The 115,343-nt window shown below is 68.3% G+C and carries 94 protein-coding genes, 15 pseudogenes and 1 riboswitch (1 of these 110 cut by a window edge); of the genes and pseudogenes, 57 read left to right on the top strand and 52 right to left on the bottom strand.

Annotation, left to right across the window (positions count from 1 at the left end; genetic code table 11):
• Positions 1-866 (top strand): annotated as a pseudogene (locus tag EDD30_RS39500) (MmpA family trehalose lipid delivery protein) (its annotated part extends 685 nt beyond the left edge of the window); the annotation flags it as partial.
• A gap of 290 nt (positions 867-1,156) precedes the next feature.
• On the opposite strand, the pseudogene EDD30_RS32955 reads toward EDD30_RS39500, so the two are convergent.
• Positions 1,157-2,302 (bottom strand): annotated as a pseudogene (locus EDD30_RS32955) (glycosyltransferase family 4 protein); the annotation flags it as partial.
• A gap of 154 nt (positions 2,303-2,456) precedes the next feature.
• Here EDD30_RS32955 and EDD30_RS32950 point away from each other — a divergent pair.
• Positions 2,457-6,653, top strand: coding sequence for an alpha-(1->3)-arabinofuranosyltransferase (locus EDD30_RS32950; protein ID WP_170208297.1), 4,197 nt, complete (start codon positions 2,457-2,459; stop codon positions 6,651-6,653).
• Here the strand turns inward: EDD30_RS32950 and EDD30_RS32945 are convergent.
• Positions 6,563-7,762 (bottom strand): acyltransferase family protein, encoded by a 1,200-nt coding sequence (locus EDD30_RS32945; RefSeq protein WP_071806469.1) that lies wholly within the window; start codon positions 7,760-7,762, stop codon positions 6,563-6,565. The genes EDD30_RS32950 and EDD30_RS32945 overlap by 91 nt on opposite strands.
• Positions 7,763-7,874: 112 nt before the next feature.
• Between EDD30_RS32945 and pgfA the strand changes: the two genes are divergently transcribed.
• Positions 7,875-8,951 carry a cell envelope lipid trafficking protein PgfA gene (pgfA, locus tag EDD30_RS32940; RefSeq protein ID WP_071806470.1) on the top strand — a complete coding sequence of 359 codons (1,077 nt, stop codon included), beginning with the start codon at positions 7,875-7,877 and terminating at the stop codon, positions 8,949-8,951.
• Between the two features lie 77 nt (positions 8,952-9,028).
• Here the strand turns inward: pgfA and EDD30_RS32935 are convergent, their stop codons facing one another.
• Positions 9,029-12,094: an AfsR/SARP family transcriptional regulator gene (locus EDD30_RS32935; protein ID WP_084556533.1), complete on the bottom strand. Its 3,066-nt coding sequence runs from the start codon at positions 12,092-12,094 to the stop codon at positions 9,029-9,031.
• Between the two features lie 43 nt (positions 12,095-12,137).
• Between EDD30_RS32935 and EDD30_RS32930 the strand changes: the two genes are divergently transcribed.
• The gene (locus EDD30_RS32930; RefSeq protein ID WP_244945671.1) at positions 12,138-12,668 is read left to right on the top strand and encodes a DUF6232 family protein; all 531 of its coding nucleotides are present in this window, start codon (positions 12,138-12,140) and stop codon (positions 12,666-12,668) included.
• Positions 12,669-13,020: 352 nt separating this feature from the next.
• On the top strand, positions 13,021-13,491 hold the full coding sequence (locus EDD30_RS32925) for a hypothetical protein (RefSeq protein ID WP_071806472.1): 471 nt from the start codon (positions 13,021-13,023) through the stop codon (positions 13,489-13,491).
• Between the two features lie 114 nt (positions 13,492-13,605).
• Here EDD30_RS32925 and EDD30_RS32920 read toward each other — a convergent pair whose 3' ends face one another.
• On the bottom strand, positions 13,606-15,711 hold the full coding sequence (locus EDD30_RS32920; protein WP_071806473.1) for a serine hydrolase: 2,106 nt from the start codon (positions 15,709-15,711) through the stop codon (positions 13,606-13,608).
• Between the two features lie 413 nt (positions 15,712-16,124).
• Between EDD30_RS32920 and EDD30_RS32915 the strand changes: the two are divergent.
• A pseudogene (locus EDD30_RS32915) lies at positions 16,125-17,800 on the top strand (ISAzo13 family transposase).
• Positions 17,801-17,814: 14 nt separating this feature from the next.
• Here EDD30_RS32915 and EDD30_RS32905 read toward each other — a convergent pair.
• The 4 genes from EDD30_RS32905 to EDD30_RS32895 all read right to left on the bottom strand — a co-directional run bounded on the left by EDD30_RS32905 (position 17,815) and on the right by EDD30_RS32895 (position 21,124).
• Complete coding sequence (locus tag EDD30_RS32905) at positions 17,815-18,558, bottom strand: hypothetical protein (RefSeq protein WP_143162581.1); 744 nt, start codon at positions 18,556-18,558, stop codon at positions 17,815-17,817.
• A gap of 509 nt (positions 18,559-19,067) precedes the next feature.
• Complete coding sequence (locus tag EDD30_RS32900) at positions 19,068-20,399, bottom strand: outer membrane protein assembly factor BamB family protein (RefSeq protein WP_071803719.1); 1,332 nt, start codon at positions 20,397-20,399, stop codon at positions 19,068-19,070.
• Between the two features lie 165 nt (positions 20,400-20,564).
• Entirely contained in the window at positions 20,565-20,738 is a 174-nt protein-coding gene (locus EDD30_RS39495) for a hypothetical protein (protein ID WP_170047163.1), read from the bottom strand.
• Positions 20,739-20,818: 80 nt separating this feature from the next.
• Positions 20,819-21,124: a hypothetical protein gene (locus EDD30_RS32895; protein ID WP_071803718.1), complete on the bottom strand. Its 306-nt coding sequence runs from the start codon at positions 21,122-21,124 to the stop codon at positions 20,819-20,821.
• 704 nt (positions 21,125-21,828) lie between these two features.
• Between EDD30_RS32895 and EDD30_RS32890 the strand changes: the two genes are divergently transcribed.
• On the top strand, positions 21,829-22,896 hold the full coding sequence (locus tag EDD30_RS32890; RefSeq protein WP_170047161.1) for a M6 family metalloprotease domain-containing protein: 1,068 nt from the start codon (positions 21,829-21,831) through the stop codon (positions 22,894-22,896).
• A 292-nt stretch (positions 22,897-23,188) separates the two neighbouring features.
• On the opposite strand, the gene EDD30_RS32885 is transcribed toward EDD30_RS32890, so the two are convergent.
• Together EDD30_RS32885 and EDD30_RS32880 are read right to left on the bottom strand one after the other, a co-directional pair.
• Positions 23,189-23,842 (bottom strand): hypothetical protein, encoded by a 654-nt coding sequence (locus EDD30_RS32885; protein ID WP_143162580.1) that lies wholly within the window; start codon positions 23,840-23,842, stop codon positions 23,189-23,191.
• Between the two features lie 182 nt (positions 23,843-24,024).
• A complete protein-coding gene (locus EDD30_RS32880) occupies positions 24,025-24,291 on the bottom strand; it encodes a hypothetical protein (RefSeq protein WP_143162579.1) in 267 nt (88 codons plus the stop codon).
• Between EDD30_RS32880 and EDD30_RS41145 the strand changes: the two are divergent.
• Positions 24,290-24,466: pseudogene (locus EDD30_RS41145) on the top strand (maltokinase N-terminal cap-like domain-containing protein); the annotation flags it as partial. The gene EDD30_RS32880 and the pseudogene EDD30_RS41145 sit on opposite strands and share 2 nt — an antisense overlap.
• 18 nt (positions 24,467-24,484) lie before the next feature.
• Here EDD30_RS41145 and EDD30_RS41140 read toward each other — a convergent pair.
• The 5 genes and pseudogenes from EDD30_RS41140 to EDD30_RS32850 form a co-directional block, all read right to left on the bottom strand.
• Positions 24,485-25,120, bottom strand: coding sequence for a VOC family protein (locus EDD30_RS41140; protein ID WP_071803714.1), 636 nt, complete (start codon positions 25,118-25,120; stop codon positions 24,485-24,487).
• 353 nt (positions 25,121-25,473) lie between these two features.
• Positions 25,474-25,740 carry a DUF6510 family protein gene (locus EDD30_RS32865; protein ID WP_071803713.1) on the bottom strand — a complete coding sequence of 89 codons (267 nt, stop codon included), beginning with the start codon at positions 25,738-25,740 and terminating at the stop codon, positions 25,474-25,476.
• A pseudogene (locus EDD30_RS32860) lies at positions 25,737-26,496 on the bottom strand (ferredoxin reductase). The gene EDD30_RS32865 and the pseudogene EDD30_RS32860 overlap by 4 nt, the downstream one beginning before the upstream one ends.
• 68 nt (positions 26,497-26,564) lie before the next feature.
• A complete protein-coding gene (locus tag EDD30_RS32855) occupies positions 26,565-28,319 on the bottom strand; it encodes a GGDEF domain-containing protein (RefSeq protein ID WP_071803712.1) in 1,755 nt (584 codons plus the stop codon).
• A gap of 606 nt (positions 28,320-28,925) precedes the next feature.
• Complete coding sequence (locus EDD30_RS32850) at positions 28,926-29,951, bottom strand: monooxygenase (protein ID WP_244945669.1); 1,026 nt, start codon at positions 29,949-29,951, stop codon at positions 28,926-28,928.
• Between the two features lie 250 nt (positions 29,952-30,201).
• Here EDD30_RS32850 and EDD30_RS32845 point away from each other — a divergent pair, with 250 nt between their 5' ends.
• Together EDD30_RS32845 and EDD30_RS41135 are read left to right on the top strand one after the other, a co-directional pair.
• Complete coding sequence (locus tag EDD30_RS32845) at positions 30,202-30,735, top strand: IS110 family transposase (protein ID WP_071803710.1); 534 nt, start codon at positions 30,202-30,204, stop codon at positions 30,733-30,735.
• Positions 30,710-30,821, top strand: a pseudogene (locus EDD30_RS41135) (hypothetical protein); the annotation flags it as partial. The gene EDD30_RS32845 and the pseudogene EDD30_RS41135, both read left to right, overlap by 26 nt.
• Positions 30,822-31,019: 198 nt before the next feature.
• Here the strand turns inward: EDD30_RS41135 and EDD30_RS32835 are convergent.
• Positions 31,020-31,568, bottom strand: a complete 549-nt coding sequence (locus EDD30_RS32835; protein WP_244945485.1) for a PP2C family protein-serine/threonine phosphatase — start codon at positions 31,566-31,568, stop codon at positions 31,020-31,022.
• A gap of 455 nt (positions 31,569-32,023) precedes the next feature.
• Positions 32,024-33,140: pseudogene (locus EDD30_RS32830) on the bottom strand (IS701 family transposase).
• A gap of 162 nt (positions 33,141-33,302) precedes the next feature.
• Here EDD30_RS32830 and EDD30_RS32825 point away from each other — a divergent pair.
• The 3 genes from EDD30_RS32825 (at position 33,303) to EDD30_RS32815 (ending at position 36,371) form a co-directional block, all read left to right on the top strand.
• Complete coding sequence (locus tag EDD30_RS32825) at positions 33,303-34,247, top strand: aminoglycoside phosphotransferase family protein (RefSeq protein ID WP_071803709.1); 945 nt, start codon at positions 33,303-33,305, stop codon at positions 34,245-34,247.
• 582 nt (positions 34,248-34,829) lie between these two features.
• Entirely contained in the window at positions 34,830-35,177 is a 348-nt protein-coding gene (locus EDD30_RS32820; RefSeq protein ID WP_071803722.1) for a DMT family transporter, read from the top strand.
• Positions 35,178-35,234: 57 nt separating this feature from the next.
• The gene (locus EDD30_RS32815; RefSeq protein ID WP_084557716.1) at positions 35,235-36,371 is read left to right on the top strand and encodes an IS701 family transposase; all 1,137 of its coding nucleotides are present in this window, start codon (positions 35,235-35,237) and stop codon (positions 36,369-36,371) included.
• A 178-nt stretch (positions 36,372-36,549) separates the two neighbouring features.
• Here EDD30_RS32815 and EDD30_RS32810 read toward each other — a convergent pair.
• Positions 36,550-37,217: pseudogene (locus tag EDD30_RS32810) on the bottom strand (IS5 family transposase); the annotation flags it as partial.
• 308 nt (positions 37,218-37,525) lie between these two features.
• Between EDD30_RS32810 and EDD30_RS32800 the strand changes: the two are divergent.
• From EDD30_RS32800 to EDD30_RS32785, 3 genes are all read left to right on the top strand, one after another.
• On the top strand, positions 37,526-40,579 hold the full coding sequence (locus tag EDD30_RS32800) for a bifunctional diguanylate cyclase/phosphodiesterase (RefSeq protein WP_071807596.1): 3,054 nt from the start codon (positions 37,526-37,528) through the stop codon (positions 40,577-40,579).
• 885 nt (positions 40,580-41,464) lie between these two features.
• The gene (locus EDD30_RS32790; RefSeq protein WP_143162854.1) at positions 41,465-44,560 is read left to right on the top strand and encodes an AfsR/SARP family transcriptional regulator; all 3,096 of its coding nucleotides are present in this window, start codon (positions 41,465-41,467) and stop codon (positions 44,558-44,560) included.
• Between the two features lie 69 nt (positions 44,561-44,629).
• Entirely contained in the window at positions 44,630-45,310 is a 681-nt protein-coding gene (locus EDD30_RS32785; RefSeq protein ID WP_071807594.1) for a hypothetical protein, read from the top strand.
• Here EDD30_RS32785 and EDD30_RS42260 read toward each other — a convergent pair.
• Positions 45,285-45,815, bottom strand: a pseudogene (locus tag EDD30_RS42260) (IS3 family transposase); the annotation flags it as partial. The gene EDD30_RS32785 and the pseudogene EDD30_RS42260 sit on opposite strands and share 26 nt — an antisense overlap.
• A 703-nt stretch (positions 45,816-46,518) precedes the next feature.
• Here EDD30_RS42260 and EDD30_RS32770 point away from each other — a divergent pair.
• From EDD30_RS32770 to EDD30_RS40080, 4 genes are all read left to right on the top strand, one after another.
• On the top strand, positions 46,519-47,442 hold the full coding sequence (locus EDD30_RS32770; RefSeq protein WP_244945484.1) for a DUF4142 domain-containing protein: 924 nt from the start codon (positions 46,519-46,521) through the stop codon (positions 47,440-47,442).
• A 482-nt stretch (positions 47,443-47,924) separates the two neighbouring features.
• A complete protein-coding gene (locus EDD30_RS32765) occupies positions 47,925-48,236 on the top strand; it encodes a hypothetical protein (RefSeq protein ID WP_143162748.1) in 312 nt (103 codons plus the stop codon).
• Between the two features lie 15 nt (positions 48,237-48,251).
• Entirely contained in the window at positions 48,252-49,220 is a 969-nt protein-coding gene (locus tag EDD30_RS32760) for an ATP-grasp domain-containing protein (RefSeq protein WP_123678644.1), read from the top strand.
• A gap of 350 nt (positions 49,221-49,570) precedes the next feature.
• Entirely contained in the window at positions 49,571-50,152 is a 582-nt protein-coding gene (locus tag EDD30_RS40080; protein WP_280526229.1) for a recombinase family protein, read from the top strand.
• A gap of 75 nt (positions 50,153-50,227) precedes the next feature.
• Here the strand turns inward: EDD30_RS40080 and EDD30_RS32750 are convergent, their stop codons facing one another.
• Positions 50,228-51,943 carry an ABC-F family ATP-binding cassette domain-containing protein gene (locus EDD30_RS32750; protein ID WP_084556523.1) on the bottom strand — a complete coding sequence of 572 codons (1,716 nt, stop codon included), beginning with the start codon at positions 51,941-51,943 and terminating at the stop codon, positions 50,228-50,230.
• Between the two features lie 365 nt (positions 51,944-52,308).
• Positions 52,309-52,525, top strand: a riboswitch (cobalamin riboswitch).
• 113 nt (positions 52,526-52,638) lie between these two features.
• On the opposite strand from EDD30_RS32750, the gene metE reads away from it, so the two are divergent.
• Positions 52,639-54,876 carry a 5-methyltetrahydropteroyltriglutamate--homocysteine S-methyltransferase gene (gene metE / locus EDD30_RS32740; RefSeq protein ID WP_071806420.1) on the top strand — a complete coding sequence of 746 codons (2,238 nt, stop codon included), beginning with the start codon at positions 52,639-52,641 and terminating at the stop codon, positions 54,874-54,876.
• A gap of 439 nt (positions 54,877-55,315) precedes the next feature.
• Here the strand turns inward: metE and EDD30_RS32735 are convergent, their stop codons facing one another.
• The 9 genes from EDD30_RS32735 to EDD30_RS41645 all read right to left on the bottom strand — a co-directional run bounded on the left by EDD30_RS32735 (position 55,316) and on the right by EDD30_RS41645 (position 64,604).
• Positions 55,316-56,119, bottom strand: coding sequence for a hypothetical protein (locus EDD30_RS32735; protein WP_071806421.1), 804 nt, complete (start codon positions 56,117-56,119; stop codon positions 55,316-55,318).
• 36 nt (positions 56,120-56,155) lie between these two features.
• Positions 56,156-57,487 (bottom strand): TldD/PmbA family protein, encoded by a 1,332-nt coding sequence (locus EDD30_RS32730; protein WP_071806422.1) that lies wholly within the window; start codon positions 57,485-57,487, stop codon positions 56,156-56,158.
• Positions 57,480-58,856, bottom strand: coding sequence for a TldD/PmbA family protein (locus tag EDD30_RS32725; RefSeq protein ID WP_071806423.1), 1,377 nt, complete (start codon positions 58,854-58,856; stop codon positions 57,480-57,482). The genes EDD30_RS32730 and EDD30_RS32725 overlap by 8 nt, the downstream gene beginning before the upstream one ends.
• Before the next feature lie 2 nt (positions 58,857-58,858).
• Positions 58,859-60,343, bottom strand: coding sequence for a hypothetical protein (locus EDD30_RS32720; protein WP_143162749.1), 1,485 nt, complete (start codon positions 60,341-60,343; stop codon positions 58,859-58,861).
• A gap of 167 nt (positions 60,344-60,510) precedes the next feature.
• A complete protein-coding gene (locus EDD30_RS32715) occupies positions 60,511-61,362 on the bottom strand; it encodes a hypothetical protein (RefSeq protein ID WP_143162750.1) in 852 nt (283 codons plus the stop codon).
• A gap of 35 nt (positions 61,363-61,397) precedes the next feature.
• Positions 61,398-62,579 carry an HEXXH motif-containing putative peptide modification protein gene (locus EDD30_RS32710; RefSeq protein WP_170047362.1) on the bottom strand — a complete coding sequence of 394 codons (1,182 nt, stop codon included), beginning with the start codon at positions 62,577-62,579 and terminating at the stop codon, positions 61,398-61,400.
• Between the two features lie 98 nt (positions 62,580-62,677).
• On the bottom strand, positions 62,678-63,490 hold the full coding sequence (locus tag EDD30_RS32705; protein WP_143162751.1) for an ABC transporter permease: 813 nt from the start codon (positions 63,488-63,490) through the stop codon (positions 62,678-62,680).
• On the bottom strand, positions 63,487-64,407 hold the full coding sequence (locus EDD30_RS32700) for an ABC transporter ATP-binding protein (protein ID WP_170047364.1): 921 nt from the start codon (positions 64,405-64,407) through the stop codon (positions 63,487-63,489). The genes EDD30_RS32705 and EDD30_RS32700 overlap by 4 nt, the downstream gene beginning before the upstream one ends.
• Positions 64,408-64,472: 65 nt before the next feature.
• The gene (locus tag EDD30_RS41645) at positions 64,473-64,604 is read right to left on the bottom strand and encodes a hypothetical protein (protein ID WP_280526187.1); all 132 of its coding nucleotides are present in this window, start codon (positions 64,602-64,604) and stop codon (positions 64,473-64,475) included.
• A gap of 512 nt (positions 64,605-65,116) precedes the next feature.
• Between EDD30_RS41645 and EDD30_RS42185 the strand changes: the two genes are divergently transcribed.
• The 3 genes from EDD30_RS42185 to EDD30_RS32685 all read left to right on the top strand — a co-directional run bounded on the left by EDD30_RS42185 (position 65,117) and on the right by EDD30_RS32685 (position 66,648).
• Positions 65,117-65,482: a hypothetical protein gene (locus EDD30_RS42185; protein WP_143162752.1), complete on the top strand. Its 366-nt coding sequence runs from the start codon at positions 65,117-65,119 to the stop codon at positions 65,480-65,482.
• 97 nt (positions 65,483-65,579) lie between these two features.
• Positions 65,580-66,221, top strand: a complete 642-nt coding sequence (locus tag EDD30_RS32690) for a hypothetical protein (RefSeq protein ID WP_071806430.1) — start codon at positions 65,580-65,582, stop codon at positions 66,219-66,221.
• Between the two features lie 73 nt (positions 66,222-66,294).
• The gene (locus EDD30_RS32685; protein WP_071806431.1) at positions 66,295-66,648 is read left to right on the top strand and encodes a hypothetical protein; all 354 of its coding nucleotides are present in this window, start codon (positions 66,295-66,297) and stop codon (positions 66,646-66,648) included.
• Here EDD30_RS32685 and EDD30_RS32680 read toward each other — a convergent pair.
• On the bottom strand, positions 66,645-67,139 hold the full coding sequence (locus EDD30_RS32680) for a hypothetical protein (RefSeq protein WP_071806432.1): 495 nt from the start codon (positions 67,137-67,139) through the stop codon (positions 66,645-66,647). The genes EDD30_RS32685 and EDD30_RS32680 overlap by 4 nt on opposite strands.
• 616 nt (positions 67,140-67,755) lie before the next feature.
• Between EDD30_RS32680 and EDD30_RS32675 the strand changes: the two genes are divergently transcribed.
• The 3 genes from EDD30_RS32675 (at position 67,756) to EDD30_RS32665 (ending at position 70,906) form a co-directional block, all read left to right on the top strand.
• Entirely contained in the window at positions 67,756-68,397 is a 642-nt protein-coding gene (locus tag EDD30_RS32675; protein WP_342353751.1) for an RNA polymerase sigma factor, read from the top strand.
• Positions 68,394-69,203, top strand: coding sequence for a hypothetical protein (locus EDD30_RS39490; protein ID WP_071806433.1), 810 nt, complete (start codon positions 68,394-68,396; stop codon positions 69,201-69,203). The genes EDD30_RS32675 and EDD30_RS39490 overlap by 4 nt, the downstream gene beginning before the upstream one ends.
• Positions 69,204-70,087: 884 nt before the next feature.
• Positions 70,088-70,906, top strand: a complete 819-nt coding sequence (locus EDD30_RS32665) for a hypothetical protein (RefSeq protein ID WP_071806434.1) — start codon at positions 70,088-70,090, stop codon at positions 70,904-70,906.
• Positions 70,907-70,912: 6 nt separating this feature from the next.
• Here EDD30_RS32665 and EDD30_RS32660 read toward each other — a convergent pair whose 3' ends face one another.
• Positions 70,913-71,938, bottom strand: coding sequence for an ATP-dependent DNA ligase (locus tag EDD30_RS32660; protein WP_211277835.1), 1,026 nt, complete (start codon positions 71,936-71,938; stop codon positions 70,913-70,915).
• 166 nt (positions 71,939-72,104) lie between these two features.
• Between EDD30_RS32660 and EDD30_RS41640 the strand changes: the two genes are divergently transcribed.
• Positions 72,105-72,227: a hypothetical protein gene (locus tag EDD30_RS41640; RefSeq protein WP_280526186.1), complete on the top strand. Its 123-nt coding sequence runs from the start codon at positions 72,105-72,107 to the stop codon at positions 72,225-72,227.
• Between the two features lie 49 nt (positions 72,228-72,276).
• Here the strand turns inward: EDD30_RS41640 and EDD30_RS32655 are convergent, their stop codons facing one another.
• Positions 72,277-73,143, bottom strand: coding sequence for a pentapeptide repeat-containing protein (locus EDD30_RS32655; protein ID WP_170208295.1), 867 nt, complete (start codon positions 73,141-73,143; stop codon positions 72,277-72,279).
• Between the two features lie 787 nt (positions 73,144-73,930).
• Between EDD30_RS32655 and EDD30_RS32650 the strand changes: the two genes are divergently transcribed.
• The 5 genes from EDD30_RS32650 (at position 73,931) to EDD30_RS40070 (ending at position 79,379) form a co-directional block, all read left to right on the top strand.
• Positions 73,931-75,253: an ABC transporter substrate-binding protein gene (locus EDD30_RS32650; protein ID WP_071806445.1), complete on the top strand. Its 1,323-nt coding sequence runs from the start codon at positions 73,931-73,933 to the stop codon at positions 75,251-75,253.
• Positions 75,254-75,356: 103 nt separating this feature from the next.
• On the top strand, positions 75,357-76,790 hold the full coding sequence (locus EDD30_RS32645; RefSeq protein ID WP_071806437.1) for a diguanylate cyclase domain-containing protein: 1,434 nt from the start codon (positions 75,357-75,359) through the stop codon (positions 76,788-76,790).
• 70 nt (positions 76,791-76,860) lie between these two features.
• Positions 76,861-78,174 (top strand): EAL domain-containing protein, encoded by a 1,314-nt coding sequence (locus tag EDD30_RS32640; protein ID WP_071806438.1) that lies wholly within the window; start codon positions 76,861-76,863, stop codon positions 78,172-78,174.
• Positions 78,175-78,500: 326 nt separating this feature from the next.
• Positions 78,501-79,076 (top strand): IS5 family transposase, encoded by a 576-nt coding sequence (locus EDD30_RS40075; protein ID WP_211277836.1) that lies wholly within the window; start codon positions 78,501-78,503, stop codon positions 79,074-79,076.
• Between the two features lie 99 nt (positions 79,077-79,175).
• Positions 79,176-79,379 (top strand): transposase, encoded by a 204-nt coding sequence (locus EDD30_RS40070; protein ID WP_211277837.1) that lies wholly within the window; start codon positions 79,176-79,178, stop codon positions 79,377-79,379.
• A 352-nt stretch (positions 79,380-79,731) separates the two neighbouring features.
• On the opposite strand, the pseudogene EDD30_RS42255 reads toward EDD30_RS40070, so the two are convergent.
• The 5 genes and pseudogenes from EDD30_RS42255 to EDD30_RS32605 form a co-directional block, all read right to left on the bottom strand.
• A pseudogene (locus EDD30_RS42255) lies at positions 79,732-80,073 on the bottom strand (transposase); the annotation flags it as partial.
• Positions 80,074-80,187: 114 nt separating this feature from the next.
• Positions 80,188-80,439 (bottom strand): hypothetical protein, encoded by a 252-nt coding sequence (locus EDD30_RS32620; RefSeq protein ID WP_071806440.1) that lies wholly within the window; start codon positions 80,437-80,439, stop codon positions 80,188-80,190.
• A 206-nt stretch (positions 80,440-80,645) separates the two neighbouring features.
• On the bottom strand, positions 80,646-80,960 hold the full coding sequence (locus EDD30_RS32615; protein ID WP_071806441.1) for a hypothetical protein: 315 nt from the start codon (positions 80,958-80,960) through the stop codon (positions 80,646-80,648).
• A 1-nt stretch (position 80,961) separates the two neighbouring features.
• Positions 80,962-82,071 (bottom strand): hypothetical protein, encoded by a 1,110-nt coding sequence (locus EDD30_RS39485; RefSeq protein ID WP_071806442.1) that lies wholly within the window; start codon positions 82,069-82,071, stop codon positions 80,962-80,964.
• A 72-nt stretch (positions 82,072-82,143) separates the two neighbouring features.
• Complete coding sequence (locus EDD30_RS32605; protein WP_071806443.1) at positions 82,144-82,422, bottom strand: hypothetical protein; 279 nt, start codon at positions 82,420-82,422, stop codon at positions 82,144-82,146.
• Positions 82,423-82,940: 518 nt separating this feature from the next.
• On the opposite strand from EDD30_RS32605, the gene EDD30_RS41635 reads away from it, so the two are divergent.
• The 4 genes and pseudogenes from EDD30_RS41635 to EDD30_RS32590 all read left to right on the top strand — a co-directional run.
• Positions 82,941-83,075, top strand: a complete 135-nt coding sequence (locus EDD30_RS41635; protein ID WP_280526185.1) for a hypothetical protein — start codon at positions 82,941-82,943, stop codon at positions 83,073-83,075.
• 63 nt (positions 83,076-83,138) lie between these two features.
• Positions 83,139-83,600, top strand: a pseudogene (ssb, locus tag EDD30_RS41110) (single-stranded DNA-binding protein).
• Positions 83,601-83,796: 196 nt separating this feature from the next.
• Positions 83,797-84,051, top strand: coding sequence for a hypothetical protein (locus tag EDD30_RS40065; RefSeq protein ID WP_071806444.1), 255 nt, complete (start codon positions 83,797-83,799; stop codon positions 84,049-84,051).
• Positions 84,052-84,126: 75 nt separating this feature from the next.
• A pseudogene (locus EDD30_RS32590) lies at positions 84,127-84,513 on the top strand (tyrosine-type recombinase/integrase); the annotation flags it as partial.
• A gap of 367 nt (positions 84,514-84,880) precedes the next feature.
• Here EDD30_RS32590 and EDD30_RS32585 read toward each other — a convergent pair.
• The 4 genes from EDD30_RS32585 to EDD30_RS32570 form a co-directional block, all read right to left on the bottom strand.
• A complete protein-coding gene (locus EDD30_RS32585; RefSeq protein WP_071808033.1) occupies positions 84,881-85,471 on the bottom strand; it encodes a DUF6346 domain-containing protein in 591 nt (196 codons plus the stop codon).
• Positions 85,472-85,486: 15 nt separating this feature from the next.
• Positions 85,487-86,488, bottom strand: a complete 1,002-nt coding sequence (locus EDD30_RS32580; RefSeq protein ID WP_071808032.1) for a hypothetical protein — start codon at positions 86,486-86,488, stop codon at positions 85,487-85,489.
• On the bottom strand, positions 86,485-86,724 hold the full coding sequence (locus tag EDD30_RS32575; protein WP_143162887.1) for a hypothetical protein: 240 nt from the start codon (positions 86,722-86,724) through the stop codon (positions 86,485-86,487). The genes EDD30_RS32580 and EDD30_RS32575 overlap by 4 nt, the downstream gene beginning before the upstream one ends.
• Positions 86,725-86,795: 71 nt before the next feature.
• Positions 86,796-87,185: a YbaB/EbfC family nucleoid-associated protein gene (locus tag EDD30_RS32570; protein WP_071808030.1), complete on the bottom strand. Its 390-nt coding sequence runs from the start codon at positions 87,183-87,185 to the stop codon at positions 86,796-86,798.
• A gap of 100 nt (positions 87,186-87,285) precedes the next feature.
• Between EDD30_RS32570 and EDD30_RS41105 the strand changes: the two are divergent.
• Positions 87,286-87,589 (top strand): annotated as a pseudogene (locus EDD30_RS41105) (tyrosine-type recombinase/integrase); the annotation flags it as partial.
• A 537-nt stretch (positions 87,590-88,126) separates the two neighbouring features.
• On the opposite strand, the gene EDD30_RS32560 reads toward EDD30_RS41105, so the two are convergent.
• Positions 88,127-88,360 carry a hypothetical protein gene (locus EDD30_RS32560; protein ID WP_143162886.1) on the bottom strand — a complete coding sequence of 78 codons (234 nt, stop codon included), beginning with the start codon at positions 88,358-88,360 and terminating at the stop codon, positions 88,127-88,129.
• A gap of 430 nt (positions 88,361-88,790) precedes the next feature.
• On the opposite strand from EDD30_RS32560, the gene EDD30_RS32555 reads away from it, so the two are divergent.
• Positions 88,791-89,651, top strand: a complete 861-nt coding sequence (locus EDD30_RS32555; RefSeq protein ID WP_084556971.1) for a glycosyltransferase family 2 protein — start codon at positions 88,791-88,793, stop codon at positions 89,649-89,651.
• A gap of 6 nt (positions 89,652-89,657) precedes the next feature.
• Here the strand turns inward: EDD30_RS32555 and EDD30_RS42175 are convergent.
• A pseudogene (locus tag EDD30_RS42175) lies at positions 89,658-89,845 on the bottom strand (aldehyde dehydrogenase family protein); the annotation flags it as partial.
• Between the two features lie 241 nt (positions 89,846-90,086).
• On the opposite strand from EDD30_RS42175, the gene EDD30_RS42170 reads away from it, so the two are divergent.
• From EDD30_RS42170 to EDD30_RS38525, 5 genes are all read left to right on the top strand, one after another.
• Positions 90,087-90,779, top strand: coding sequence for an MmyB family transcriptional regulator (locus tag EDD30_RS42170; RefSeq protein WP_394328297.1), 693 nt, complete (start codon positions 90,087-90,089; stop codon positions 90,777-90,779).
• Between the two features lie 494 nt (positions 90,780-91,273).
• Positions 91,274-91,993 (top strand): polyamine aminopropyltransferase, encoded by a 720-nt coding sequence (locus EDD30_RS32545; protein WP_071808028.1) that lies wholly within the window; start codon positions 91,274-91,276, stop codon positions 91,991-91,993.
• Positions 91,994-92,176: 183 nt separating this feature from the next.
• Positions 92,177-92,296: a VOC family protein gene (locus EDD30_RS41630; protein WP_280526184.1), complete on the top strand. Its 120-nt coding sequence runs from the start codon at positions 92,177-92,179 to the stop codon at positions 92,294-92,296.
• 599 nt (positions 92,297-92,895) lie between these two features.
• Entirely contained in the window at positions 92,896-93,546 is a 651-nt protein-coding gene (locus tag EDD30_RS32535; protein ID WP_071808027.1) for a DUF4360 domain-containing protein, read from the top strand.
• A 190-nt stretch (positions 93,547-93,736) separates the two neighbouring features.
• Positions 93,737-94,120, top strand: a complete 384-nt coding sequence (locus tag EDD30_RS38525) for a hypothetical protein (protein WP_143162885.1) — start codon at positions 93,737-93,739, stop codon at positions 94,118-94,120.
• A 180-nt stretch (positions 94,121-94,300) separates the two neighbouring features.
• Here the strand turns inward: EDD30_RS38525 and EDD30_RS32525 are convergent.
• From EDD30_RS32525 to lexA, 3 genes and pseudogenes are all read right to left on the bottom strand, one after another.
• Positions 94,301-94,756, bottom strand: a pseudogene (locus tag EDD30_RS32525) (integrase core domain-containing protein); the annotation flags it as partial.
• A 380-nt stretch (positions 94,757-95,136) separates the two neighbouring features.
• Positions 95,137-95,634, bottom strand: a complete 498-nt coding sequence (locus tag EDD30_RS32515) for a hypothetical protein (RefSeq protein WP_071808025.1) — start codon at positions 95,632-95,634, stop codon at positions 95,137-95,139.
• A gap of 117 nt (positions 95,635-95,751) precedes the next feature.
• The gene (gene lexA, locus EDD30_RS32510) at positions 95,752-96,402 is read right to left on the bottom strand and encodes a transcriptional repressor LexA (protein ID WP_244945482.1); all 651 of its coding nucleotides are present in this window, start codon (positions 96,400-96,402) and stop codon (positions 95,752-95,754) included.
• A gap of 159 nt (positions 96,403-96,561) precedes the next feature.
• Here lexA and EDD30_RS32505 point away from each other — a divergent pair, with 159 nt between their 5' ends.
• Positions 96,562-97,026 carry a TSCPD domain-containing protein gene (locus tag EDD30_RS32505; RefSeq protein ID WP_071808023.1) on the top strand — a complete coding sequence of 155 codons (465 nt, stop codon included), beginning with the start codon at positions 96,562-96,564 and terminating at the stop codon, positions 97,024-97,026.
• Positions 97,027-97,217: 191 nt separating this feature from the next.
• On the opposite strand, the gene EDD30_RS32500 is transcribed toward EDD30_RS32505, so the two are convergent.
• Entirely contained in the window at positions 97,218-98,909 is a 1,692-nt protein-coding gene (locus EDD30_RS32500; RefSeq protein ID WP_211277914.1) for an IS1182 family transposase, read from the bottom strand.
• Positions 98,910-99,176: 267 nt separating this feature from the next.
• Here EDD30_RS32500 and EDD30_RS38520 point away from each other — a divergent pair, with 267 nt between their 5' ends.
• Both EDD30_RS38520 and EDD30_RS32495 read left to right on the top strand, forming a co-directional pair.
• Positions 99,177-99,737, top strand: a complete 561-nt coding sequence (locus EDD30_RS38520) for a hypothetical protein (protein ID WP_143162551.1) — start codon at positions 99,177-99,179, stop codon at positions 99,735-99,737.
• A gap of 154 nt (positions 99,738-99,891) precedes the next feature.
• Positions 99,892-101,583: an IS1182 family transposase gene (locus EDD30_RS32495; RefSeq protein WP_211277914.1), complete on the top strand. Its 1,692-nt coding sequence runs from the start codon at positions 99,892-99,894 to the stop codon at positions 101,581-101,583.
• A gap of 332 nt (positions 101,584-101,915) precedes the next feature.
• Here the strand turns inward: EDD30_RS32495 and EDD30_RS32490 are convergent, their stop codons facing one another.
• Entirely contained in the window at positions 101,916-102,209 is a 294-nt protein-coding gene (locus EDD30_RS32490; RefSeq protein WP_071803671.1) for a hypothetical protein, read from the bottom strand.
• Positions 102,210-102,412: 203 nt separating this feature from the next.
• Between EDD30_RS32490 and EDD30_RS32485 the strand changes: the two genes are divergently transcribed.
• The 3 genes from EDD30_RS32485 (at position 102,413) to EDD30_RS32475 (ending at position 104,880) form a co-directional block, all read left to right on the top strand.
• On the top strand, positions 102,413-102,763 hold the full coding sequence (locus EDD30_RS32485; protein ID WP_071803670.1) for a hypothetical protein: 351 nt from the start codon (positions 102,413-102,415) through the stop codon (positions 102,761-102,763).
• An 84-nt stretch (positions 102,764-102,847) separates the two neighbouring features.
• Complete coding sequence (locus tag EDD30_RS32480) at positions 102,848-103,948, top strand: alpha/beta hydrolase family protein (protein WP_071803669.1); 1,101 nt, start codon at positions 102,848-102,850, stop codon at positions 103,946-103,948.
• A 365-nt stretch (positions 103,949-104,313) separates the two neighbouring features.
• Positions 104,314-104,880, top strand: a complete 567-nt coding sequence (locus tag EDD30_RS32475; protein ID WP_071803668.1) for a hypothetical protein — start codon at positions 104,314-104,316, stop codon at positions 104,878-104,880.
• Between the two features lie 190 nt (positions 104,881-105,070).
• Here EDD30_RS32475 and ltrA read toward each other — a convergent pair whose 3' ends face one another.
• Entirely contained in the window at positions 105,071-106,672 is a 1,602-nt protein-coding gene (gene ltrA, locus EDD30_RS32470) for a group II intron reverse transcriptase/maturase (protein WP_244945481.1), read from the bottom strand.
• A 525-nt stretch (positions 106,673-107,197) separates the two neighbouring features.
• Here ltrA and EDD30_RS39470 point away from each other — a divergent pair.
• Positions 107,198-107,374 (top strand): hypothetical protein, encoded by a 177-nt coding sequence (locus EDD30_RS39470; RefSeq protein ID WP_170047155.1) that lies wholly within the window; start codon positions 107,198-107,200, stop codon positions 107,372-107,374.
• Positions 107,375-107,568: 194 nt separating this feature from the next.
• Positions 107,569-107,820: a hypothetical protein gene (locus EDD30_RS32465; protein ID WP_071803666.1), complete on the top strand. Its 252-nt coding sequence runs from the start codon at positions 107,569-107,571 to the stop codon at positions 107,818-107,820.
• A gap of 121 nt (positions 107,821-107,941) precedes the next feature.
• Here EDD30_RS32465 and EDD30_RS32460 read toward each other — a convergent pair whose 3' ends face one another.
• Positions 107,942-108,352, bottom strand: coding sequence for a hypothetical protein (locus EDD30_RS32460; protein ID WP_143162577.1), 411 nt, complete (start codon positions 108,350-108,352; stop codon positions 107,942-107,944).
• A gap of 196 nt (positions 108,353-108,548) precedes the next feature.
• Here EDD30_RS32460 and EDD30_RS32455 point away from each other — a divergent pair, with 196 nt between their 5' ends.
• Both EDD30_RS32455 and EDD30_RS32450 read left to right on the top strand, forming a co-directional pair.
• Positions 108,549-109,397 carry a transposase gene (locus tag EDD30_RS32455; protein WP_123678639.1) on the top strand — a complete coding sequence of 283 codons (849 nt, stop codon included), beginning with the start codon at positions 108,549-108,551 and terminating at the stop codon, positions 109,395-109,397.
• Positions 109,398-109,419: 22 nt separating this feature from the next.
• Positions 109,420-109,920 carry a DUF6624 domain-containing protein gene (locus EDD30_RS32450; RefSeq protein ID WP_071809467.1) on the top strand — a complete coding sequence of 167 codons (501 nt, stop codon included), beginning with the start codon at positions 109,420-109,422 and terminating at the stop codon, positions 109,918-109,920.
• A 499-nt stretch (positions 109,921-110,419) separates the two neighbouring features.
• Here EDD30_RS32450 and EDD30_RS38515 read toward each other — a convergent pair whose 3' ends face one another.
• Both EDD30_RS38515 and EDD30_RS32440 read right to left on the bottom strand, forming a co-directional pair.
• Positions 110,420-110,698, bottom strand: a complete 279-nt coding sequence (locus EDD30_RS38515) for a hypothetical protein (protein WP_143162716.1) — start codon at positions 110,696-110,698, stop codon at positions 110,420-110,422.
• Positions 110,699-111,184: 486 nt separating this feature from the next.
• Positions 111,185-111,586: an RICIN domain-containing protein gene (locus tag EDD30_RS32440; protein ID WP_071806071.1), complete on the bottom strand. Its 402-nt coding sequence runs from the start codon at positions 111,584-111,586 to the stop codon at positions 111,185-111,187.
• Between the two features lie 451 nt (positions 111,587-112,037).
• On the opposite strand from EDD30_RS32440, the gene EDD30_RS32435 reads away from it, so the two are divergent.
• The 3 genes from EDD30_RS32435 to EDD30_RS39465 are packed head-to-tail and all read left to right on the top strand — an operon-like array spanning position 112,038 to position 115,278.
• Positions 112,038-114,683 (top strand): tetratricopeptide repeat protein, encoded by a 2,646-nt coding sequence (locus tag EDD30_RS32435; protein WP_084556460.1) that lies wholly within the window; start codon positions 112,038-112,040, stop codon positions 114,681-114,683.
• A gap of 22 nt (positions 114,684-114,705) precedes the next feature.
• Positions 114,706-115,074, top strand: a complete 369-nt coding sequence (locus tag EDD30_RS32430) for a suppressor of fused domain protein (protein WP_084556459.1) — start codon at positions 114,706-114,708, stop codon at positions 115,072-115,074.
• A 36-nt stretch (positions 115,075-115,110) separates the two neighbouring features.
• Positions 115,111-115,278 (top strand): hypothetical protein, encoded by a 168-nt coding sequence (locus EDD30_RS39465; RefSeq protein WP_170047309.1) that lies wholly within the window; start codon positions 115,111-115,113, stop codon positions 115,276-115,278.
• The last annotated feature ends 65 nt before the right edge of the window (positions 115,279-115,343 follow it).

Below are 115,343 nucleotides of genomic sequence, written 5' to 3'. Positions count from 1 at the left end.
GGAGCGGTCCGCTGGGCGCGCTGGCCGGCACCGGCGGGATCTGGAACGCGCAGACCACGCTGCCCAGCCGGGCCTCGGTGCTGGCCCCGCTCGGCACTCTGCTGCTGGTCGGGTTCGCGGTGGCCGGCTGGCGTCCGCTGCGGGACCGCTGGCCGGCCGGCGTCGCGGCACGCCTGCTCGTACTGGCTGGCGGCGGCTTCCTGATCGCCGCGTTCGTGCTGCTGCCGGGCGGCCGGGCGGCTCTGGAGTGGCTGGTCGCCACGGTGCCCGGGGGCGGCCTCTTGCGCGACGGTCAGAAGTTCGTCCTGCCGTACGCCCTCCTGCTCTGCCTGCTGGCAGCCCTCGGCGCCGAACGCGCCGCGGCCGTCGCCCGGGACCGGACCGGACAGGAGAGCGCGGCGAGGGTGGTGCTGGCCGGCGTCCTGCTGCTGCCGGTGGCCCTGCAACCGGATCTCGCCTACGGCGCCGCCGGCCGGCTGCGGCCGGTGCCCTACCCGGCGGACTTCGCGGCGGTGGCCCGGATCGTCGACGACCGCCCGGGTGAGGTGCTCTCTCTGCCGCTCGCCGCCTATCACACCTACTCCTGGAATCTCCGGCGGACCGTGCTGGATCCGCTGCCGCGCTATCTCGACGCCGAGGTGCTGACCGACGACCGGCTGGTCGTGGGGAATCTGGTCGTGGCCGGGGAGGACCACCGGGCCGGCGCGGTCCGGCAAGCCCTGGCCTCCGGTGCGCCGTTGTCCGGCCTGGGGGTGCGCTGGGTGGTGGTGCAGCAGGTCGCCGGAGGGCTCCCGGTGCCGGATGCCGCCCTGGCGGGCCTCCGGCTGATTCACGACGGACCGCACTTGGACCTGTACGAGAACCCTCTTCGCAGGGAAGTTACTTGGTGGTAGCGTCCCCGCCCACGCAGAGCTCACAAGCTTCGAGGAGGAGTCACATGATGAGCAGAGCCCTTCCGCTGCTCTTGGCCGGGGTCGTCGCCCTTGGTCTGGGCGCACTCGGTACGGCGGCGCTGGTCAACAGCCTCGCCGGCTCGTCCCAGGCGACGGCGGGCAGCGTGAACGAGGAACAGGTGACCAAGGACGTCCTGGAGACGGGCGTCTACGGCACCAGGTGAGTGCGTGGTCCCGACGCGCGAAGCGCCGGGACCACCCACCCTCGGCTGCTCGACCAGAGCGGCGAACTTCTCCCCCGCCGACTCCCAGGTGAACCGGTCCGCATGGGCCCGCGCCGCGCTGCCCATCTCGATGCGCAGCGCGTCGTCGGCGAGCAACAGCCGCACCTTCGCGATGAAGTCCGCGTGATCCTCTGCCAGCAGGCCGGTCTGGCCGTCGACCAGCGACTCCTCGACCCCACCGGCGCCCCGGAACGCGATGTTCGGCGTGCCCACCGCGCCCGCCTCCACGATGGTGAGGCCCCAGCCCTCCTTGAGCGAGGGGGTCAGTGCGAGCCACGCCTCGCTCATCATGACGCGCTTCTCCTCGTCGCTGACGAAGCCCGCGAACCGGACCTGGTCGGCGATGCCGAGACCCTCCGCGTACTCCCGCAGTTCGTCCTCCCACCAGCCCTGGCCGGCCACCACGAGGCTCAGGCCGGCGAACTGCGGGGACAGGGCGGCCACCGCGTCCAGCGCCATCTCGACCCGCTTGTGCGGCACGAGGCGGCCCACCACGACGAGGGACGGCTCCGGCGTACGGGCCACCGGCGCGGCCGGGGCCATCTCCGGCGTGCCGTTGTGAACGATCGTGACGCGCTCCGGGTCGACGCCGATCACGGCCAGCTCGTCGCGGCTCGCGGCGGAGACGGTGACGTAGCGGCATTTGCGGTAGACCCGCGGCGCCAGCCTTGACTCGATCCACCAGCCGATCCGGGCGAGCCGCGGCGTCAGCACGACCGGCCACTGCTCGCGGTGCACGTGGTGCACGAGGGCGATGACCGGACGACGGCACCACAACGGGGACAGGAAGGGCAGGCCGTTACCGACGTCGACCAGCACGTCCGGCCGGCCACCGCGCCGGCTCAGCGGGCCGAAGCCGAGGACGCCGAGCAGGTAGGTGAGCGCGGCCCAGAGGTAGACCGTGTGCCGGCCGCCGCGGCGCAGTACGCGCAGCCCGGCGGCCGTCGTCTCATCTGCCGGACCCTCGCTGTGAGCTGCACAGAAGAGCGTGGCCAGGTATCCCCTGCGGATCAGCTCCTCGGCGATCTTCTCCACATACACTTCGGATCCGCCACCATGGGGATTGCGGGTGTCCCGCCAGTTGAGGAACATGACGTGCCGGTTTGCTGCGGCTGATATGTCCACATTCACCTCTACCGGTGAGTAACATTTGTTGGCCGCGTCACACTATGGGCCGCCCGGTAGCCCCACATCGGTGAAAAGGAGGAGAATGCATCACCCACTGAACCGTGTCGACTCCGCCGAAGTGGGTGATGCCGTTCCCCGTTCGGTCTGGCGGATGCGCCTGTTGACGGTCTGTCTCGGCCTGACCGCGCTTGCGTTCCTGCAGGACCCGGGTCTGACCGTGATCGACACCAAGGTCGACCTGGCGGTCGATCCGGCCGGATGGCTGGCCCGGGCGCTGCACGTCTGGGATCCGGCCGGCACCTTCGGGCAGCTGCAGAATCAGGCGTACGGCTATCTCTGGCCGATGGGGTCGTTCTACCTGGTCGGCAAGCTGCTCGCGATCCCGGCCTGGGTGATCCAGCGGCTCTGGTGGGCCGTGGTCATGACGGTCGCGTGCACCGGCCTGGTGAAGCTGGCCGAGCGGCTCGGCATCGGCTCGCCGTGGGCTCGGCTGATCGCCGGCGCCGCCTTCGCGCTCTCCCCCAGGATGATCACCGAGCTCGGCCCGATCTCGGTAGAGGCCTGGCCCAGCGCGCTGGCGCCGTGGGTGCTGGTCCCGCTCGTCGGGCTCGCCCAGGGCGCACCGCTGCTGCGCTCGGTCACCCGGTCCGCCCTCATCGTGGCGTGCGCCGGCGGCGTGAACGCGACCGCAGTCCTGGCCGTGATCCCGCTCGCCGGCCTCTGGCTGCTCGGGCTGCGCCCGTTCCCGCTGCGGATCAAGGCGCTGATCGCCTGGGGCATCGCGGTCGGCTGCGCCACCGCGTGGTGGGTGGTGCCGCTCCTGCTGCTGGGCCGGTACAGCCCGCCGTTCCTGGACTACATCGAGACCGGCACGGTGACCACGGCGCCCACCGACATGGTCTCGGTGCTGCGCGGGGCGTCGCACTGGCACGCGTACCTGAGCAGCTCGTTCGGCCCGCCGTGGACGGCCGGCTGGCGGCTGGCCACCGAGCGGCCGCTGGTCGTGGCCTCCCTGGTGGTGGCCGGCCTGGGCATCGCCGGCCTGGCCCGCCGCGGCATGCCGCACCGGTGGTTCCTGGTCACCGGCCTGCTGGCCGGCCTGGCCCTGGTCGGCCTCGGGCACGTCGGGGCGGTCTCCGGACTGTTCGCGGAGTCCCAACGGGCGTTCCTCGACGGGGCCGGCGCACCGCTGCGCAACGTGCACAAGTTCGACGTGATCGTCCGACTGCCGTTGATCCTCGGCATGGCGCACCTCCTCACGGTGGTCGCCCGGGCCGCGAGCACGGCCACCGGCCCGCGGGTCGGCCCGGCCCGGTGGCGCGCGGCCACGCTGACCGGCATGGCCCTGATCGGCGTGGCCGGGGTGGCGGCGCCCGCTCTCGGCGGCGGGCTGGCCGCGCAGGGCAGCTTCCAGTCCGTGCCGGGCTACTGGCGGGAGGCGTCAGGCTGGCTCAACCGGCACCTCGACCAGGAGCACGTGCTGGTGGTCCCGGGCAGCCGCTTCCCGCGCTACCTGTGGGGCAGCCCGAGTGACGAGATCACCCAGCCGCTGCTGGACAAGCGGTGGGGCGTGCGCAGCTCGATCCCGCTCGCTCCGCCGCAGACCATCCGGGTCCTGGACGCCATTGAGCGCACCCTGACCAGCGGCGCCGGCTCGGCCGGGCTGGCGCAGTTCCTGGCCCGCTCCGGGGTGCGCTACCTGCTCCTGCGCTCGGACCTGGACTACGGCCGCTCCGGCGCCACCCAGCCGACGATTGTGCGTGAGTCGCTGGCCCGCTCGCCGGGACTGCGCCAGGTCACCGGGTTCGGTCCGTACGTGGGCGGCGGCCGCCTGCCCGGCGTCTTCGTCGACAACGGGCTCAACCCGCGCGTCCGGGCGCTGGAGGTCTGGGAGGTCACGCAGACCGTCGCGCCGGTGGTGGCGTACGACTCGAGCGACCTCACCACGGTGGTGGGCGGTCCGGAGTCGGTGCTCGATGCGGCGGCCGCCGGAGCGCTACCGGCGGGGCCCACGGTGCTGGCCGGGGACCGTACCGAGGAGACCGCCGACGGGTCGGTGCTGCTCACCGACGGGCTGCGCCGCAAGGAGGTGTCCTTCGGCCTGTCCCACGACAGCGCCTCGGCCACCATGCAGGCCGGCGAGCAGGCCCGGCTGGGCGCGCCGGCCCGCGACTACCTGCCCGCGTGGAGCGAGGGCAACGAGACGGTGGTCGAATACCGGGGCATCGAGACGGTCACCGCCTCCAGCTCGTTCGCCGAGGCGCAACCGCTGTCCGGGGCGCGGCCCGCGTACCAGCCGTTCGCGGCGCTCGACGGCGACGTCGGCACCTCGTGGCGCTCGGCCCCCGGCACGTTCGCCACCGAGCAGTGGTTCGAGGTACGCCTGCCGGGCGCCCATCTCATCCGCGAGGTGCAGCTGACCTTCGACCTGGGCACCGACTCGATACCCACCCGGATCACCGTGACTTCCGGGTCGAATCCGCCGGTCAGCCGGGACGTCACCGGCGCCACGACGACAGTGCCACTGAGCGCCGCTACGCGCTCTGACCGGATCCGGGTCGAGTTCGACCAGGTGAAAGACGTACGCCTCGGCTTCGGCGGCGTCGGCATCACCGAGCTGGCCATCCCGGGGCTGCGGGCCGAGCGGACCCTCGTGGTGCCGCCCAGCCCGGTCGCCGGCGTGGCGCCCGGCATGGTCTTCACCGCCGCGCCGGCCGTGCCCGCCTGCTACTTCGTGAACCGCCGCCCGGTCTGCAACGGCGACCTGGCCCGCGCCTCGGAGGACGGCACCCGGATCGACCGGACCGCTACCGTGCCGGTCGCCGCGCGATACGACCTCACCGTGAAGGCCCGCCCGCGTCCCGGCTCGGCGCTCAACGCGCTGCTCGACGCCGGCGGCCGGGCCGCGCTGGCCGAAGGCATCACCCCGACCGTCACCGCGTCCAGCATCGGCGTGCTGGAGCCGGCCGCCCGCCCCGGCGCGGTCGCCGACGGCGATCCGGACACCGCCTGGTACGCCGCCGACGAGGATCGGCACCCGTGGCTGCGGATGGTCTGGCCGGCGACCAGAACGATCTCCGGAGTGCGGCTGACGGTCGGCGCCGAGACGGCGGCGGCCCGGCCGTGGCAGATCACCGCGATCGGCGACGGGGACGTCCGCAACGGCTTTCTGGACGCCGGCGGGACGCTGGTCTTCGACCCACCGATGAGCACCGACGAACTGACCGTGCTGATCGCCGACACGGTGTCCGCGGCGTCCTACGACCCGTACCGCAACATGCAGCGGGAGCTGCCGGTGGCGGTCGGGGAGTTCACCGCGCTGCCGGACAGCGCGCCGGCCCGGGCGCCGGAAACCACGAGAATCGACCTGGGCTGCGGCAGCGGACCGAATGTCGTGGTGGACGGCGTCGCCCGCGCCACGGCGCTCGTCGCCAGCCGCCGTGACCTGCTCGAACTGCGCGAGGTCGAGGCTCGGGCGTGCGGCGCCGGCGCGGCGGACCCGGTGCCGGTAGCCTCCGGCGAGACCCGGATCGTGGCCACCGCCTCGAAGCTGGCCACGCCCGGCAGCCTGGTCATGACGCCGGTGACGGGCAGCACCACGGGCAACCGGCGCAGCGTGGTGCCCTGGCGCGATGCGGCGGCCGGGACGGGCCCCCAGACCCCGGTACGGGTGGACGCCTGGGACGCCACGATCCGCCGGCTGCACGTGAACGAGTACGCGAACCAGCGGGTCATCGCCCTGCGGGAGAACGCGAACGTCGGCTGGACCGCCAGCATGGCCGGCGAGGCGCTGCCGTCCGTGGTGGTCGACGGCTGGCAGCAGGCCTGGCTCGTGCCGCCCGGCGCGAGCGGCGAGGTGGTGCTGCGCTTCGGGCCGGACCGGCTCTACGTCGCCGCCATCGGCGGTGGCGCCGTGCTCCTCGCCGGAGTCGCGGTGACCGGCGCCCTGGCCGGGCGGGGCGGGGGCGGCCCGCCCGTGCTGGTGCCCGCGTCCGGCCGCCGGGGCCGCCGACTGCTGCTGCCGGCGCTGTTCGGCGGCGTCGCGCTGGTGGCCGTGGGCGGTGTGGCGGCGGCCGGCCTGGCCCTGCTCGGCACGGCCGCTGTGCTGGTGCCACGGATCCTCCAGCCGTACCTCGGCCGGCACGACCGGCGGCTGCGCCGGCTCGGTCGGCTGGCCGGCTGGCTACTGCCGGTCGGGTTCTTCGCGCTGGCGGGCCTGCTCGCGATGCGCCTCGGCGGGCACACCGCGGCGCTGCCTCAGCTGGCCGCGCTCGGCTCCACCGTGACGCTCTGGCTCTCCGTGGTCCTGGCCCGTGGCGGTCCCGGCCAGCGGTGGCTCAAACGCTGAGCCGGCTTCTCGACCAGGTAGTAGCTGAGGGCGGCGAGCGTCAGCCCGCCGCCCACGGTGATCAGGTACGTGGACAGCAGCGGCCCGGTGAACTCCGGCCGTCCGGTCACCGCGTACAACTCCTCCAGCACGAACGGGTGCCACAGGAACAGGCCGTACGACACGGTGCCCAGCCAGCGGGCCACGCCGCTGCCGAGGATCTCCTTGGTCCGGGTGTGCGGCCCGAACGCCAGCGGGACCATGATCAGGATCGCCAGGAGGGAGTACAACAGCAGCTTGAGCCCGAACTCGGTGGCGGTCGGCTCGGCCAGGTCCCGGGGACCGGCGATCGGCGTGGTGGCGATCGCGTAGACCGCCAGCGCGCTCACCCAGCAGGCGAGCGGCGCCGCCCCGATCTCGTCCAGGAAGCGCCAGCGCGGCCGGTGCCCGTGCCGTAGAGCCACGTGCACCGCGGCCAGCGCCATGCCGCTGCCGAACCACAGGCCGTACGCCGGCAGCCACATGGTGTGCAGGCTCCCGGACAGCACCCCGGCGCCGATCAGCACCACCCACGTGCCGGTGATCAAGAACCCGCCGGCGATGATCGGCCACGGCCGCCCGGTCGGCTTGCGTCCGCTCACCAGCAGCGCGGCGAGCAGCGGCAGCAGCGCGTAGAAGGCCACCTCGGTGGCCAGGCTCCAGGTCTGGCTCAGGCCGTGCTGCAGGTGATCGGGCCCGTATATCTGGGTCAGCGTGACGTGCCGGATCCAGTCGGCCGGGGTGGCGTCGTCGTTGCGCGGCAGCACCAGCAGGCACACCGCCACCGTCACCCAGTATGCCGGAAGCACACGCATGGCTCGCCGCCAGAGGTAGCGGCCGGTGCCCGGACGGGGTTTGCCGGACGCCTGAGCGTGCGCCCAGGGCCGGTACAGCAGAAATCCGGAAAGCACGAAGAACACCGCCACTCCGGCGTCCATCCGGGCGAACCAGCCACCCCACGGTCCGCCACCGGTGTTCACCCCCGTCGCGAAGCCGACGTGGTGCCCCACCACCGCGAGCGCCCCGATGACCCGTACCGCGTCAAGAGCGGGGACGCGATGCAGCGTGGCAGTCGAAATCGGTGCAGACATTGGGCCGTCCAAGGGTTCCGTAACTATGTGACCGGCGAGTAACCTCCCGGCCATTATCGGCGACGGCCTCCCTCATGCGGGACAGCAGTCGGCCGGCTGGAGTGGAGGTTCAATGAAAACTCGCTTGGGTGTCATCCTTTTCGGCATCGGCGTCTTCGCCGTGGTGATCGCTGCTGGGCTCGCGTTCTTCGTCGCGCCGTCGGTCGCCCGGCTCCCATACGACCTTAAGCTGTGCACGGAGACGGTGAAGGAGGACTGCCTGCGGCCGAGCGTCGCCGAGGCGCAGAATGCCCAGTTCCTCTACACCAAGGGCGGCGACGCACCGGTAGTCGGGATCAAGGCCGGCACGCTGCAGTCGACCACCGAGATCTCTCCGCTGCCGGACACCACCGACAAGGAGCTGACCGGTGACCTCAAGGGCGAGGCGGTCGTCTGGCGGGGCCTCGGCACGGTCGTCTGGACCGAGAAGAACGAGACGATCAGCCAGTACGAGGCCCTGATCGCCGTCGACCGGGACACCGCGTCCGCCGTCGAGTGGAACGGACAGAAGCTCAACGACGTGGCCGCGCCGGCCGTTCCGGCCCCGGTCTCCTACACCGGCCAGCTCTACAAGTTCCCGTTCGGCACGGAGCGGAAGAACTACGAGTACTTCGACCGTGACCTGCGCAAGGCGCTGCCGATCGAGTTCAAGGACACTGAGAAGATCGACGGCCTCGAGGTGTACCGCTTCGAGCAGGTCATCCCGGAGACTGCGTTGAACTTCTCCCAGGAGCGGATCGCGTCGCTGATCGGCGCGTTCGCCAAGACCGCCACGAGCGGCGAGGTCAGGTACAGCAACACCCGTACCATCTGGGTCGAGCCGGTGACCGGCAACTTCATCAAGGTGTCGGAGCGGCAGCGCAAGACCTTCGTGCCGAACGTAGGCGCGCCGACCCAGCTCCTCAACGGCGACTTCGTCTACACCCCCGGCACGGTGTCGCACAATGTCGCGTCGGCCGGTGACAGCAAGAGCCAGATCCAGCTAATCAGCCTCTGGCTGCCGATCGGCGTGGCCGTGCTCGGCGCGATCCTGCTGATCGCCGGACCCTGGATGGTGGCGACGGGCCGCAAGGCTGCCCGCGGACGCCACGAGGAGATCACCGACGAGAACGACGTTTCCGAGGACGAGAACGGCAAGGTCACGGCCTGACCAACTCGGCACACCGGGTCCCGCACCGCGCCAGGGTGCGGGACCCGGAGGTGTCATGCTGATGTGACCGTTCCTTGTCACTGCCGCCGATGAGCGGTGGCCGCCTGGTCTAGTGCGGTCAGGGAACTGCGGATTTCGTCGGCCGCGGGGACATCGAGGCCGGTGTAGAGGCTGAGGGCCTCCTGCCAGTGGCGGCGAGCGAGGTCGAGGGCGCCGCCGGCATGGTGGATGCGGGCAATACCGGTGTGAGCCCGGGCGTGTTCGTGTCCGTCGCCGGTCTCGAGGGTGAGAGCGAGCGCGGCGGTGTGCTGGATGCGGGCCTCGTCGGGGCGTCCAACGGCGTAAAGGGTCTCGCCGAGCCCGTTGAGTGCCGCGCTTTCGCCGGAACGGCTGCCGATCTTGCGGTAGAGCTCGATTGCCTGCCGGTGGTGGTCGGCCGCGGTGGCATAGCGGCCCTGCTGCCGGTGGACGAGGCCCAGTTCGTTCAGTGCGTCGGCTTCGCCGGGGCGGTTGCCGATCTCGCGGTCGAGGTGCAGCGCCTGCTCCAGGTGAGCAATGGCTTCCTGGTAACGGCCCTGGCGCGCATGGATGCCACCGAGCCGTTCGAGCTGCATCGCCTTTCCCAAGGGGTCGCGGAGCTCGTGATAGAGGCGAAGGGCATGCCGGGAGTGGTCTACGGCTTCGTCGTAACGGCCCTGTTGCCGGTGGACGATGCCGAGGGTGTCCAGTGCGTCTGCTTGGCCGAGACGGTTACCGGTCTCGCGGAAGATGGCGAGGCCTTGACGCGCGTAGTCCGCGGCCTGCGCGTAGTGGCCCCACCTGCAATGGACGTAGCCGAGGTTGTTCAGTGCGCGGGCCTCCCCGGCCCGGAAGCCGATCGCGCGGCAGATGACAAGGGCGTGTTCGAGATGTTCGGCCGCCTGGGCATGACGTCCCAGTCCGTCGAGGCTGGTGCCAAGGCTCGTCAACGCATGGGCTTCGGCGGGCCAGTCACGGCAGATGCCGGCCGCGTGTCGGGCATGGCCGTGAATGGTGAGGGCGTCGGTGAAGTGACCACCGAAGTCCAGGTAGAGAGCGAGGGTGGCAGACAGGCGCCTGGCATGGCCCGGCCAGCCATGGCTTGCAGCGTGAGCGCAGGCGGCGACCAGGCTCTGTCGTACCGCGTCCAGCCAGGCCCGCGCGGTGACCGTATCGAGTACCGGCGGGGAGGGCGAGTCGACGGCTCGGATGCGCGGCCGCTGGAACATCCCGGCGGGGAACAAGGTGTCCATCGCGGTGGCGGCGGTGGCAAGGTAATGGTCGAACAGGCTCGTCAGGGCCGCTCGTCGTACGTCATCGGCGTCCTCGGCTTGGGCAAGGTCGGCGGCGTAGGCCCGCATCAGATCGTGGAACGCGTACCGGCCCTGGGCAGGTTGGACGAGCAGGTGAGCGTCCAGGAGGTCGTCAAGGATCCGGCCGACGCGGGCCAGGGGCAGACCGGTGAGCGCGGCGGCGGCGTACGGGTCCGTCTCGGTGCCCGGATGGAGACCGAGCAGCCGGAAGGTACGCTGCTGCTCGGCCGTCAGGTCGTGATAGGACAGGCTGAAAGCGGCGGCGACGCCGCGCTCCCCGTCGTCGAGCTCCGCCAGCCGGCCGTGCCGGTCGCTCAGCCGGTCGGCCAGGTGTGTCACGGTCCATGCCGGGCGGGCCCGTAGCCGCGCGGCAGCGACGCGGACAGCCAGAGGTAGTCGCCCACACAGTTCGATGATGCGTTCGATCGTCCCCGGGTGGCCGGCCACGCGGCCGGGCCCGGCGATCCTGCTGAAGAGGGCCGTCGCATCGGCCGGAGACAGGACGTCCAGCGACACCGATCGAGCCTCGTCGAGGGTGCTGAGCCGACGCCGGCTGGTGACCAGCACCAGGCAGCCGGGATCGGCCGGCAGCAGCGGGCGGACCTGTTCGGCGGTCCGGGCGTTGTCGAGCAGGATGAGCATGCGCCGGCCGGCGAGCCGGCTGCGGTAGAGCGCGGCCTGGTCTTCGACCTCAGCCGGAATCTGCTCGGCGGGCACCCCCAGGGCGTGCAGGAGCCGCGGCAGTGCCTGCCCGGGTTCGACGGCGGTGACGGCGCGGGTGTAGCCGTGCAGGTCGATGAACAGACAGCCATCGGGATACCGGTCGGCGAGCCGATGGGCGGCGTGTACGGCAAGGGTCGTCTTACCGATGCCACCCATACCGTCCACGGCGCAGATCACCACCACCCCACGGGGCTCGGTGGCGGCGTCGGGGACGAGGGTGAGCAGCTCGGCGAGTTCCTCCTGGCGGCCGGTGAACGCGGCGGTGGTGGCGGGCAGCTGCGCCGGCCGTCCCTCGCCAACCTCGCGGCCACGGTTCAGCGGCGGCGCGGGGCCTGGTGCCTGGCCGTGCAACACGGACCGGTAGGCGTCGTCGAGGACGGCGGCAGGGTCGACGCCGAGGTGGCCGGTCAGGTGGAAGCGGGTGCGCTGGTAGACGGCCAGCGCCTCGTCGCGGCGACCGGCGACGTGCAGGGCGCGGATGAGCAGCGCGGCGAGCCCTTCCCGGCCGGGATGTTCGCTGGCCAGCTCGGCCAGCAGCTCGACCACCTCAGCGCCGCCGCCTCGAGCGAGCTCGCCGGTGGCGAAATCTTCGGCCGCGGCCAGCCGCAGGTCGCTCATGCGAGCGCGCAGCGGGTCGAGTGACCTGCTGTCGAGATCGGCCAGAGCCGGGCCGCGCCACAGCCCCAACCCACGGCGCAACAGGTCGGCCGCGTCGGCGTCGTCGCCGGCCGACCGGGCCGCCCGGGCGTGACTCACGAGGTTGCGGAACCGCAGCCAGTCCACCAGTGCCGGATCCACCTCCAGGAGGTAGCCGGGCGGGCGGGCAATCAGCCGCGCCTGCTCACCGCCACCCGCTTGGCGAAACGCCGTTCGCAAACGTGAGACGTAGTCGGTGACCAGCCGGTCGACCGTCGTCGGCGGGCCGTCCGCGCCTGTGCCCCAGGCCAGCCTCACCAGATCCGACCGGCTCACCACGCGATTGGCGTGGAACGCCAGCACCGCCAGCACCGCGCGCTGCCGCGACCCCAACGAGACGCGGCGGCCGCCGTACCAGGCAGCGACATCGCCCAACAGCCGCAGCTCCAACACGATGACATCGTGTCACTACTCCACTGGTCGTGCCTTGGCCCGCGTGCTGCTACGGGATTGCTACGGCCACGTTCGGAGCCCGCTCCTCGATGCTTGCGTGACGGCGCCGCCGCCGGCGACACGAAACCCGAAAACAGACGAGCGCGAGCGCAAGGAGGTGTGGTGCATGACCACGTTCTACGACCACGACACCGTACGCATCACGGAACGATCCTTTTCCCACGGCCACCACCGGTATCCCATCAACCAGCTGGACAACCTCCGCAAGGCGCGCGGACCAGCCGATCGCATCGCACAGCGGGCCGCCTGCACCGCGACGCTCTCGCTACCCGCAGTTGTCGTGATCGGCTCGCTCGTCCCGCCGTCCGCGCTGCTCGTTCTGGTTGGAGTCCTGGTCGCCGCACCGGCCACCCTGGCCGTCGTACGGGCTCGAATGCGTCCGGCCGAATACCAACTCTGGGCGGACCATCAAGGGACACCGGTGCAGCTCTACCAGACCAGAAACACCATCGAATTCGGCAAGATCAGCCGGGCCCTGATCCGCGTGTCCCCAGTCGGTCGCGACCGTCCGTGACACTCGGTTCGACCGCCATCGACATCAGCGCCTTACTCAGCGTGGTGAGGACCAGGCCCGAACGCCGCCGGCGCGCGGCAACCACACCTGGTCCATGCCATCCAGCAGCGTCCCCACGATCGGAGGCCACTGCGGTCCTGGGCCGGGCACCGAGATCAGCCGATCGGGTGACAGTCCACATTCCCCGGCGGCCAGCGCCCCGAAGCCAGATGCCTTGCGTTTCGCCGTACGGTCAGGAATGTTGATCGGCGAAGCTGGCTGCCTGGCCTGAGGGATGTGTCGCAACCGGCGTGAACGCGGCGATGAGAACCTAACCGGAAGGCGAGTCATAGGTCGCCGGGATAATGAGCCCATGAGCAACGAGGCGAGACGCGCTGCGGTGGCGGCGCTGATCCGGCTTGCGGGAAGCTCCGATTACCGTGACCGAGCTGACGCGGGCCGCGGTCTAGCGAGCCTGGCCGAGACACCTGAGACCCAGGCAGCGCTGCTGGATCTCCTACTGGACACCGAGGATACGTTCGTCACCCGCGTGACGGCGGAGGCCCTTCTGCGTCGTCAGGACAGAGCTGGGCTTGCGGTGGTCGCCGCAGCGCTCGGTGCTGCCGATCTGAACCACGCTGACTGGATGCACACAGCAGTAATGGACGTGTTCGGGGTGCTCGCCAGCGACCGGGATGCCGCCGTGCGGGAGTGCGAGGCGTTGACCAAAGACACAGATGATCGAATCCGCCACGGCGCCCACCAGTTGATCGACATGCTCGCCGAGCTCAATCCGATCCTTTCCCACCGCGAGACGACTCCAGGAATTCCCGTAACCGGGTGACGGTCCGGCGCGGCCTGGCCATGCGCACCGACAAACTCGCCGCGCACTAACCAGGCCGCGCTCACCCTGGCCGGGATCCTGCTCTGGACCAAACCATGATCCGAGAGACGGTTCCTAGCGGTAACCGGAAATGCTCACCGGACGCCAGCCGGCGTCCTCCTGCAGCTTGGCGTTGTCGTCCCAGGTGAAGAAGTTCCAGTCGGAGAACGACTTGGTATCCGGGCCTGGCTGCTTGGTGGCGATGGCTGCGACGCGCACAGCCGTACCGACGGTGTAGATGTCCTTGTCGGTCAGCCGGTACCCGTCGGCCTCGGCGTTGGCCAGCCAGTTCTGGTAGTCACCGATCGCCTTGCCGTGGATCGCCCGGTACGGGGTGGCCGTGTTGCTCGGGGCGCCGGCACCCGCCGGGTCGTACAGCCAGACCGCGGCGATGCGGGCCTGACCGCCCAGCTCGTAGCCGTCGACCGAGATCAGCCGGTACCCGTCGGCGTCGTAGTCCTCGACCCGTTTCTGGTACTGGGCGTTGGTCATCCGGATGTGGGTGCGCCACGCGGCGTCGTTCGGATTCGCCACCCACACCGAGGCATACCGGGGCATGCCGCCGGCGTCGGTCCAACCGGACACCTTGGTCATCCGCCAGTCGTCGTTGAGCTGGTCGAACCGGGTGTTGAAGCCGGCGAAGTCGTGGCCGTGGGTGGCCATCCACTGGGTGCCGTCGCCACGCGCCCACGTGTTGGCGTAGTAGGTGGCGCCGCGGCTGCGGTAGCCGTTGACGTCGAGCAGACGCCAGCCGGCGCCGCGCAGGTTGTCCACCCGGGCCTGGTACAGGTTCGCCGGGGTGTCCGGGTCGGCGACGTGACCGCCGGAGTCCTTGATCCAGATCGACGAGTAGTACGGACCCTGGGCGAGGAAGTCGTCGGCCGCCGCGCACATCCGCTGCTCGACCGTGGCCTGTTGCCAGGTGGCCCAGGCGTGCTGGTTGGTGAGCCAGACGACGTTCAGGCCGTTGGTGCAGCGGGCCGCCAGCGTCTGCACGGCCTCCAGGCTGCCGCCGTGCGAGTAGGCCGACGCGTCCGGGTTCGGGAAGGCCCAGTACTCGTCGCCGTCGCGCGGGTTGCCGAAGTTCCACCACCGCGCATAGAACCGCGCCAGCGCGTTGGCCGTCATGGACAGACCGCCGTGCGCGGCCATCGACTCGTGCACCCAACCGCCGTCGGCGAAGCAGCGCCGCTGCCCGGCTTCGCCGGGGTACGTGCTGATCGGTTCGTTGGTGCCCCAGTTGTTGTCCAGGCACCAGTACGCGACCTCGCGCGGATCACGGGTGAGCCGCTTGCCGCGCGACAGCACCACGTCCGCCGACGAGATGCCGAGCGGCGCGAGCAGGCGCTGGTACACGTAGTCGCGGTAGGACATTCCGCTGACCTTCTCGATCACCATGCCGAGCATCAGGTAACCGAGGTTGGAGTACTCGCCGTCGGTGCCCGGGGCGAAGTCGAGGCCGAGCGAGAGCATGTACTCGGCGAAGTCCCGCGGCGTCGGCGGGGCGCTGAGGTTGCGCGCCTGGTACGTCTCCCACGCCCGGAACAGATAGTCGGTGGTGACCGTACGGTCGAAGCCGCCGCTGTGCCCGACCATCTGCCCGACGGTGATGTCCCGGATGCGGGTGTCGAAGTTCGCCGGCACGTTCACGGTCACGTGGCAGTTCGCCGGGCTGCCGGGCACACAGAACGCCCGGTCGCCCTTGTCGAGCATGCCGCGCTCGTCGAGGTCGTGGATCGCGGCGGCGGTGATCGGCTTGACGACGCTGGCGACCCGGAACAGGGCGTTCGCCGGGGTGGGCGTGCCGAAGATCTGCAGCGGGTTGGCCGGCGGCGGCACGTTGCGCAGCCAGAACGGGCCGGTCAGGCCGTAGCCGCGCTGGTAAATGGTGCTGCACTCGTCCGAGACGGCGAGCGTGCTGGAACCGATGTTCCACTGGTCCATCAGGTCCTCGGCCACGGCGTCGAAGCCGGCGAACCGGGACGCCGCGTGGGCGGAGACGGGGCAGTCGGCGCTGCGTCCGCTACGGGTGGGGCGGGCGGTGCGCTCGGCCTCGGCCGGGTCGCCGGGCGGCAGGGTCACCTCCTGGTCGATGCCCGGTGCGGCTTTCGTCGTGCGTTGGTACTTCGCCAGCTGTCGGGCGGCGTCACCGTCCGGTGCGGCGACGGCTGTGCCGGGCATGAGCAGACAGAGCGCTGTCACCGCGGTTGCGGCTGTGCCGGCGGATCGCCAGCGGGGCCCGCGAGGTTCCATATCACCCTCCTCCGTGGAGTTTTGTCCCCAGAGGCCTACCATCCGGACGCGTCGAATTGGGGCGATATGTGGTTTTGCTCCGCTGTCGGCGTATCCCCGGACAATGACCGACCGTGGCGCACGCCACGCCTCACGGGACGGCATCCGCCGCGCTCGACGTCTACCGTGGCGCGACCGTTGAATACGTTCAAATACCGGCGCACACAACCCGGTGGCAGCGAGGTCTGGTCCTCGTCGCGGCGTGCATGACAATCTCGAACTGCCACCGGGTTACGAGACGTCGCTTAGAGCTTGCCGAGGTTTAAGGCGTAGCTTCCGGGATTCTTGTTCGTTGATCTGTTATGGCGGTCTCGGATGAGGTTCGGTCGATGTTGGCGGCGAAGTTCGAGGTGATTTTGCCGCATCTGGACGAGCGGCAGCGGCGGTTGCTGCTGGCAGCTGAGGCTCGGGCGCTCGGCCATGGCGGCATCCGGGCGGTGGCGCAAGCCGCCGGGATGCGTGAGGCGACGGTGTCTGCCGGCGTCGATGAACTGGAGTCGGGCGCGCCGTCGCTGGGCCGGGCGCGACGCCCGGGTGGAGGCCGCAAACGGGTTGTTGAGCTGGATCCGGGTTTGCGGACGGCGTTGCTGGCGCTGGTCGAGCCGGATGAACGTGGTGATCCGATGGTGGCCCTGCGGTGGACGACGAAGTCGACCCGCAAGCTGGCCGATGAGTTGACCCGGCAAGGTCATCGAGTCAGCGCGGACACCGTCGCCGGCCTGCTGCGTGATGAAGGCTTCAGCCTGCAGGCCAACACCAAGACCCTTGAAGGTCGCCAGCATCCCGACCGCGACGCTCAGTTTCGCTACATCAGCGCGCAGGTGACCGCTCATCAGAGCACCGCTGATCCGGTGATCAGCGTGGACACCAAGAAGAAGGAACTCGTCGGCGCGTTCAGCAACCCGGGCCGGCAGTGGCGACCCAGCGGTAGGCCGCTGGCCACGCAGACCCATGATTTTCCCGGCGACAGCCTGGGCAAGGCGGTGCCCTACGGCATCTACGACCTGACCGCCAACACCGGCTGGGTCAACGTGGGCACCGACCACGACACCGCCGCGTTCGCCGTCCAGTCCATCCGCCGCTGGTGGACCACCGTCGGTCACGACGACTATCCCCACGCCGACCGGCTACTGATCACCGCGGACGCGGGCGGCTCCAACGGCTACCGCACCCGTGCCTGGAAGGCTGAACTCGCCGCACTGGCCGCCGAGACCGGACTACAGATCACCGTCTGCCACTTCCCGCCCGGCACCTCGAAATGGAACAAGATCGAGCACCGTTTGTTCTCGCACATCTCGATGAACTGGCGCGGCCGGCCGCTGACCAGCCACGAGGTCATCGTGCAGTCCATCGCCGCGACCACGACAACAACCGGTCTGCGGGTGCAGGCCCACCTCGACACCGGCTCCTACCCGATCGGCCTGAGCGTCAACGACGCGAACATGATCGCCCTGCCCCTGGCCCGGCACCTGTTCCACGGCGACTGGAACTACACCCTGCATCCCAGCACCAGCCGGCATCACCACCAGAGCGGCCAGCAGGACACCACGGCAGCCACCGAGATCGCGGCTCTGTCGCACCCGCTGCTCACCGGGATGACGCAACAGCAACTCGATGACCTCATCGCTCGCCTGGACATCCTGCGCCACCACCGTCAAAAGACCGCACAGCAACAGGAATCGACGCAGACAGAAAACCACACCCTGCGCAATCCGGCCGGCCACACCGATTCGGCTTCCCGGACCGTGTCCTGGTCACCATCCTGCATCTACGGCTGGAGCTACCCTGCCGCCGCCTCGCCGCGATGTTCAACAGCAGCAGTGCCACCATCCACAGGACCACCACCGAGATCCGACACCTACTCCACCAGCAAGGCATCACCATCACCCCAGCCAGCACAGCAACCGTCCCAGCCATCCCACCCCGAACCGCCGCGACCCCATCAAACACAACCACGCAGATCAAGACGGCAAGTTAAAAATCTGCACGCCCTTAGGTCTTCTTGATGGTCCATCGGCCGTCGCTGTTGATGACGAACAGGACTGAGTCGTTCGGAACCAGGTGCTCACCCTTGAAGTTGCCGATGTCGTTGACGACGAGATCGGCATCTCCGTCGGAGTCGTACGCGTACATGGTGACATTCGAGTCTGAATTGGTACTCACGAACTCGATCGAGTCGAGCGGGTCGAAGGACGACGCGACATTCACCACGCCGTCGCTCTTGCCGGAGTAGGTCCCGGACCCGTTCCACCGTTTGGCTGTGGTCAGCGACGCCAGCTTGACGGTCCACGACCCGCCGCCTTCGATCTTCAGGCCGGCGACCTCCGACCCCTGAGGGTTGAAGAGTGCCTGACCGGAATACGATTCGATAGCGTTGACCAGGAGATCATCCTCGTCGCCGTCCGGGCTCAGCGCGTAGATGGTGATATTTCCGTCGGCGCCTGTCCAGGATGTTGTCATGAGCAACGAGTCGGTGATCACCGGGCGGAATTTCACCACCTTGTCGCCCCTTCCCCGGTACACCTTTGGCGCCGGCGTCTTCGGCACCGGTGGCGCCGGCGCTGCCGTGGTGGGTTGGGGCGCCCGAGTGGTCGTTCCGGGAGTGGCCACCGGCGGTTCGGTGTCAGTGGTCGCGGCCGACGTGGCAGTAGGGCTGGCGCTGGCCGTCTCGGAAACCACCGACTCCAAGGCGGTCTTCTTCTCGTCTTCGCCGCTCATCACGGCGGCCACAGTCACGCCGCCACAGCACAGCAAGAGGAGTACACCCGCACCCGCACCCGCGATGATCAGTTTCTTGCGCCGCGAGGCAGCCGGTCTGCCGGGACCTGGCGGAAAGCCCGGCGCTCCAGCAAGTGGAGGTGGCGGAGGTTGAGTCATCCCGGGCAGTACACCACCAGAATCCGGCCGGAGTCAGGAAACTCGGCGGACTGACGCATCGGATGTGTCCCATCGGAATCAGCGTCACCGGTACTCCATCTCCGTATCGCGCGTCCTCGTCCTCGCCCGGCGCCTCAGGCTGCCCGACACCACCCTCCGCCGCCGAGACATGGGCGACAGCCGGCGCCACTCCCATCGACTAAGGCGCCAAGTCGAATCGACCGGGTCGGCCACATTGGTAGTCCAGCTAATCGTGAAGGCACTGACGGCGGCCAGCGAGCCGGTGCAGGACTCTGCCTGCGGCGGCCCGATCCGCGGCGCCGAGCTGATCGCCCGGCTCCTCACCGCATAAGGCGGATGCCGCTTGATCAGCCGACGTCCGTGACCGCGAGGCGTCCGTCGGGAGTTACGCAGAAGAGCAGCTCGCCGCCGTTCTGGCAGGTGGTCTGATCGATGGGTCCGATCGCCCCGCGCAGCACCACCCTGCCGGTGTCTTCGATCTTGTTCACGGCCATGTGGCCGCGCGGCTGGAACACGGGGGTCAGCACGTACAGCGCCTTCTCCCGGGCGAAGGGGTTCCCCACGAGCGTTCCCGAGCCCGTGTCGCCCAGGCGCTTCCCGGTGGCGGTGTCGATCACGGAATGCTGTGAGCCGCCGTCGTCGCTGGCGACCAGGACACCGCCATGGCTCAACGGCGTGCCGATGGGCGAGCCGGAGATGCGCCAGAGCCTGGCGCCAGTGTTTCGGTCGAAGCCGGAGACGCCCTCCGGCTGGTCGATGCAGAGCAGAGCACCGCACGGGTAGAACCTGCCGCCGTAGGAGCGCTCGGCTAAGCGCCATTTGCGGCGCATCGTCTCGGTGTCGTACGCCGACATGTTGCCTTCGCCCTGTTTCACGTTCTCGACGTACATCGTGTGGCCGTCGAGATGGACGATGTTGGAGGAGTCGCCTTCCTCATCCCGGCTCACCCACGGCACCATTGCGGTGGCCACGACTCGCCCGCTGGTCATGTCGCGGATCCGCACCTGGCCGCGGCTGCTGATGGTGGCCAGGCGGTCGGTGGCGGCAAGGGTGTCGCCGGTCCGCCACGTGGTCGCGCCGCCGCCCGGCTGGGACCACAGCGGCGTGCCGTCATTCAGCCGGATGACGTGCATGGTCCGGATCGTGGTGTGGTCCTCGTTCCATTCGATGAACAGAACGCGTCCACCACCGGCGGCGGATGCCTCTCCGGGGCGCCGCCACAGCTCCCGACCGGTGACCGCGTCGGTGGCGATGGTCTCGCCGGAGACCTCACGGATACCGCTGTCGTTGTTGTCCGCTGCCGTCTCCTCCGCGGCGCGGACCAGCACTACCCCGGAGTCCACCGCTATCAGGGCCTCTTCGCCCAGCTTGGTGGTCGTCCAGCGCACCGCTCCGTCGCGGGCGCCGTACGCGGTGAGCTTGTGGTCCGGCCCGCCTTGCACGTAGACCATGTCGGGCCCCACGGTGAAGGTGTTGCCGTTGCCCTCGAAGGCAACACTCCAGAGATCTCGCGGCCCGTGCGATTCGGGTAACGCCGAACCCGTCAGGCTCAGTACGCAGAGCGCGGCGGCTGCCGCCCCCAGCACCCGCCGAAACACGCCGAAGCGCAGCCGTGGCCGGACCTTTTCGGCCGGGCTGTCCCGCTCGTCCGCGACGAGTCCCAGATCGATGACGCTCATGGCGGGCAGCGTAAAGCCCGGTGTCGACGACCCTTGGATCGTCACCAACGAGAACCTCGGCACCATCTGACCGGAACCGACCGCGCCGGGGACCCGGAGTTCATCCTGGTCCCCGGCGCCAGACGCGCGACCCGACGGTCTTGCGCAGAGCAGCGATCGCATCGTTCAGGTCCTTGACCTTCTTGTCGGCGTCGGCCTTGATCGGGCCAGCCGCTCCTCCAGCGTCTCGATCTCGGACTTGAGGAAGTCGCCGTAGGACTGCTGGTCGCGCTTCAGTTGCTCGTACGCGCCGGTGTAGGTGTCCTTGGCCTTGGCGATGTCGCGCTGCAGGTTGAGCACGGCGGTCAGCCGCCGGTCGACCTGAGTGAATGCGCTCTCGGCCTCCTCCTCGGCGGCCCGGGCGGTGCCGGCCTCCCGGGTCAGCCGTTCGACAACACTCCGCGGTCGTCGGTGGTGGCCGGGAATTGGTGCCCGGCCGCGTCGGCGGCCGGCTGAGCCGACACGGTGAGACCGGCCACCGCCACTCCGGACCGCACGACCGATCCGCGGACGAGGGTCGTGCCGCTCTCAAAGGCGCTACCGGATAGCCGTTCCAGCGGCACCACCAGCCGAGCCGGGCCGTTCGCCGGCGGGACGGCCGTGACGAGGAGCGGACCGCGGTAGCCGGCCGCGGACGGGTCGATCCGGAAGGTCAGCTCCCGGCCACGCGGTTCGTTCAGCAGCACCAGGGCGCCGCTGAGGTTGCGGACCAGCCGGACCGGTACCGCCGACCCCGCGCACCGGGTCCCAGAGCTGGACCTCGACCCCGCCCCGCACCGGCACCTGGGTCACGCCGTCGATCGGGATCACGGCCGCGGTGACCTCGTCGATCCGTTCCTCGTCGAAGACGATCGGTGGCGGCGACCGAGGGCCTGCTCGTGCTTCGTCACGTTCCTTGACACCCCTGTCCGGCGGCATCATCCGGACACTGCTCGACCAGCCGCTACGCGGCCACCGGAGTCGCCGCGCCACCCCGCTGGGCCAGGGCACTCCTGACCGCCGCACTTGGCGGTCGGGCCGCATGGTTGCGACACGGTGCACGGCCCCGCACCCGCGGCCGGCACGGCGATCACGACTTTCCGTTCGAGGAGATGGCCGCCTCCCGCTCGACGCTGGGCCTGCCCGCATGAAGCCGGCCGCACCTTCGCCTACCGCCGCGCGATCCGGCGATCGATGATTGCGTATCCTCCATGCGGGCGATGATTTTCACGGCCCTCGGTCTTTCACCGCGACAGGAGTATCAGGAGTGAGACAACGCTGGTCGCTGCCGAAAATCGCCATAGCGGCCCTGTTCATCACGTTGACAACGACGGTTCCGGTGGTCGCCGGCCCGAGTGCACCGGCGGCCGCGGCTCCCGCGGGTGAATGCCGGTTGGCGGTGTCCGCCGGAGTGACCAATGAGCATGAGGGGCCCACCGACCACACCCGCTGGCTGAAACCACAGGGCACGCTGCGCGCCGTGTTCCTGTTCGTCGATTTCTCCGATGCCGTGGGCACCAGCGCGGAGTTGACCGAGCGCAAGGACCGGTTCGCGACGTCGGTGGGTGACTGGATGCGGTCCGCGTCGTACGGGAAGGCGAATTTGTCCACGACGTTCACCTCGTCGTGGCGGCGGATGCCACGTGCGCAGAGCGCGTACGCCGGCTACCACCAGACGTTCGACGGTCACCGGTCCTATCTGCAGGACGCGGTCAACGCCAGCGACGCCGTCGTGGACTTCCGCAACGTCGACCTGGTTTACGTGATCTCGCCACGCACCGCCACAACCATCAATGTGTCGTCGGCCCTGATCGCGCCGACCGGACTGGGTCTGATGGCCGACGGTGTGGAGCGACGGTTCGCGGTCAATCTCGGTACGAGCGTGGATGACTGGGATTACAAACTCGTCAACCATGAGACCGGGCACCTGTTCGGTCTGCCGGACCTGTACACGTACGGCCAGCCGTGGCCGCAACTGCACGAACCGGTCGGCGGCTGGGATCTCATGGGGCTGATCTCCGCTCCCGCGCCGGACCATCTCGCCTGGCACAAGTGGAAGATGGGCTGGCTCAACGACTCGCAGATCTCCTGCCGCACTGCTCGCGGTAAGACCAGCGCCACGCTGACCCCGCTGGGAACCACCGGCGGCCTGAAGACCGCCGTCGTCAAGGTGACACCACACCGCGCCATCGTTGTGGAGAACCGCCAGGTGAGCCCCCAAGATGTGACGTCGCCCTGTTTCCGTCCCGGGGTGCTGGTCTACGCGGTGGACACTACCGTCGGCGGCGGCAACCGGCCGGTGACGGTGCTGGACCGCACGCCGAACAACGCTGTCGCGGGTTGTTCGCCCGAGCACGCCGAGCTGGGAAACGCCACGCTGGTGTCGGTCAATCAGCAGCTCACCGACGCGGCGAGTGGTGTGCGGGTCCGGCTCACCGCCGTCAGCGGAGGCAACCGCACGGTCGAGGTCAGCTGGTGACCGGCCTCAAGGGCTGACAGAGATGATGTCCGGGGTCCAGGACTGCGGGTCCCCGGGGTGTCGTTGGGGGTCCATGTGGATGTGATGGCCTCGCGCGGCGGGCCTATTGGCTGGTCGGCAGTGTCGGTCAGCGGGATCGACGGGTGTACCCGCAGCGCCAACGGGTCCACAGCGCGGACCTGCGCCGGCATCTGCTGACGGCCCAGGTGCGCTCGCAGCCGGTCACCGCACCCACCCCGTCCGGCCTGACTATGCCGGCGGCGACGGCGACCACCCGGAACGGCACTCCGGGTCAGTCGGCCCAGTACCAGCCGTCACCCAGCGATATCCGGCCCCGGCACGCCTCATAGCTTTCTACAGAGGGTGGCATGTCCACTTCGACGTTCAGATAGCCAACGGCGCAGCCGCGAACCGCACCAGCGCCGTTTCGGTGAGCATCCCCTCGGGCCGCCGACGCTGGGAGAAAGACCACGGACTCGTCTGGCGTGCCCACCGCACCCACCAGCCCATTGCTCGACAGATGCGCCAGTTCGTCGGAAAGCTGCGAGCCACCAGCCGCATCGGAGTAGTACAGCCCTTGGCGTACTTCATCGACCAGCAGCGCGAAGTCCTGCCGGTGCTCACGATAGAAATCGCGCGCGTACCACCCTTTCCAGTCGACCACGCCGATCAATCCGGCACTCAGCAGGCCCAGCGCGGCGGCCGTTACCGCCGGGAAACGCCTTGACCGTCGCCAGGAGATCACCACGCCGGACACCGTGACGACGGTCGCCGTCACCCAGCCCACCCCGAGCAGCACCAGCACCGCAAGGCCGAATCCGGCAACCCGGTAGGCGAAGAACTGCTCCACGGCGAAGATCACCCACGCCAGAGCGACGACCACGACCCACCAGGCAGCGGACCGGCGAGACACGCCCGACGACGAGCCGCCTTCAGCACCGATCATCACCTCACCGTACGCGGCTGCCCGATAGCCCAGCGCCGGTTCCTGCCGCTCTCCACCGCTGAGTCGCCCGACGTCCGCGCGACTCAACTCGGCTCGGCGTCAACCGGCACCCCCTCCTCATATCGCTCGCCTTGAAGACGCCGGATGCGGTTCGGGAGCCAGCGACACAGGCCCGCCGCCACTCAGTCGTCGTCCTCGTCCTCACCGTCGTCGTCGTCTCCGGAGCCGCCCGGGCAGCCGGCGAGCGTCAGCAGCACGCCGGCGGCGCCGGCGAGCCCGACCGTCCGGCCGAAAAAGAGTCGTCGGCTCATCCCGGCACCAGTCCGGATGTCGTCCTCCGAGGTGGTTCGCACATCCTCCATACCGGCATTCTCGCAGCGCCGCTCCCCTGCCAGGAACCCCACACCGAAACTGAAAAAGGAAACCGGGCCGGGGACAATCGGGCGCATGGCTCTCCTGCATCGTGCGGACCTCACCCCGACCAAGATCGAGCTGCTGACCGGCTGGTTACCCGGCAGGCCGTGGTACCCGGAGGAGTCGGCCGCCGGGCTGGCGCGCGTGGCGGCGTTCCGGTTCGACGATCCGGCCGGCCAGGTCGGCATCGAGACGGTGCTGGTCGGGGTCGGTGACGGGCCGGTTGGCTCACGCAGGCAGTTCCGTGCCTGCCTGCTCACTCACCATGTACTGGGCGTACCAATCGGGCCAGTTCTCGTCTGCCTCACCGATGCGCTTCTCGTACTCGCCGTGGGCTGCCGCTGCACGCCGAAGCGCGCTCGCCAGGTCGTTCGCCGAAGCGAACGTCGTCGCTCCGGGGTCGATGCGACCGGGCAGCCGCGTGGTGACTTCCTGCAGCAGCCAGCCGTTGCCGTCAGGATCGTTGAACGCGGCATAGGAGTTGTAGGTGCCACGATCGGGTGCCGGCCCGCTGGCGCGACCATCCGGTGTCAGGTGGTATACCTCGCCGACCTTGACGCCGCGCCCGGCCAGCTCGTCGCGTGCGGCATCGATGTCGGAGACGATCAGAAACAGGCGCTGGGCGGACCCCGGCGGGGCGGCAGGATCGTTGGTGCTGAAATGGATCGAGCATCCGGAGCCCGCAGGCGTGAACTGGATCGCGCGAACGCCGCCAAGGACGAAGTCTGCGTCGAGCCTCCACCCGAGGCGTGCGTAGAACGCCTTCGCACGGTCGAGGTCGGTGACCGGAACGGTGACTACTTCGAGCTTCATGTCGACGTTCCCGACACGCGGGTTGCTGCGGTGGTCCTCGGTCGTGGTCATGGCGGCCTCCTCCTGGGTCGTGTCAGGACATCACCCCCGCGTCTTCGCCGGCCGCGTCGCATCCGGAGGACTTCCCGGTCTGTCCCCTGGCCTCCGTGCGACGCCACTGGCCCGACTCTCCATAGGATCAAACGAGCTGCCGCTTCCACGGAGGCTGCCGGTCAAGCTGAATCGGCTACCGACGATGCTGCTTCCGCCTCTGCGGCAGGCCCCGTCTGGCTATCGTCCTCCTCCGGCGGGGACGCCATCAAGTGGTCCCTCGCCGTCGTCGCAGCGATCAACCGGTCAAACCCGCCGCTCGGCCGGCTCGCCCACGTGTGGCACCGGCCGAACGGGTAGGTCGCCTTGAGCCCTCAGAACGGCAGCGGTATCTCCAGGTTCACCGTGCCACGCAGATCCAGCCACGCGCGGCCCGGTCCGCGCACCACCCGCAGCACGACTTCCTCGCAGTTCGGGCAGCGGGCCACCTGTCCTGGAGCGTGCTGGTAGACGCGCAACGTCGCCACCGTGCCCCGGTATCCGCACGCCGCGCATCGTCCCGTCACGCTCGTCATGTCGACGGTGAAGATCTCCCGCAGATCCCCGGCGAGGGCGTTGCCGTCGACGTAGTCGTCGTTCACTGCCGGCCTCCTATCGTCGGTGCGGCTGCTCGTGGCGGCGCGCTGGGACCGAAGCGTTCCGTACGGACACGTCGAGGGTCGTGGCCCAGCGCCACCAGGATGTCGGCGACCGTCTCGACGAAGCCGGTCGGCCCGCACACGAAGCAGTTCGGCGCGAACTCCGCCGGCCAGCCGTGGCTGTTGAGCGTCGCGACGCCCAACCGGCCGGCCGGCTCCAGCGCCTGCTCCGGGGATCGCCGGGTGTAGACCAGCCGCACGGCCAACCCGGCGTCGTCGCGGGAGCGTCGGCGCAGTTCGTCGGCAGGTACACGTCCTGGGGGTGCGAACCGAGTACACCAGCCGGAACGGCACGCGGCTGCCCTGCGCGGCCCGGGTCCGTACCATCGCCATCAGCGGCGCGATCCCCGACCCGCCGGCCACCAGCAGCACCGGCGCCGGGTCGGCCAGGCGCCACACGAACCAGCCACCCACCGGCCCTCGCAACTCCAGGTCGTCGCCCACCGCGAGCACGTCACACAGGTACGGCGACACCTCGCCGTCGGGCACCCGCTGCACGCCCAGCTCCACCCGGTCACGGTCGACGGCCGAAGCGATCGAGTAACTGCGCTGCACCGAGTAGCCGTCCTCGGCAGTCAGCCGCACGTCGACGTGTTGTCCCGGTAGGTGTCCCGGCCAACCCGGCACATCGAACACGGGCGTGCGGGCGCTGGGGGTCTGGTCGTACGTTCGCTGACAAGCTAGGAGCGGCGAGCCGATGGCAGCCGATCTCCTGAGTAGCCGGTTCGGCTCGGCGCGTACCGAACACAACTGGCCTGGGCCGTCCGTCAGGATGGGTGCCGGTCGGCCGTTGATGCCGTTGATGCCGTTGCGTCCGGGGCGGCGCCGGTGATGCGTGGATGGCGGACCGCTGGCGTAGGGGCGTGCGCGTCGGCGGCAATGTGGACGCGGTCACGGCCGGCCGCCTTTGCCAGGTACAGTGCGCGGTCGGCTTGGCGGACGAGGGTGGCGGCGTCAGGGGCGTGGTCTGGTAGGACGGCGACGCCGAAGCTGGCGGTGATCTTCCGCTCGAAGTGGGGGATGGTGATGGCTGACATGGCGGTGCGGAGGTGCTCGGCGACGCCCTTCGCCTCGCGGCTGCTGGTTCCGGGCAACAGCACCAGGAACTCCTCCCCGCCGAATCGCCCGGCGAAGTCGCTGGCTCGCAGGGAGGCGGCGAACATGGCGCCGACCGCGGCGAGCACCTCGTCGCCCTTGTCGTGGCCGTAGAGATCGTTGATCTGTTTGAAATGATCAAGGTCGATCAGGACGACGGCCAACGGGTCCAATGCGCGGCAGGACTGAGCGGCCATCCGCAGCAGCGTGTCGTGTGAGGCGCGCTGGTTCGGCAGCCCGGTCAGGGCGTCGGTCAGGGCGCGGTGTTCGGCGAGGGCGAGGTTGCGCAGGTTCGCCAGCACGGGAGCGGCGTGCACGACGGATTCAGTGATACGTCGCTTGTTCTGCTCGGCGAGCTGCGACCGCTGGACGACGACGGCACCGATGACCTCGCCCCCGACGAGCAGTGGCTCACAGCGGGAGGAGCTTGCGCCATCGCCACACAGGTCGCACCGTAGCAGCCCGTCGTGACCCGCTATCTCGTCGTTCGGTTGGGCGAACCGCACCGCCAGACACGTGTGCGGCAACGCGCCCGCCAGCCGCTCGGCCATGATGCCGTCGTCTGGCAGCAGCGTGGCACTCTGGAGCCGATCGGCACTGTTGTTGCGGATGAGCACGACTGCGGTGGCGCCGGGGATGGCGCGTTCGAGATGGCGCTTGAGAAGTTGGTGCGCCTCGCTCTCGTTCTTGGTCAGCTGAAGTGCCCGGCTGAATTCAGCCTGGGTGGTGTCGTAGTCGTGTTCTGCGGCTCGTCGCTCGACCATGCGATTCAGGGCGTGGCCGAGCTCGCTCAGTTCGTCCGAACCGGTCGGTTCCAGACGCACACCCAACTGCCCGTCGGCAACATCCGCGGCAAAGCGGGAGTACGTCTGGATCCTTGGTACGACGTCGCGGATCAGCCACACCACGCCGCCGATCCCAGCGATCAGTGCGGCGGCGATGATGAGGGTGATATTGCGCTGGCTCTGCTCGTACTCGCGCTCGATGCGGGCGTATCCCTCGCCTGCCCGCGTCGCCAGGTCGGTCTGCATCTGCACGACCGTCGCCTCGAGCGCGTTCCACGCCTTGCTGACCTGCTCGACCATCTGATCGTTGGTGGCCGTGTCGGTGGTGCCCGAAGCGGTTGCCAGGACCGTCGGCGAGTTCAGCAATGCTCGGAAGCCCTGCCAGTAGGTAATCATCTGATCCACGGGCAGAGTCCCCGGACCGGGGCCGAGCTCCTCGCGCAGCGCCGTCAGCAACCGATCCGCTTCGGGAACGGTGAAGTTGTAGAGCCGCGTGCGCAGCTCCGCCAAGCGGGTGCGATCGGTAGTCGGAATCATCTGCAGGGCGACGCGGCCCGCTTCGGTGAAGGTCGCTCTCAGCACCGCGAGCCGTTGCATGTTCACGGCGCTGTCAGCGTAGAGCCGCTGCGCCTCGGATTTCATGCTCGCCCGCGTGCCTGCCCCTACCATGGCCACCGCGAGTAGGCATGACACCAGGAGCGCGAGCATCAGGAAGAATTTGACCCCGACCCTTTGCCGCAGACGTATCCGGGTCCGATACCCGCGCATCGCGCTCCTATCCAGAGACGCTGGATACTTCCTGCGATCCTACCGATACTGTCTGCGATTGACTGGTCATTGGCTGGACCGCGCCGTCGCACCTCACAGCCCCCCTCGGAGGATGGCCACAGCGACGGCTGCACGTGCGTACCCCGTCAGGGCCGGATTCTGCTTCCGGCTTCGTCCGCCGCGGCGCTGCAGCGCGAGGGCTCCTCGCGTCGCACGCGTGTGACGTCCGCGTCCGACACCTGCCCGCTCAAGCCGCACGACCTTCCACTTCCTCAGTCCCAGTCCTGGCGACTGGCCGGCTCCCGGACCGCCCAGCCGGACAAGAGCGGGCCGACCGCACTGTTGCGCGGGCGAAGTCCGCGGGTTCCGTGGAGGCCGTCGTATCCGACCATCTCGATCAACGGTCGCGTCGGCCCGGTGGTATCCGCGGATCGCCGTCCGCACGCGCGGAGTGCCAGGGCGCGGCCGGCCCGTTCGGTCTCAGCTCTCGTCGTGGGTGCCGACGATGATACCGAGGCACATTTCGTCGGCGGTGCCCTCGCCCCAGACCACGTAGCGGGGCGGCAGGGACCGCAGCTGCGGAAGCTGCCGGCGCAGTCCCGCGTCGTGGGTGCAGGTCACCCGCAGGGTGTCGCCCGCCGCGACGGCGACCGGTGCCGCCTGCAACCGCAGCCGCTGGTCGTCGAAGTCGTACGCATCGATGTCGAGCAGCGTCCGGGCCGCTCGAGTTCCCGGGTTCAGTTCAACCCGGATCGCCCGGCCGAGCAGGTGCATGTGCCCGCCGATGCCGTGGATCCTGCCGGCCTGCTTCACCCGGTGGTCGCAGTGCTGGGTGTCGCCCTTCACTGGCCGGCCTGCGCTGCACTGTGCCACCAGGTGACCGGCGGTCGCGGCTGGTCCGGCACCGAAGCGGCGAGCCACGTCGGCGACGGCGGCGTCGCGGTCGCACAGCGGGCCAGACTCCGCGGCCGTGCACGGCAGCTCGACCGGTGCCGTGAGCAGCGTGGTGTGCAGTGGCCGCAGACGCTTGTCGGTCAGCCGCAGCCTGATGCCGGAGCGGTCGGTCGGCCGCGTCGCCGGGTCGACCGTCAAGAGGCTGTAGTGCACCTGCATGACGAGCCGGCTGCCGGCCGGCATGGCGAAGCCCACGTCAGGGCTCAGCACGGTCTCGGTCCCGCCCGGCGCCCAACTGGCCACCCAGGCCGCGGAAGCGCCCACCCCGGCGTCGCCGAAGCAGGTCCAGCCGGGTCCCCGTGCGGCATCGTCGCGCGCGCGAGCGGCGGCGACGGCGCTCCCGTCGATCCGGAAGAAGATGGCATGGTGGACGATGTCGGTGTTCTGCGCGATGAACTGGCTACCGGTCAGGAACATGTCGCCGGTCAGCCCTGGGTCGACGAGGAAGCACCGGTACTCGTCGGTGCCGCCGGCGGGAGGCGCGGGCGTATACGCCTCCGGCATCGTGACCTGGGCGAACCGCTCGCCGGCGCGCAGGGGTTGCGTGGGCACGTGGGCGGAACCGATCCGGTCGCCAGTCACCGGGCCGGAACCGGCCGGGTCATCGGCGACCGGGGCGCCGGAGCACGACGTGAGCAGCGCCGCCGTCATCCACGCTGCGGCGCATCCGCCGGCACGTCGCCGCCACCGTCCCGTTCCGATTCCCATGGTTCCCCTCCGCGGGCCAGATTATCCGGGAATTTGGCTGGCTGGAGACCACGATTCCGGTGAACACTGAACGCCGCCCGATGTCCGAGTACGAGTGCTGACCGGACATGGGCCGGCCCTGGTGGTGGTCGACCAGCCCGCGTCGATCGGGGCACTGGCAATCGCCGTGGCGCGGAGCATGGGGATCGAGGTCGGCTATCTGCCCGGGCCGGCGATGCGTCGCATCGCCGAGCTGTATCCCGGTGAAGGCAAGACCGATGCGCGCGACGCTTTCGTCATCGCGGACGCGGCCCGCACGTTGCCGCACACGCTGCGCCGGGTCGGACCAGATGAGAAAGCCGTGGCTGCGCTGGGCGTGCTTGCCGGTTATGACGCCGATCTGCAAACGAGGCGACACGGTTGTCCAACCGGCTGCACCACGCGCTGCTGCATGTCGACCCGGCGTTGGAACGGCTGCTGGGCCAGCACCTGCGCCGGCGCGGCGTCCTGGAGCTGCTGTCGGCAACCGGAACGCTGCAGCAGCTTTGTAGCCTGGGCGAGAACGCGCTGCGGCGGCTTGGCTCCACGATCGCGGCGCCTTGCGGCAGCTTCCCCACGCAGATCCCGGCGTGCAGGTCATCTGCCGTGACCGCGGCGGCGCCTACGCCGAGGGTGCGCGCGCCGGGGCACCGGAGGCGGTTCAGGTCGCTGACCGCTATCACTTGTGGGCCAATCCCGGTGAGGCGGTGGAGAAGACGGTGTGGGCTCACCGCGGCTGCCTGGCCGAACCGGCACCACCGCCAGCCGAGGCCGCCGACACCGCCGAAGGCCACGTCAACCGCATCAAGGCACTCAAACGCGCCATGTACGGCCGCGCCAACCTCGGCCTGCTCCCCCAACGCATCCTCATCCCGCACTGAAGAACGGCCTGGCCTACATCACGCGTATGAGGACTGCGGTGGCGTTGTCGTCGCCCTCCGCGCACTCACCGAGGAGCGCCTCTACCGCTCGAGCCGGGTCGCGGATCCCGCCGAGTGCCTCAGTCATGTCCTGGTCACCGATCTCGTCGCAAACTCCGTCAGTACACAGCAGGAACCGGTCACCCGGGCGGAGGCTCACGTTGAGCACATCGGGCTCAGGTGCTTGCGGGTGTCCGGCGTAACGAGTGAGCCGGCGGCGGGCGGATTGGCCCTGCGGAGATTGCGGCGTGTACCGGCCGTTGAGCACGCCAAGCCACGCGGCCGTATGGTCGGCCGTGAGTAGTTCGAGCAGACCATCGCGAAGACGGTACGCCCGAGAGTCACCTAACTGAACCAGCCATGCCGTGTCTTCGTCGACGGAGTCACCGACGAAGGCGGTAAGCGTGCACCCGGTCAGATCGGGCGAGCCACGGCCGGCAGCCCGTACCGCCCGTTGGACCTCGGCGACCGCGCTTCGCAACGCAGAGGGGCCACCCACGGTCCCGGCGACGATGGGGCTCACCTACCACTCCCTGCAGGGACGGACGAAGGCGTCCACGGCGGTGCGCCCTGCAGCGGAACTCGCTGGTCCGTCGCCCATCCCGTCGGCCACAACTGCCAACAGACGCTGGGGATCTACGTACAGCACGTCGTAGTTCTCGTCATACCGCGTTCCCACGACACTGCCGGCCGCGGCAACTGACCGTCGCCCCGCAGCTTTCCATTCCGTTGTGCTGATCTCCACGCCAAGCCTCCGGCGCGCCAGGCTACCGCCGCCTGGAGGTCGCGGCATAGCGGCATCGGCCGGCTACCTCAAGCGCCATGAGGGGGCACAGTGATTCGACAACCGTAATCCTCGACCGACTTACGGATCTAGCTGCAGAGAACGCGCGCTCCGCTCTCGCGGATCGTCACCAGGCTGATGAGTCCACCAAAAGTGAGCCAGAGCCCACTCAGTACTCCAGCCGGGGATTGTGATCACGGCTCGATGAGCGCTTGTCGCGCGTAATGGCTGCTCATGGCGCGGGCTTGGTGGCGGCGTCGGCGGATTGACCAGAGCAGGGGGTCGGTATGTCGGCGGGCGGGTTCGATGACCAGCTTGTTGAACAGGTGGCGTAGCTCGTTGACGGTCAGCGGAATCAGCCCGGCCGAGTCGGGCTGGTTGCGGTGAGCGGTGGCGGCGGCAAGGAAGGCGTGGGCAAGGATCGCGAGGGTGGTCCAGCGGTGCCAGGACGTCCAGCGGCGGTGCTGGTGCTGGTCCAGGCCGAGCCCGGTCTTCGCGGCTTGAAACGATTCCTCGATCTTCCAGCGGCGCCCAGCGACCATGACCAGCATGTGCAGCGCGGCGGGCTGCGGTGACCAGCAGCGGTAAAAGGCCAACTCGCCGGTGCTGCGGTTGCGGCGGATGAGCAGCCAGTGATGCCCGCCGTGACTGTCGGTGGCGCGGGGCAAGGCGACCAAGGACCAGTCGTAGTAGCGGTAACCCTTCGCGCCTTGCCCGGCGGACATCCGCGGCCACGCGGCGGCGGGAAGCTCTGCAGCCAGCATGTCGACGCGGTAGACGCCGAGACCTGCCGGTGACCGCAGCTTCGATCAATCTGGCTGCCAGCTGTGGCTTGGTCGCGAATCGCACATTCTCGGGGACACCGGCCTCGGCTCGGCGCTGCGGGTCGTCGCACGAGGATTTCGGCAGGTACAGGGCCGTGTCCAGCATTGCGTGAGCGGTCTCGGTGGCGTAGACCAAATGCACGGCGAGCTGGCAATTCTCGATCTTGCCGGCCGTGCCGGAGTACTGCCGTTGGACGCCGACGGTGTGCCGGCCCTTCTTCAGATCACCGGTTTCGTCGATGACCAGCACCGCCGCGGCGTCGCCGAGCTGCTGGCCGATGAACTCGCGGACGTCGGCCCGCACGGCGGCGTCGTCCCACTTCACCCTGTTCAGCAGATCCTGCATCCCGTCCGGGACGACATCACCGGCGTGCTCGGCGATCGTCCAGCAGTTCTTACGCGGTAGTGGAGCCAGTAGGCCCCGGACGAAGTCGCGCATTCGCCGTCGGGGTTCCGGCCGGCCGAAGCGCTTACCGATGGTCAACATCAAGTCGTCGAACAACACCCTCCACCGCTGGGCGTCTACCCTGTATCCCGCAGCCACCGCTGCGTCATGGTCAGTCCACACAACCGTCCATGATCAGCGGTGGCTGCTTCCGCTGGTGCACCACATCGCGCTCGACGTCGATGGTCAGACGAGGATGGCTCAGTGAGTGAAATTCCGGATCTCGGTCCCCCGCCGCAGCGCATCACCGTCGACGCGGAACAGGTGCGTCGGCTCATCTCCGGCCAGTTCCCGGAACCGGCCGATCTCCCGATCGAGCCGGTAGCCAACGGCGGCTGGGACAACTGGACCTTCCACCTCGGCCCCAACAGGCTAGTGCGTCTGCCCAGCGCCGCCGAGTACGCCTTAGCAGTCGATAAGGAGCATCGGTGGCTCCCGGCCCTCGCCGCTCAGCTGCCGCTGCCCGTCCCTGCCCCACTGGCGAAGGGCAAGCCAGGTGCGGGCTACCCCTATCCCTGGTCGATCTACCGATGGCTCGACGGCGAGCCTGCACGCGTAGACCGCATCGCCGACCCGGTGCGATTCGCGCTCGACCTAGCCGAGTTCTTAGCGGCCCTGCAGAGCATCGACAGCGCCGGCGGTCCGCAGCCGGGCATTCACAACTGGTTCCGGGGTGGCACCCTACGCACCTACGACAAGAAGGTTTACGATGCGCTCGCCGAGTTGGCTGGCCACGTCGATGCCGAGCTGATTCGCGAGATTTGGGCGAGGGCGCTCGACGCCCGCTGGGACGGCGTAGACCGCTGGTTCCATGGAGACATCGCCCAGGGAAACCTTCTACTTGCTGACGGCCAGTTGGCGGCCGTCATTGACTTCGGGACATGCGGCGTCGGTGACCCGGCCTGTGACCTAGCGATTGCCTGGACGTTGCTGACCGCCGACGGCCGGCAGGCATTCTGCAAGCGGCTGACGGTCGACGATGCGACATGGGCGCGCGGACGTGGCTGGGCCCTCTGGAAAACCCTCGCCAGCTGCCCCGACACCTTCGAAGATCCTGAGGACGCGAAAGAATTCGCGAACGCGCAGCGCATCCTCGGCGAAATCTTCTCTGAATACACGGCCAGCGCTGTCACCAAGCCGAACCCTTGACAGTGATTACGCCACGGCGCGCCCTCGTCCAGCGTGATCACGATCCCCGGCTGGAGTATTAGCTGGCGCACAACAAGCGACAGGGCGGCGGAGTGCAGGTCGAGGCGCCGGGTCAGCTCGATCAGAACGCGGACGCCTCTGGTGGAGCAGTCCACCGGAGGCATCGAAGGGGTACAGGCCATGGGGGTGGATGCCGAGCAGGTTGCCAAGTTCCTACAGCGACAGTCCGCTGACTATACATCCGGTCGGTGAACAGGTCACGGTTCATCGGCGTCCCAGGTGTAGGCGTGTCCCATCTGGGCCGCCAGCGCGGGGACCGGGCAGCGACCGCGGGAGCGAGCTGGTGCAGGTCAGGCCGCGGTACGGATGGTGATGCGCCGACGGACAAGCGGCCCGCAGCCGGGCCCCGAGGACGTCGCCGAGTTCGAGACCGATGTTCTGGCGGCGTGAAACAGTGCGGGGCGTGGCCTGATCAGGGCGGCCCTCGCACGCCGCTTGCGCGGATCACCCATGCTCGGACGGGTCGCTGTCAGGCGACGAGCATTGCGGGTGATGCAGCCGAACGCGTTTCCCGCTGAGACGATGGGCGGTCCACCTGTGTACGGGTTACTCCTGCTGGCAACGGCGATCGTCTTCGAGGTCATCGGTACCAGTGCGCTGCGGGCGTCGGAAGGTTTCTCCCGGCTCTGGCCGAGCGTGGTCGTCGCCGTGAGCTACGGGGTGTCGTTCCTATGCCTGTCGTTGGCGCTCAAGCAAGGGCTGAGCATGGGCCCCGCGTATGCGATCTGGTCGGGCGTGGGGACCGCGCTGATCACGGTCGTCGGCCTCTACGCCTTCAGCGACAAGATCACTCCCGTCGCCTACGCGGGCATCGCGGTGATCATCCTCGGGGTGGTCCTCGTCAACCTTGGTGGCGGCGGGGCACACTAGTACTGCAACGGCACTCAGCAGGTGAAACGAGTTCATGATCGGGTCGTTGGTCATGGTGTGACGAATGTCGATGTTGCGGTGTGGTCGGCGGAATTGGATCGGTTGCATGCCCGGATCGCGGGCCGGTTCACGCGTGCGGAGCCGCGGCGGCGGGCCCGGCAGTACCTGTGCGGGCTGGTCGCGGGCCTGGATCGGACCAATGGTTGGACCCTGGCGGAGCAGGCCGGCGATGTGTCGCCGGACGGAATGCAACGCCTGTTGCGGTGGGCGGACTGGGACGTCGACACAGTCCGTGACGACGTGCGGGACTACGTGGTCGAGCACCTCGGCGACCCGCAGAGTGTACTGATCATTGACGACACCGGCTTTCTGAAGAAGGGCGTGAAGTCCGCCGGCGTGGCCCGTCAGTACTCGGGAACGGCCGGCAGGGTCGAGAACTGCCAGGTCGGGGTGTTCCTGGCTTACCGCTCGTGCAAGGGTCACGCGTTGATCGACCGGCAGTTGTATCTGCCGCAGGCCTGGACCGACGACCGTGAACGCTGTCGGGCTGCGGGGATCCCGGACGAGGTCGGCTTCGCCACCAAGGTCGAGATGGCCCGCACCATGCTCGGCCGGGCGTTCGCCGCGGGGATCGCACCCGGGTGGGTGACGATGGACGAGGCCTACGGGCAGTCGAAGTCGCTGCGGGTGTGGATGGAAGAGCACGACCAGGCGCATGTGGTCGCCACCCGCCGCAACGATGACGTGGTCACCACCAGCATGGGCTTCGCCCGCGTCGACAACCTGATCGCCGCGCTGCCGGGCCGGGCCTGGTCGAGGATCTCGGCCGGGCCCGGCGCTCACGGACCCCGCGAATACCACTGGGCGCGGACGCCGATCCGGGTGTTCTGGCGGCCGGGTCGCGGGCACTGGCTGCTCGCTCGCCGCAACATCAGCACGGGCGAGCTGGCCTACTACGTCTGCTACGGACCTCGCCAGACCCGGCTGATGGACCTGGCCCGCGTAGCCGGCAGCCGCTGGGCCGTGGAGGAATGCTTCCAGCAAGCCAAAAACGGTGCCGGTCTCGACGAGTATCAGGTCCGTGACTGGCGGGCCTGGTATGCCCACATCACCTTGTCGATGGCCGCGCACGCTTGGCTCGTCGTCGCGAAAACCCTTACCGCAAAGGGGGAACCTGCACCGGCGAGCACATGATGATCGGTTTCACCGTACCCGAGATCAGGCGCCTGATCGCCGCACTGGTCGTCCGCTCCCACCAGCACAGACACCACGTCTGGTGGTGGTCACGATGGCGCCGCACACGCCAATACCAGGCACGGCTATGCCACTACCGACGACGCGGCTATCCACTCACCTAACTGCCGTTGCAGTACTAGGCCGTGTTTCGTAGTGCTCGAAGCCACTGGTTGATGGCGGCGATGGTAAGGGTGGCTTCGTAGCGCACGGCGAGCTTGTCGTACCTGGTGGCCATGGCGCGGTGCTGTTTGAGCTGGTTGATGCGCCACTCCACGGCGTGACGCAGGCGGTAGTTCTCGGGGTCGAAGGCACGCGGACGTCCGCCCTTGGATCCTTGGGCTTTGCGGTGGACGTCCCGGTCGCTCCTGCTGGGGATGCAGGCTCGGATGCCGCGGCAGCGCAGGTCGGCACGGTTGGCCTTGGACGTGTACGCCTTGTGGCCAGCACTGTGTCCGGGCGGGTTCGTGGCCGGCCACCGCCGGTACGGGCGACGCGCACTTTGGCCAGCACGGTGATGAACTGCGGGCTGTCGCCGCGCTGCCCGGCGGTCACCACCACGGCCATCAGCTTGCGGCCCTGTTCACAGGCCAGATGAGTCTTGGTGGTCCAGCCGCCCCTCGATCGGCCGAGCCCGTGATCCGCCGGTTCGGTCTGCACGCCGCCGGGCGGTTCCTTCTGCCCCTCGCCGTGTCGGCGGGCTCCGGCCGCATGCTGATCGGCGCGGCTGATGGTCGAGTCCACGCTTACCATCCAGCCGATCAACCCCGCCGTGTCCGCCCGGGCCTGCAGCAATGCCAGGATCTGCGCAACACCCGAGGCTCGTGTAGCGATGTCATGCCGCAATCAGCGCGACCCGAGCAGGCCGAGGGCGACCAGGGCGGTGCGGGCGGGGCGCACCGTCTCGAGCTGGGCGACGGGAGTACCGAAGAGAGTCCGGGCCCTTTCATTGATGATCTTGCCGAGGCCGGGTAAGGCCGCTGAGCCGGCGGTCGCCCCGGCCGCAGCGCAGAATATGCCAGGCTGGCTCGTCGACAGGATGTCCGTTCTGCCGCTCAGCACGGGCTTCTGCCGGCCGATGAAAGGGTGAGACCTTCATCGCCGAGGACAACTGGATGCGTGTTCGCTCGACCCTGACCGGCTACGTAGCTCTACTCGGCGCGCTGACCGTCGGGTACTTCGCAGTGCCGGGATGGCGGACTGCGACATGGGTTGTGCTGGCTCTTTGCAGTCTGATCGCCATCGTCGTCGGCGTGAAGCTTCATCGTCCCCGCCGACGGGCCCCGTGGCTGCTCTTCGCTGGCGCGGTGCTCGCCTTCGCCGTAGGCGACACCATGATCAACGTCCAGGTCTTGGTACTCGACAGGCAGGTCGGGTTTCCGTCCACCGCCCACCTGGTCTACCTGGCCATCTATCCGCTGATGACCGCAGGATTGATAGCCGCCATCAGGAGCCGGTCGGACAATCCTGGACTAGGAACGGTGTTGGACACGCTCACCGTCACCCTGGGCGTCGGCGTCCTAGCGTGGACCCTCCTGGTCGAGCCGAACCTCACCAATCCTGGCCTCAGCTTGCTGGCAAAGCTCGTATCGGTTGGCTATCCCCTGGGCGACCTGGTCGTCCTGGCGACGCTCGTGCAACTGCTGACCCGTTCTCGCGTGCGCGGCGTATCGGTGATCATGGTGGCGTTCGCCGCGGCGGCGCTCTTCAGCGGCGATGTGCTCTACGCGGCCGCGCATCTGGGGGACGGCTGGGAGATTGCAAGCCCGATCGACCTGGCCTGGGTCGTCTTCTACGGCGGATTGGGTGCTGCCGCCCTGCATCCGTCGATGCGGTGCCTTACCGAGCCGTCGCCGGAGGCCGAGGCCGACTCCAGGGTCGGCGTGGTTCGGATCGCGTTGCTGTGTTTCGCCGCCAGCATCGCCCCGGCGGTGCTCGTCGCCAGGGCGCTGTTGACCCAGGCGGGTGAAGTAGCCGCCATCGCGGTCGTGGTGATTGCCGTCTTTCTCGTGGTCTCCGCGCGCCTTGCGGGCGTCGTCGCGCATTACCAGCAAGCGCTCGCCCGAGAGCGTGTACTGGGTCGCGTTCACGCGGCGCTGTCGAGCGCGCGTAGCGTCAACGAGGTGTTGGCCATTGCTGAGCGGGCCATGGGAGAACTGCTGGCGCCAAGGCCGCACCACGCTCAGGTGTGGTCTGGGGCCGGAAGGCAGCCGGCGCAGAGCGACATCGGCCTTCGCCCCTCGGTATTGCTGCCGGCTGCTGAGCTACCCACCGAGTTACGCGCCGACATGGTCCACCTGCCATACGGGCTGCTGCTGCCGCTGACTGATACAGGCCTCCTTGTGGAGGCGGAATCCCCGTCTCCGGTGCTGGTCGCGGCAGGCGCCGAGGTGGCGTTGCGACGTGCACGGTGCTCTTTGGAACTGCTCGCCGCTCAAGCCGCAGAAGCACTCAACCGTGTCGCACTCAACGAAGAGATCACGCGACGGCAGACCGAGGAGTATTTCCGCAGCGTGGTGCAGCACGCCAGCGACATCATCATCGTCATCAACGGCGACGGCCTGATCCGGTACGCGACCCCCTCAACCGCGAGGCTGTTCGGTGCGGTCACGCCGGGTACGCCGGTGTTGAACCTGCTGCACCACCAGCAGCGGGCCCAGGCAGAAACCGTGATCGAAGCGGTGCGTAACAACAGGAACATCGACGAGCCTACCGACTGGTGCCTGATGCGCCCCGACGGCGCGCTGATCACCGTCGAGGCCACGTGCAAGAACCTGCACGACGACTCGACCGTCAACGGGTTGGTGCTCACCATGCGTGACGTCACCGAACAACGACGGCTTCAGCACGAACTCACCGGGCTCGCCTACAACGACGGTCTCACTGGGCTAGGCAACCGAGCCTATTTCGTGGAACGTTTGCACCAGGCAGCCCAGAACGGGGTACATACCGATCGGCTCGTTGGTGTTCTCCTCCTGGACGTCGACGACTTTCAGGCCGTCAACGACACTATGGGTCACCAAGCCGGTGACGAGCTGCTCACCGTACTGGCTGAACGACTACGCGCAGTCGTTGCCAACCCCGATGACGTCGCCCGGCTCGGCGCGGACGAATTCGCCGTACTGGTGACCGACGCCTCTCATCCCGAAGCACTGGAGCAGCGTGCCGCGACGCTGCTGGAAAGCCTGCGCCAACCGGTCACCGTGACGGCGGGCATCACCGAGCACACCGCCAGCTGCGGTATCGCCAGCACGGCACAAGCCACCGACGGCGAGGACCTACTGCGTCAGGCCGACGTCGCACTGCGCACCGCGAAAACGGCCGGCAAGAACCAATGGGCTCGCTACCAGGCACAGCTGCACGAGCTCACCCGACAACGAATCGAGCTGCGCGCGGCCCTGGCCCAGGCGCTCGCAGAAGGAGACTTCCTCCTGCACTTCCAGCCCATCGTCAGACTCGACGACGCCGTACCGGTCGGCTACGAAGCACTGGTGCGCTGGCAGCACCGGACAAGAGGGATGGTGCCACCGGACGAATTCATCGAAGTAGCGGAGGACAGCGGACTCATCGTGGAACTCGGCGACTGGGTTCTGGGGGAGGCATTACGAACGCTGGCCGGCTGGCGCCGCATGGCGCAGTACACCGCTGGAGAATCACCGTATGTCAGCGTCAACGTCTCCGCTCGCCAGTTCCGCAGCCCGGGCTTCGTGGACCGGTTCCGGCATCTGCTCGACGAAACCGGTGTCCCCGCCGACAACCTGCTACTAGAGATCACCGAGAGTCTCCTGCTCCGCGACGACGAACAGGTCTGGACGGACCTCATGCAGCTGCGCTCTTGGGGAGTGCGGATCGCGATCGACGACTTCGGCACGGGATACTCCTCGCTCAGCTACCTGCGCCAGTTCCCCGTCGACGTACTGAAGATCGACAAATCCTTCCTCGACGACATGGCGCACTCGGCACAACAACAGGCCGTCGTGGACGCGATCTTGCGACTGGCCAGAACCCTGGAACTAACGGTCGTCGCGGAAGGGATCGAGGAACCAACCCAACGACAGCTGCTCCTGCACCTCGGCTGTCCGCTCGGTCAGGGCTACCTATTCTCCCGGCCCGTACCCGCCGGCGAAATCGCACACCCGGCAAGACGACGACCCGTGGACGCGACATGAACAGACGTCATGTCCTCCATGGAGAGCAGATGTTGAAGAACGTCTCGCCCATCGGGTCGGCCGGGTCGTAGATCGTCGCGCCGAGCTGCAGCCGGATCCGACGCTCGGCTAGGTAGCCCCCGATCTGCCAGGCGTGGACACCGAGGGGGCAAGCCAGTCCAGCTCCGGCACCACGAGGGTATCGCCGGTGCGGACCGCAGCGAGGGGCCCGGTCCAGGCCGGGTCGAGCCCGGCTGGTGTCGGACTACGCCCGGTCGAGGTAGATCTGGATCGACGGCCACGCCGAGGCCTGGCCCTGCACCTGCTGCCGTCCGCGCTGGTGCTGGTCCACACCCGCCTGGCCGACCGGGTCACTGACGACCGGCCTTCGTCGGCCGGCTCACCGACCATGACCTGCGCATCTGACGCCGCTGCTGGTCCAGCTTGTTTCTGGTCCAACCTGCGGTAGATCGTCGGTGCCGCGGTCTCTCGAACGTGCCGTGCAGCGCCACACAGGTCCGGAATCGCCTCCCGCCGATGAGAGCCAAGCCAGCCGTTTCTCGCACGGCGCCGCCTTGGTCCTGATCCACCGCACACAATCTGGCCAGACGACTCACGCCATCATCGTGCTGGTGCCACCCACGGTAGCGATCGAAGTGACCACGCTTGTGACCACAAGATCCACTAGAGCGATCTTGGCCGAGCGATGTCCGTCCATGAAAAGCCGCTGACCAGGATCACTTCCGCCCCTCGCCGAGGACCTCGTCCAGAGGTACACGAACTGACGGAGATCGCGCCGGATGACGGTTTCACCGCGGAGCGGATCCCGTCGCCACGAGCGAAGTGCGCTTGTCGGGTCTGTGCCAGCGCGGTGATCCCACCTGTAGGAGCGAGATACCATCCACCGTGGTAGATAACCCGCTGACTGCGTGCCTGACCGTCGTGCAGGCCGCGGCTGGGTACGGCAAGACCACGGCAGTACGGCGCTGGCTGGACGAAAGCGCCGCGCGCTGGCTGTCCGGCGCCGCGCTGACCACCGGCGCACGCGGCACGGTGCCGGACGGCACGACGACGATCGTCGACGACGTACACCTCGCTCAGCCGGGCGTGCTGCTGCCGGCGTTGGGCGAACAGAGCCGGCTGGTCGTGATCGGTCGCTGCCCGCCGCCCGCCGCCGCACTACCGACCGATGCGATTCCCGCGCGGGTGGGACCGGTCGGCCTGGCGATGGATGCCGGCGGCACGGCCGGGTTGCTCGACCGCAGCTACGGTGTGACCGGCGCCGACCTGGCCGAGCAGGTCTACCGGTTCACTTTCGGCTGGCCGACCCTGGTACATCTTGTCGGCGCCGCGTTAGCCACCGACCCGGCGCTCACCGCGATGGTGTCCGGGGATCGGCTGCTGGCGGCGCTGGCCGGACCGGGGTCCACGATCCTCGGATTCCTCACCGAGCAGGTCTTCGCCGGCCTCGACCCCGCAACTCGCCGGTTGCTGGCCGACGCCGCCCAGGTGGAGTCGATCTCCGTGGAGCTTGCCCGAACGCTCGGCCACCGCCGCGCCGGCGACGCGATCGATCACCTCACGCGACTGGGTCTGCTCGCTTCACCGGGACCGGCACCGGGTCAGCTGCCCAAACCAGGGCCTGCGCCGACGGACGGCGAGCACCACGTGGTACCGCTGGTGGCCGCGGCCGCCCGTGGACACCTGTCGCGACCGGCGACGCGGCAGCGGGTGCTGGCAGCCGCGGCCGGTTGGTACCGCACGAGGAACCGGCCGGCTGAGGCGCTCCGGCTGGCTGCCACGGCCGGAGACGACGCGGGCTGCGCCACACTGCTGGCCGAACACGGCGGGGCGTTGCTCTTCTCCGGGGCGGCGGCCCGAGTGGTGGCCGTGGCGTCGCGCCTGCCGGCGGGAGTGCGAGACGAGCACACCGACCTGCTGCTGGCCGAGGCGTTGGAGACGACCGGGGACCCCCGTGCAGCGCTGGCGGTCTACGCGTCGTTGGCCGTCGACCTGCACCGGAGACTGCGGCCCGCGCTGGCCTGGCGGTACGGTGCGGCCACCTATATGTGGCGTGATCCACGTGACGCGCTGCGGGTGTTCTCCCGGGGCGCGCTCACCGACGAGGACACCGCCGACGAGGCCCTGCTGCTGGGCTGGACGGCGGCAGCGCACTGGCTGACCGGCGACGAGCCGCAGTGCCGGTCTTACGCCGAGCGGGCCCACCGGTCCGCGGTCGCCTGTGGCGACGAACGGGCCCGGGCCAACGCGTACGTGGCTCTCGCCCTCTGCGCGAACCTGGCCGCGGACCCGGCCGCGCTGATGGCGCACTATCAGCGGGCGCTGCGGCTGGCCGAGGGGGTCGGTGACACCGTCCTCGTCACTCGAATCCGGGCCAACATGGCCGCCGGGCTGGAACGGCAGGGCCGCCACGCGGAGGCGCTGGAGGTGCTTGTCCCGGCGACCTGTCTCGCCGAGCGCAACGGCCACGTGGGCATGCTCGCGATGGCATTGTGCAATGAGGGCATGCTGTTGCGCCGGTTGGGCCGGCTGGACGAGGCTGCGTCCCGGCTCATCCGGTCCATCGAGCTGTACCAGCACATGGACTCGCGCAAGGTGACGTACCCGCTCAGCGGCCTCGCCGACGTCCACCGCCAACGCGGCCGGCTGGGTGAGGCGGAGGCGCTGTACCGCGAGGCGATGCGTGCCGCGTCGGGCGAGGCCAACAGGCAGGGCATGGTCCCGGCACTGGCCGGGCTGGCACTTGTAGTGGCCGCGGACCGGCCGGCCGAGGCCACCGATCTGTGCCGGGAGGCACTGCGGCATGCGTCCGGTTCGCAGGTGCCCACCGCGCACCTTGCCGCCGGGACGATCGCCGTGCGCGCCGGTGACCTGGCCGAGGCGCTACGGCATGCACGCGCCGCGGCGGAGGCCGCCGGGCGCCAGCGCGACCGGCCCGGACTCGCGGAGGCGCTGGAACTGCAATCGACGGCGACCGCTGACCCCGCCGAGGCCAGCCGCGCACTGACCGAAGCGTTGGCCATCTGGCAGGAGACCCACGCCTCGGTGGAGATCGACCGGGTACGCATCACGCTCGGGCAGTTGCCGGGCGCCGGCACCGAGCAGCGGGCCAGCGCCCGGCTCGCCGCCGGCCGGCTGCGCGCGGCCGGTGTCACGCCTACCCCGCCGGCCAGGCCCGGCCCGGCCGCCCCGGCCCAGGTGGAGATCCGCACGCTGGGCGGCTTCAGCGTGCTCGTCGGCGGCGACCCGGTACCGCCGGCCGCATGGCCCTCCCAGAAGGCGCGGGATCTGCTCCGCGTCCTGGTCGCCAGGCGAGGCCGCCCGGTGCCCCGCGACGAACTCGCCGAACTGCTCTGGGGCAACGGCCCCGGCGGGCAGAGCGAGCGCATCAGCCACCGGTTGTCGGTCGCGCTGTCAACCGTGCGTAGCGTGCTCGACCCGGGCCGGTGCGTCTCGCCGCACCACTTTATAGCCGCGAGTCAGGCGAACATCACGCTGAACCTCGATCGCCTGACGGTGGACGTGGAGGAGTTTCTGACCACCGCACAGCAGGGCCTGCGGCTGTCCGAATACGACCGGCACGCCGACGCCTACGCCGTGCTGGCCGAGGCCGAGCGGTGCTTCAGCGGTGAGGTGTTCGCGGGCGAACCCTACGACGACTGGGCCCGTGCGCTGCGCGAGGAGGCACGGGCGACGTACCTGCACGTGCTGCGGGCGCTGGCGGTGCTGGCCCGGCGCGATCACGATGTCGACGACGCGGTCCGCTATCTGTTGCGTCTGCTGGCCATCGATCAGTACGACGAGCAATCGCACCAGAGCCTGATCGCCGTACTGGCCCGGGCAGGTCACTTCGGCGAGGCTGCGCGCGCCCAGCAGCACTATGCCGAGGCCATGCGGGAGATTGGTATCACAGCGACGGAAATCATCGGGCCCGCGTTGCGCGACCGGCGTCGGAGTCCGACGGCCGACAGCGCACTTTGACGACGCTTTGAGGGCGCTCTGACCCGGCGGACGACACTGCTGGAATCCGTTGCCGATCAGGGAGGTCTCATGTCGTCGAAACACCTGTCGTGGAAGCGCACCGCAGGTCTGGTACTGGGCGGTGCTGTCGCGTTGCTCGGGGTTTCCGTACCCGCCGCGGCCGCTCCCGGCCCCGACCCGGTGAATCCGCAGGGCATCAAGATGTACGGGGCGGAGTACGCGCCCGACCAGTGCCTCTTCCTGCGTCAGTTGCATCCGGCGGAGCAGAAGTACCGCAATGTCAACAACGTGCCGTTCACCTACGAGGAGGCCAAGTTCGGCGCCGAATGGTTCGACGTCGCCTGTGGACAGCTCTCCTTCACGGTTCCGTTCGGAGCCCAGGCACTGGTCGACCTGACAGCCGTAGCGGAACTGGACTGTCAGGGTAAAGAGGAGGCCAGCATCGGATGGTGCGGCGGCCGGTTCCTGGTCAACGGCTCTCCGACCTTGCCAGACAACACCGGGCGCCCCGACAGCTATGCCTGGGACTCGGCCAAGGGCGGGGCGAACGACTGGCAGGCCAACACGTTGGCCCAGGAGTATGTGGCGACCTGCCGCGAATCCGCCAATCAACAGCCGTGCGTCTACCGGGTGCAGTTGCAGTCCCGGTTGGAGGCAGGCGCCACCAGCCTGTGGATCGACGATCTGACCATGCGAGTGGACGTGACCGTCGCCCCGGTGACCATCAATGCCGGACCCACCACGCCGTAGGCACCATCAGACCGGATCGCGAGGTTGGCCACCAGTAGCGACAGCCGACGTGAGCGGCGACGACAGGCGATGCCGGCTCGGTGAGCGCCGGCACCGCAGGCCGGTGGCCGGCCGTGCGCCGCGAGGTGGCCGGGTCGGCATCGTCCAGTCCAGATGCTGTCAGCTCTTGGGCGATACCGGCTGCGCCGGGCCCGGAGTAGCTGTTCTCGTCACCGATCGCGGTGGTCGTCACTTTCGCCGGAGTCTTCCGCGTTGGTCCACCACACCCGGCCGACACCGGTGCACCACACGAAGATCGGACCGTGGGTGCCGGTGGACACCAGGGTCGAGGCGATGAACCACTCGTACTGGCCATCGGAGTCCCACAGTGTCGGCGGCGGGTGTTGTACCAGCCTTCGATGTACTCGAATATCGCCTGCCGGGCGGTCTCGCGGGTGGGCCAGGCCCGCCGGTGCAGCAGTTCGGTCTCGATCGTGGCGAAAAACGATTCGGCGACGGCGTTGTCCCCGCACAACTCGACGATCTCGGCCTTGAACTCCGGCGTGAACACACGCCGCGGCCTCCGAGATCGCTTCTTACTCACGCTCTCCATGATGCTGGACATCCTCCCGGAGACCCAGATCCCCTGAGTCATGGTGATGTCGGCCTTCCAGCCGCCATCGGCTGCGGCCGTGGACGCGATCGCCACCGGCTTCAACGCCGCGACCATCTGCGTGGCGGACAACTGGGTCGTCGTGTCGGCGGCGTACGCGGCACCGGGCACCGTGAGCACGCCGGCAGCGTTGCATTTCGCCCGGCGAGATGTCGCCGGCCTGTTCCGCCAGGGTCCAGCCGTTGATCCGGTCCAGGCCCCCGACCAGCCCGGAAAGGTACTGCCGGGCCCGCCGCCGAGGCCCCGAACGCGTGAATGCCGCAGGAGGGGTCGCGCCGATGGAGAGCGGGACTGGTGGAGGGTGGTGCTCCTCGTCCCGCGCGGTCAGCGGGGGCGAGGCCGTGCCGTTGACACGACCTCCGTCGTCCGCCCGGGTTCAGACAGCGAGGGTGTGGCTAGCGTTCTGCGGGACGGCCCCACCGTGGTTGAGGGGCGAGGGCGTGTCGGGGCCGGGGAAGGAACCTGCGCAAATCCGTCTCGCGTGTTGATCCGAAGCATGCCGAGCCACGTAGTTCCGCTCACCAGGGACGTTCCCAGGCCATGGCTGGAGGCTGACGTGTTCGCCATCAATCGGATGTTGCGGTGGCAGCGCCGCCTGTGGGGTGCGGCGCTGGCCACCGCGGTTCTCCTTCTGCTGGACCCGCAGGGGGCACGTGCTGAACCCGGCGTACCGGACCCGCCGAACGGGCTGATCACCGACCGGGGCAAGGGCGAGGTCTCCGACGCCGACCGCGACTTCGCGGTGAAGGTCCGCCTCGCCGGGCTCTGGGAGATTCCCGCCGGCAAGATGGCTCAGGAGAAGTCGGACGATCCCCGGATCCAGTCCATCGGGCGCGACATCGCCGCCCAGCACGTCGCGCTCGACCAGCTCGTCCGCGACGCGGCCAAGAAGCTGGACGTCTCCCTGCCGAACAAGCCCAACGCCGACCAACAGGGTTGGCTCGACGAGATGCGCGACGCGGAGGGCGAAGAGTTCGACCGGGTGTACATCGACCGGCTGCGGGCGGCCCACGGCAAGATCTTCCCGGCCATCGCCACGATCCGGGCGAGCACCCGCAACGACACGATGCGCAAACTCGCCCAGCGCACCAACCAGTTCGTCATGACGCACATGACCCTGCTGGAGAGCAGCGGCATCGTCGACTTCGCCGCGCTGCCGACCGCAGCCCCGCCGGGATCCGCCACGGGCGGATCGGCAGGTGCCACACAGCTTCAGTCAGCGGCGAGATCCGAGACGTCCACACCGGTGCTCGCCTTCGTCCTGGTGGCGCTCGCGAGCGCGGCCATATCGGTCTTCATCGTCCGGCACTTCAGCCAAGATTCCCGCCGGCCCTACCGGCGGCAACGAAGCCGGCGCTTCGCGCCCGGATCCGATCCGGGCCCGTACCGTCCTCGGCAGACGCCTCGTGGCACAGGTCAGGCTGAACATGATCAAGCGCTTGGCGTCGCAAGTGGAGCCCGCACAGCGTTCCTTCCCTGATCGCGCCCAGCGCGGCGCGGATGCCGCGAACGTCCCGGCGAACGGCTGCACACGGCACCCGGCCGAACCCGCCCACCGGCCGAATGGAGGCGGCACCAGCCTGTCCGGTTGCCGCGCCTTCCAGCGGGTACGCCATGAGGCATTGACCAAGGGACTGGGAAGTTGTGGCACGGGTGCCTGGACCGCGAGAACGCAATCACCCTGCGCCTGCCGCACCGTATTTGAGCAGCCTCAAAAGGGTTGAAACGGCTCACTCAGCGAATCCGCCCCTTTCTTCGCCAGCCGTCACCAGCACCCCTTGTGTAAAATCTTGGTCAGCCGCATTGACGGCAAACGGAAATAGTCCCAATATGGCGTTCACCTGGCCCTTGCTCCCTCGTTCCAATTCGCGGCGTCGGCGATATATCGGCGCTTTCGCGGATCCAGTAAAACGACCCCTTCCCTGGGACAGGCCATTGTGTGCGCACGAGACGGGGCATTTCATGACCGCAACACAGAGCAACGAACCAGAGGGCCGGCAGGCTGGACCGCCGGCAGCGAAAAAGGAGAAAAAGGCCGTGTTCCCCATGGTCTTCCTGGTGCAACCGGTCGCCGACGTCGAGGTGATACCCCCGGAACGGCTCGCCGAGTGGGAGAGAATGACGATGGAGTTCCTCCGCACTCAGGTTCGAGAGATCCGTGATCGGGCCGTGGTTATTCCGGATGACGATGGTGGCGCCGACCCCAACACCGGCACCTGCACCGGAACGATTTCCGGGGATCCCCGCAAAGTCGACGATCCCGACTACGACTAACCCCGGGTCTTGTTCATGAGCGAGTCGGTGACATCCTGCCACATCGCCATCCTGTCGCTTCGGAACGACTTACACGCCTTGCTCGTTCAGCAGGAGTTGCGTCAGCGCGAGGGCGTCATCTGTAGCGTGATCGAAACGGACCGTCTCGCCGGAAGCGGCGGCATCACCTGGTCGGATAACGTCTGCCTACTGCCGTCGCACGAGGGCGACCTGGTCGACGTGCGGGAACTGGACCTCATCTGGCTGCGACGGTTCAACGTTCCCCAGGTCGTGCCCCCGTTCGTAACGGATCCGGCGCAGATCCAGGTCATCAGAAATGACTGCCACTGGGCGCTGCTCGGCCTTCTGGTCACCGAGTTCCGCGGAACCTGGATAAGTGATCCGCACGCCACCCGGCTGGCCGACAACAAGCTCGTGCAGCTGCGCGCCGCCGAGGCATGTGGCCTACGGATTCCTCGCACCCTCGTCAGCCAGGATCCACGACAGATCCGGCAGTTCCACGCGTCCATGCCCAACGGTGTCATCGTCAAGACGATCAAAGGCAGTACGGTTTGGCCGCTGCTGACCGCACCGGTTCTTGAGGAGCACCTGGCCGCCGAGGACTCGATGCGGCTCGCGCCGGCGATCTACCAGGAGCACGTGCCCGGGTTCCGGCACCTGCGGGTCCTGGTCCTCGAGGAAACGGCGTACGCCGTGCAGATCGAGTCACCCGACCTAGATTGGCGCAGAAACCTGAACGTACCCATCTACGAAGTTCGGCTGGACGGTAACCTGACGCGGCGCCTCGCCGAACTCCTGCACCGCCTGGGCCTGCGCATGGGGGTGTTCGACCTGAAACTCGATGACGCTCGGGACCCGGTGTGGCTGGAACTCAATCCGCAGGGTCAGTTCCTCTTCGCACAGGGACTCCTCGGGCTGGATCTGGTAACACCGTTCGCGGACTTCGTCTGCCAGGAGGTGCGACGCGGAGTAACCATGATGTGAGCAGGCGCCACGCACACGAACCGCCGTACTTGCAGGTGGATATGGTCAGCCGGCGGCCGCTGGCCGGTAAGTCCGCCAGCCAGCGCGGGTGATGCCGGTCTTGGTGCCCATAGAACCGCTGGCCTGCTCGCCTCCGACCGCCGGATCGCCGCTGAGACCCGCCTTATCCGGCCCGGGCAGCGCTGGGCAAGGCGTTGAAATGGCGTCCAGACCGATATTCCCGCACGTCACCAGCTTGTCCAAATTTGCCAACAGGATCCCGTTCAGCTACCCAAGCGCAGGGCCACCTCGCCCAGGAGATTCGGGCCTCCGGCGCCGCGGTCACCCTCGTCGTCCACTAGCACAAGCGGCTGGGCCGCGGTCTGGAGTTGGCCGCCCTGGTTGAGCAGCTGAAAGCACCCGGCGTCGGCCTAGAGTTCCTCGCCGGTGAGCTGCAGGGCTCGCATGCCCCGTCGGGAATCGTGTTCACCGTGCTGGCGGCCCCGTCCGGGAGGGAACGCGAGTACATCCGCGACCGCACCCTGGAAGGCCACGAGTCCGGCCGCACCCGGGGCAAGAGCATCGGCGGCGCCAGCGTCACCGACGACCACATGCTGTCCATGGCACTGCACCTGCGCAGCCAAGAGATGAGCCTGCGCGACGTCGCCTCGCAACTCGTCATCACAAAGGGGGAGAAGAAAGGGCAACACCCGTCCCCGGCCGCCCGGCCCTCACAGGTGGGCCGAGGCTCAGCCGCGGCGGCCGGCCCGGCCGGCGCCAGCAGCGCGGTCGTCGCCACGCCTGCGACGGTCAGCAATAGGGACAGCCGGCCCTGCGTCGGGTTCGGTCTGTCGTCTGCACAGTCGGTTCTTCCGTGCGATTCCGGGGGGGGTAGCGCCCTCGTCGGCCGGTCGGTTCAACACGCGCTCCCGCGGCGACCGGTTCGACGCTGAGAGATGCCACACAGTCTCCGCCCGGCTGCCTTGGGGCGTTGCTAACGATCTTGCGACCTGGGGTCGAAGAGTTGGTCAACGAGGAACAGCCCCGCCCCTAGCTTCCAGCGAAGAAGCGCGGTTTGTGTAACGCTCCGCACGCCGTCCGATCTCTAGCCGCGGCCAGTCGGCGAGGTCTCGCAGCATTTGCCGGTCGTGGCTGGCGACGACGACGGCGGCTCTGGTCTCGCGGATTGCGTTGGTGAGTTCGTCGATCAGCGCCGACGACAGGTGGTTGGTCGGTTCGTCGAGCAGGATCAGGCCGGGTCGCTCGGCCAGCGCCAGGGCCAGGTCGAGGCGCCGCCGCTGGCCCTGCGACATCCGCCCGACCGGTGTGCCCATGGCGTCGGTGTCCAGGAGTCCGAGCGCGCCGAGTCCGACGGTGTCGGCGTCGCGCAGCCCGGCATGGACGACCAGCCGCCCCACGTGGCGGGCGTACACCTGGCTGGCGGTGAGTGCGAGGTCGTGCTCGGTGGTCTCCTGAGTGATCAGGGCGATGCGGGTGTCGCTCGCGGTCCAGAGGCGTCCGTCCGTGGGGTGGAGGGCACCGGCCAGCACCGCGAGCAGGGTGGATTTTCCGGCACCGTTGGATCCGGTGACGAGCAGCCGGTCACTGCCGTCGAGGGTGAGGTCGATCGGACCGGCGAGTCGCCCGTTTACGGTGACGCCATGCGCGCGTAGCTGTGGTGCCCCCGGTCGGGCCACCGGGTCGGGCCAGTGCAGTGTCGGCGGCGGCTGCGGAACGTCGATGCGGTGCACGGCGAGGGCGTCCTGCTGCCGGTTGAGGGCCTGCACGACACCCGGCGCGCGGGACTGGCGCTGGTGCTTGCCGGTGCCCTTGTCCGGCCGCCAGCCGGTGGAGAGCCGGTCACGGGCCGCCGACACCGCGTCGGCCAGCCGTCGGTGCTCGGCCTGCTGCTGTTCGTAGTCCTGTTCCCAGCGCTCACGCTCGCGGCGCAGGGCGTGCTGCCAGGCGTCGTAGCCGCCGGCGTACAGCCGCGGCGTGCCGTCGCGGCTCGGGTCGAGGTCGCAGAACCGGTCGGCGACGTCGCGCAACAGCGCCCGGTCGTGGCTGACGACGACGAGGCCGCCGGCGTGCTGGCGTAGCTGGCGGGTCAGGAAGTCCAGCCCGCCGGCGTCGAGGTGGTTGGTGGGCTCGTCGAGCAGCAGCACGTCGTGCCGGGCGGCGAGCAGGCACGCCAGCCGCACCCGGTAGCGCTGCCCCACCGACAGCGTCGCCAGGCAACGGTTACGGTCTGGGCAGGCGCCGATGGCGTCCAGGGCGACGTCGATGCGGCGTTCGGCGTCCCACGCATCGAGGCGGGTGGCAGCCTCCAATGCCACGGCGTAGCGGTCGTCGGCGGCCGGATCACCGGCGGTCATTGCCAAGGTCGCCTCATGCAGCGCGGTGAGGGCCGCGAGCGGGGCGGCCAGCGCCGCGGACGTCAGGGTGCCGACCGTCTCACCATCACGTGCCGCCAGTTCCTGGCGGGCCAGGCCGATCGTGCCGGCGCGGTGCACGGTGCCCTCATCGGGCGGGATCAGGCCGGCGAGGACGTGCAGCAGCGTCGTCTTACCGCGGCCGTTCTCGCCGACGACGGCGATCCGGGACCGGGCCGATACGGTGACCGACACGTCGTGCAAGACACGTCGCGACCCGCGGGTGACGGCGACGCCCTTGGCGCGGATGTGCGCGCTGTCGCCCGCTGGGAGGAGCGGGGACAGGATCTCAGGGATAGGGGTGAGGTTCAACAGGTACTCCGCGGCTCGCAGTGGAGCCGGGCAGCAGCAGGCGGCCGCCCGGCGGGGTCCGGGACGGCGAGCGCGGATTCAGCAGGGGAAGGCGCCGCCGTCAGCGGGCGGTGCGGACCTTCTGCGACCAGATACCTCGTGCCATGACGTTCACGGTACCTGACCCGCCCGTGGCTTCCAGCGAAGAACTGCTGCCGTCGTTGCAGAGCTGGAGAGGTTCTGCGGGAGCGTCTCACAAGAGAGGGCTTGGAGGTCGCGGTCAGGTTGACCGCGGACCGGTGGGATCGGGCCGTACCGGCGACCACAGTGGCCACCGCCCAAATGGTGGTGGTCGCCGTCGACGACAGCAAGCCTGCCGGGGCCGTAGAATGACCGGTGGTGCTGGTTCGCCCCGCCGACAGCTTGGTGGGGCGTCGTAAGAGGGAACCCGGTGGAAGACCGGGACTGCCCCGCAGCGGTAAGCGGGAACGACCGCCGTCATTGAAGCACTGGACCCGCGAGGGTCTGGGAAGCGACGGCCAGTAGGCGACCACCATGGTCACGCCCGTGAGTCCGAAGACCTGCCAGCACTGCGCACACCGCCGGTGTGCGCCGCCGGCGGCTCCTCGGGAGGGCCTGGGCGGGAGTCGGTACCTCGCCGTACCCTGCCTTTCTCCTTCCCGTGCCCGCTGGGCTCTTCGAGGGAAGGACCCCCTGTGACCACCGCATTCGGGCAGAGCACCGTGCTCGGCTATCCCCGCATCGGCACCGACCGGGAATTGAAGAAGGCCGTCGAGGCGTACTGGGCGGGCACGATCGACGCCACCGCGCTGGAGAAGACCGCGGCCCGGCTACGCGCCGAGGTGTGGCTGGCACTGCGCAACGCCCGCCTCGACGGCATCCCATCCAACACGTTCTCCTACTACGACCACATGCTCGACACGGCCGTCGCCGTCGGCGCCATCCCCGACCGGTTCCGCCGACTGGGTCTATCCGAGCTGGACACCTACTTCGCGATGGCCCGCGGCGTCGATACCGAGCCGGCGCTGGAGCTGACGAAGTGGTTCACCACGAACTACCACTACCTCGTTCCCGAGATCGACGCCGACACTGTCTTCACCGCGAACCCCGGCAAGGCGCTGCGTGAGTACGCCGAGGCCCGCGCACTGGACGTCACGACCCGGCCGGTGCTGGTCGGCCCGGCCACGTTCCTGCTGCTGTCCAAGGGCGACGACCCGTTCGCCCGGCTGGACGACCTGGTCGACACCTACGCCCTGCTGCTGACCGCGCTGGGCGAGGCGGGCGTGACCTGGGTGCAGCTCGACGAGCCCGCCTACGCCGCCGACCGCACACCGGCTGAGATCCAGGCGCTGCGCCGCGCCTACACCCGCCTCGGACAGGTGGAACACCGGCCGCGGATCTTCGTCGCCACCTACTTCGGGGAACTCGGCGAGGCCCTGCCCGCCCTGCTCGACACCCCGGTCGAGGCGATCGGCCTGGATCTGGTCGCCGGGCCGGGCAACCTGCGGCGGCTCGCCGCCGTGGGTCCGCTGCGCGGCAAGACGATCGTCGCCGGGCTCGTCGACGGTCACAACGTGTGGCGCACCGACCTGCGCGCCGCCGTCACGGCCGGCGCGACCGTGGCTGGGCTCGCCGACAACGTCGCCGTGTCCACGTCGTGTTCGCTGCTGCACGTACCGATGGACCTGTCCACCGAAACCCACCTCGACCCGCAGCTGTACGAGCGGCTCGCGTTCGCCCGGCAGAAGGTCGACGAGGTCGTCCAGCTCGGCAAGGCCCTGCGCGACGGCACCGCGCACCTGCCCGAGCCGCTGCCGCCGCTGCCCCCGGCGTGGCGCCGCCACGACGTCCGCGCGCGGCTCGCCGCCCTCAGCGTGAGCGACCGGCAGCGCGGCGACTACGAGACGCGGGCCGCCCACCAGCAGCAGCGGCTGCGGCTGCCCGAGCTGCCAACCACCACCATCGGGTCGTTCCCGCAGACCGCCGAGGTGCGCCGGGCCCGCGCCGAGCTTCGGGCCGGGACCCTCGACGAGGCCGGCTACACCGCGCGGATGCACGCCGAGATCGCCCGGGTCATCCGGCTCCAGGAAGAACTCGGCCTGGACGTGCTCGTGCACGGCGAGCCCGAACGCAACGACATGGTGCAGTACTTCGGCGAGCAACTCGACGGGTTCGCCGCCACCGCACACGGCTGGGTGCAGTCCTACGGCTCACGCTGCGTCCGGCCACCGATCATCTACGGCGACGTCGCCCGTAAGACACCGATGACCGTGCAATGGTCCGCCTACGCACAGTCGCTGACCCTGAAGCCGGTCAAGGGAATGCTCACCGGCCCGGTCACCATCCTGGCCTGGTCGTTCGTGCGCACCGACCAGCCGTTGGCCGACACCGCCGACCAAGTGGCGCTCGCCCTGCGCGACGAATGCCACGACCTGCAGGCGGCAGGGATCACGGTCATCCAGGTCGACGAACCGGCCCTGCGCGAGACCCTGCCGCTGCGCACGGCCGACCAGAAGGCGTACCTGGACTGGGCGGTCGGCGCGTTCCGCCTCGCCACCTGCGGCGTCGGCGACGACACCCAGATCCACACCCACCTGTGCTACTCCGAGTTCGGCGAGGTCCTCACCGCCATCGACGCCCTCGACGCTGACGTCACCAGCATCGAGGCGTCACGCTCGAAGATGGAGGTGCTCGACGACCTGGCCGCCATCGGCTACCGGCGCGGCATCGGACCCGGCGTGTGGGACATCCACTCCCCCCGCGTGCCGTCGCAAGCCGAGGTGACCGGGGCCCTGCGCCGCGCCGTCGCGGCCGTACCGGCGCAGCGGCTCTGGGTCAACCCGGACTGCGGCCTCAAGACCCGCGGCTACGCCGAGGTCGAGGCCTCCCTGCGGCACCTCGTCGCCGCTGCCACCGAGGTACGCGCCCACTGACCCATCTCCCCAGCCGGGCGGGCTCCCTTCCCCTCTGGAGCCCGCCCGGTCTCCCCGTGCCTCGATCACGAGACGAGGTGCTGACCGGCCGTGGCCCGCCGCCACGGGGCGAGGGTCCGGCACGCGGTGGTCCACGCCGTCCCAAACGTTCCACCCACGGATCCGGGCGCGGCAATGTGAAGCCCGGAATTCGGTCCAAGGCGTGGCGGGGAGTGAGGGGTTGGGAGCGTCATCGGGCTCAACCGGTCGCTCCGCGGTCGCTCGGATGTTCCGTACCCCCACCGGACGCAGCCGGACGGCGAGCCAGATCACCGTGCCGCTCTGTCGGCCTTCAACGATCAGACACGAGCCCGAGACAGGGGACCCGCGCCGAGCGGGTCATCATCGAGGAGTATCGCGACACCTGCTTTCACTCCGACTCGCCGGTGTGCGGCAGATGTCACAGAGAGGCGATGGCCTCCTCTATCAGGCTGGAGGCTCGCCACAGGTCTGACTCCGGTGTCCACCGCAGAGTGATCTGCGCCGGACCATGCTTGATCGCCTCGAACCGGGTTCCTCGAGTGAGCATCACCTCCAGAGCCAGAGGAACGGGTTTTGCTCCCGCCATGAACCCGAGGTTCTCGCTGCGCAGCATCGAGGTCCTGCCCGACCGCGTTGACACGGAGATCGCCTCCTTGTCGGCCGCCATCAAGCCGTCTTTCCAGAATCGCTCGAGCATGGCCCGGGCGGGCGCACGGACGCCGATCGGACGCCCGTACGGAACGATCCGGGAGTCCGCACGGCGCACCACGCAAACATCGTCAGAAAGGAATCCCCAGCCTCTGACCAGGAGGGCCAGGAGCAAGGAAGACTTCCCCGCACCGCTTTCACCGCGGATCATGACGGCCTTTGCCTCAGTGCCGGGGCTGCAGGCTGCCGCGGCGTGGAGGCTGCGGTAGCCGCCCCGGAATCCCGGGAAACTCAGCGGCGGCAGCGGAGTCGGCCTGGAGGACTTCGCGAAGAAGCGGTCGTACAGCCGCCATCCGTCACCCTCATTCGCGTAGATGCGCTTCTCCAGCCCGGCATAGGTCAGCGCGCGCTGGAAGCTGCATCCACCAGAGTTCAGCAGTGCCACCTGCAGCCGGCACTGTGCCTCCCAGGTCGGTGTTCGCACGTGTGGGCGTAGGTAATACTCCAGCATCGAGTGGGTTCGATCGTCTCTGCAGACGTAGTCGACCCGGGTACCGAAGAAGTCGACGCTCAACCGCCGCGTTCGAGGGGTCACGTGGGTAGCTCCATGTCAGGCGATGTCGGAGGCGCTGCTCACCACGAGGCCGGGAATCAGCATCGTGCAGCCCGCATGGCCCTTCAAGGGCCAGACCCGATCGTTGGCGGTTCGGCAGGACGCCAGCAGGCCCTGAAGCGTTCCGGAGATCCCGATATTGCGCACGACTGATCCGAGCCGGCCATTCATGATGCGTCTGCCACTGAAGCCAAAGCTGAAGGCGCCCGTTGTCAAGTTGAAGCCGGAGAAGGGATCTGGTGCCGACATCACCATCACCCCGTCGGAGATACCGCTCCAGAAGTCCTCCGCAGGGGCTGGATCGGACTGCAGCCACAGAGCACGCGTGCCGGGCGTTGGCGGGCTCTTGTAACTATTGCGCACGGCCGTTCCGGCGACCAGCTTCCGCGTTACGGCGCCAGATCCGTACAGCCGCAGCGGCGCCGTCCGCACGCCTTCGGCATCGAACGGAAGGGCGCCGGCTGCCTCCGGATTCGTGCGATCCTCTACCAGCAGCAACGACGAGGGAACCGGGACCTCGCCTTCCGCACAAGACAGGAAGGAAGCTCGGCCAGTCGTATCTGCCGCCAAGGCGCGGCCGATGTGGCCGAGAATGACCGAGACGATCCGTGGCGAGAAGACCGCAACGGTCGGCCCTGAAGGCACCTGTCCCGCAGGGGCGTCGAAGAAGTCGAGCTCTTGACCGGCCATTCGTGCTACCGCATCCGGGCGCAGATCCTGCGCGGAACGCGCCTTCATGTACCCGTGACCGGTCTGATTCGAGGTGCTCTCGACATCACCGATGACGAGCACGTCGAGCGAACACTGACTGCGTGTCGCTGACGAAGTCAGACCCAGCGAGTTGACTACGGTGGTGCGCGAAATGCTGTCTTGATAGGAGCAGTAGTCCAATCCCACCACGTTGCGGAGACTTCTCACGGCACGTTCCTGCTCCAGCGCCATAGCTACCCGGTCATCGTCGGAGACGGACCTGAACCGCTCATCGAACAGCGATTCGTGGTCGATGATCCCGGAACCCGAAGGCACGGATCCTGCTCCTACCCTCGCACCGAGCTGCGCGTTGCGGCGAGCCAGCCGCAACGCTTCATCGACCGCCCCGACGCTCAAGGAGGTGGTCCACGCATAGCCGACCCGGCCGGCGTCGACCAGCCGTACGCCTACTCCTCGCTCCCCGGAGCGCCGGAAGCTTTCCACGCGCCCGTCCCTGACGCGGACCTCAGCGTTGTCCGTGTCGCTAATGAAGAACTCGATCGTCTCCCGTCCCGACGGCGCTGCCATGACCAGAGCGGCCAGAGCGGCGATGTGGTCGTCCCCGCCGAGACTAGCCACGAGCGCCGCCAGCGATCGTCATCTGACGCACCCGCAATGTCGGCTGGCCAGCGGTCACCGGCACCGATTGCCGGTCCTTGCCGCAGATTCCCGGCCACAGCGCGAAGTCATTCGCCACGGCGTCGATGCTTCGCAGCGTGGCAGGCCCGTTCCCCACCAGTTGGAAGGTCGTCAGCGGATGGGTCACCTCACCGCGCTCGATGAGATACCCCTCGGTCACAGCGAACGAGAACTCCCCGGTCACCGTGTTCACTGACCCGCCACCGAGCTGCGTGCAGTAGATGCCGTACTCGGTATCGCGGATCAGGCTTTCCGGAGAGTCCTTCCCGGGAAGCATGAAGGTGTTGTTCATCCGGGGCATCGGCAGATGGCGGTAATTCTCGCGCCGGGCGCTGCCGCCAGAATCGCCGCGGGCGCCTGGCCGGTGCCGCGCGTCGAGGAAGCCGACCAGGGCACCCTCGCGGATCAAGGTATGCCGGGACGTCGGTTCTCCCTCGTCGTCGAACAGCTGCGAGCCCCACGCGCTGTCAAGGCGGCCGTCATCGACCAGCGTCACCATCGGCGAGGCGACCGGGGAATCGAGAAGTCCCGCGTACCCGGATGCACCGCGGGCGACGAGATCGGCCTCCAGGCCGTGTCCGCATGCCTCGTGGAACAGCACTCCTCCAGCGCCGGCGGCGAAAACGACCGGCAGGTCACCGACCGGTGCCTCACGAGCGGTCAAGAGGCGCACCGAGCGTCGCGCGGCCGTGGTAGCTGCGTCGCACATCACCGGGAGGTCGAGCTGAGCGGAACCGCTGGTCCATCCGGGTGCCTCCATGGCCGTCTCGCGGCGCCCGTAGCCGGCCGCGGTCACCTCCACCACATAGCGATCGGATCGCGTCTCGTACGACGAGTGGGTGCCCGTCGAGTTCAGCACGGCCACTCGGCGCACGCTGGACAACACGGTCAAACCGACCCGGTCGACGGTGTCGCTGACGCCTCTAGCGGCCTCGCGAGCTGCCCGAAGCGTGTCCTTCAGGTCTACCGCATCGTACGACGGCACTCCAGTGATCAGATGTGCATGAGACGCCTGCCGACGAACGCCAAGGAGCATTCCGGCGCCACGGAGCCCGGCTGCACCGGCCGCGGCCGCGAACGTTCGCAGCAGCCCTTCATAAGTGACGTCAGCAGTATGGGCGAAGCCTGTACGCCCGTCGTGAACGACGCGGATTCCCGCGCCTATGTCACGACCACTGGAAACCTTGACGATCTGCTCGTCCCGGGCGCGGACGTCGTCCAGAAAGCGGTCTTCCAAGAAGACCTCGGCGAAGTCGCAACCGAAAGCGGTGGCGTGTTCGATGATCTGCGCCGCGGTGGATGTCTCCATCGCTATACCCCCAGCCTGACGGCATCTTGGTGAAGAGAGTTCCAAAACTGCAGAATGTCCCGCTTCTGTCGTTCCTGCGTCGCGGTACTGACGTGCAAGTCATGGCCGCAGTCGTACTCGACGAATCGGCATCTGTCCGGGCTGGCGCTCCTGGCGCGGTACTCGTCGAAAAGCGCCCGTTGGTCACCAGGCACACGACGGTCAAAACGTCCTGCCAGCAGCAACAGCGGCGGCAGGCCGTTGCAGCCAGCCAGCATCCGCAGGGGTTCGAACCGTGTTCTCCACATGGGATCGACTCGTTCCAGCACGGTCCCCCACCTCCACCCGCCCGGTTGTTCGACCAGCGACGACAACCGGGACACCGGAAAGCGCAGAATGACACCGGCAACCTTCGTCGGCACCTTGATCACCGCCAGGAGGGCACCGACCGCGTCGATACTGAATCCCTCGAGTACGAAGGACTCCTCCGAGGGGCGGGTTGTGAGGAAATCGACGTACATGTGAGGCACAAAGGTGCCGTCGCGGCCCGAACCGGACACGGATACGACGGCAACGCCGCGGCGTTGCAGATACGGCACGACGTCGCGATGGAAACTGTTGGTGTCCCGGGACGAGACGGTGCGCCGCGATGTCGCGACCGCATATTGGTGAAGCGGACCTTGCCTGCTGATGGTCGGCTTTCGGTAAGGCTCGGTAACGGCGCCCGCGGTGCCACCGTCTGTGAGCCAGGCCAGGGAGCGGCGGCCGTCGGCGCCGGACAGCTGGAAGACCTGAATCGGGCTGGTGTCGCTGGAGACCATCTGGCTGACGCCGACACCTGCATCGAATGTCATCCTCGGACGGGGAGGCTCGCCGGGACCGAACGCGACCGCTACGAGCCTGCGGCCACGCTTCACACCGACCAGCCCAGCCTCGGTCGCACCGAGCATGGCTACGTCCGGCACCGCTTGGACAAACTGCCACTTCCATCTGCCGGGAGTCAGACGCCACAATTCCGCTTCCGGCGTACCGGCTCGATTGAGAACGTAAAGGGCGCCTCGGAAACGGGCCATCGGAGCATCCGCCGGGACGGTCTCCTCCCAGAGCACATGTGAGGCACGCCCACCGATCGCACGGATCACGGTGACCGGCGTCGAGCCTATGGTGCAGCGGGTGACGACAGTGGTGTCCCCGAGGCCGATGATCGGCGAGGATCCGGCGAGCTGCTCGTCGGCTCGTAGCCGGCCGAGCATGCAGACGCCGGCGTTGCGGCACAGATAGATGCCACTGCTGGCATCTGCCGAGTCCGTCAGAGTCGTGCCGATAGCGAGGAAGCCTCGCCCACGTACGGCGACGACGGCGGGGAGATGGGACATCCGGAGATCCAACGCCCTGATGCCGACACCGCGGCCGTCGAAGGTGGCCAGGAGCGGAGTAGGCGTCTCTTCGCCGCGCACGGTCGGCAGCAGCAGGGCGCGACTGCCGGTGCTGTCCGGCACTGCAGTCATCACCCGGGCTGTGTCCGGGAGCCCGATCATGGCAATCGGCTCCAGCGAGCCGTCCGTCCGACATCGCCACCGTTGCAACGTCCGGCATGCCGCCCCGATGGTGGACGAGAGGAATACATCCCTTCCGGCGACGGATATTCCCGACGGTGCAAGCGGAGGCGTCACTTTCATATGTCGAAGGATGCCGATATCGCGTGGGCTGCCTGGCCCGGTGTGCGCTCACCAGCCGCCGGCACAAGGATGGTGTGAGCGGGAAGCATGGTGAGTGCCTCGGCCGACCGCCCCGGAGGGAAGCAGGGAGGTCCGCCGAGGTCGGCGGTGGGCACCGTCCGGATGTCGCGGCATTCAGGAGACAGTAGGACCAGTCCCTCCAGCGAACCTCGCAGGCCGTCGGTGGTGGTACAGAGCTGCTCCGGGCGCAGCAGCAGGACTCGTCCCGTCACCTCCGAGATCACCTCTCGTCGCTCGATCGTCTCGTTGGCCGAGCTTGCCTCGAAGTCCTCTCTTGCTCGCCCGCGTAATCCCACAGGGGAGCCGTAGCTCCACACCCTCGCCGAACGCGCATCAAGGACGAGTAGGTGGTCACTTACCAAGGACCACCCGAGCTCGGTACACATGTGCAGAGCTACCGACGTCTTGCCCGAGTAGTTGGGACCGAAGATGGCGACGCAGCGTCCGCCCTTCTCCACCACGGCGGCGTTGAGGACGACGAAGTTCTGGGCGAACTTCGGATGCACGAGGGGTGGAAGCGGTGCGGCGCTCCCGGACCAGCCGCGGAACGTCCGGCGAACCGTCTCTCCTGCGATACGTACGCTAAAACTCTTCTCCCGGCCGTCCTTGGCCAACACGGACCTGAAGAAGCCCGCCTCGTGCTCCGCCCGGAGCTCGACCGAGGCCTTGTCATCGGCGTGAATGCTCGGTTGCTGCATGACGTGCGGCCGGTAGAGGAATTCAAGATGCTTGCTGTCCGCCTGCGAGCACGTCGCTGTGATCTCCCAGCCGAAGAAGCCGAGGACCACCGTCGCCGTGCGGTCCGGCTCCGTCCCGTTCTGGTTCACACGGCCTCCAGATACCCGGCGTTCGTCAGCGCTCGGATGGCGCGGGCGTGTCCGGCAGGCACGGCGACGGCTGCTCCTGGCTCGTGTTGCTCCTCCCATCGGATCCTCGTCAACATGGCCCAACTCGCCGCGTCCAAACGCTGCAACGCCGCCGAACGATCGCGACGAACGAGGAAGTAGCCCAACGGCTCCAAGCCGTACAGCCGCACGTCGCGGGCGGAACGCACCGCTGTCGGACGGCCGTCTGCCGCGGCGGTCTGCCGGAGACCCTTGGCGGATTCTCCGGTCGCCTCATGACCGGGCTCGAGCCCGAGGACGGCGAGTCCCCAGGCGAGGAACTCGCTTCCCTCACGAGTGAAGAAGGCTGTCTCCGTCGCGAGCAACTCCGCCAGAGCCTGGGCCCGCTCTCGGGCGGAGCCTCGCCACCGTTCGCTACCAAGATCCGTCATCGAGTCGAGAGCCGCGTAGTGCACGTAGACGTGGAACGCCCCCAGCGCTCGTTCCACCACCCAGAGCCGATCCTTCTCGGCGGCCTTGTCGGCGTGCCATGGAGGCGCCACGTATCGACGACTCGCCCCCTCCTTGAGGAGAGCGGCGACCGTCATGATGTCGTAGTACTTGCAATGGACCGCTTCGTGGTACAGCAGGTCGGCCAGCTTGAGCGGATCCCGTAGGACCACGCGATTGATCAAAACGACCCCCGGCAGGGAGAACGCCGTGCAGCTCCCGACGGTACGAGGCGAGTCGAACACCGCGATGGCATGGACGTGGAGCAGGACGGCACGGGCAAGGACCGGTGCCCGGGACCAGAGTTCGTCGACGGCCGCAGCCAATGCTGCGTATTCCTCGTCGCTCACCGTGCCTAAGGCGGCGTTGGTCTCGTCCGGAAACTCCGCGATCCACCGGCTCTCGATCGGTGCCCAAAGGCTCGACTCGGAGCTCAGCACCACGTGGATGGGCACACCGCCACGGCCGGCGATGGCGGCCTCGCCGTCGGGCGTACCCTGCGCCAGCTGACTACATCGGTCAATCACCGCTGCAGTGCTCGGTGGCGCGACAGCGACCCGCGTCGAGGACGGAGCGACCAGCGCAGCGGCCATCCGTACCAGTGGGTCCTCGATGAAGCGTTCCGGCCACATGGCCACTCCCGCGCCGTAGTCCTCGCTGTCGAGGAGCACCGTGCGAGTGAGGAAGTTCCTTCGTCCCCTGACATGAGCCACGTCGCCGAATTGGAGGTGCCCCATCAAGCTCGTTACATTCACGACATTCGTATCCATCAGCTGACCTCTCCACTCACCAAGGGGGACCTGCGCGCCACGAATGACAACAACGCCGCCATGGACGCGGTGGCCAACAGGAATGCGGCCGTCGCGGCAACGTTCGAGGAGCCGTTGAGCGCGGACCGAAGTGCATCGAGTTCGTACGTCAAAGGGTTCACATACGCCATGGCGCGAACGACCGGCGGCATGACATCTGTGGGATAGAAGATAGGTGCGGTCAGCGCCAGCGGCAGCAGGGACAGCGTCGAAATCAGATCTCTCCGGGAGTACGACGACACGCCGAAAGCCAGGACAGCCCCTGTCATGCTCCAGAACACGCTGCCGGCGAGGGCTAGCGCAGTCACACTCCAGACGCTCGGCGTCACCTGCGTCGGGGCGAACAGTGCCAGCAGGCCGAGAAGGGCTGCCGCTTGGATCGCCATGAGAACGAGATTCGCAGCGACCAGACTTGCCAGATATGCGCCGGCACTGCGTCCATCCATCCGCGCGATGGCGTATACCCCCCACTTCCTGTCGTTCGCCACGTCCACGAGGGTCGCGATGCCGACGCGCAGGCTGACATAGCCCAGCATGCCGACATAACTGAACCGTAGGTATGAGTCACCGCCACCTTCGACAGTGACGACACCTCGCAGACTCGTGCAGAGAAACGCGAAGTAGATGAGGGGCTCGACAAGGCGACCGAGGTTGGAATTCCTCCAGTTCCACCAGCTCGCTGCATGGAAAGCGGTCAAATGCACGGCCACCGCAGCGAACGGCCGCCGAGGGGTGGGTGAGACCGTCGTCGTTTCAGACATTAGTTCCTTCACGTCAGATCACCGCTCTGGCCCCGGGTCGCCAGGTAGGCATCGCGCAACCCTGCCTTCTCGACGGTCAGACTTTCGAGATGCTCCGACGCCGTGAGGGCGCCCAACACCGCTGGCAACATCCGAGCAGAGAAGATGGGGATGGAAACGATGCGCCCCTCCTGCGACGGACAGGGCGCGCCATCGATCTTGGCGATGGAGGCAACCACCTGGTCGACGGCGTGCTCGCTGACGGTCGCGATCACTGTAGTCGGCGCGATGTCGATCTGAGACACGTATTCCGCGGTGTGGCCGTCATAGACGCAGCGTCCTTCCGAAATCTCCACGACCCGGTTCGCTACTGTCTCCAGCGCCCCAAGATCGTGACTCGAGATAAGAACGGCAGTCCGACTCTTCCGCGTCAATTCCGCGAGGTACCGGTACACCCGATCAGTTCCCTCGGGGTCGAGCCCACTGGCCGGCTCGTCGAGGATCAGCACGGACGCCCGCGTGGCGATCGCACGTGCCACCTGAACCCGGCGAAGCTGACCGCCGGAGAGCAATTCCACCTGACGAGAAGCCACCCCTTTCAGATCCAGCAGCTCCATGACTTCGGCCGCCCGGCTGCGTGCCTGAGCCCCCGTGACTCCCAGCACGGCGAGCGGCAGGAGGATGTTCTGCCGCACGGTGAGGGACCAATCCACCAAATCGCGCTGAGGGCACCAACCAATGTACGGAACCATCCGGCCGCGAATGACCGAGCCTTCGGTCGGGCGGGTGAGCCCGGCGCACAGCGAGAGCATCGTGGATTTTCCGGCGCCGTTGGACCCGATCACACCGACGAAGTCGCCGCCGTTGATGTCGAGGTCGATGTCCCGCACGCCCCACGTGCCATTCTTGTACCTTTTTCCCACTGTCCGGGCGGCCAGCAAAGGTTCCAATGCCTGCTCCAATTCGTCGGTGGAGCAGGTCCTGGCCGCTCCAGCGGCCAGGACCGATTCACCGACTAGAACTCGTCATCCTCGACATCAACGGGCTGCAGGGTCGGCTGCGTGTGCCCGCCGCTGGCGAGAATGGCCTCCTCGATGGTCGGCTCGAAGTCTTCGGCCGGCCATGCCGGAGCGGTGTTCTCCGTCATCTTCTTCTCCTTTCGTCGGCGCAGGGATGCGCCGGACAGCAATGCCGCACTTGAGCGGTAGCACTCCGTGTAACGGAGCCGTCGAGAGTCGGTCGAGCGGCGAAAGAATGTGGCCACGAGGATCCCCGGCGCCTCTATGGACGCCGTCCTTTCAGCACGAAAAAGGACCGCCACCCCGCCTTCGGCAGATTAATGGCGGAAGAATCCTTACCAGAACCTGGAAGGTTAAAGCTTGACGTGCGGTCCGTCGCTGGTCCTTGCAAGCTGGACGGCCGGGCATGGTCGGCAGCGTCACCATCAGCCACCGCAGCAGCGCCTTCGCCGATGGTGCCGGGGTGGCGGCGGGGGCCTTGTACGTTGTGCCGCAGCCAGTGCGGAGTGAGGCCCGGTGCGATTGGCGCGGTCGGCCGCTGACCAGCCACGACGTTGCGGTCCAGTGCATCGCCGCGACCACGACCCGCAGCGGACTTTAGGTTCACGCCGAACTCGACACCGCCGCCTATCCACTGGGCATGGCCATCAGCATGGCCCAGCTCAAGAGCCTGCCGATCGAGCCCCACGCCGAACGCGTCACCTGGAACTACACCGACCATCCTCGCGACCGCGACACCGATCACGCACCGGGCCCGGCTGTCGGCACTGCTACCGAACGCCGTCAGACACTCGATCTGCTGGCCGACTCCCGTCTGACCGGGATGAACTGCGACGACCTGGCCCTGCTGGCTGCGAGGCTGACACCGAAACCGGGTGCGTTACGCGAGGAACGGCTGCACCGCTTACGCGGCGGCCCCGCCGCAAGGCAACCGCGGATCACAAACTTCCGGTGCTCTCCTCGAAGAACCAGGTTCTGTTGGCCGTTCTCTACTTGCGGCACGTGACCTCGCAGGGGCGTGTTGGCCGAGATGCTCGGACTCAACCAGCGCACCCCTCGGCACACCGATCAAGCACATCCGCCACCTCCTGCAAGAACACGGCGTGACCATCACTCCGACCACCCTGTGCTTCAGCACTGGCCAGCAGATCGAAGAGTTCCTTCGCATGGACACGCCGATCACCGCCCGCCAGCAGCTCACCCACGCGCTGGCCGAGCCACGGCTGACCAGCATGTCGCGCCCCGACCTCGACCAGTTCATCGATCGGCTGTCGGTGCGGCAAGCGGCACTGATCGAGCACCGCCGCCACCAGCAACGCGGCGGACCACGCCAGCCCGGCACCCGCGGAGGCGTCTTCCGGCAGAAGATCACCGACGCCGAAGAATGCTCGCCGCCGTGCTCTACGAACGCAAACTCGCCACCTGAAACGTTCTTGCCGCCGCCTTCGACGTCAGCCTCAGAACCCTCGACAACGCTCTCGCTGACGCACTGCCCGTGCTTCGCGAGAGCAACGTCGCTCTCGAACCGGCCGCCGACCGGTTCGACACCGCCGAGCAACTTCTCAACGCCATCGGCCGCCAGCCCCATCCGATACCGAACACGCCGACAACTTGATTCCTTACAAGCTCATCTGATCCGCAACACGTTCCGGCTCGCCGCCACCGAACACGCCACCAAGACCGACGCGGAGATCGCCGACGCCCGCAACGGCGGAGGCGGCACCATCCGACCCATCTCGAAGTAGCTCTCGTAGCGCTCTGTCATGTTCGGGTGGGTGACGGTGACAAGGCATCTGACGATACTGGTGTCGTGGGCTGATGGACACCGCCGAGGTGCGACAGCTCGGAACGGCAGGACAAAGCACAATTAGTGAGGGTCAGCTCGATCCGCTCCTCGACCTGACCACCCCCCTGCACCACCCCTGGGAGCGTCCGATGCGACTGATCATGTTCAACACCACCATGGGCGTGACCGCCGGGCTCGCCCTCCTGCTCGTCCCCCGCTTCTGGGCGGTCGTCCGCGGCGACCACCCACCGCTGCTCCTCGTCAGCCACCAGCGGGCCACCGGAGGATGGGCCGCGACCTTCGGCGGCGGACGCTCGACGACGACAGCCGATTTTCGTCCCGCATTGCGCGGATCAAACAGGCTCTGTGCTTCCAGGCGCTGTTAGTTCTCGAGCCTGCGTGCGTCGTGCTCGGGTGGGGTCGCCCGTTGTGGCGGTGCTGTGCGCGGCTGGGACGGCGCGGGTGTGAAGGTGGTTCGTCGCAGGGCGGCGCCGTACGTATCGGATTGCTTGATCATGATGTCATCTGCAGGGTCGGATGAGGGCCACGCCTGAATGAGGTAGTTCTCGATCGGCTCGAAGGCGACGAGGTCGGTGTGGAGGTCTCGTCCTTTGGCGTGGACTCGGACGCGGTGGTTTCCGGGACCGCGCACGGTGAGGGCGGGGAGTTCCGGAGGGCTGTCCATGAGTGCTCGGACGATGACCTCTCCGGTGTCGGCGTAGAGGTCGCCCTCACCGATCTCGTCCCAGTCGTCGAGGTTGATGTCGGTCGGGGACGCTGTTCGTGGCTCGACGGCGACGGTGACGAGGCCGCTGCTGGCGCCGACGTGGATGGTCATGCAGCCGGGGCTGAGGCTGAACAGGCCGTTGGCCGACATGGGCGTCGCAGCTGTAGCCGGTCGGTCGGGGGAAGGAGACCGGGCATGCCGTGTCTCCGTTACGGCGGCTGAGAGCGGCGTCGGTCAACCGGGTCGATGGTGGGCCGGCGGGGTAGAAGCCGCGCATGCGGGAGCTGTTGGCGTTCTGCATGTGCTGAATGAAGGCGGGGGCCCCGGTGGTGAGGACGTCCCATGGCGGGGCGTAGTCCGGGATGACGCAGCCAACGGCGCCTTCCGACCACGGCGCAATGTAACTCGTTGTCGCGCAGCTTCGTCGAGTCGTACACCGCGGCCAGATTGATGATCCTGCGGGTGCCCTTCACCCATGTACCCGGCTGGTCGCGGGCAAGTTGGGCGGTGCGGCAGATGTCCACGCACCCCACGAGGCGCTCGCCGCCGTGGCCCTCACCGGCGTCGGCGCACCAGACATCGGCGCTCGGCCGGGCGGCCCGTCCCAGCATCGGTTGGATTCACCCGGGCGGTGAGACATTCGCTGGTGGGGTGTGACGCCGGCGGGCTCGGCGACGCTTGACACCTATGAGATGACCAGACACATGTTCCGCCTCACCGCGCCCACGGCTCTTGTCCGGTCTCGCCGACCGGCCTGGGGGAGGCCGTGACGAGTCTGATGAGCGCCGTCGAACGGGCCCGCGGCGGCGACGAGCACGCGTTCGCCGAGCTGTACCGGGCGGTTCAACCCGGGATGCTGCGGTACCTGCGGGCGCTGGTCGGTGACGACGCCGAGGACGTGGCCGCCGACGCCTGGCTGCAGATCGCCCGGGACCTGCACTCGTTTCGCGGTGACGACGACGGGTTCCGCGGCTGGGCCGCCACCATCGGCCGGCACCGCGCGATGGATCACCTGCGTAAGCGGCGTCGCCGCCCGCAGCAGGCCGCCTGCGTCGACGAGCTGGTCGACCTGGCCGCCGGGCCGGACCCCGCGAACGCCGCAGTCGACGCGGTCAGTACCGACGCGGCGCTCGCGCTGATCGCCGCCCTGCCCCGCGACCAGGCCGAGGCGGTGCTGCTGCGTGTCGTCATGGGCCTCGACGCGGCGACCGCCGCCCGGGTGCTCGGCAAACGCGCCGGAGCAGTCCGCACCGCCGCCTACCGGGGACTGCGACGACTCGCCGACACCCTCGACAGCGCCGCCGGCCCGCCCGCCCCGGCAGGTCCGGCCATGCGCCGCGGCGACGGTGCCCGACCGACTCGGGGTGTGACATCCGGGTGCGGCTCGGCGCTGAAGGATCCGAGATGAACACACGCCGACACGCCATCGACCGGGCCACCGCCGAGCATCTGCTCAGCGGCGGCCCGGCGCGACGCGACACCGTCACCGAGCCCCTGGCCCGGCTCCTCGACGCCGCCACCGCACCCGCGCGGGCAGCCGAGCTGGCCGGCGAGGACACCGCGGTGGCCGCGTTCCGGCGCGTGCATCGCGAACCCGTTCCCCCACCCTGGAGACCCGACATGATCAAGACCGCGCTGGTCAAACTTGCCACCGCAAAGCTGCTCGCCGCCACGGCGGGTGCCGCCAGCATCGGCGGGATCGCCCTGGCCGCCGGCACCGGCTCCCTGCCCGACGCCGCGCAGGACGTCGCGCACAGCGCGTTCGACGCGCCCGCCCCGCACGCCGGCGCCTCCGCCCACCCGGACGCGTCCGCTGGCCCCGCCCCGCACGCCGCCGCCTCCGCCCGCCCGGACGCGTCCGCCACGGCTGGACGCGGCGAGGGCTCACCCTCACCGTCACTGACCGGCCTGTGCCAGGCCTACACCGCCCGCCCGGCCGGCGAGCGCGGCAAGGCCCTCGACAGCCCCGCCTTCACCGTCTTGGTCACCACGGCCGGCGGTCGCGACAAGGTCGACACCTACTGCGCCGCCCTATCCTCCGCCCACCCCGACGCCTCCTCGCGCCCCAGCGGCGGGCCGGACGGCAACGCCAGCCACCCGACCGGCGCGCCCGCCGGCCACGGCCGCCCAACGCAGGGATCAGCGGCCTCGCATGGCCCGACCGGTGGCCCCACCAGCCCCGGCCGCCCCAGCACCACGCCAAGCCACCGCTGACCCGACAACCGCCGTCCGGTTCGTCGCACCGTCGCGGGTCGGGCGGCGGTCTCGTCAACGTCTCTGACCAACAGCCACAGTGCGTCCCTGCCACTGTCACCGAGGGAGGCTCACGGGCTTCTGCATCCTCGGACAAGATCGCGGACACCCCCGCGCCAGACAGCCGCAAAGCCAAGGCGCGACTGGCAACCGATCTGCTCCCGAGCCGAACCGGATGTGCTACGGCAGAAGCGTGTCATGATCGGATGTCGTTGTCCCCCTCGCCGCACACCGTCACGACTCTGCTGGCCCTATAGCAACCGCGGTAACCGCAGCCGCGGTCGATACCGTCCTCGGATCTGAGGCGCCGGCCGCGGCAGCGGGTCCAAGCTGCATGGTCAGTCGGACCTCGCCCAGCGCCGTCCAGGACCAGTACATCGCCGTGCTCAAGGACTTCCCCCGAGACCCACAGCTGCGTCCTCCTCAACACGCGCCCTCGCGGCCGACGGATCGTGACCCACACTCGGCTTCCATCCGTGCAGGAATCGAGCGCACACAACAACTGCTGCTCGGCGAGAGCCGAGCGCGTGATACCGGCCGCCAAGGCCGACTTCGCCAACTGCGGCGCTCAACTGCCGTCAACTAGCGCGCTCAGTCACACCAACGAGACAGTGCCTCTAGCAGCAGTTATGCTGCCGTCTTAGAACATATGTACGGCTATGTGTTTTCGCGTCTTCCCCCGCGGTGTCGCTTCTGCGTGCCTGTCGGAGGAGGAGATCGATGCGCGCCGGTTCGTCGAATTCGCCGTCTGCGGGGTGGGGCGGTCCACGACGAGTAGCCGGGCGTGATGACGTCCAACGCGTCCTTGCGGACATCGCGAACGCCGGCGGGCACCGGACACCGCGGTGGCGCACCAGCTCGTGCAGACCGTCGACGAAGCGGCGCTGGAGGCGCCGGACGCCTCCAGAGTGCTGCCTGTTCTTCCGGAACTCGCCGCCGGGCCGCTTCCCTGGCCCGGCGGCATCCGTCGCGGCGCGACCGTGTCCGTGCGCGGTTCGACCTCCCTGGTGCTTGCCCTGCTCTCCGACGCGATGCGCCAGGGCGCCTGGGCGGCAGTGTGTGGCCTGCCGACGCTGGGTCTGCTCGCCGCCGAGCAGGACTACTACTTGGACTTGGCCAGGCTGGCGCTCGTCCCGTCGCCCGGCCCGGACTGGCCGTCCGTGGTGTCCGCCCTCATCGACGGGTTCGACGTCGTCGTGGTCGCCGCGCCAGGGCAGGTGACTGACGGCACCGCCCGGTCACTGATGGCCCGGGCGCGGCAGAAGGACTGCGTCCTGCTGCCGGTCGGGGCGCCGTGGCCAGGAAGCGACCTCGCCATCGAGGTCACCGCCCGGGCCTGGACCGGCCTCGGGGCCGGACGCGGCCGGCTGAAGCGGCAGCGTCTCACGGTGCGAGCCGCAGGGAAGGGGCGCGCTGCCCGGCCGCGGACCGCCGCGGTGACCCTGCCGCCCGAGTCGCTCAGCGGACCCGACCCGTACCAGGTGCAGGCGATTCCACCGCCGCACCCTGTGCAGCCCCCGCGGAGGAACGCCCTTCTCGACATCGACGAAGGCACGCAGAGGGCCGCGGAGGCGGGACGGCCGGCACTCCGGCCGGTAGACCCCTGGGCGGACCTCGTACCGCTCAACGCTCCACGGCGAAACACCATCCGGCGTACGCAGTGACCCGGGTCAGTCCGCGGACTGTCGGGCGCCCGGGTCCGGCGGTGAAGGTCGCCACTGTTCGACGTCGCCGGGGTCGAGGTCGGCGCGGATGCGCAGGTGCCGCACGGCATGGCGGAAACGTCCGTACTCGTACGCCTGGTCCACGACGATCTCGGCGACGAGCAGCGGCTCAACTTGCGCGTACGGTTGCGGCTCGCGCTGGTCTAGCTGGCCGATCCAGGCGGCGGGAAGCGGATTCGGCCACGGGTGTTCGCCGTCGGCTGCGGTCAGCAAACGCGCTGCTTCCTGCCGCTGGCTCAGTGCCAGCGGGACGGTCCGGCCCACGTACCGAAGGCGGCCACGGTCGAGGCGGCCGAGCAGCAATGCTCGGGGGTCGTCGGTGGCGCCGATGACCCCGCCGACGATCGCCTCGGTGGTCACGCGGCGCTTCACCTTCCACCACGCGCCAGCTCTTCCCGCGCGGTAGGGGGAGGCCAAGTCCTTCACGACCAGACCCTCGGCACCCGTGACGTGGTACTCGTCGAACCACGCGCGGGCGAGTTCTACGTCGGTGGTCTGCGGGCACAGCACCAGGGCAGGCGGCGCGTCAGCGAGCAGGGCTTCGAGGTGGGCGCGGCGTTCTCGCAGAGGTCGACCGGTCAGGTCCTCTCCGGCGGCGGCGAGGACGTCGAACAGCACCAAACTCGCCGGGCGACGCGCGATTTCGGCGGGTAGCCGACGCCCGGCGGTGATCCGGCCGAGTAGCGCCGAGAACGAGGTACGGCCGACCTGCGGGTCGAAGATGATCATTTCGCCGTCGACGACGGTGTCCGGCGGCAGTGCCGCTGCGACCGCCGCGGCGATCTCAGGAAAGTACGGCGTCAGGTCTTTGGCCTGGCGGCTTTGCAGGTAGACGCCGCCGGGCCGGGTGAAGGCGAGACATCGAAAGCCGTCGAATTTGATCTCGTAGCTGCACCCGCCGCGGCACATCCCGGGCTCGGGTAGCTCCGGTACGCCGACCGCCCGCATCGGCGCGATCGGCGGCCTGAGCACCCACCGACGCTAACGATCACTATCTGCGCGGCGGGCGGGAATGCGCGCTTGGCACCCGAGCGAGGCACTTGCCCGGCCGGCGCGGCCCGAACATGGCGGCGGCCCGGTAGGTGGGTGCGGATGACATCCATTGCCGCAGAACGGGTTGGTCGGCGACGGTTGGATCATGGCCGGGCCGCAGCTTCCAGTAAAAGCCAGCCTGGATGTCGATTTCGCGCGGGTGGCGTCGGTGGCGCGCCAGTATCGCCAGGTCTGCCGAGGTTTCGGCCTGTTCGCTGCCCACCAGTGAACGCACCGGCCCACCGCTCCGATTGAGGGACCGGAACGTGACCGGAGCCCTATCCGCTCGGCGTCGGCACGTCGCCCGGGAGCCTCGTCGTCTCGTCACGTCGAGCGTCGCGCAGGTCCGCGTCGTGCAGACTTGCGCCGCTCAGGTCCGTATCGCTGAGGTCCGCGAATCTCAAGTGCGCGCCGGTCAGGTTCGCGCCGTCCAGGTTCGCGCCGCGCAGGTACGCGCCAGTCAGGTACGCACCACGCAGGTCCGCGCGGCGCAGGTCCGCGCCGCGTAGGTTCACGTCGCTCAAATGCGCGCCGCGCAGGTCCGCGCCACGCAGTTGCGCGATGCCCAGGTCCGCACCGCGCAGATCCGCGTCGCTCAAATGCGCGCCAGTCAGGTTCGCGAAGCTCAGGTCCGCGTCGCTCAAATGCGCGCTAGTGAGGTTCGCGAAGCTCAGGTCCGTGAAGCTCAAGTGCGCGTCGCCCAGGTTTGCGTGGGGTAGTGAGAGCCACGTGTCGGGCAAGTCGAGACGCGAATTCGCCCGATCGTCAGGAGAGGGGCGGTGAGCCAGGACGACGAACGCGGCTCGCACATCGCCTGGTGAGGCGTTCGGCGGAGGGCTGGGCCGGTTCGTCTTCGCCGGCCGGGGGGCAGGGGCGTGATTGCGGATGAACGCGCACAGGACCTCGATGATGGACGGTTCATCGGCGGGCGAGTCGCGCATGAGCCGCTGCAATGAGTAGATGCCGCCGAGGCGGATAGACAGCTTGCCCGCACCCTCCTGGCCTAGTTGATCAACCGCTCGGGCGAACCGATCGGCGACCTGCTGCTGCACCGCGAGCTGTTGTTGCTGGACTGCGAGCCGCTGCTGTTCCCGGTTGGCCTGGTTGGTGTAGAACAACCCGGCCGCGACCAACAGCACCGACACGATGCCAGCAATCGACGTGACCGTGGTGTGCCAACTCGACCCAGCGGCGGAAGACGTCCCCCGGCCACGGCCCCCGCGTCGCCGCCGGTGGTCGTCGCCGAGCCTGCGCGGCCACCCGGCCATCGAGCCGCCTCGGCGCCGGCCAGACGCCCCCCACCCAACCGGTCTCCCGCTTGGACGAGCAGGCGCCGATCGTTGACGCCACCGAAGACGATCTTTAATGGGCATACCGCCTATTTCACCGTTCGGTGTCAAGCCAACGCATCCCGGGCCACCCCACTTGACCTGCGGCGGAGCGGGTGCGCGGTGCGAATGCCGGATCAGATTCGCTGAGACGGGATCAGGTAGGGATCGGATTCACGAGACACGGATCGGATCCAGTGAGACTTCACAGCCTTCACACCCACTGTGACCTGCACGTTCATGTTCGCCAGGAGGCGCGGGCGAACTACAGCCAGGTAGTTTTGATCAGCGCCGGGGGCTGGCTGTCGCCGCCACCGGCGACCGCCGGCACAGATCGGACACAACCCCGCCGGCCTCTCGACCGAACGCCGCCGCGCACCAACCGGCTGCGGCACCTGCGGCAACCAACCGCGGAGTGGAGCACCACCTCCGCCACCGCTCGTCTCGCGAGCGTAGAACCGGACCTACTCGATCTCGAGTTAGCAAAACGAAAACCGAGCACAAACCGGATGTGATGAATGAATCGGCGCTGAGTTCGTCACCGGAACTCGGGCGTCCGCGTGGTCCGATAGCTTGGGCTGATATTCGGACTGAAGGAGTGGTCATGCGGCGGGTGTGGGCGTTCCTGCTGCCGCTGACGTGTGCGCTCGCCGTCGCGGTCGGTTGCGGCGGCGAAGAGCCGGAGTCTGGCGGCGCCGCCTGCCGGCCGTACAGGGCGTACATGGGTCAGGCCGGCACGAAGGTCACCATCGACGGGAGCATCCGCGACGTCGAGGCCACCACGCTGGAGCGGGTCTGGGAGGCCTTCGAGCAGTGCACCGGCATCGACATCTCCTACGAGGGCTCGACCGACTTCGAGGCCAGCCTGGAGTCGCGGGTGCGGGCCGGCAACGGTCCCGACATCGGCTTCTTCCCGCAGCCGGGACTGATCGCACGGATGGCGCGCGCAGGCCTGCTCAGGCCGGCCACCGCCCAGGTACGGGCCAACGCCGAGCAGTGGTGGTCCGCCGACTGGCGGCGCTACGGGACGGTCGACAGCCAGTTGTACGCCGCGCCCATCGAGGGCAACGTCAAGTCGTTCGTCTGGTATTCGCCCCGGCTGTTCCGGGAGAAGGGGTACGCCATCCCCACCAGTTGGGACGAGTTGATGTCCCTTACCGCCCGGATCGCCGCTGACGGGGTCAAGCCGTGGTGTGTCGGGCTCGCGTCCGGGGCCGCGTCCGGCTGGCCGGCCACCGACTGGCTCGAGGACGTCCTGCTGCGCACCGCCGGACCGGACGTCTTCGACCAGTGGGTGGCGCACACCATCCCGTTCAACGACCCACGGGTGGTGGCCGCGCTCGACCGGGTCGGTGCCATCCTGCGCAACCCGGCGTACGTCAACGGCGGCCACGGCGACGTGAAGAGCATCGCCACGACGGGGTTCCAGGAGGGGGGCCTGCCGGTCCTGGAGCGCAAGTGCGGCATGCACCATCAGGCGTCGTTCTACACGAGCTGGCTGCCACCGAACGCCCGGGTCGCCGAGGACGGCGACGTCTTCGCCTTCCACCTGCCCCCGATCGACCCGGCGCACGGGCGGCCGATCAGCGGCGGCGGCAACTTCGCCGGCGCGATCACCGACCGGCCCGAGGTCAACCTGGTCACCGCCTACATGTCCACGCCGGAGTTCGCCAACAACCGCGCCCGGATCGGCAAGGTCATCAGTGCCAACCGCGGCTTCGACCCGGCCAACGTGGCGGAGCCCGTACTGAAGCTCTCCGCGAAGCTGCTGGCTGATCCGACGGTGACCTTCCGGTTCGACGGCTCGGACCTCATGCCCTCCGCCGTCGGCGCGGGCACGTTCTGGTCGGGCATGGTCGACTGGATCAACGGGGCCGACACGGCCACCGTGCTCGCGAAGATCGAGGCATCGTGGCCGCCGGGGTGACGTGGACGTCGTATCCGAAGGAAGTATTCGGTTCACCCCTCCGCCCCAGCCGCCGATAAATATTCCGGAAAGGTCTGGTTGCGGGAGGAGGGGCGCGTCGGTGATGGACGCGGGACCGAGCGGCACAGCGGCCAAGCCCCGGTACGGGGCCTGGTTCGCGCGACTCCGCCGTCCGTTCGCCTACCTGCGCGTCGGCACCAAGATCGCCGGCGTCTCCCTCGTCGTCGCGGCGATCTTCGCCGGAGTCGGCGTGATCGGCCTGCTCAGCAGCCGCGACCTCGCCGCCCAGCAGGACCACCAGTACCGGGTGAACGTGGTCGCCCTGGCGCACATGACGGCCATCCGCGCCGCGATCGGCACCCAGCAGGGGGCCGTCCTCGCCCACATCCTCTCCGACCGGGGCTTCTACCAGGACAACGCGGCCGCCACGATCGTGCACACCGACAGCACGATCACGCTGCTGCTCGACAAGCTGAGCAACGTGGGGCTGCCCGCCCTGGAACGTTCCCGCCTCGAGTCCTTCAAAGCGGTCCTGAAGTTGTGGCGGACCGCTCGGGACACCGCGCTGCAGGCCAGCGCGCTGGGCGAGCGGCAGCGTGCCGCATCCATCGTGCTGGTGCGTTCGGAGGCCATCGCCCGCGCCGTGAAGGACCGGGCCGACGAGTTCCTCGCCCATCTGGTCGACGCCGTCGCCGCGGGCGCCAAGAGCGCGCGCGAGAGCAGCGAGAACACCGGCCGTTTGATGATGCTGCTCCTCGCGTCGGGCACCATCGTCGCGGTCGCCCTGTCGGTGCTCGCGGCCCGCACGATCTCCCGCCCGCTGCGGGAGGCCGTCACCGTGCTCAGCGGCGTCGGGCGCGGAGACTTCAGCCGCCGTCTCAACGTCAAGAGTCACGACGAGGTCGGGCAGATGGGCCGCGCCCTCAACGAGACCCTTGCCGCTCTCGAGGACGCCTTCGCCACAATGCGGCACCAGGCCTTCCACGACGGACTCACCGGACTGGCCAACCGCACGCTCTTCCGGGACCGTGTCGCCCAGGCAATCTCCAGCGCCCGCCGCGGCCTACCGGTAGCGGTACTGCTCATTGACCTCGACGGGTTCAAGCAGGTCAACGACGATTACGGGCATGCGGTGGGCGACGCGCTGCTCACCGCCGTCGCGCAGCGGCTGCGCGACGGCGTGCGCGGTCACGACACCGCATCACGGCTGGGCGGCGACGAGTTCGCAGTGGTGCTCGACGGCCTCGACAGCCCGGACGACGCTCCGACGGTGGCCCAACGGCTCCTCGTGGCGATCCAGGCTCCGGTCGTCGTGGGCGACCGCGAGATCCTGCCGCGGGCCAGCGTCGGGGTCGCCAGATGGCAAGGCCACACCGGGGTCGACGCGCTGCTGCACGACGCGGATGTGGCGATGTACGCCGCGAAGACGGCGGGCAAGGGGCAGGTCGTGACGTTTGACCCCCGTCGACGGGTCGATGCTGAACGCGTGAGGGCCCGGTCAGCTCAGCACGGCACAGCGACGCCGATCCGCCCGTAGCCCCTCAGGTTCGGCCGGGACCGGCCGATAGGCATAGGTCAGGAGACCTGAATCCGACGCTTGGAGTGGCATGAGCCCGACGACTCGGGACGCCGGCCGGTCCCCGCGCGACGAGGCCGCGGCGCTCATCCCGAAAGTGCTGGCCGAGCGTGCGATCTTTCCGCTGTACCAACCCATCGTCGACCTCAGCACCCGGTCGATAGTGGGCGTCGAGGCGCTGGCCCGGGGGCCGGCCGGGTCACTGGTCGAGTACCCGGACGTGCTGTTCGGCGCCGCCGACCGGGCCGGCCTGATGCCGCTGCTCGACCAGCTCTGCTTCGGTCGGGCGGTGGAGCTGGCCCGGGCCGCGGGGGACGTGACGCCACCGCTGGTCTTCATCAATGCCGAACCGGCCGTGCTGGACAACGCCATGACGCCCGAGCTGGTGGCCGAACTCGGCGCCGAGCGGTCGTTCCGGATCGTGATGGAGCTGACCGAGCGGGCGCTCGCGGCCGTTCCGGCGGGACTGCTGCACATCGCCGGCGTCGTGCACCACGGCGGCGGAGCCCTCGCCCTGGACGACGTCGGTGCCGACCCCCTGTCGATGGCCTTTCTCCCGCTGCTGGAGCCGGAAGTGGTCAAGCTGGACATGCACCTGCTGCGCGACCCGTATGCCCCGTACACCATCGAAACCACGGCGATGGCCGGCGCATATGCGGACCGGACCGGCGCGGTGGTGCTCGCCGAGGGCATCGAGACCGAGGCGGACCTGGCGATCGCGCAGGCCCTCGGTGCCCGGTGGGGGCAGGGCTGGCTGTTCGCGAAGCCCGGCCCGCTGAGCGCGATCGCCGACTGGCCGGTCCACCACTCCGCCCGTCTGCGGCCGTCGCGGCCGGATCTGCACGAGCCGGCCGGTACCCCGTTCAGCATCGCCGCGGCCCGCCATCACAGCCGCACCGGCGACCAGCCGTTGCTCGACGGCCTGACCGAGTACCTGTGGACTCAGGCGACCGGTACCGGCTCGTACGCGGTGGTGCTCGGTGCCTACGCGGATCCGGCCACCGGCCACGTATGGCTGCCCCGCCTCGCGACAGCGGCGGAAACGGCGTCCTTCGTCGGCGTGGTCGGACCCGCGCTGCCGGGCAGCGTCCCGCCTTCGGTACGGCACGCGACGACGCCGGCAGACGGGCCGGAGCCGACCGAGACGGTGCTGGCCGTGATCGGCCCCCACTGCGCGGTGGCGCTCTGCATCCGGCCCGACGCCGGCGACTTCGTGCTGACCCGCGACCCGGACCTGGTACACGCGATAGGCCGCATGCTGTTGCGGCGGCTCGGTACCGCCGCCGAGCGGCAGAGCCCGCCGATCATCGACCGGCAGGCCGGACGGACGGTAACGGCTCCGTAGCGCTGCCGTCGGGGATCCACCACTGCTGAGGTCAGGTGTCGCCCTCCCTCAGCCGGTCCGACCTGCCATGGCGCAGCCATCCGCCTCTGCTGCACAGACATCCACGCCTGCTGGGTCGGATCCGTCGATTCGAGGAAGTCCAGGTCGCACTCGTTCCTCGCCGACCGGCGCGCTCCCGCCGCCGGGCGCCGCGCCCCGGGTCTGAGCGACATCTGTCCCCACACCGGCCGCGGCAGGCTGTCCTACCCTCGCGCCGAGTACCTGTTCAAGCAGGCCTCCCAGCTCCACGACCCGCACGGCGCCGGGTGCACCCTCCAAGGCCCTGTATGACGTTCTACCTGGTCGCCGGTTCCGGCGCATCCACCACCCCGGCCGCGTCCACCGAACACCTGCCCAGCAACCGTGCCCGCCGCGATCCTTCGGATACCACCGACGCGGAATGGCAGGCCATCGCCTCGCTGATCCCCACCGGGCGTCCGGGCCGTCGCGGCGGTCGGCCACCGACGCATGCGCGCCGCGACATCGTCGACGCGATCCGTTACCTGGCCCACAACGGCTGCGTCTGGCGGGCCTTGCCCGCCGACCTCCCACCCTGGCAGACCGTCTACGACTCCCACGCCCGCTGGACGGCTGACGGCACCGTGAACCACCTGCACAAGTACCTGCGGGAACAGGTCCGTGTCGCTGCCGGCCGCGATCGGGCTCCGAGCGCGGCGATCATTGACTCGCAGTCGGTACGCGCCGCTGAGACCGTGGCCCTCAGCAGTCGGGGCTACGACGCTGGTAAGAAAGTCAACGGCCGTAAACGCCACATCGCCGTCGACACCACCGGTCTGCTGCTGGTGGTCGCGGTCAGCGCCGCATCCGTACAGGACCGCCAGGCCGGACGCGCCCTGATCTGAGCACTCCGCACCTGCTACCACAAGGTCACCCTGACCTGGGCCGACAGTGGATACAGCGGCACTTTCACCGACGTTGCGGCCGCCCTCGGCATCACGGTCATGATCGTGGCGAAACTCGCCGGGCAGATCGGCTTCCAGGTCCCGCCCAGGCGCTGGGTCGTCGAACGAACCCTGTCCTGGATCAGCCGATGCCGGCATACCGTACGCGACGACGAACGCCGACCCGAGCACCACGCCGCCATCGTCCAATGGTCAATGATCATCATCATGACCCGCCGACTCGCCCGCCATCACCGCCCCTGAAACGGTTTCCGGACGGGCCGGTGCCGACCGCGGCGGATCCCTGGCAAGGTGTGCTGGTCCGGGGCCGTGATGCGGCGAGCCGGGCGCAGGCGTGCTGGCTGCCGATCGCGCCGGATCTGACCCCGCACGGGCTGCGCCACACGTACAAAACGCTGATTGCCTTCCTTGCTGCTCCTAAAGCGCGAACGTCTGTTCCACGACGTGGCGCAGCTTGCCCAGGCCCTTGATCCCGGGTGTCTTGGGCTTCGGGATGACCGGTTGGGTGCCGCGCTCGCGCAGGCCCGACGGAACGCTGCACTGCTGTACGCCTTGTCCGCCGGCAGCGTGACGAAGCGGCGTCGCGGCCGGCCCAGGCGCCCGGCGATCGGTCGATGTGACTGCCGTCCATCGCCACGCTTGACCAGTCGATCCGGTTCGCCGCGTTCAGCTTCGCGAGCAGGATCTGATGCACCTGATCGAACGCCCCGGTCCCGGTCCAGCGCCGCAGCCGCCGCCAGCAGGTCATCCCGGAGCCGAAGCCGAGTTCCTGCGGCAGATCCTCCCAGCCGATCCCGGTATGCAGCACGAACAAGATGCCCTGCAGACACAGACGGACCGGGACCGGCCGCGGTCCCGGTACCTTGTTCGGCCACGGCGGCAGCAGCGGTTCGATCAACTCCCACAGGCCGTCGTCCACGATCCACGCCCTGCCCATGCCCGGCGAACGAGACTGATCTTCACCTTGTCGCGCTGATCAGCATCGATTCAGTAGATCGCGTAAAGGGCAGTTGCTGCGGGCGCCGGCCTCACCATCGCGCAGCGCCCGCGGTCACGTGTGCAGACCGAGCTCGGCCTGCTCCTGCTCGGCAAGGGAGCAATCAGGCGAGCGGGCGCCGGCGCTGCACGGCGTGGCCTTCGTAGTGTTTGCATGACCATCGAGGTAGAACGGGTCGATTGCCTCGCGGCCGCCGGATGTCTGGCGCTTGGTCGGGTGGATGGCGGTCCCACCGCCGGTCTCGGTAAGCAGCAGCGGCGAGTCTTCAACCTTAACGACGTTGAGGCTCTGCAGCCCGTCGGGCATCCATTGATTGTGTCCCATGTCGTAGACGCGGCGCAGGCCGGAGATACTGGAATGGGTGACTAACTGGGTGACAATCGTCAGTGATCATGTGGACAACCACGGACGACGGTGGACTGATGTTCGTAGCTCAGGCAGCAGATGCGGCAGGAAAACCAAGATCAAAAAGTGCCTGGGGGTCAAGGGTCTGGACATTCAAGTCCGGCCGATTATGTCGTCGGTGACAAGTCCGGCCCGTCGAGCAGCGTGTCGAGCTGGTGTTTTCCCGTACGTGCCAGTTCTTGCCGTTCGGTCTCGTCGAGGTTGTCGTAGTAGGACCAGAAGGCCCGAGAGCCTTCGTTGAAGCTGGCGGCGTAGGCGTCGGAGGTGGCGGCTTGGCGTAGGTCGACGTGGCCGTCGAGGACGCCCTGGGCCATCTCGCGTAATGGTGGGTCGGGGTTGTCGGCAAGTTGGGTGAGGGCGGTGCGCAGGAACTTGGCGATGCGGGGGTCGTCGCCGGCGAGGTCGTAGACGCTGTCGTGCATGTCAGCGGGCTCCTACCCAGGCGGGGACCTGCGGGTGGCGGTAGGCGGTGTAGTCGGCCATGTCGGGTACGGCGTCGGCGATGCGGGCGATCTGACCTTCGATGATGCCGACGGCGGCTTGCACCATGCCGTAGATGCCGTTGATCGCGGCGGTGGCCTGCGCCCAGAGTCGGAGCATGTTGGCGACCTCGACAGCGGAGACGCTGTAGCCAACGACGGCGCCGACGCCCGAGGCCGCGGTGGCGGTGCCGGCGACGAAGGCGATCCCGGCGATGATGGCGGCGTCGGCGAGACCCTTGAGGAAACCGTTGACGGCTTCGGTGGTATTGTAGACCCCGTGGGCAATCTCGGTGAACTGCTTTGAGATCTCCCGGAACGGGCCGGCGAGGTTCGCCGCGCCGTCGGCGAGGCGGGTGAAGCGGTAGTAGGCCGTGTCCGCGGCGATGCCTTCCCAGCCCGGCTTGAGGGCGATCGCGCCACCCTGAATGTTGTAGCCAAGGTCTTGCATGGCGTCGGCGGCGTGGCCGAAGGCGACCCCGGCCTTGGCGACGGCTTGCCAGTCGCCGAGCAGCGAATCGGTGGCGCGCTCCAGAGGGTTGAACCCAAAGACGTGGTCGAAGGCTTCCAGCATGTAGTTGGAGACGCTGGTGTAGTCCATCCATGACATCGGGTGGCTGAACTCCACCTCCGGCACGGCGACCAGCCGCGACGAGGGTTCCCGAGAGTCGGCGAACGAAGGCGCGCACGGGTTACCGGCCCATTGCTGTTCGAGCCCGGTCTTCACGCAGGTGCCGGTGGTGGGCAGGGTGGCGTCCATGCGCGCGGCCGCGGCGGCGTCGGTGTGCCGGTACCAGCCGGCCGCCTCGGTGAGCCCGGTACCGCTAGCGTGCAGCGTGCTCGTCACCTTCTCGATTGCCGCAAGCGAGGCGGTCATGGAGCGCTCCAGGACGTCGGCAACGGGCAGGATCAGCGCGTTCACACCGTTGCCACCGCCGCTTTGGGGCTGGGGGTGGCCGCTGAGGCACTTCTTGATCTCTGCGGCGTCGTCTCCGGCCCGGTGCACCTGGCCCGCGTAGCCGTCCAGGAACGACGGCTCTACCCGAAAGCTCATTGCGATACGTCCCCCGCGACGTGAGAGGCCACCGGCTGTGCACGGTGCCGTGGAAGTGCCCGACGGTCCGGCTTAGCCGGCGAGCTGGTTGATCACGATCAGCGCGACGACGCCGAGCACCGTCAGCGACGCCGACCACAGCGTGAACCAGCGCGACATCGTGGTGTCCGAGGCCGCATACACGCCGATACCGGCTAGGCCACCGAGCGCGAGCAGTGCGAAGCCGGGCAGCATCGCCGATGTCCCGGTAAAGACTCCGATCAGAATCGCGATCAGGCCGAAGCCCATCGAAGCGTCCGCGGCGCGATGCCGGATCCGCTTGATGTCCTCATGCTCTTCAGCGGCCGTCATCCTTCATCTCCCCCGCATCCGCTGCGGGTCAGAGCCGCGCGATGAGAGCTACCGGGCTTCTGCGCGGTGCGCTGCGGCAGCGTTCCGCCACCCTTGCGTTTCCCCGTGGCATGGCGGCGACGATAGCAATGGATCACGGCAGGAAGAAGATCACGGGGGCCTCAGCGACTGACGGTAGCGAACCCTCGACGGTCAGGAAAGAGCACTCCAGGGCGTCAGCGGCCTGCCTCATCGGTCATGAGTGAGTAAGTGGCAGCGAAGGTACGCACGAGGCTGGTCATAGCACGGACACCCTTCTCCGCTGTGCCCAGCGAGGGGCGACCAATGACCCCCGTCTTCGTGTACGCCGCCATGCCAAGGGTGAGTAGGTGCGGCCGCTCGGAGGTCCAGTCAGCCGACTCGCTACCCGGGCGGACCACCTGCAGCCGTTGGTACAGCGGATCGCGGAGCGGCAGCCCGTTCTCCTGGGTGTAGACATCGCGCGTCGTGACCCGCTTGCGGGCTAGGTGGAGTCGCCGTTGGCGCTGCTGATCCCGAGCCTGCGCTCCACCCGGGCCGATGTGCCGGTGTCGCCGGCTGTGCCGCCGCCCGGTCTGGAGCTGGCCGACATCGATGAGCCTCCGGTCTCGGACTCGCGTGGCGGTCGCCGATGACCGTGCACGCCGGGGACCGAAGGAAGTTCTGCTCAAGCCATCGCTGACAAGGAGTGAGTGAAGATGGCGAACGAAACCACCATGACCATCGTCGGCAGCCTGACCGCCGACCCGGAGCTGAGGTTCCTGCCGAACGGCACCGCGATGGTGAAGTTCACCATCGCGTCCACGCCGCGCACGCTCGACCGCGGGTCGGGGGCGTGGAAGGACGGCGACCCGCTGTTCCTGGTGTGCACCGGGTGGCGGGACATGGCCGAGCACATCGCCGAGTCCCTCGCGAAGGGCACCCGGGTGATCGTTTCCGGGCGGCTGCGGCTGTCGCGGTGGGAGACCCCGGAGGGCGAGAAGCGTTCCGCGTAGGGCCTCGATGTCGACGAGATCGGCCCGTCCCTGCGGTTTGCGCAGGCGAAGGCCACCCGCATGACCCGCACCAACGGCAAGGGCGGCGACGCAGTCCTGCCGTCGGACGTACCGGATGACCAGTGGAGCATCGCCGCTCCTACTCCGGCTCCGGCAGCGGCGTGAGCGGGGAGGCGTTGACTCGTGTCTCCATTCTTGGTCGCTGACACCGCCGACGGTGCGGTGGATCTCGGCCCGATGCTGAGCATCTTCGACCCGGTGCATGTCGGGATCGACGAGTTCGGCCACCCGAAGCGGCTGCCGCTGATCGAGCGCAACATCCTGATCGGCGGCGAGCCGGGATCGGGGCAAGTCCGGGCTGTTGAACGCGGTGGTCGCGCATGCGGCGTTGTCGCTGGACTGCCGGCTCTGTTTGCTCGACGGCAAGCGCGTCGAGCTGGGCCAGTGGCGCAAGTGCGCGGACGCGTTCGTGGGCCCGAACATCGCGGCGGCGATCGCTCTGCTCAAGCGACTGCAGATGATGATGGACAACCGGTACGACTACCTCGAATACTGCGAACGCCGGAAGATCATTGCGGGGGGATTGTGTTCACCCGTATCTGGTCGCGATCGATGAGATCGCCTACTTCTCCGCCACGGTCGGCAGCAAGCAGCAGCGCGACGAGTTCTCCGTGCTGCTGCGCGACCTAAGGTGCCGATCATCGACGAGGTCCGACCGATGGTGACCGAGCGGCTCGACTCCGCCTCCGGACCGGATGCGCGACTGTTCACTGGGCCGCGCGGCGGCCGGATCAGTACCGCGGTACTGCGAGACGCCACGCATTGGGACGAGGTAGTCACTGAGCTGGGCTACGAACACCTACGGCGGCACGACCTCCGGCACACCGGCCTGACGTGGATGGCCGACGCTGGCGTACCCGTGCATGTGCTCCGCAAGATCGCTGGGCACGGATCACTGACCACCACCCAGCGATACCTGCACCCGGATCAACGCTCGATCGAGGACGCCGGAACAGCTCTCAGCGCCCACCTCAACGCGCCTCGGTCGCTCGATGGTCCCCAGTTGCGCGCCGTCTGACCAGGAGGCCGCCACCAGTCAAGCGACCCAGAATTCTCCCAGTGGTCCCTAAACGGTCCCCGAATACGCCCAAGCCAGTAGGAATATGAGGATCGAGGAAGATATGAGAAGGGCCGCTGACCAGGGTTTTAACCCTCGTCAACGGCCCTTCTTGATCGTCGGGCTGACAGGATTTGAACCTGCGACCCCTTGACCCCCAGGCACTTTTCGATCTTGGGTGAACTGCCGCAACAGGGGCCTGAGCTGCGGTCCTCAGTCCGCCATCGTCCGGGGACATCCGCCATGATCATGGCGATTGCCACCCAGTTAGTCACCCAACGGATAAGATCGACTCGGCCCGCAGGGGACACTCGTTGTCACCCAGTGGTCATCGTCGGCGGAAGCGCAGCAGCTCGCGGATGATGAGGACCGCGACTATGCCGGGTAGGACGGCAAGGAAGCCGACGAAGAGGCCGATCCAGGTAAGCCACGGTCGCGGCGGTGTGTCCTCCCGAGCGAGCTTTTTGCTGGTCTTGTACTCGCCGAGGTCTCCGACGCGAACGTCGGCGCCGATGTCAGCCGAGGTGAAGACGGCGTCGCTGTTGAGGCGCGCAATGGTGCCGTCGTCCCAGGTGATCGTTACGGTGCATTGTTCCCAGTACCCGAAGCCGCGGTTGGTGATCGGGCCCTGCTTGGTGCAGGTGTCAACGGCGGCCTGGCCCGTGCGTTTCGCATCGGCGTAGTCTCTGCCGGCCATTCGGACCAAGGTGATGGAAGCGCCGATGAGTACTAGGGTCAGCAGGACGATCCCGATGAGGAAGGCGGCCGACCGAGTGGCGCTACCTTCACGTCGGCTTACCACGGCAGCGGCTGGGTCGGCGGCCGCGGCCGCGCGTTCGGCGTCCTCGCGGTCCAGTTCCGCTTCGAGTGCCTCCCGCTCGGCGGCGCGTTTGGCCAGCCGTTCGTCGTGCGAGTCCATGATGGGTTCCCTGCGTCAGAGCGGGAGGTTGATCGGGCCGGGCTCGGGATCCTCGTTTGTCATCGTAGAGCCCGCCGATCCGGTGTTCTGAGAGGTGTTCGTCTGGCTCGCACTGCGTGCGGTGTTGACGACCACCTGGTCCACCGGGCCGTGCACCGAAACGTGGCCCTGGCCGACGGTCCTGTATGCGTCCCTGACGCCGGACCATCCCGATCCGGCCGTGCCTGCCGCTTCGATCCGGAACGCCTCCAGGCGCAGCACGTTGCGGTTGGCCTGGCCGATCTGCTCCAACAGGCCCTGCATCTGCTTGGTGAACAGGCCGACTTTCTTGATCGAGGCGAAAAGCTGCTTCAGCAAGCCGAGGATCTTGGTGCTTGTCTTGGCGACAAGGATCGCGATCTCGGCAGCCACCTTGGGGATCAGCACGACCGTGACGGCCTGGATCGCCTTGGAGATACACGCACCGATGACCTCGGCGACGATGTCACGGATCGTGTTCCGAGCGACCCCGACGAGGGCGCCCAGGATGGTCGTGGCCTTACTCATGCCATCGGCGATCTTGCCCATGGCCTGCACAGAATCGGCGTGGCTGCGGGCGAGTCGCCGGTACGCCTCCGCGGACGCGGCCGCCCACACTGCGCTGCTGCGGTTGACTTCCGCCACGAAGAAGTCCGTAGCGTCGTAGATGCGCTGTTCGATGTTCTTCCAGCTCTGCGCGTGGCCCTCGATGGCCTTCGGGTCTCCCATCAGCTTGTCGAGAGGTTCGCGCAGGCAGGAGACATGCTCCATCAGCCATCCGACGCCAGCGGCGAACACGGCTTGCAGCGGATCCATCACGGCACCGATGGCCGACAGCCCGGTAGCGACGAGGTTGCCGGCGAACCCGAGCCCGTCGGCGTTGAGCCCATTGTCGACCATGCCGCAGGCCGACTCGAAGATGCCGGCGCCCTCGTATGCCTTGGTGCTGCTCTCCGCGGCGATCAAACCCGGCCGGCCCACATACGCGGCGCTGGTCATGACCCTGCCTCGCGGATCCGTCGAGCGGCTGCGCCGTCGGTGATGTCAGCATCATCAGCGACCGACCGAAGAAGCTGCGCCAGGTGGGAGGTCGCGTCGGTTCCAGTGCTCAGCTCGTCAACAGCGTGGTCCTGAGCGATGTTCAACAGCGGCACGATGAGTCTGCCTGGCCACTCGCCGTACACCTCGTCATGCAGGTTGAGGTAGCCGGCTGCGGCTTTGACCTCGTCGAACATGTCCGCAACCTGGTCGACCATCTGCGCATGCCGACGCAGGGCCTGCGAGTCCAGCTCGATATCAGGCTGCGTCATCGTCGAGCCTGCCCCTCGTCCTCCTCTAGCGGTGGCGGGAACTGTTCGGCATAGGTACCGCTGATGAACGCGGCCGTGGGCGAGTCCGAGCCGTAGATGCTGGTCACCAGCTCGGCCATCTTCTCCGCCAACTGGGCCTGCGCTCGTCGGCTCGTAGCCAAGATGGTCTCGGCCAGCTCAGCGGCCGACAACCGCATGGCCGGCGCGGTCAGCGTCAACCCCGTCATCCCCCCGGTGTGATCGACCACCACCACAGCTTCACCGCCGGCCGACTCCGCGCTCGCAGCGACTTCTTGCATACGACGGCTCAACACCAAGCCGACCTGCGCCTGCTGCTCAGCACTCTGCTGCCAGTCGACGAGCAGATCCTCCGGATCTTGCGGCACAACGCCCCCTCCCACTCGGGGCCACGAGTCTAGCGAGGTTGATCGTTTAGCCAAGAAGGCGTGGAGTTGCGTAGCCGCTGGGAGTAGCGGTTGCCGCCCAGTCGTACCAGCGGCTTGCGCCGGCACCCAGCTCGACCGGCACAACGTGCTACGCGCCTTCCGGCTGATCATCAAGGACGCCGGACTCAACCCGGCCGCATGGACGCCGGGCGAACTGCGGCACAGCTTCGTGTCGTTGCTGTCCGACAACGGCATGAGCTTGGAAGAGATCGCCGACTTGTGCGGGCTACTCCGGAACGTCGATTACCGAGAGCGTCTACCGTCATCAACTGCGTCCGGTGCTACTCAACGGGGCCGTCGCGATGGACCGCATCTTCGGCTCGGACGACACCCAGAGCCCGTAGTCACCCAGTTAGTCACCCGGACATGAAAGGATGGAACATCCTTCGATGGGATATGCCCTCTGACCTGCGTCGGGCTGACAGGATTTGAACCTGCGACCCCTTGACCCCCAACCCGTTGATGTTGGCGTTTGCGCATGTCAAACGCGATGCGCGCCGTTCACGCGATCGTCAAGTGTGCGGGTCCGAGCACCGGCGGGCATGGCGTGTGGTCCCCAACTGGTCCCCCGCCGGCCCTCAGGTCAGCGCTGGCTTAACGGAGAGAAGCCCGGCTGCAAGCCAGCCTGCGTTTGCCCAACTCAGGATGACAACGTGATAGCACCAACGGGGCATCAGCCGGAGAGCGTGAGGTCCGCACCGCCATCCGCTCCCCTACCGGTTTTCAAGACCGGCACTCCGCGCGCACGGGAGCTTTGGTGACCTGCAAAGGAGGCCACGTCCGCCCGGTGTGGAGATCACCCGCCGACGCGTATGCGACGCGGCGACGGAGGCTGCGATTACCAGCGTTCGCCGACGCGGTAGTGGGGCTCGCCCTGCCGCTCACGCTCGGTAGTTCTCAAGCGCGGAGCCCGAGCATTCATCGTAGTTCTCGGGCAGCGCTCCATGGGGGATTGTCCGCGTCACGCCGGCGCGGTCGAGCGTGAGGCGGCGGCTCAAGCAGCGCCGTACTCTTCCCCGGCCAGGCCCCTCGCTCACGTTCTCCAGCCGAGCCAGGTCAACGCCGGCCTCCGTGAGGATCCGCTGAACGCTCGCGTTCGCCAGCCAGCCGAACATGCCCTCACCGTGCACGATGCGGGTACCGGGTGGGGCGGACATCGGGGACGGAGTGCGCGCTGGCCCTACGCATATCGCCGGTAGAGCTGACGAGGACGGAGCAGGACGGGTACTGGCGCGGCTGCCGCCGCCCGTTCGTGGACTCAGGCGCGGTGCGGCGGACGGACACCGGCCTGCCCGGCTCTGACACCGGCCGGTCCCGGCCACACGCCGCCGCACGAACAGTGCCCGCGGCGGGCTCGCTGGCGCTCCGACGAGGCCCCGTGCGTGAGAGGTGTGAACTCCCAACCGTCCGTGAGGAGGACGTCCGGGCGAGGTTCGCCGCCGGACCGGATCCCCCAACCGTACGTCGAGGCGGTGCGCGAGGGATGACGCGCCCGTCACTCAATGTGGTGGCTTCGTCACGGTTTATCGGGGTACCCCCGCGACCATGACGATGATCCAGTTCGACCGGACCGCCGTGCCGCTGCCGCCCGAGACCACCGACGTCACCGTGGTGGTCGCCACGCGCAACCGGCGCGACCGGCTGCGCGAGACCCTTCCCCGGCATGCCGCCCCGGTCGTCCTCGTGGACAACGGCTCCGACGACGGCGGGCCGGACGACGTCCCCGGTATCCAGATCGTGCGCCTCGGAGAAAACCGGGGCGCGGCGGCGCGCACCGTCGGCGTCGAGCGCGCCGCCACGAAGTACGTCGCCTTCGCCGACGACGACTCGTGGTGGGAGCCGAACTCGCTCGCCCGTGCCGCGGCGCTGCTGGACGCGTACCCCCGGACCGCTCTCATCTCGGCCCGGGTGCTCGTCGGTCCGCAGCGGCGCGAGGACCCGATCTCGGCGGCCATGGCCGCCGCGCCGCTCGGCGTGCGCGACGGCGCGCCCGGCCCGGCCATCCTCGGCTTTCTCGCCTGTGCCGTCGTGGTGCGGCGCGACGCCTACCTGCGGGCCGGCGGCTTCCACCCGGTGCTACACGTGTACGGCGAGGAGGCGCTGCTGGCGATGGACCTCGCCGCCGCGGGCCACCGGCTGGCGTACGTGCCGTCGCTGACCGTCCGGCACATGCCCCTGCCGGCGGGCCGTGACACCGGCCTCCGGCGCCGCCGCGAGGTGCGCAACCGGGTGCTGACCGCGCTGCTGCGGCGCCCGCCCGCGGTGGTGCGGCGTACCGTGGCGGCGGCCTGGCGCGAGGACCGGACGGGAACGGTCGAAGCCCTCAGGATGCTGCCCCGGATCCTGAGACAGCGGCGGCCGCTGCCCCAGGACGTCGAGCGGGATCTCCGGACGATCGGCTGCTGAGCCCGGTCACCAGCCGGACGGCGGCGCCTCGAGGTGCACCGCCTTCTCACGATCAGCTCGTCGAGCAGCTCCGGGCCGTACCCGAGGCCCTGCCCGCTGCCGCGGCGCGGGTTCGCGGCACCGCCCGGGGCGCCGCCGAAGACGGCGTTCACCTTCACCGTGCCCACCGGCAGCTCGCGCCAGGCGCGCTGGGCGGCAGTCTGTCGTTCTACGCGGCCGCAGGACCGCGGAGGCCGCCGGCGCGACGCAATTAGTTGGGTGACTATGGCATGGTTGCGGCGACGGTAGTTCACCTCATGCCGGATACGGGCCTGTTCGGCCGGGGACAGGACACCGTCGGCGAGCACGCCGCTGCGCAACGCGTCCGCCAGCCGGCGGTCGGTGCGGGTTAGCCGCATCCGCAGCGTGTCCCGGCTGACGCCCAGCCGCGCGGCGATGACCTCCGGGTCACGGCGAGAAAGCCGCACCGCGATCCACGGCCCGACGTCGCGGGCCTCGGCAAGGCCAAGCCCGGCGGCCCGTTCCACGAGCAGGTCCTCATGCTCGTACGGCAGGCGGGTGCTGCCCGGCCCGGCGGTCCCGTCCGAAGGCGGCGTCTCCTGGACGCTGACGAGCATCTCGCGCGACACCGTGCCGATCAGACGGTGCCCGGCGTCCGCGGCGGCGCTGACCAACGTCCCCAAACCGAGCATCTGGATGTGCCGCTCCGCGAACGCCAACACGCTGTTGGCCCCAGGTGGATTCGCGCCAGCGTTCCCGGAGCGGCCGCTTGACGCGCCTGCGTCGGAACCGGTTCGGCAAGCGGTCCGTCATGTTCTTGCTGGACTGGAGCCTTTTCCGGCCGTGGCCGTGGACCGATGCTGGAATATGGTCTATGCGAATACCAGCATTGCCGTGTTTCTCGAAGGCACGGCGGACGACCTGATCACCCCACGATCAATGTGCTGCGGCTCAGCCTGCATCCCCTTGGCTTGGCCGGCCGGATCATCACCTTCGGGGAATGGCGGTCCCATCTGCTCCACCCACTACGTCAGCAGGCCGAGGCGACCGCCGATCCTACGGTCAACGACTTGTACGACGAACTTCAGGCATATCCATATCCCGTGCACACGACACCGAACGCAGTAGGCGCCGCGGTTCGTTCATCAGTACGACGACCCTGTTCGGCACCCCGCTGGACGTCACCGTGGCGGAGCTCGCGATCGAATCCTTCTTGCCCGCCGATGCCCGAACCCGTGCCATGCTGACCGGGACGACGGCTACGCCAACGCCCTAGTGAGACCTGCGGCACGAACGCTCATAGGAGCACCTGGGCGTGTGGACCATGACTCGACGCCTTCGTCTGCCGTCGATAACGCACACTGCGTGGCCGTTCCTGTGTCCGAAAATCCCAAGCTGTCTCAGCGTCTCTGAGTGATAAAGGCGGACTGGTACGGGTCGGACCCATCGGTGGACAGGATCTCGGCGGTCTCGGAGTCACCGGCCGGTTCGGGTGAACGGTTCGACGATCCTCGTGTTGTCCCTGATCGTGGCCACAGCCCACCAGCTCGACGGCGCCTCCTGACACGTTGCCCGGCGTGGCCGCGGCGGGCCGCGATCCCCTACCAGAGATGATGGGCGGTATGCCGCTGCGTTTCGAGGAACTTGCCTGGCAACGCACCCCGATGGGCGAGATCAGCCTGCGCCGCCGACACGATCCGGTCGCCGATGCCGAGGTGTACGAGGTCAAGCTCGGCGACGAGTTCTTGATGTCCAGCCTCTTCACCGTCGCCGAGGTCGAACTCGCCCGCCGTGGCCTGGCCGCCATTGACGGCTACGACGCCTTGGACGTGGTCGTGGGCGGCCTCGGTCTGGGCTACACCGCGACCACGGCGTTGGCCGACCGACGGATCAGGTCACTGCTCGTCATTGACGCCATCGAAGAGGTCATCGCCTGGCACAGGCAGGGCTTGCTGCCATTCACCCCCGCCCTGGCCGCCGACCCCCGCTGCCGCCTGGTGCACGGTGACTTCTTCGCGCTGAGCGCGGCCTCCACCGGCTACCACCCGGACCACCCCGGCCAACCGGTGCACGCCGTGCTGGTCGACATCGACCACAGCCCACGACACCTGCTGCACCCGACGCATGCCCCGTTCTATACCCCGGAAGGTTTGCGCCGCCTGGCCGGGCATCTGCATCCGGGCGGCGTATTCGGCCTATGGTCCAACGACCCACCCGACGACGCCTTCACCGCCGTGCTGGCCGACGTCTTCGACACCGCACGCGCCGAGGTCGTGGAGTTCGACAACCCACTGCAACAGCGCACGTCCACCAACACCATCTACCTGGCACAGACCGGCTGACCGTCACTTCAGGCCTTCCAGGTGCAGTCCGCGCTTCGCGCCCACGACCGGGGCCGCTCGACGCCCCGCTGCCGCCATGCCGTCCGCCGTCGCCCACAAAGCGGCAACGACCTCGGCCCGTCGCCGGGAGCGCCAGCAGGGTGGCGAACCGCCGTCGGGGGCACCCTGGGCGGCCGGCGATCGGTGGGTAGCCGTCGAGCAGGTCGAGGGCGCGGCCAGACCGGCGCCGACCAGTGGCACGTGCTCGCCGACCCCGAAGGCAACGAGTTCTGCCTGCTCAAGGCCCGCCTCAGCCCGCTCTGACGGTCATGGCTTGCCTCGCCCCGCTCTGGCGGGTGGGCGCCCAGTCTTCACCGGCCGCGATGCCCCCGGGTTTCGCCGACGCTGAGCGCACGGGACCGCCGGCCGGAGCAGGGAAGCAGTCTCGGACAGAAACGCCGCGCCGGAGCTCACCTATTAGCGGCAACACCACAAGATTTGCCGCCAAATAATTCAGAGCCCAACTTGGCCGGGTGATTGCCCATCCATGCACGGATTTGTCGAACAATATCCCGGCGGCATTCCGGCGGGATTTCATATTTGCGCGGTTTCCCAAGCTATAGGCTTTAAACCGTGGCCGTAGTCTCCGTGCCGCGCACCAGGCTTCATTTCTATTGCAATGAATAACTTCTTGGTGTGGCCATAGTGCTCTTGAATGTCGACCGCCACTATGAAGGAGAAAGACGGTCGAGAGACGGGTGGCGAATCGTCCGCACACCTTCGCCCAGATCAAGAACGTGTGACCAGCAGCGCCACGAACTGCATGCCCGCGTTCGGAGTGCTCCTGCCTGAAGACCGTCGTGTCCACGCCATCAGAAGTGGAAGCGGAACGGACCACCTCAGTATCAGGGAATGGAGACACCATGTCGAAATTGCTGAAGTCATTGCTTGTGACGGGGGCGGCCCTGTCGATCCTCGCCGGCGGGTTGCCGGCTCTCGGGGCGCCGGCCGCGAGCACCTCTGCGCTGAGTGCGCCCCCGCCAGGGCGTATCACGATACGCCTGGTGACGGCCAACGGTTCGGGCTGTCCACTGGGTACCACGACGGTGGCGCCGTTCGCCGACAACGAGGGATTCACCGTCACGTACAGCAGCTACCTGGCGCAAGGCGGGGGCGGCGTCAGTCCCGCTGAGAACCGGAAGAACTGCCAGCTCGCAGTGGAGGCCCGGGTGCCGCAGGGCTTCACCTACGCCATCGCCGAGGTTACCTATCGCGGCTTCATGCAGCTGGAGCGGTACGCTACCGGGCTGCAGAAGGCGTCCTATTACTTCGCCGGCGACACGACCACGGCAGAGGTCCAGCGTTCGTTCAACGGACCGGTCACCGACAACTGGAACGTGACCCACCAGGCCAACACGTACGTGTGGGCCCCCTGTGCCACCACACGGAACATCAACATCAACAGCGAGCTTCGGGTGAGCGGCCGGTCGAGCACGCCGACCAGCATCATGACCATGGACTCCACAGACGCTTCGGTGAGCACGGTCTACCGCTTCGCCTGGCGGCAGTGCTGACCGTCGCGGCATTCACCGTGCACCGATTCCCGAAATGCAGCAGGAAATACGGATCACCTGCTGAAAATTGATTCCCTCCGTCGGCTCGGCGGTCTCCGCTGAGCTTTCAGGGCCGCGCCGGTAACCCGGTACGGATTCGTCTACCGCGGCCCCTCTTCCCAGACGGCCACCAGAGAACAGGATCGAAGTGATGAGGTCAGCGATCCGACACGCGGGCGTCGCCATGGCGCTCGCGGCGGGGGTACTCGTAGGAACTCCCGGCATCAGTCACGCCCAGGGCGCAACCGTGACCGGCCCCGGCTACCCGGTAGTCGGCCAAGGACCGGTGTCGTTGCCCTCCTTCAGCAGCAGTGTGACCCTCTCGACCTGGTCTTGGACCACGACAACCCTGTGCGGCACCAACGTCGGAGACGGTTACGGCCTGCTGCGGGTGCAGCAACTACGTCCCGCCGGCAGCGTCGAATTCATGGAGATCAGGCCGGGAACGACCACCTGTATCGAACGGTGGTGGTCGGGCGTCGACATCAACGCCATGAACGTCAGCTCCAGCCCGCTCACCGTGCGAACCTACTGACGGCGACATGGGCAGGAACGCTGCTCGGAGTCCGGCCGTCCTGATACTCGATCAGGGTTCCGGCGGGTGAGGCGCAAGCCCGCCGCCATAGGAGTCCCGTGATCCGCCGAGATCGAACAAAACGATCCCGGCGGATCCGGTGCCGCCGGTCATCCTGACATTCAGCGGCGACAACTGTCCCTAACTGTGCTGTCCAGGGACGTTGGTCAACCTGGTGATGGGTAGTAGGCCGCCGATCGCGGTGTGGGGCCGGTGGTAATTGTAGTGATGCAGGAAGGCCGGTAGGGCCTTCCTGCGGGCTTGCTCGGAGCCGTAGAACCGGGTGAAGGCCCAGCCGTCGGTCATCGTGCGGTGGAAGCGTTCCACCTTGCCATTGGTTTGCGGCCGGTAGGGACGGGTCTTCTTCGCCGTGATGCCCAGCTCGGTGCAGGCGTCGCGCCAGGCATACGACTTGTAGGCCGAGCCGTTGTCCGACAACACCCGCTCGACGGTGACACCACGAGCGGTGAACCAGGCGACGGCGTTGCGCAGCACGTCGATGGCGGTGGTGGTCTTCTCATCGTCGTGGATCTCGGCGTAGGCGACGCGGGAGTGGTCGTCGATGACGGTATGCACGAACGCCGTCCCGACGCGGGGTTTGTAGTCGAGGCCGTGCGAGCCGGGCAGTCGTTCACGCTTGGGACGCGCCGCCCAGGCGTAGCCTCGTCCGGGCATGCGAGCGCAACAGGACGGCACTCGCCGCTGCTGCCCGATGGGTGAGCCAGTCCGGTCGCACCGGATGCCCATCCGGGTGGGTGAACAGATACCCGTGGAAGCGCTGCCGGAGGTCCGCAAGGAGTTCTTCGGCGGTCGTGGAAGGTCGCTTCCGCGTGGCTGAAGGTTTCGACGAGCGCCTGTAGCGGATCGGGGTCGGTGGCGGCGAAGATGGCCGGGATTGCAAACGACGGCCGGTGGATGGGCGCCGCTTGGGCCGCGGCTTCGGCGGCGCGTTCCTCGGCGCTAGGTAGCCGAACTTTCTACGCCTCTTGATGCCAGTACGCCGCTATGTCGCTGGTCTGCCGCACGATCTCGTCCGGAGCCGGGTCGGCGGGCCACAGTGCCAGCAGGTACCGGTCGATCGTCGCCTCGTCCATCAACGTGTCCTGGCGGTGAGCCTCATCCATCCCGGTCGCGCAGAAGCGGGCGCGTAGGCTTCCCGCGGCCGGCAGCGTCACGTCGAACCCGTCTTGGAAGGACGACAGCCCGAGGTCTGTGCTCTCGGGACTGAAGGGCACCTCCACCACGTCTTCCCAGTCGGCGTCGAGTTCGGGTGCGGTGTCGTGCCACTGCACCACGAACGGAACCCGACCGGTGTGCAGCCCGGTGACCATCGACAGCACACCGGGCACCGCCGCGCCGCAGAGCCCGTTGCGCTGCCCTGCCCGGGTCTCCATCAGATCCGGCAGGTCCTCGACCGAGGACAGCCAGATGAAGCCGTAGTGGACAGGCATCTCGGCGTCGAAGAGGACTCTCACCGTTCACATCCTCCCTCCTGCCGACCGCCGACCAGCGGTATAGGCAGTAGCAATCAGGCGAACGGGCGCCGGCCCGCTGCACGGCGCAGCCTTCGCAGCCTCGCCAGGAGTCACGGATCAGTAAGTCCGTAGGACGCAGACGACCTTGCCGAGAACGACCGCATGGTCGCCGTCGATGACGTCGTAGTGCCGGTTGCGGGGTACGAGCTCGACGTGCCGGCCGCGGCGGCGGTACACCTTCACGGTGGCCTCGTCACCGAGCAGCGCCGCGACGATCTCCCCGTTCTCGACCGTGGGCTGCTGCCGCACGACGACCACGTCGCCGTCGCAGATCGCCGCCTCGATCATCGAGTCGCCGACGACCGTCAACGCGAACAAGGTGCCGTGACCGACCATCCGGGTCGGCACCGTCAGGTGGTCCTCGACGGCGTCGTCGGCGAGCAGCGGCGCACCGGCCGCGATGCGGCCCAGCAGCGGGATCGTCACGGCACTGTTGCCGCTGTGCGCCGGACCTGGCCGGCGGCGGTCGGTGAGGTCGAGGGCCCGGGGGCTGTTCGCCGCCCGGCGGATCAGGCCATGGCGCTCCAGCACTCCGAGCTGATATTTCACCGACGACGGGGAGGCCAGCCCGACCGCGTCGCCGATCTCCCGCACGCTGGGCGCATAGCCGTGCTGCGACACCCACTCGCGGACGAACGCCAGGATGCGCTGCTGACGTGCGCTGATTCGGGATTCGGGATCGTCGTCGGCGGTGCTCGTCGAAGTCACCACGTCACCATACCGGCGTTCGTACAGTTGTACTAGCATGCATGATCGCGGAGTGCCCGCTCCGAGCTGGGCCACACCGCGGTAGCGCGCGAAACGCACTACATAAGGCGCGTGGCCGGTCGCGTGTAACGCCCGCCACGACGAGATCGGGAGCAGCACATGAGCATCGCCGTGGAGAAGGTCGCCGACATCCGCCGGTCGATGACCGTACCGGCTGCCCGCGCCGGAGGCGACCCGCGGGCCGACCCGATCCGGCGGTGCCCGGCTCGATCGCGGCGCGGTGTCACCTACGATCTGGACCTCGCCGGCATCGAGGGCAGCCTGACCATCACCGAGCTGCCGGACGGTCGCCCCGGCGAGGTGTTCCTGCGGGTCAGCAAGCAGGGCTCGACCCTGTCCGGCCTATGTGAGGCGCTGTCCATGATGACCTCGCTGGCTTTGCAGCACGACGTGCCCTTGCGCGAGGTCGTGCGGGGCTTGCTCAACCAGCGATTCGAGCCGGCCGGGCACACCGCCGACCCGGACATTCCCACCTCGACGTCGTTGGTCGACTACATCGCCCGACGCCTCGCGGTCGACTACCTCAGCCCTCAGGAGCAAGCCGAGCTCGGTCTACACCCCTGACGCCGACTGGCCCGGCGCTCGAGAAAAGCAGCACGACGGACACGGACGCGGGTCCATGGGCCGAGCCGCCCGTCTGCCGGATCCGGGAATCGACACGGCCGTGTAGCGCTTCGCCGCATGCCCGGTGTTGGCTACAACAACCACCTCTGGGTTCTGGCACACGAAGTGGATGCCGTTGGTGATCTTGATGGCTACTCTGCCGCCGGCTGGAACATCTGTTGCAGTGGGGTGCGCGGGCGGCGGTTGCGTCCTGGCCGGTGTTGATCGAGTCGGATGATGTTGGCTGCTGCGGCGGTGAGGACGTGTTGCACGTGCGTTTTGGCGAGTCCGCGGTATCGGCACTGGCGTAGCCCGTGAGCGCGAACGGTTTCTGAGACCGTGGATTCAGCGCCTGCACGTAGGTGGTAACGCTTTTTCCAGTCCGCGGTTTTCTGCTGGGTTCGTGCCGTGTTCTGAATCTTCTGTAACGGCTCGGGGAGCAGGAGCAGATGCCGGCCTTTCCCATCGACGTTGCCCGTGCACTGCCGGCGAGCGGTGCAGGTGCGGCAGTCGGCTCGCCGAAACAGCACGGACAGGCGGGGCTTGCGATCTGCCAGAGTGGGCTTCCACGCCGGGCTGGTGGCTCCCTGCGGGCAGGTGACGGTGTGGTCCTGCCAGTTGACCTGGAAGTCCTCCTTAGCGAAGCCAGGTCGTTCGCCGGCGCGGGGATCCTCACGGACCGGACCGACAACCGTGATGTCGTGTTCGACTGCCGCCCGATGAATGACTTCCGGCGTGACATAACCACTATCGACCAAGTGCTCGGCGGGCGCGACCTTGTTCGTCGTCAACGCGGCGTGGATGGCGTCGACAGCGGTGATGTCCTGTTCGGGTGCCGGGGTCGTCACGACATGCACAATCAAATTCGGATTGTCGCCGCCGCAGGTTTCTGTTTGGTGATCCTTGTAGCCGACCCATTCGACCTTGCCCGGCTTATGACTGAACCGGGCCTCGGGGTCATGCGGGGAAACGATCTCCGCTGTTGACCACGGCACTCGAGCAGGCTCCGTATCGTCATCGTTGGTGGCGGTGTTGCGGCGGGCGGTGCCGTCACGGCTGCGACGCGCTCGCGACATCTTCGCGTCGCGCCAGCGCAGCGTGCCGGTCTCGTCGTACCAGTACTGCTGAATCCAGACCCGGCGAAGAACATCGACCGCCGGTTCCCGTGCCGCCTGCGCCGGAGCGGACCCGGCGTAGACAGCCTGCAGTAGCCATGCGCCGTCGGCGCCGACCTGCTCGACATAGGCGATGATCGCTTGCGCGCCGCCCGGTTGCCGTTCATGGCGCACCGAACGGCCGTAACGACCAGCCCAGTGTGCGGGCATGACTGCGGCCAACCACACCTCGTCGACCTTGGCCAACGCCTCCAGCGCGGCACGCATGGTCTCTGCCACCAACTCGACGCGGTTGAGCCGGCGCACCGCGGCCAGAACATGGGTGGAGTCAGTGCGTGCACGACCCCGGCGTTTCACCAGACCGGCTTCAGCCAGCCGATGGACCATCACCGCCAGCAGCCGGTCCGCCCGATCATCCACAGCGAGCCGGTCGCGGAACTCGCTGAGCACCGAGTGGTCGAACCCAGGCTCACTCAGCTCCATACCCAGGGCGTATTTCCAGTCGATCCGGCATGCCACCGCTCGAGCAGCCTGACGATCGGTCAGGTTTTCCGCGTACTGCAACACCGACACCAACGCCAACCGCGCAGGCGAAACCCCACGCCGCCCGTCCACCGGAAACCAGCCAGCGAAGTCGTCATCAATGAACAACTCCTGCAGCAGGTCCCGCACCCGCATCGCCGGCGTGCCCTTCGGGCTCGCCGCCCACGCAACCCGCGCCGTCTCCACAGGAATAGCCCTACCCGAGCCGCAACCCATCGACATCAGGCGATCACACCAGCAGGCCCACCCCCACCTCACCCGACACGCCGGACCCATCCAAGATCACCAACAGCATCCGAAGTGTGATCGTTCTTCCTGACGGCTCGCACCCGCTGAATGACGCGACGATCCAGCTACTGCCGGCTTGACCTGCTTCACAAGCGGGGTTGCTGTCCGGTCGACACCCAACCGCCATTCGGGGGAACGGGCCAGTCCGCCGACGATAATGATCTTATGTCTCAACCACTGCTACCAGCTGCGGCGTACCGCGAACACGCGATGGCCTGCTTGCGCACCGGCGACGGAGTCGGTGCTCATCGCTGGGCGAAGGGCTGGATCGGAGCGGGCGGCGGCCCACACCTCGATCCTTGGCTGGTGTACGTGGCTGACGCTCTGCTGCGTGGTCAGCCGCGCAACGCTGTTCACGCCGTCGACCTTGCTATCGGCGGGTGGCTGCCAGGTCCGCAAGATCGGGCCACAATGCTGTACATCCGTGGCGTCATCGTGTTCCGCCGTCTCGACGACCCGAGGACGGCACTTCGCGACTTTCAGCCGGCTCGCCCGGCCCTACCGGATTGGCTGGCACCCTTGGCCGAACCCGAGATCCATGCCTGCGAGAGCGCAGCGCCCCTGAGCCGCAAGCGCAAGCCTTCCGTGTCGACCGCGCGAGCATACCTGCCACCGCCGCACCCTCTTTCGACCCACAACAACGCCTACGAGCCCCGTTCTGATGGCGAGCCGCCCGACAACGGGCTCCGTACGTTGTTGAACGGCATGGGTATACGTCTCTGTTGACCAAGGAATGCCGACAGTGTCGTCGACCGGCCGACCACATTTCGGATGCTGTTGGTGATCTTGGATGGGTCCGGCGTGTCGGGTGAGGTGGGGGTGGGCCTGCTGGTGTGATCGCCTGATGTCGATGGGTTGCGGCTCGGGTAGGGCTATTCCTGTGGAGACGGCGCGGGTTGCGTGGGCGGCGAGCCCGAAGGGCACGCCGGCGATGCGGGTGCGGGACCTGCTGCAGGAGTTGTTCATTGATGACGACTTCGCTGGCTGGTTTCCGGTGGACGGGCGGCGTGGGGTTTCGCCTGCGCGGTTGGCGTTGGTGTCGGTGTTGCAGTACGCGGAAAACCTGACCGATCGTCAGGCTGCTCGAGCGGTGGCATGCCGGATCGACTGGAAATACGCCCTGGGTATGGAGCTGAGTGAGCCTGGGTTCGACCACTCGGTGCTCAGCGAGTTCCGCGACCGGCTCGCTGTGGATGATCGGGCGGACCGGCTGCTGGCGGTGATGGTCCATCGGCTGGCTGAAGCCGGTCTGGTGAAACGCCGGGGTCGTGCACGCACTGACTCCACCCATGTTCTGGCCGCGGTGCGCCGGCTCAACCGCGTCGAGTTGGTGGCAGAGACCATGCGTGCCGCGCTGGAGGCGTTGGCCAAGGTCGACGAGGTGTGGTTGGCCGCAGTCATGCCCGCACACTGGGCTGGTCGTTACGGCCGTTCGGTGCGCCATGAACGGCAACCGGGCGGCGCGCAAGCGATCATCGCCTATGTCGAGCAGGTCGGCGCCGACGGCGCATGGCTACTGCAGGCTGTCTACGCCGGGTCCGCTCCGGCGCAGGCGGCACGGGAACCGGCGGTCGATGTTCTTCGCCGGGTCTGGATTCAGCAGTACTGGTACGACGAGACCGGCACGCTGCGCTGGCGCGACGCGAAGATGTCGCGAGCGCGTCGCAGCCGTGACGGCACCGCCCGCCGCAACACCGCCACCAACGATGACGATACGGAGCCTGCTCGAGTGCCGTGGTCAACAGCGGAGATCGTTTCCCCGCATGACCCCGAGGCCCGGTTCAGTCATAAGCCGGGCAAGGTCGAATGGGTCGGCTACAAGGATCACCAAACAGAAACCTGCGGCGGCGACAATCCGAATTTGATTGTGCATGTCGTGACGACCCCGGCACCCGAACAGGACATCACCGCTGTCGACGCCATCCACGCCGCGTTGACGACGAACAAGGTCGCGCCCGCCGAGCACTTGGTCGATAGTGGTTATGTCACGCCGGAAGTCATTCATCGGGCGGCAGTCGAACACGACATCACGGTTGTCGGTCCGGTCCGTGAGGATCCCCGCGCCGGCGAACGACCTGGCTTCGCTAAGGAGGACTTCCAGGTCAACTGGCAGGACCACACCGTCACCTGCCCGCAGGGAGCCACCAGCCCGGCGTGGAAGCCCACTCTGGCAGATCGCAAGCCCCGCCTGTCCGTGCTGTTTCGGCGAGCCGACTGCCGCACCTGCACCGCTCGCCGGCAGTGCACGGGCAACGTCGATGGGAAAGGCCGGCATCTGCTCCTGCTCCCCGAGCCGTTACAGAAGATTCAGAACACGGCACGAACCCAGCAGAAAACCGCGGACTGGAAAAAGCGTTACCACCTACGTGCAGGCGCTGAATCCACGGTCTCAGAAACCGTTCGCGCTCACGGGCTACGCCAGTGCCGATACCGCGGACTCGCCAAAACGCACGTGCAACACGTCCTCACCGCCGCAGCAGCCAACATCATCCGACTCGATCAACACCGGCCAGGACGCAACCGCCGCCCGCGCACCCCACTGCAACAGATGTTCCAGCCGGCGGCAGAGTAGCCATCAAGATCACCAACGGCATCCATTTCGTGTGCCAGAACCGAGAACCGGCTCCATCTACGAACGGGTTTTGGCCCCACCCGGCTGCGCCGCGGACAGGTTTGGACGAGAACTGGCCCCGCCCGCGTCGCTATTCGGAACCCCGGAGGCGCTTACGCGCCGTGACGACAACGGCGCCAGGCGAGTGATCACCCAACGCAGCTGATCATGCCCGTCGCGGCATGACAGGACGCCCGGCATCTGCCGTCACGGTGTGCGGGTGAGCGCGCACGGACGGCGGCATGACTGGATGGGTCTGCGAGGATGCTCGGCCGTTTGGAGTGCCGGTGGAGTCACTGGTCGGGGGTGTCGTCGTCCTCGCCGTCGTCGTCCGGGTCGTCCTCGATGTAGCCGGTCACGGGATCCACCATGCCGAGGAAGGAGCGAATCGCCTCTACGTGCTGGGCTGTCGTGCTTCTGACGTGATCGGACCGTCGGCTGGTGAACCCGTAGCCCGGCGCAGGACCGGTGAGTCGCGTGTAGTGATAGGCGCCGGGCTGCGTCGGGTCGTACGCCACGTCGAAGACATCACCGTCGACCGTGAGGCGGAAACGGTCGGGGGACGGTTCGGTGTCGTTCGGGTTCATGGCGTCATTCAACCAAGGGTGGACACGCGCGCATCTACGTGCGCGCACGTTGAAGGTTAGAGCGGCGCGTACCGGTGGTCACCGCGGTAGTGGCTAACGCTCACGCTGCGCGGCAGAAGAATGCACTGCGCCACCTACCAGTCGCGCCACTCATCAGTTATCTCGCTTCGGTCGATTCGCGATCGAGAGGCCACAGCCTCCAGATGTGCACCTGCCTCGGGCTCGAGCAGCGATGGGCATATTGCCTGGACCTGCCGCATCCGTTCGGGGAGGGCTCGGCGGAGTCGCACGCGATCGCCGTCGACCCGGCCGGCGGCCGGCTGACGGGCCCGGCCGCCCTCGCGCTGGCGGGCACCCGGGCGTACGTGGGCACGGGCACGACCGTGACGGTGCTCGACGGCACCTCCCGCACCCGGCTCACGGCGCCGTCGCCGATCCGCGGCCTTGGTTTGAACGGCGACGCGAGCCTGCTCTATCTGGGCGCACCGACGAGATCCGCTGGTTCGATGCGATCTCGGGAGAACCGAGGAACCGGACGCCCCTCTCCGGCCTGACGCACCTGTGTCACCTAGTCAAGACAACCTGACTTAAGGGGATCACCCGATGTCCCGGGGCATCCCGGCGGCAAGACTGTCCACATGAAACTCGTCCTCGCCGCCGTCCTGGCGCTCAACGGCGCTCCCGCGCCCGCATCACCCGCATCCGTGCCGGCGGCGCCGCCGGCGCTCAGCCTGGGCGCTCCGACCGGTCCGCTGCCCGTAGGCGTCACCAGCATGCACCTGCGCGACGACTCTCGAGACGATCCCTGGGTTCCCGGACAGCGGCGCGAGCTCATGGTCTCGCTCTGGTACCCGGCGGCCGGCAAGGTGACCGCGACCGCTCCATATGTCACGCCCCGGGAATCGGAGCTGATCCTGCAGGGGTCCCAGCGAACGGACGTGCCGCCCGAGGCGCTCAGCACGGTGCGCACGAATGCCGGGGTCGACGCCGCACCACGGCCGGGGCGCGCCCCGCTGGTCGTGCTGTCGCCGGGCTTCACGCTGCCACGCTCGAGCCTGACCGGCCTCGCCGAAGATCTCGCCAGCCGGGGGTATGTCGTCGCCGGGATCGATCACACCTACGAGGCGTTCGCGGTCACGTTCCCCGACGGGCGGGTGACCACCTGCCTCGCGTGCGCGGCCGGCGACTATCCGAAGGTCGCGCGGGGCCGGGCCGCCGACGTCTCGTTTGTGCTGGACCGCCTGCTCGCTCGGTCCTCCGCCTGGCGCACCCGGCTGGACCCTCGGCGGATCGCCATGGTCGGGCACTCGATCGGAGGAGCGAGCGCGGTGGCCGCCATGCGGGCGGACCGGCGCATCGACGCGGGCGCGGATCTGGACGGCTCGCTCTTCGCGGCGCCGGCTGGTCTCGATCGACCGTTCCTGCTGCTCGGCAGCGCGGCCGAGCATTCCCCCGGCAAGGACGACTCGTGGGATCGAGGATGGGCGGAGCTGACCGGGTGGAAACGGTGGATCACCGTCTCCGGCGCCGGGCACTTCTCGTTCATCGACTATCCCGAGATCGCCGACCAGGCCACCGGCCCGTTGCCTGGCATGCTGCCGGGTGCCCGCGGCGCACAGATCACCAGCACGTACGTGGCCGCGTTCCTCGACCGGCACCTGCGGGGACTGCCGCGGCCGTTGCTCGACGGGCCGTGTCCCCGGTTCCCGGAGGTCGCCTTTCCCCACCCTGGGACATAGGCACACCTCAGGTGTGAGTAACGGAGTGTGACGGCCGGGACCGCCGCCTAGCGACCTGCCATGAGCGGAAGGTGCGGTGCTTCCGTGCCGGATGCCACCGCCGCCGAGACGCACCGGTTCGTCACGGAGTGTGGCGGCGCACTTCGAGCGCAGCGACTCAAGTGGGTCCAAGACTTCTTCGTGATCAAGGGTTTTGGTGATCGACGTGTGGAGCCGAAACTCACCCGTAGACGGGGCCAGAGGTGGGCTCTGGCTCTGGAACTGTGGAGCGTCCAGTTGCATGGCCGAGTCGTCTTGCGGCGGGCGAGCTCGAAACCTCTGCGCGTCGACGGTCGCGTTGCTTGTGCCGTCCTGAGCCACGCTCCATGATCACGGCAATGGGGAAACACAATGCTCGCCGGGATGGCACCGCGCTGGTTCAGCTCGCGGTGGTGCTTTCCCTGGTCGGATTTCTCTACGCCGTCAATATCTGGCTGACCCCACAGATACTGCGTTTGACCTGCCAAGCCACGGATTGTGCACCCCGCGCGGTGGCGATCGCAGGATGGGCCACGATCGCCGGTGTCCCTGCTGCGATCGGCCTCCTCCTGGTGGCAGACCGCCGCGCCGACGGATGGCGGTACTTGCTGACACTGGCGGTGGCGGCGTTGCTTGCTGCGCCGGGCGTCGGGTTGCTGCCGGACCCTCCCGACAGCGAGTTCGTGTGGGCCGCGTTCGGGGCCGCTCCCGGTCTGGACGCCTACCGTACAGGCGTGCACGTGGCGCGCCTGGCTTTCGGAGCCGGCGGGTTGCTGTATGCGGTCTGTCGGATACTCGTACTCCTCGACAGCTCGGCCGACTCCGCCCGACGCTTCACCCTGGCCGGCCGTGCAATTGTCGGCCTCGCCATTGTCGCGAGCTTGACCGCCGTGCTGGTCCGGCCCGCTACCTGATCAACCAGATGCGCTGCCTTCGGATGCCGGCATGGCGGTTGCCCGAAGGGCATTATCTGCGCTGATCGAGCGCCCCCGCTGAGTAGGTCCAGGGCGCGGTGTCGGGATTGCTCCCGGTCCGTTTCCCTGGACCTCTCGCCGAACCGGACGTGCGCCTCTCAACGCATCCGGCTCTCCACGGTCTCTGTCGTCAGGCGTTGACGGTCAGGGGCCAGGGGCTGGGGATCCTCGCTGCTCGCCACCGGTATCGTGTGATCGGGATAGCGGCGATGGGGCGAAGCTCGACGGTCCCGGCGCTGATCGGTAGCCATCTGCCGGTAGCAGTGGTGAATCGGCGTCGGACGTCCATCCATCTCCAGTGGTGCCGTGCGATCAGCATTCGGATGAGCCGTTTCCAGACGAAGGCGTCCAGCATGCTGAACAGGTTCTTCGCGACGGCGTGCCGGAAGTAGTTGGCCCAGCCGTGCATGACCTGGTTGATACGGGTCAGCATTGCTCCGAGGTCCCTTTGTGACAACCTGCGGGTCAGCGTGCGGATCTTCGCCTTCAGCGACTGGATCGGCCGCTTCGCGACGAAGGTATACACGTGCCACTTGTCCGTGCCTCGCTTGCGCCGCCACTGGATGTGAAAGCCCAGGAAGTCGAACCCGTCGCTCAGGTGCAGGACCCGCGTCTTGGCTGGTGACAGCTTCAACCCGAGTGGTGCCAGTACGGTCGCGACGTCCTCGTGCAACAGCTCCACGTGCTCCTGCGTCCCGTTGACGAGGACCACGAAATCGTCGGCGTAGCGGACCAGCCGCCACGTCGCCGCGTTCTGCCGGCGCTGCCGGGCCCGTCGATACTCGCTGCCCATCGTCCCGTCCGGTTTCCACGGCGCCATCAGATGCTCGTCGAGCACTGACAGCGCGATGTTGGCCAGGAGAGGCGACAGGATGCCACCCTGCGGGGTGCCGGTGAGCGTGTCCTGCGCGATGCCGAGTTCGGTGAGGATCCCGGCTTTGAGGAACGCTTTGACCAGCGCCAGTACGCGTTTGTCCTTGATCCGTGCTCGGACCCGGTCCATCAGAGCGGTGTGGCCGATCGAGTCGAAACACGCTTCGATGTCGGCGTCCAGCACCCACTGATAGCCGCGGGTGCCGTAGTACTGGATCTCGGCGATCGCGTCCTGAGCCCGCCGTTTGGGTCGGAACCCGTAGGAGACCGGCACGAAGTCGGCCTCGAAGATGGGTTCCAGTACGAGTTTCAAAGCGGCCTGAACGACCCGGTCCGCGATGGTGGGGATCCCCAGCTTGCGAACTTTGCCCGAGCCACCCGGTTTCGGGATCTTGCGTTCCCGCACCGGCAACGGCCGGAACGAGCCCGTCTTCAACTGGGCCCGCAGATCGTTCAGGAACCCGGGGACACCGATACGGTCCTCGACGTCGGCGACGGTCAGGCCGTCAACGCCGGGACTGCGGGCCCCGCGGTTGCCCGCGACCCGGTCGAACGCCATGACCAGCGTCGCCGGGTCGTGCACGAGGTTGAACAGGTCATCGAACCGGCGGTCAGGATCGGCCGCCGCCCAACGATGAAGCTTGGCCTGCATCTCCGCTACCCGATCTGCCGAACCCAGAACCCGTTCGGCCGGAGCATCGCCATTCGGCGACGCATCTTGCGGCATTGCAGCATCCTTCCCTTCTCGAAACCGCTGCCGCCCTTCGCCATGTGACCGGCTTTCCCGGCCTCGGACTACTACGGCGGCTCCGCCCCACCCGGCCCGTTCGACGGTCGTCGCGTCTATCCCGCCCGCCACGCTGGTCTGCGTGCTCGGCGGGAGGCTGACCGGATGGTTCCCGTGTTCACTGTGATTCGCTCGTCGAAGGAGGAGCCCGACTGTGTCCCAGCGGCATCGCCGTGAGTACGCCGCAGACCTTCCTCACGGCCTCCCGGACCGGCAAATGTAGACCTGCCCGGAAGTTCACCACCCGATTCGGATGGCTGCGCGCCGCACCCGGCCCATATCCACCAGGTTGGAGCCGGTGGCGCGGTTGAAGGACGTAAGACGCCGGTTCCTCGCGTACTCCTCTCCGACCTGCTCACCGGACCCGCACCATCTGGCAGTACTGGCACGTCCCGGCTTTGTCAGGGCTGCTCCCACCCTCCCCGGCAACACCCGGATCAGGCTGCCCTCAGCTCCTATCCACCTGCTGCGACAGGCAGACGGCGAAGGTCTCTCACCTCCACTCGAATCACAGCGCCTCACGGCGCAAACATTTCCTGTGCCAGAGCCCAGAGGTGGTTGTTGTAGCCACTCGCCTCCACCGCGACGATCGTCGGTATGCCTGCCGGACCGGTCATCGCCGCCGGCGCGGGCCTGGTCGCGGCGGGGGCGATCATCGCCGGTGCGGAGATCCTGAAGTCGGTCTGCGCGTCGGCCAACACCACCCTGCGGCAGAAACTCGCCGACAACTCCGGCTTCCACCAGGGCCACTGGCCGCCGGCCGCGACGGCCTGACGACATGATTAGCTCACCGAGCGAGGATCGACGCAGCTTTGGCCTTGCGTCGCCGACCGCGGTCCTGATGCTGGTCGACGCCGCGCTGGCCGCGCTCGGCCTGATGGTGTGGAACGCGCACCGTCAGGGTTCCCTGAGCGGCGCGGAATCGGCCACCTTCGTCCTAGTCGGCGCATCAAGGCGCAGTCGGAGTGATGGTGTTGCTGTTCGCCCTGACCGCGTTCGTGCGCGGAAATCGGGGTCGCAGTGTCGCCCGGTTCGGAGCAGCGCTGGCCTGGCTGCGACTCGGCCTGGTGGCCAGCGCGGTGTGGATAATCGCGGCGTCGCTCGGGCCCTCCGCGATCGCCGGGACACTCGAGACCTCCGGCGCCGTCGCCGCCGTGATCGACGCACTGGCCGCGGTGTTCGTCACCGGCGTGGCGGTCCGCCGCACCCGTCATGGGTAAGCCGATCGCGCCAGTGGCCGGCGTGTTCTGCGTGGTGTTCGCCGTGCTCGTCGCCGTCGTCGGCGTCTACGGCGTCCGGCGGCAGCGCCGGGGACCTGCAACGAATGCGGCAATGGGCCGATCACAACGGGTGGACGCTCATGGCACAAACCCAGGCCGCATGGGCGGCCCAGACCTCCGCCGGCACCGCCGCACACCCGGCGACCGGCGACCGGCGACCGGCGACCGGCGACCGGCGACCGGCGACCGGCGAGAACACCACTACAACGCCCACATCCTCGGCGACCGCCGCACCGTAACAGCCCGGATCACCCGCGATCGCTCCATCGCCGGCAGTCAGGTCTGCGCGCTCACCCTTCACCCCGCTGTCGAGGCGCCACAAGGCAACGCCGTAACCGACCTCGATCCGGCCGACCGACAACTCCGGTTCCTCGTCCCGCAGCAAGGCGGCCGGAACCGCGGGCACTGCCACCGTGGCACCGACACCGATCAGCAGGCCCACCGCAGCCAAGGCATTGCGTTCCGACCTCACCCGCCCACTCTCCCAGTTGTGCACAGTGCCTGTGCCGCATCGGTGAGCATCCTACGTACACGCGGCCTCGCACCGGAGACCATCTACGGCCTCGCACCGGAGACCCTCTATCGGCGCCACAACGAATGTCCAGCAGTCCAGGGCCGTCCGCGTCCTGGTCGACCACCGCGATGACCTGGTCGGCAAGCGCACCCGAATGATCAACCGACTGCGCTGGCACCTGCACGATCTCGATCCGAGCCTCGCGCCTACCGCACGCACCCTCAAGCACGCCGCCACCCGTCACCGGCTCGTCGCCCGGCTGCAGGGCTTGCCAGCCAGCACCGTCAGGAGGATCGCGCTCGCACAACTCGCCCACATCGAGGCGCTCTCTACCGAGATCCAAGCCGTCGAAGACGAGCTGAAACCGCACGTCGAAGCCTTGGCGCCCAACCTCATGGCGCTGCTCGGCGTCGGCATGCTCACCGCCGCGAAGATCCTCGGAGAGGTCGGTGACGTCGCCCGATTCCGCGGTCCTGCGACGTTCGCCCGCCACAACGGCACCGCCCCGATCCCGGTCTGGAGCGCCAACGAAGGCCGCCAACGACTCAACCGAGGCGGCAACAGACAGCTCAACGTCGCCCGGCACCGCATCGCCATCACTCAAGCCCGCCTGCACCAAGGCGCGAAAGACCTCCTCGAACGGCGCAAGCAGACCACCCACGACACAGCCAAAGACAGCCTCAGAGTCCTGAAACGGCACCTCTCTGACGTGGTCTACCGACGCTTCAGCTCGACCACGCTCAGCATTCCTCAGTACCCGGCCCCGCCACCGGTTGACATAGGAGCGTCAAAATGCTCAAACGACAGATGTACAGCCGAGCTGGCTTCGACCTACTCCGCAAACGGGTTCTGCTCGCCTCCTAGAAGCGGGCAGCACCTGTGGACGATCGGGCGTCAGCACCGCGGTCGACACACTCGTCGGCACTGCCTCAATCGGCTCTATACCAATTCTGCACCATCGATGTATGTCAAACCCATAGCGGGGTCGCATCGTCGGGCTTGAATGAGGTATTAGTGTCCCCGCCATGACTGATGACGCACTGGCCCAGGAATTGATCGATATGACGGAGCAGGACCGGAAGCTGCAAAGCGGCGCCCTCAGCGACGACTTCACCGCGCAACTGGCGCATCGCCGCGTCACCGTCCACAACGGTGATCGGCTGGCCAAGATCCTGGACAACCACGGATGGCCGACGATCAGTTCAGTCGGTGTCGAGGCGGCGCGCCGGGCCTGGTTGGTGGCCCAGCACGCCGACGGGCAGCTGGACCTGCAACGAAAAGCACTGACGCTGATGACCCAAGCCGTGGAAGCGGGTGACGCAGACCCGCAGCATCTTGCGATGCTCCGGGACCGAGTCATGGTCAACGAGGGACGACGACAGATCTACGGCACCCAGATCGCCGGCGTCGTTGACGGCGCACCGGTGCCGTGGCCATGCGAAGACCCGGAGCGCATGGATGAGCGGCGGGCAGAGGTAGGACTGGATCCATTTCTCGTACACGTCACCAAGCACGCGCCCGCCTGATCGTCCTCTACTAGCACAGACAAACCCGCGGGGCACCCGCGGTCCTCGATATGCGTAAGCGAAGGACTGTTCGAAGCGAAGCGAGCTTGCTTGCCCGTTGATCTGAAGATCAATCACTCTTCACGGGACAGAACCTGATACTCGCTGGCGAAATCAGTGCTGCAGGGACCACGATCGGCTCCTCACCCGAATACCGCTGGACAGGCTCGAGGGTGCCAGGCGGGTATGACGACTTCGGCCGCGCGCAGGGCGAAGGACGGTGACGCCACTCGATCGGATGAGGTGGCCCTGCGGACCTCAAGCGGAAAGCCTTGTCATGGCGGTGATCCGGCACGGTCAGCGATTGACTCGCGGCGACGGAGCCGTGACATCGTGGTGACTTATCCAGGTTGATGGATTGCCTGTGCTGGGCGCGACGACGGACGGGTAGCGAGTGACTATCGGCGAGCAAGGTGTCGGCGGCTCCGGCGAAGCAGCGGACGGCCCGTCTGCCGCGGCGTCAAGCCGCGGGCCTGCGCAGGTGCGGGAGGTTGTCGCCGCGCTGGCCCGGCAGATGTGGCGGCAAGCTCGCGATCGCGAGCAGCAGGGCTGGCCGCCGTGGTGGCTGTCGTTGCTGGCCGTTCTGGTTGTGGCGGCGCTCGCCTGGCTCGTGGTGGCGCTGCTCTGGGCGGTGATGCAGTGGGTGGGTGCCGGGGTTGTCCACCTGGCGGCCCGGACCCACGACCAGGCGTACGCCCAGGTGGTGCTCGCCCCGATACGCGGGTACCTGACCACCCACGCCACCGGCCTGCCGGTCGACGCCACCGTGCTGTGGTGGGCCTGGTGTTCTGCCGGCGGGGTGCTGCTGCTGTTCAGCCTGCTGGGCTCGGCGGGGGCCCGGGTCGGCTGGGCTCTGTACGGGGCCGTCAGCACGGCGATGGTCGCCGCCGGCAGGGCCGGTGCGGGTCGGTGGATCGCCGCCGGTATCTGTGCCTGTGGTGGTTACTGCTGTCCATACCGGCCTTGTGGCGGCGGCGTCCGCGGCAGCTGGTGGTGCCGGTCAGGCCACCCTCCGCGCCGGCCCCGGCGGCCGCTGCGGCCCCGCAGGCCCTGGTCAGCGATCCGCCGGATCACACCCACCGCGGACGCGGGATCCCGACGGGCCTCGACCACCAACCGGGTCGCACGCTCACGCAGCTCATCGGGGTACTTCTTCGGTGCGGGCATCGCTGGTGTTCCTCCCAGGTTTCGATGTCTCCATCAAACCCGGGTGCGAGACAGACTGCTACGAATACCACCTCTGGTTGCTGTTGCCGAGGCAGGTGTAGACGTAGGCGTAGAGGCCCAGACCTCCGTCCGAGTGGTCCAGGCACTTCCCGCTGTAGACGTTGACAATCTCCCACCCGAGACTTGTGGCACGCGTGTACCAGCTCTGGTTGCTGCGACCGTTGCAGGTGTAGACGTAGGCGTAGAGGCCGAGGCCTCCGTCCGAGTGGTCCAGGCACTTCCCACTGAAGCTGTTCCGGAGGGTGCTACCGGACCAATACCAGCTCTGGTTGCTGTTGCCGAGGCAGGTGTAGACGTAGGCGTAGAGGCCCAGGCCTCCGTCCGAGTGGTCCAGGCACTTCCCACTGAAGGCGTTGTAGATCGGCACGCCGACGACGCTCGCCTTGCCGGCTGTTGCCATCTGTGCCCCAACGCCGGGCGGCCGGTTCGGTAGCCGTCGGGCGGCCGGCGACGACGCAGATACCGGCGAGGCGGTGGTTGCCATCTGCCCCGCGGGACTGTCCGAGGGCGGGCTTGCACCAGCCGGCGTGGCGGCAGCCGCCGGTTGCGCCGCCAGCAGTATGACGGCCAGACTGGCTGCGACAGCGCCGATGATCTTGAGTCTCTTCATCGTTTCTCCGTTTCTTCGGTGGAGCCTTGTACGGCCCGTGAGGTTTGTGTCCACTGAGTGTTGGGCGTCGATTTCCGGCGAGGGTGGAGTTTGGACGAATTTGGACGCCGGCCTTCGGCGCCATCACCGAACGAGTCCGTTATAGGGCAGATGGCGTGAAGTGTCTGATGGGCGACCGCCGTCGGTGGTGAGGTCGCTAGCCTCGAACACTGAGACATCGACCTGAATCATGGGGGCGGGCATGCCGCTGTCCGGGGACCCGGTGACCGCGCGGGCGGAGGTGTTTACGGCACTGCCCGACCCGGGGCAGGCGAATAGCGTCGCCGATCTGGTCGAGCGGCTGCGCTTGTTGAAGGTCTGGGCCGGTGATCCCTCGTACGAGACGATCAAGGACCGGGTCAACAAGGCGTGGACGGCGGCGGGCCGGCCGGCCGGTGAGCTGACGCGCAGGTCCACCGTCGCGTATTGCTTCCGGCCTGGCCGGCGACGCCTGGACATCGACCTGGTGCTCGCGGTGGTCGAGGCGCTGCACCCCGACACCGGCTATGTGACGCAGTGGCGTCAGGCGCTGCGTGTCGTTGGTGGGGAGATTGAGGCGGTGTCGCAGGTTCGGGTGCAGGACAGCCTGCCGCAGGATTTGGCCGGGTTCACCGGCCGCATCGGCGAACTCGACCGGCTCCGCGACGCGGCACTGGACGGGGAGGCGGTGGTGATCTCCGCGATCGAGGGGATGGCCGGGGTCGGCAAGACCCAACTCGCCGTCCACGCCGGACACCTGCTCCACCAGCGGCAGCCCTTCGACCGGGTGTTGTTCGTCAACCTGCGTGGCTTCGATCCCGACCCGGCGCAGCCGCCGGCCGACCCGGCCGCGGTCCTGGACGGGTTCCTGCGCCTGCTCGGGATGCCCGGCCAGCAGATCCCCCACACCATGGCTGCCCGCGCCGCCGCCTACCGCGACCGCCTCGCCGGCACCCGCGCCCTGGTGGTGCTGGACAACGCCGCCACCACCGAACAGGTCCGCCCGCTGCTACCGGCCACACCGGGTTGCCTCATCCTCGTGACCAGCCGGCGCCGTCTGGACGACCTGCATCCCGCAACCCACCTGTCCGTGGACGTGTTCACTCCTGGCGAGGCCCTGGCACTCCTCACCCGCACCCTCTCCGAGGTTCCCCTTGGCCCAGACCCACACGCTTCGGCCCGGATCGCCCGGCGCTGCGGCTACCTGCCTCTGGCCTTGAGCCTGATCACCGGGCACATTCGCAACACACCAGGCTGGACGTTGACCGACCATGCTGACCGGCTCGACGAACGCCACCACGATCGGCGCTTGGACACCGGCGTCGAACTCGCTCTCCACCTGTCCTACCAACACCTGCGCGCCGACCAACGACGCCTGCTGCGCCTGCTCGCCTTGCACCCCGGCCAGGACTTCGACGCCTATGCCGCCGCGGCCCTGGCCGACACCGACCTGGCCACCGGCCAAGCACTCCTGGAGAGCCTGCACCGCGATCACCTGCTGCAGCAGGCCGCACCGGGCCGATATACCTTCCACGACCTGATCCGCGCATACGCCACCATCCGAGCCACCGACGAAGACCCACCATCCGAACGCCGTGCCGCCCTGACCTGCCTGTTCGACCACTACCTGGTCACCGCCGCTGCCGCTATGACCACGCTGTACTCCGCCGAGTCCCGCCTTCGCCTCCGGATCCCCGTGACCAGCACTCGCACCCCAGACCTGAGCGACCCGGACACCGCCCTCGGCTGGCTGGACATCGAACGGCCCACTCTGGTTGCCGTCGCCGCGCACACCGCTACCAACGGATGGCCCACCCACACCATCGGGCTTTCCCGCACCTTGTACCGCTATCTTTCCGGCGGCCACTACACCGACGCCGTGACCGTGCACGGTCACGCACACCACGCCGTTCTACACACCGGCGACGCGACCGGACACGCCCACGCCTTGAATGATCTCGGCGTCGCTCTCTGGCGGCTGGGCCGGTACGGGCAGGGTACGGCGCATCTCCAGCAGGCCCTGGCTCTGTTCCGGCAGGCCGGCGACCCGCACGGCCAGGCTCGCACGCTGAACGATCTCGGCATCACTGCGCACGGTGAGTGCCATTTGCAGGCGGCTGCCGACTACTTCACGCAGGCCGTACCCCTGTACCGGCAGGCAGGCGACCGCAGCGGCGAAGCCCGCGGGCTGACCGGTCTCGGTACCGTGGAGGCGCTGCTGGGCCGTCACCGGAAGGCCATTGACTACTTCGAGCAGGCCCTACTCCTGCACGGGCAGACCAGCGATCGGGACGGCGTAGCTTACGCACTGGTTCACCTCGGTGAGGTCGAGGTCCGGGCGGGTCGATACGGGCCGGCTGGCGACCACTTACTGCAGGCTTCGACCCTGTACCGGCAACTGGGCAACCGCACCGGAGAATTGGCCGCGCTGGACAATCTCGGCGTCCTGCATACCCGCCTCGGCAGGCCCACCCAGGCCGCCGAATACCACCAACAGGCCCTTACCGGCTTCCGCGAGACCGGCTTCCGAGGGTGCGAACCGTGGTCGCTCAATGGCCTTGGCGAGGCCGCCCACGCTGTCGGCCGCCCCGCCGACGCCCTTGCCCACCACACCGCCGCCCACACCATCGCCGCCGAAGCCGGGGGCCGGGACCAGCAGGCTCGCGCCCTCACCGGCCTCGGCCACGCCCACGAGGCGCTCGGCAACCTCGACCTCGCGCGCGAGCACTACCGGCACGCCCTGTTGCTCTGGACCGATCTCGGCCTGCCCGAGGCCGACCAAGTCCGGGTGCGCCTCAGCACCCTCGCCACCAGTTCCAACGGTGCAGCCGGGTTTTCGGGTTCCCTTCAGGAAAGGCACCTTCTGTGAAGGCAACCGACAACCTGGCGGCATGACCGCCCAGGTGACCGGCATCAGCTCCCGGCCGGATCGGCGCAGATGCCTTCACGAAAGGTTGTGCCGCTGGCAATCGGCGGTCTCGCCGCCGCGTGGACGGCTGTTCGCTGGAACCGAGATGACGGCGTTGGTGGCGGCCCAGCCGGTGTACCTGCCGGACGAGTTCGCGGTGTGCGAGACGCCCGCCGCGCCCGTCGTACTCGCCTGGCTGGTTCCGCTGACCCAGGCAGAAGCCCACTTCGCCCATACTCAGGGGTGGGCTGCGCTCGAGGACGTTTTCGTTCAGCACGATCCCGACCTGACGGACCACGAACGCGCGAGCGTGCAGCTACCAGACACCCGCCGTCGTGACGCCGACCGCTGAACGCCGCACCAAACGAGGCGTCGACAAGCCCATCTGGTGTCGATCATCAATCCCGGGCCGGCCGCCGCCGCAGCCCCGCGCGGCAGCGACCGCGAGCTGCCCCCATGGGGCCGTACCGAGATCGGCGCCTTGCTGGAACTGCGTGACGCCCTGGACGCCGTCGTCGACACCCGCCGCACCTACAACCGTCGCCGGCGCCCGTAGCCGGCGCGTCCGGTGCACCGTCATTGCACCCGAGCTGCTCGATTCCGACTGGGGTTGCCGCCGAT

This window comes from Couchioplanes caeruleus (genome assembly GCF_003751945.1).
In the GTDB taxonomy this organism is placed as follows: Bacteria; Actinomycetota; Actinomycetes; order Mycobacteriales; family Micromonosporaceae; genus Actinoplanes; species Actinoplanes caeruleus.
Note: the sequence above shows the minus strand (reverse complement) of the source record. Positions and strands in the feature narration are given on the sequence as shown.

What these genes read in the sequence shown, in the direction of transcription:
- EDD30_RS32950 (WP_170208297.1), top strand. Translation starts at nt 2,457, where the DNA reads ATGCGCCTGTTGACGGTCTGTCTCGGCCTGACCGCGCTTGCGTTCCTG.
- EDD30_RS32945 (WP_071806469.1), bottom strand. Translation starts at nt 7,762, where the DNA reads ATGTCTGCACCGATTTCGACTGCCACGCTGCATCGCGTCCCCGCTCTT.
- pgfA (WP_071806470.1), top strand. Translation starts at nt 7,875, where the DNA reads ATGAAAACTCGCTTGGGTGTCATCCTTTTCGGCATCGGCGTCTTCGCC.
- EDD30_RS32925 (WP_071806472.1), top strand. Translation starts at nt 13,021, where the DNA reads ATGAGCAACGAGGCGAGACGCGCTGCGGTGGCGGCGCTGATCCGGCTT.
- EDD30_RS32920 (WP_071806473.1), bottom strand. Translation starts at nt 15,711, where the DNA reads ATGCCCGGCACAGCCGTCGCCGCACCGGACGGTGACGCCGCCCGACAG.
- EDD30_RS32900 (WP_071803719.1), bottom strand. Translation starts at nt 20,399, where the DNA reads ATGAGCGTCATCGATCTGGGACTCGTCGCGGACGAGCGGGACAGCCCG.
- EDD30_RS32885 (WP_143162580.1), bottom strand. Translation starts at nt 23,842, where the DNA reads ATGATCGGTGCTGAAGGCGGCTCGTCGTCGGGCGTGTCTCGCCGGTCC.
- EDD30_RS32880 (WP_143162579.1), bottom strand. Translation starts at nt 24,291, where the DNA reads ATGCGCCCGATTGTCCCCGGCCCGGTTTCCTTTTTCAGTTTCGGTGTG.
- EDD30_RS41140 (WP_071803714.1), bottom strand. Translation starts at nt 25,120, where the DNA reads ATGACCACGACCGAGGACCACCGCAGCAACCCGCGTGTCGGGAACGTC.
- EDD30_RS32855 (WP_071803712.1), bottom strand. Translation starts at nt 28,319, where the DNA reads ATGAAATCCGAGGCGCAGCGGCTCTACGCTGACAGCGCCGTGAACATG.
- EDD30_RS32820 (WP_071803722.1), top strand. Translation starts at nt 34,830, where the DNA reads ATGGGCGGTCCACCTGTGTACGGGTTACTCCTGCTGGCAACGGCGATC.
- EDD30_RS32800 (WP_071807596.1), top strand. Translation starts at nt 37,526, where the DNA reads ATGCGTGTTCGCTCGACCCTGACCGGCTACGTAGCTCTACTCGGCGCG.
- EDD30_RS32785 (WP_071807594.1), top strand. Translation starts at nt 44,630, where the DNA reads ATGTCGTCGAAACACCTGTCGTGGAAGCGCACCGCAGGTCTGGTACTG.
- EDD30_RS32765 (WP_143162748.1), top strand. Translation starts at nt 47,925, where the DNA reads ATGACCGCAACACAGAGCAACGAACCAGAGGGCCGGCAGGCTGGACCG.
- EDD30_RS32760 (WP_123678644.1), top strand. Translation starts at nt 48,252, where the DNA reads ATGAGCGAGTCGGTGACATCCTGCCACATCGCCATCCTGTCGCTTCGG.
- EDD30_RS32725 (WP_071806423.1), bottom strand. Translation starts at nt 58,856, where the DNA reads ATGGAGACATCCACCGCGGCGCAGATCATCGAACACGCCACCGCTTTC.
- EDD30_RS32720 (WP_143162749.1), bottom strand. Translation starts at nt 60,343, where the DNA reads ATGACTGCAGTGCCGGACAGCACCGGCAGTCGCGCCCTGCTGCTGCCG.
- EDD30_RS41645 (WP_280526187.1), bottom strand. Translation starts at nt 64,604, where the DNA reads ATGACGGAGAACACCGCTCCGGCATGGCCGGCCGAAGACTTCGAGCCG.
- EDD30_RS42185 (WP_143162752.1), top strand. Translation starts at nt 65,117, where the DNA reads ATGGCCATCAGCATGGCCCAGCTCAAGAGCCTGCCGATCGAGCCCCAC.
- EDD30_RS32685 (WP_071806431.1), top strand. Translation starts at nt 66,295, where the DNA reads ATGGACACCGCCGAGGTGCGACAGCTCGGAACGGCAGGACAAAGCACA.
- EDD30_RS32680 (WP_071806432.1), bottom strand. Translation starts at nt 67,139, where the DNA reads ATGTCGGCCAACGGCCTGTTCAGCCTCAGCCCCGGCTGCATGACCATC.
- EDD30_RS39490 (WP_071806433.1), top strand. Translation starts at nt 68,394, where the DNA reads ATGAACACACGCCGACACGCCATCGACCGGGCCACCGCCGAGCATCTG.
- EDD30_RS41640 (WP_280526186.1), top strand. Translation starts at nt 72,105, where the DNA reads ATGGCCGGGCCGCAGCTTCCAGTAAAAGCCAGCCTGGATGTCGATTTC.
- EDD30_RS32650 (WP_071806445.1), top strand. Translation starts at nt 73,931, where the DNA reads ATGCGGCGGGTGTGGGCGTTCCTGCTGCCGCTGACGTGTGCGCTCGCC.
- EDD30_RS32645 (WP_071806437.1), top strand. Translation starts at nt 75,357, where the DNA reads ATGGACGCGGGACCGAGCGGCACAGCGGCCAAGCCCCGGTACGGGGCC.
- EDD30_RS32640 (WP_071806438.1), top strand. Translation starts at nt 76,861, where the DNA reads ATGAGCCCGACGACTCGGGACGCCGGCCGGTCCCCGCGCGACGAGGCC.
- EDD30_RS40075 (WP_211277836.1), top strand. Translation starts at nt 78,501, where the DNA reads ATGACGTTCTACCTGGTCGCCGGTTCCGGCGCATCCACCACCCCGGCC.
- EDD30_RS40070 (WP_211277837.1), top strand. Translation starts at nt 79,176, where the DNA reads ATGATCGTGGCGAAACTCGCCGGGCAGATCGGCTTCCAGGTCCCGCCC.
- EDD30_RS32620 (WP_071806440.1), bottom strand. Translation starts at nt 80,439, where the DNA reads ATGCCCGACGGGCTGCAGAGCCTCAACGTCGTTAAGGTTGAAGACTCG.
- EDD30_RS32615 (WP_071806441.1), bottom strand. Translation starts at nt 80,960, where the DNA reads ATGCACGACAGCGTCTACGACCTCGCCGGCGACGACCCCCGCATCGCC.
- EDD30_RS39485 (WP_071806442.1), bottom strand. Translation starts at nt 82,071, where the DNA reads ATGAGCTTTCGGGTAGAGCCGTCGTTCCTGGACGGCTACGCGGGCCAG.
- EDD30_RS32605 (WP_071806443.1), bottom strand. Translation starts at nt 82,422, where the DNA reads ATGACGGCCGCTGAAGAGCATGAGGACATCAAGCGGATCCGGCATCGC.
- EDD30_RS32585 (WP_071808033.1), bottom strand. Translation starts at nt 85,471, where the DNA reads ATGGACTCGCACGACGAACGGCTGGCCAAACGCGCCGCCGAGCGGGAG.
- EDD30_RS32580 (WP_071808032.1), bottom strand. Translation starts at nt 86,488, where the DNA reads ATGACCAGCGCCGCGTATGTGGGCCGGCCGGGTTTGATCGCCGCGGAG.
- EDD30_RS32575 (WP_143162887.1), bottom strand. Translation starts at nt 86,724, where the DNA reads ATGTTCGACGAGGTCAAAGCCGCAGCCGGCTACCTCAACCTGCATGAC.
- EDD30_RS32560 (WP_143162886.1), bottom strand. Translation starts at nt 88,360, where the DNA reads ATGTTCGGCTGGCTGGCGAACGCGAGCGTTCAGCGGATCCTCACGGAG.
- EDD30_RS32555 (WP_084556971.1), top strand. Translation starts at nt 88,791, where the DNA reads ATGACGATGATCCAGTTCGACCGGACCGCCGTGCCGCTGCCGCCCGAG.
- EDD30_RS42170 (WP_394328297.1), top strand. Translation starts at nt 90,087, where the DNA reads ATGACCTCCGGGTCACGGCGAGAAAGCCGCACCGCGATCCACGGCCCG.
- EDD30_RS32545 (WP_071808028.1), top strand. Translation starts at nt 91,274, where the DNA reads ATGCCGCTGCGTTTCGAGGAACTTGCCTGGCAACGCACCCCGATGGGC.
- EDD30_RS32535 (WP_071808027.1), top strand. Translation starts at nt 92,896, where the DNA reads ATGTCGAAATTGCTGAAGTCATTGCTTGTGACGGGGGCGGCCCTGTCG.
- EDD30_RS38525 (WP_143162885.1), top strand. Translation starts at nt 93,737, where the DNA reads ATGAGGTCAGCGATCCGACACGCGGGCGTCGCCATGGCGCTCGCGGCG.
- EDD30_RS32505 (WP_071808023.1), top strand. Translation starts at nt 96,562, where the DNA reads ATGAGCATCGCCGTGGAGAAGGTCGCCGACATCCGCCGGTCGATGACC.
- EDD30_RS38520 (WP_143162551.1), top strand. Translation starts at nt 99,177, where the DNA reads ATGTCTCAACCACTGCTACCAGCTGCGGCGTACCGCGAACACGCGATG.
- EDD30_RS32490 (WP_071803671.1), bottom strand. Translation starts at nt 102,209, where the DNA reads ATGAACCCGAACGACACCGAACCGTCCCCCGACCGTTTCCGCCTCACG.
- EDD30_RS32485 (WP_071803670.1), top strand. Translation starts at nt 102,413, where the DNA reads ATGTGCACCTGCCTCGGGCTCGAGCAGCGATGGGCATATTGCCTGGAC.
- EDD30_RS32480 (WP_071803669.1), top strand. Translation starts at nt 102,848, where the DNA reads ATGAAACTCGTCCTCGCCGCCGTCCTGGCGCTCAACGGCGCTCCCGCG.
- EDD30_RS32475 (WP_071803668.1), top strand. Translation starts at nt 104,314, where the DNA reads ATGATCACGGCAATGGGGAAACACAATGCTCGCCGGGATGGCACCGCG.
- EDD30_RS39470 (WP_170047155.1), top strand. Translation starts at nt 107,198, where the DNA reads ATGCCTGCCGGACCGGTCATCGCCGCCGGCGCGGGCCTGGTCGCGGCG.
- EDD30_RS32465 (WP_071803666.1), top strand. Translation starts at nt 107,569, where the DNA reads ATGGTGTTGCTGTTCGCCCTGACCGCGTTCGTGCGCGGAAATCGGGGT.
- EDD30_RS32455 (WP_123678639.1), top strand. Translation starts at nt 108,549, where the DNA reads ATGATCAACCGACTGCGCTGGCACCTGCACGATCTCGATCCGAGCCTC.
- EDD30_RS32450 (WP_071809467.1), top strand. Translation starts at nt 109,420, where the DNA reads ATGACTGATGACGCACTGGCCCAGGAATTGATCGATATGACGGAGCAG.
- EDD30_RS32440 (WP_071806071.1), bottom strand. Translation starts at nt 111,586, where the DNA reads ATGGCAACAGCCGGCAAGGCGAGCGTCGTCGGCGTGCCGATCTACAAC.
- EDD30_RS32435 (WP_084556460.1), top strand. Translation starts at nt 112,038, where the DNA reads ATGCCGCTGTCCGGGGACCCGGTGACCGCGCGGGCGGAGGTGTTTACG.
- EDD30_RS32430 (WP_084556459.1), top strand. Translation starts at nt 114,706, where the DNA reads ATGACCGCCCAGGTGACCGGCATCAGCTCCCGGCCGGATCGGCGCAGA.